Annotated in this window: 93 protein-coding genes and 1 tRNA gene (2 of these 94 cut by a window edge); 50 read left to right on the top strand and 44 right to left on the bottom strand. The window is 55.8% G+C overall.

Annotated features, from left to right (window positions below; genetic code table 11):
• A protein-coding gene (locus IE099_RS00900) for a hypothetical protein (RefSeq protein WP_189566456.1) crosses the window boundary here: on the top strand, positions 1-520 show its 3' portion. The gene continues 380 nt to the left of window position 1, outside the view; 520 of the gene's 900 nt are visible here — the last part of the coding sequence; its start codon lies off the left edge, out of view; the stop codon is at positions 518-520.
• A gap of 28 nt (positions 521-548) precedes the next feature.
• Positions 549-1076 (top strand): hypothetical protein, encoded by a 528-nt coding sequence (locus IE099_RS00895; RefSeq protein ID WP_189566454.1) that lies wholly within the window; start codon positions 549-551, stop codon positions 1074-1076.
• Here IE099_RS00895 and lptB read toward each other — a convergent pair.
• The 6 genes from lptB to IE099_RS00865 form a co-directional block, all read right to left on the bottom strand.
• Entirely contained in the window at positions 1066-1824 is a 759-nt protein-coding gene (gene lptB / locus IE099_RS00890; RefSeq protein ID WP_189566452.1) for an LPS export ABC transporter ATP-binding protein, read from the bottom strand. The two genes, IE099_RS00895 and lptB, sit on opposite strands and share 11 nt — an antisense overlap.
• 2 nt (positions 1825-1826) lie before the next feature.
• On the bottom strand, positions 1827-3092 hold the full coding sequence (locus IE099_RS00885; protein WP_189566450.1) for a hypothetical protein: 1266 nt from the start codon (positions 3090-3092) through the stop codon (positions 1827-1829).
• Positions 3089-3904: a 3-deoxy-8-phosphooctulonate synthase gene (gene kdsA / locus IE099_RS00880; protein WP_189566448.1), complete on the bottom strand. Its 816-nt coding sequence runs from the start codon at positions 3902-3904 to the stop codon at positions 3089-3091. Before kdsA ends, IE099_RS00885 begins: the two co-directional genes overlap by 4 nt.
• A complete protein-coding gene (locus tag IE099_RS00875; RefSeq protein ID WP_189566446.1) occupies positions 3901-4182 on the bottom strand; it encodes a DUF1844 domain-containing protein in 282 nt (93 codons plus the stop codon). The genes kdsA and IE099_RS00875 overlap by 4 nt, the downstream gene beginning before the upstream one ends.
• A 76-nt stretch (positions 4183-4258) precedes the next feature.
• Positions 4259-4933 carry a hypothetical protein gene (locus IE099_RS00870; protein ID WP_189566444.1) on the bottom strand — a complete coding sequence of 225 codons (675 nt, stop codon included), beginning with the start codon at positions 4931-4933 and terminating at the stop codon, positions 4259-4261.
• A gap of 118 nt (positions 4934-5051) precedes the next feature.
• Positions 5052-9620, bottom strand: a complete 4569-nt coding sequence (locus IE099_RS00865; RefSeq protein ID WP_189566442.1) for a CotH kinase family protein — start codon at positions 9618-9620, stop codon at positions 5052-5054.
• Between the two features lie 224 nt (positions 9621-9844).
• Here IE099_RS00865 and IE099_RS00860 point away from each other — a divergent pair, with 224 nt between their 5' ends.
• Both IE099_RS00860 and IE099_RS00855 read left to right on the top strand, forming a co-directional pair.
• Positions 9845-13018 (top strand): discoidin domain-containing protein, encoded by a 3174-nt coding sequence (locus tag IE099_RS00860; protein WP_189566440.1) that lies wholly within the window; start codon positions 9845-9847, stop codon positions 13016-13018.
• Between the two features lie 94 nt (positions 13019-13112).
• Positions 13113-14231 (top strand): PEP-CTERM sorting domain-containing protein, encoded by a 1119-nt coding sequence (locus tag IE099_RS00855; protein ID WP_189566438.1) that lies wholly within the window; start codon positions 13113-13115, stop codon positions 14229-14231.
• 128 nt (positions 14232-14359) lie between these two features.
• On the opposite strand, the gene IE099_RS00850 is transcribed toward IE099_RS00855, so the two are convergent.
• The 3 genes from IE099_RS00850 to IE099_RS00840 form a co-directional block, all read right to left on the bottom strand.
• Positions 14360-15268 (bottom strand): nucleotidyltransferase family protein, encoded by a 909-nt coding sequence (locus tag IE099_RS00850; RefSeq protein ID WP_189566436.1) that lies wholly within the window; start codon positions 15266-15268, stop codon positions 14360-14362.
• Positions 15269-15412: 144 nt separating this feature from the next.
• Positions 15413-16429: an enolase C-terminal domain-like protein gene (locus IE099_RS00845; RefSeq protein WP_189566435.1), complete on the bottom strand. Its 1017-nt coding sequence runs from the start codon at positions 16427-16429 to the stop codon at positions 15413-15415.
• Between the two features lie 95 nt (positions 16430-16524).
• A complete protein-coding gene (locus IE099_RS00840; protein ID WP_189566434.1) occupies positions 16525-17217 on the bottom strand; it encodes an outer membrane protein in 693 nt (230 codons plus the stop codon).
• 311 nt (positions 17218-17528) lie between these two features.
• On the opposite strand from IE099_RS00840, the gene IE099_RS00835 reads away from it, so the two are divergent.
• The 22 genes from IE099_RS00835 (at position 17529) to IE099_RS00730 (ending at position 37424) form a co-directional block, all read left to right on the top strand.
• On the top strand, positions 17529-18257 hold the full coding sequence (locus IE099_RS00835) for a sigma-70 family RNA polymerase sigma factor (protein ID WP_189566433.1): 729 nt from the start codon (positions 17529-17531) through the stop codon (positions 18255-18257).
• A 42-nt stretch (positions 18258-18299) separates the two neighbouring features.
• Entirely contained in the window at positions 18300-20807 is a 2508-nt protein-coding gene (locus IE099_RS00830) for an SUMF1/EgtB/PvdO family nonheme iron enzyme (protein ID WP_189566432.1), read from the top strand.
• Entirely contained in the window at positions 20800-21207 is a 408-nt protein-coding gene (locus IE099_RS00825; protein ID WP_189566970.1) for an OsmC family protein, read from the top strand. Before IE099_RS00830 ends, IE099_RS00825 begins: the two co-directional genes overlap by 8 nt.
• A 338-nt stretch (positions 21208-21545) precedes the next feature.
• On the top strand, positions 21546-22214 hold the full coding sequence (locus IE099_RS00820) for an ATP-binding cassette domain-containing protein (RefSeq protein WP_189566424.1): 669 nt from the start codon (positions 21546-21548) through the stop codon (positions 22212-22214).
• A 22-nt stretch (positions 22215-22236) separates the two neighbouring features.
• Positions 22237-22998 (top strand): hypothetical protein, encoded by a 762-nt coding sequence (locus tag IE099_RS00815; RefSeq protein ID WP_189566422.1) that lies wholly within the window; start codon positions 22237-22239, stop codon positions 22996-22998.
• A complete protein-coding gene (locus IE099_RS00810; RefSeq protein ID WP_189566419.1) occupies positions 22995-23843 on the top strand; it encodes a hypothetical protein in 849 nt (282 codons plus the stop codon). Before IE099_RS00815 ends, IE099_RS00810 begins: the two co-directional genes overlap by 4 nt.
• Entirely contained in the window at positions 23840-25102 is a 1263-nt protein-coding gene (locus tag IE099_RS00805; protein ID WP_189566417.1) for a type IV pilus twitching motility protein PilT, read from the top strand. The genes IE099_RS00810 and IE099_RS00805 overlap by 4 nt, the downstream gene beginning before the upstream one ends.
• Before the next feature lie 67 nt (positions 25103-25169).
• Positions 25170-25622 carry a prepilin-type N-terminal cleavage/methylation domain-containing protein gene (locus IE099_RS00800; RefSeq protein ID WP_189566415.1) on the top strand — a complete coding sequence of 151 codons (453 nt, stop codon included), beginning with the start codon at positions 25170-25172 and terminating at the stop codon, positions 25620-25622.
• Positions 25623-25734: 112 nt separating this feature from the next.
• A complete protein-coding gene (locus IE099_RS00795) occupies positions 25735-27474 on the top strand; it encodes a hypothetical protein (RefSeq protein WP_189566414.1) in 1740 nt (579 codons plus the stop codon).
• A 4-nt stretch (positions 27475-27478) separates the two neighbouring features.
• The gene (locus IE099_RS00790) at positions 27479-28018 is read left to right on the top strand and encodes a hypothetical protein (protein ID WP_189566413.1); all 540 of its coding nucleotides are present in this window, start codon (positions 27479-27481) and stop codon (positions 28016-28018) included.
• Positions 28006-28617, top strand: a complete 612-nt coding sequence (locus IE099_RS00785) for a hypothetical protein (protein ID WP_189566412.1) — start codon at positions 28006-28008, stop codon at positions 28615-28617. Before IE099_RS00790 ends, IE099_RS00785 begins: the two co-directional genes overlap by 13 nt.
• Before the next feature lie 47 nt (positions 28618-28664).
• Positions 28665-30329: a type II secretion system protein GspD gene (locus IE099_RS00780; protein WP_189566411.1), complete on the top strand. Its 1665-nt coding sequence runs from the start codon at positions 28665-28667 to the stop codon at positions 30327-30329.
• 36 nt (positions 30330-30365) lie between these two features.
• On the top strand, positions 30366-30935 hold the full coding sequence (locus IE099_RS00775; RefSeq protein WP_189566410.1) for a hypothetical protein: 570 nt from the start codon (positions 30366-30368) through the stop codon (positions 30933-30935).
• Positions 30935-32629: a GspE/PulE family protein gene (locus IE099_RS00770; protein WP_189566409.1), complete on the top strand. Its 1695-nt coding sequence runs from the start codon at positions 30935-30937 to the stop codon at positions 32627-32629. The genes IE099_RS00775 and IE099_RS00770 overlap by 1 nt, the downstream gene beginning before the upstream one ends.
• A 115-nt stretch (positions 32630-32744) precedes the next feature.
• Positions 32745-33758 (top strand): type II secretion system F family protein, encoded by a 1014-nt coding sequence (locus IE099_RS00765; RefSeq protein ID WP_189566406.1) that lies wholly within the window; start codon positions 32745-32747, stop codon positions 33756-33758.
• A gap of 13 nt (positions 33759-33771) precedes the next feature.
• Positions 33772-34194, top strand: a complete 423-nt coding sequence (locus tag IE099_RS00760; RefSeq protein ID WP_189566399.1) for a hypothetical protein — start codon at positions 33772-33774, stop codon at positions 34192-34194.
• A gap of 64 nt (positions 34195-34258) precedes the next feature.
• The gene (locus tag IE099_RS00755) at positions 34259-34675 is read left to right on the top strand and encodes a type II secretion system protein (RefSeq protein WP_189566391.1); all 417 of its coding nucleotides are present in this window, start codon (positions 34259-34261) and stop codon (positions 34673-34675) included.
• A complete protein-coding gene (locus IE099_RS00750; RefSeq protein ID WP_189566389.1) occupies positions 34672-35130 on the top strand; it encodes a hypothetical protein in 459 nt (152 codons plus the stop codon). Before IE099_RS00755 ends, IE099_RS00750 begins: the two co-directional genes overlap by 4 nt.
• On the top strand, positions 35120-35872 hold the full coding sequence (locus IE099_RS00745) for a hypothetical protein (protein WP_189566387.1): 753 nt from the start codon (positions 35120-35122) through the stop codon (positions 35870-35872). The genes IE099_RS00750 and IE099_RS00745 overlap by 11 nt, the downstream gene beginning before the upstream one ends.
• Before the next feature lie 21 nt (positions 35873-35893).
• Entirely contained in the window at positions 35894-36301 is a 408-nt protein-coding gene (locus IE099_RS00740) for a hypothetical protein (RefSeq protein WP_189566385.1), read from the top strand.
• Positions 36302-36306: 5 nt separating this feature from the next.
• A complete protein-coding gene (locus IE099_RS00735; RefSeq protein WP_189566383.1) occupies positions 36307-36783 on the top strand; it encodes a hypothetical protein in 477 nt (158 codons plus the stop codon).
• A 137-nt stretch (positions 36784-36920) separates the two neighbouring features.
• Positions 36921-37424 (top strand): DUF1287 domain-containing protein, encoded by a 504-nt coding sequence (locus tag IE099_RS00730; RefSeq protein ID WP_345778118.1) that lies wholly within the window; start codon positions 36921-36923, stop codon positions 37422-37424.
• Here the strand turns inward: IE099_RS00730 and IE099_RS00725 are convergent.
• The 8 genes from IE099_RS00725 to IE099_RS00690 form a co-directional block, all read right to left on the bottom strand.
• Positions 37421-38092: a metallophosphoesterase family protein gene (locus tag IE099_RS00725; protein ID WP_189566381.1), complete on the bottom strand. Its 672-nt coding sequence runs from the start codon at positions 38090-38092 to the stop codon at positions 37421-37423. The genes IE099_RS00730 and IE099_RS00725 overlap by 4 nt on opposite strands.
• A gap of 96 nt (positions 38093-38188) precedes the next feature.
• The gene (locus IE099_RS00720) at positions 38189-39550 is read right to left on the bottom strand and encodes a multiheme c-type cytochrome (protein ID WP_189566379.1); all 1362 of its coding nucleotides are present in this window, start codon (positions 39548-39550) and stop codon (positions 38189-38191) included.
• Positions 39551-39574: 24 nt separating this feature from the next.
• Positions 39575-40213, bottom strand: coding sequence for a DUF4159 domain-containing protein (locus tag IE099_RS00715; RefSeq protein WP_189566377.1), 639 nt, complete (start codon positions 40211-40213; stop codon positions 39575-39577).
• A complete protein-coding gene (locus IE099_RS00710) occupies positions 40210-43083 on the bottom strand; it encodes a DUF4175 family protein (RefSeq protein WP_189566375.1) in 2874 nt (957 codons plus the stop codon). Before IE099_RS00710 ends, IE099_RS00715 begins: the two co-directional genes overlap by 4 nt.
• A 22-nt stretch (positions 43084-43105) precedes the next feature.
• On the bottom strand, positions 43106-45256 hold the full coding sequence (locus tag IE099_RS00705) for a VWA domain-containing protein (protein ID WP_189566373.1): 2151 nt from the start codon (positions 45254-45256) through the stop codon (positions 43106-43108).
• Positions 45253-47367, bottom strand: coding sequence for a BatA domain-containing protein (locus IE099_RS00700; protein WP_189566371.1), 2115 nt, complete (start codon positions 47365-47367; stop codon positions 45253-45255). The genes IE099_RS00705 and IE099_RS00700 overlap by 4 nt, the downstream gene beginning before the upstream one ends.
• The gene (locus tag IE099_RS00695) at positions 47364-48464 is read right to left on the bottom strand and encodes a DUF58 domain-containing protein (RefSeq protein WP_189566369.1); all 1101 of its coding nucleotides are present in this window, start codon (positions 48462-48464) and stop codon (positions 47364-47366) included. The genes IE099_RS00700 and IE099_RS00695 overlap by 4 nt, the downstream gene beginning before the upstream one ends.
• Positions 48465-48474: 10 nt before the next feature.
• The gene (locus tag IE099_RS00690) at positions 48475-49449 is read right to left on the bottom strand and encodes an AAA family ATPase (protein ID WP_189566367.1); all 975 of its coding nucleotides are present in this window, start codon (positions 49447-49449) and stop codon (positions 48475-48477) included.
• Positions 49450-49629: 180 nt separating this feature from the next.
• Between IE099_RS00690 and IE099_RS00685 the strand changes: the two genes are divergently transcribed.
• Entirely contained in the window at positions 49630-50607 is a 978-nt protein-coding gene (locus tag IE099_RS00685) for a sulfotransferase domain-containing protein (protein WP_189566364.1), read from the top strand.
• Positions 50608-50625: 18 nt separating this feature from the next.
• On the opposite strand, the gene IE099_RS00680 is transcribed toward IE099_RS00685, so the two are convergent.
• The 7 genes from IE099_RS00680 to IE099_RS00650 form a co-directional block, all read right to left on the bottom strand.
• Positions 50626-51363: a MauE/DoxX family redox-associated membrane protein gene (locus IE099_RS00680; protein ID WP_189566362.1), complete on the bottom strand. Its 738-nt coding sequence runs from the start codon at positions 51361-51363 to the stop codon at positions 50626-50628.
• A 96-nt stretch (positions 51364-51459) separates the two neighbouring features.
• Positions 51460-52344 (bottom strand): class I SAM-dependent methyltransferase, encoded by an 885-nt coding sequence (locus IE099_RS00675; RefSeq protein ID WP_189566360.1) that lies wholly within the window; start codon positions 52342-52344, stop codon positions 51460-51462.
• Between the two features lie 72 nt (positions 52345-52416).
• On the bottom strand, positions 52417-52668 hold the full coding sequence (locus tag IE099_RS00670; protein WP_189566358.1) for a YHS domain-containing protein: 252 nt from the start codon (positions 52666-52668) through the stop codon (positions 52417-52419).
• On the bottom strand, positions 52665-52958 hold the full coding sequence (locus tag IE099_RS00665; protein ID WP_189566356.1) for a YHS domain-containing protein: 294 nt from the start codon (positions 52956-52958) through the stop codon (positions 52665-52667). The genes IE099_RS00670 and IE099_RS00665 overlap by 4 nt, the downstream gene beginning before the upstream one ends.
• A 21-nt stretch (positions 52959-52979) precedes the next feature.
• The gene (locus IE099_RS00660) at positions 52980-54998 is read right to left on the bottom strand and encodes a multicopper oxidase domain-containing protein (protein ID WP_189566354.1); all 2019 of its coding nucleotides are present in this window, start codon (positions 54996-54998) and stop codon (positions 52980-52982) included.
• Positions 54999-55812: 814 nt separating this feature from the next.
• Positions 55813-57372, bottom strand: coding sequence for a hypothetical protein (locus IE099_RS00655; protein WP_189566345.1), 1560 nt, complete (start codon positions 57370-57372; stop codon positions 55813-55815).
• A gap of 80 nt (positions 57373-57452) precedes the next feature.
• The gene (locus tag IE099_RS00650; RefSeq protein WP_189566343.1) at positions 57453-58733 is read right to left on the bottom strand and encodes an argininosuccinate synthase; all 1281 of its coding nucleotides are present in this window, start codon (positions 58731-58733) and stop codon (positions 57453-57455) included.
• 238 nt (positions 58734-58971) lie between these two features.
• Between IE099_RS00650 and IE099_RS00645 the strand changes: the two genes are divergently transcribed.
• Together IE099_RS00645 and IE099_RS00640 are read left to right on the top strand one after the other, a co-directional pair.
• Entirely contained in the window at positions 58972-59388 is a 417-nt protein-coding gene (locus IE099_RS00645) for a hypothetical protein (protein WP_194598354.1), read from the top strand.
• A 245-nt stretch (positions 59389-59633) separates the two neighbouring features.
• Positions 59634-60380: a sulfite exporter TauE/SafE family protein gene (locus tag IE099_RS00640; protein ID WP_229809328.1), complete on the top strand. Its 747-nt coding sequence runs from the start codon at positions 59634-59636 to the stop codon at positions 60378-60380.
• Positions 60381-60383: 3 nt separating this feature from the next.
• Here the strand turns inward: IE099_RS00640 and IE099_RS00635 are convergent, their stop codons facing one another.
• The 7 genes from IE099_RS00635 to IE099_RS00605 form a co-directional block, all read right to left on the bottom strand.
• The gene (locus IE099_RS00635) at positions 60384-61013 is read right to left on the bottom strand and encodes a metalloprotease (protein WP_189566339.1); all 630 of its coding nucleotides are present in this window, start codon (positions 61011-61013) and stop codon (positions 60384-60386) included.
• 360 nt (positions 61014-61373) lie between these two features.
• Positions 61374-62438 carry an AAA family ATPase gene (locus IE099_RS00630; protein WP_189566337.1) on the bottom strand — a complete coding sequence of 355 codons (1065 nt, stop codon included), beginning with the start codon at positions 62436-62438 and terminating at the stop codon, positions 61374-61376.
• A gap of 16 nt (positions 62439-62454) precedes the next feature.
• On the bottom strand, positions 62455-64050 hold the full coding sequence (locus IE099_RS00625; RefSeq protein WP_189566335.1) for a glycine--tRNA ligase: 1596 nt from the start codon (positions 64048-64050) through the stop codon (positions 62455-62457).
• A 135-nt stretch (positions 64051-64185) separates the two neighbouring features.
• Positions 64186-65322: a hypothetical protein gene (locus IE099_RS00620; protein ID WP_189566333.1), complete on the bottom strand. Its 1137-nt coding sequence runs from the start codon at positions 65320-65322 to the stop codon at positions 64186-64188.
• Positions 65319-66926: a hypothetical protein gene (locus IE099_RS00615; protein WP_189566331.1), complete on the bottom strand. Its 1608-nt coding sequence runs from the start codon at positions 66924-66926 to the stop codon at positions 65319-65321. Before IE099_RS00615 ends, IE099_RS00620 begins: the two co-directional genes overlap by 4 nt.
• A 172-nt stretch (positions 66927-67098) precedes the next feature.
• Positions 67099-68190, bottom strand: a complete 1092-nt coding sequence (locus IE099_RS00610) for a sensor histidine kinase (RefSeq protein ID WP_229809350.1) — start codon at positions 68188-68190, stop codon at positions 67099-67101.
• Positions 68190-69014, bottom strand: a complete 825-nt coding sequence (locus tag IE099_RS00605) for an alpha/beta fold hydrolase (RefSeq protein WP_189566328.1) — start codon at positions 69012-69014, stop codon at positions 68190-68192. Before IE099_RS00605 ends, IE099_RS00610 begins: the two co-directional genes overlap by 1 nt.
• 193 nt (positions 69015-69207) lie before the next feature.
• Between IE099_RS00605 and IE099_RS00600 the strand changes: the two genes are divergently transcribed.
• The 6 genes from IE099_RS00600 (at position 69208) to IE099_RS00575 (ending at position 76754) form a co-directional block, all read left to right on the top strand.
• Complete coding sequence (locus IE099_RS00600) at positions 69208-71127, top strand: TonB-dependent receptor domain-containing protein (RefSeq protein ID WP_189566326.1); 1920 nt, start codon at positions 69208-69210, stop codon at positions 71125-71127.
• Between the two features lie 19 nt (positions 71128-71146).
• Entirely contained in the window at positions 71147-71995 is an 849-nt protein-coding gene (locus IE099_RS00595; protein ID WP_189566324.1) for an EF-hand domain-containing protein, read from the top strand.
• Positions 71996-72017: 22 nt separating this feature from the next.
• Positions 72018-73274, top strand: coding sequence for a Trx7/PDZ domain-containing (seleno)protein (locus tag IE099_RS00590; RefSeq protein WP_263149136.1), 1257 nt, complete (start codon positions 72018-72020; stop codon positions 73272-73274).
• A 194-nt stretch (positions 73275-73468) separates the two neighbouring features.
• Positions 73469-75292, top strand: a complete 1824-nt coding sequence (typA, locus tag IE099_RS00585) for a translational GTPase TypA (protein WP_189566319.1) — start codon at positions 73469-73471, stop codon at positions 75290-75292.
• Between the two features lie 293 nt (positions 75293-75585).
• Positions 75586-76149, top strand: a complete 564-nt coding sequence (locus IE099_RS00580; RefSeq protein ID WP_189566317.1) for a hypothetical protein — start codon at positions 75586-75588, stop codon at positions 76147-76149.
• Between the two features lie 35 nt (positions 76150-76184).
• Positions 76185-76754: a type 1 glutamine amidotransferase domain-containing protein gene (locus IE099_RS00575; RefSeq protein WP_229809327.1), complete on the top strand. Its 570-nt coding sequence runs from the start codon at positions 76185-76187 to the stop codon at positions 76752-76754.
• Positions 76755-76850: 96 nt separating this feature from the next.
• Here IE099_RS00575 and gatB read toward each other — a convergent pair whose 3' ends face one another.
• Entirely contained in the window at positions 76851-78305 is a 1455-nt protein-coding gene (gatB, locus tag IE099_RS00570) for an Asp-tRNA(Asn)/Glu-tRNA(Gln) amidotransferase subunit GatB (RefSeq protein ID WP_189566315.1), read from the bottom strand.
• A 164-nt stretch (positions 78306-78469) separates the two neighbouring features.
• A complete protein-coding gene (locus IE099_RS00565) occupies positions 78470-79087 on the bottom strand; it encodes a hypothetical protein (RefSeq protein WP_189566313.1) in 618 nt (205 codons plus the stop codon).
• Between the two features lie 420 nt (positions 79088-79507).
• Between IE099_RS00565 and IE099_RS00560 the strand changes: the two genes are divergently transcribed.
• From IE099_RS00560 to IE099_RS00550, 3 genes are read left to right on the top strand one after another with little or no spacing between them, the layout of a single operon-like run.
• Complete coding sequence (locus IE099_RS00560; RefSeq protein ID WP_189566311.1) at positions 79508-80338, top strand: exostosin family protein; 831 nt, start codon at positions 79508-79510, stop codon at positions 80336-80338.
• Positions 80339-80388: 50 nt separating this feature from the next.
• Entirely contained in the window at positions 80389-81135 is a 747-nt protein-coding gene (locus tag IE099_RS00555; protein WP_189566309.1) for a glycosyl transferase, read from the top strand.
• Entirely contained in the window at positions 81132-81695 is a 564-nt protein-coding gene (locus tag IE099_RS00550; protein ID WP_189566307.1) for a YrbL family protein, read from the top strand. Before IE099_RS00555 ends, IE099_RS00550 begins: the two co-directional genes overlap by 4 nt.
• Here IE099_RS00550 and IE099_RS00545 read toward each other — a convergent pair.
• The 5 genes from IE099_RS00545 to IE099_RS00525 all read right to left on the bottom strand — a co-directional run bounded on the left by IE099_RS00545 (position 81692) and on the right by IE099_RS00525 (position 86542).
• Positions 81692-82804, bottom strand: coding sequence for a glycosyltransferase (locus tag IE099_RS00545; RefSeq protein WP_189566304.1), 1113 nt, complete (start codon positions 82802-82804; stop codon positions 81692-81694). The two genes, IE099_RS00550 and IE099_RS00545, sit on opposite strands and share 4 nt — an antisense overlap.
• A 12-nt stretch (positions 82805-82816) precedes the next feature.
• Positions 82817-83662 (bottom strand): polysaccharide pyruvyl transferase family protein, encoded by an 846-nt coding sequence (locus tag IE099_RS00540; protein WP_189566302.1) that lies wholly within the window; start codon positions 83660-83662, stop codon positions 82817-82819.
• A gap of 76 nt (positions 83663-83738) precedes the next feature.
• Complete coding sequence (locus IE099_RS00535) at positions 83739-84599, bottom strand: mitochondrial fission ELM1 family protein (RefSeq protein WP_189566300.1); 861 nt, start codon at positions 84597-84599, stop codon at positions 83739-83741.
• A gap of 1 nt (position 84600) precedes the next feature.
• The gene (locus tag IE099_RS00530; RefSeq protein WP_189566298.1) at positions 84601-85911 is read right to left on the bottom strand and encodes a lysophospholipid acyltransferase family protein; all 1311 of its coding nucleotides are present in this window, start codon (positions 85909-85911) and stop codon (positions 84601-84603) included.
• A gap of 7 nt (positions 85912-85918) precedes the next feature.
• Positions 85919-86542: a hypothetical protein gene (locus tag IE099_RS00525; RefSeq protein WP_189566296.1), complete on the bottom strand. Its 624-nt coding sequence runs from the start codon at positions 86540-86542 to the stop codon at positions 85919-85921.
• 104 nt (positions 86543-86646) lie between these two features.
• Between IE099_RS00525 and IE099_RS00520 the strand changes: the two genes are divergently transcribed.
• Positions 86647-86736: transfer RNA gene (locus IE099_RS00520), tRNA-Ser, on the top strand.
• A 487-nt stretch (positions 86737-87223) separates the two neighbouring features.
• Here the strand turns inward: IE099_RS00520 and IE099_RS00515 are convergent.
• Positions 87224-88897 carry an alpha/beta fold hydrolase gene (locus IE099_RS00515; RefSeq protein WP_189566294.1) on the bottom strand — a complete coding sequence of 558 codons (1674 nt, stop codon included), beginning with the start codon at positions 88895-88897 and terminating at the stop codon, positions 87224-87226.
• A 195-nt stretch (positions 88898-89092) separates the two neighbouring features.
• On the opposite strand from IE099_RS00515, the gene IE099_RS00510 reads away from it, so the two are divergent.
• The 3 genes from IE099_RS00510 (at position 89093) to ftsH (ending at position 93472) form a co-directional block, all read left to right on the top strand.
• Positions 89093-90184, top strand: a complete 1092-nt coding sequence (locus IE099_RS00510) for a redoxin domain-containing protein (RefSeq protein WP_189566292.1) — start codon at positions 89093-89095, stop codon at positions 90182-90184.
• A 122-nt stretch (positions 90185-90306) separates the two neighbouring features.
• A complete protein-coding gene (locus IE099_RS00505) occupies positions 90307-91017 on the top strand; it encodes an AIM24 family protein (RefSeq protein WP_189566290.1) in 711 nt (236 codons plus the stop codon).
• A 142-nt stretch (positions 91018-91159) separates the two neighbouring features.
• Positions 91160-93472, top strand: a complete 2313-nt coding sequence (gene ftsH, locus IE099_RS00500) for an ATP-dependent zinc metalloprotease FtsH (RefSeq protein ID WP_189566288.1) — start codon at positions 91160-91162, stop codon at positions 93470-93472.
• Between the two features lie 490 nt (positions 93473-93962).
• On the opposite strand, the gene IE099_RS00495 is transcribed toward ftsH, so the two are convergent.
• The gene (locus tag IE099_RS00495; protein ID WP_189566285.1) at positions 93963-94835 is read right to left on the bottom strand and encodes a class I SAM-dependent methyltransferase; all 873 of its coding nucleotides are present in this window, start codon (positions 94833-94835) and stop codon (positions 93963-93965) included.
• Between the two features lie 46 nt (positions 94836-94881).
• Between IE099_RS00495 and IE099_RS00490 the strand changes: the two genes are divergently transcribed.
• The 4 genes from IE099_RS00490 to IE099_RS00475 all read left to right on the top strand — a co-directional run bounded on the left by IE099_RS00490 (position 94882) and on the right by IE099_RS00475 (position 100382).
• Positions 94882-96621, top strand: coding sequence for a sugar phosphorylase (locus IE099_RS00490; protein ID WP_189566283.1), 1740 nt, complete (start codon positions 94882-94884; stop codon positions 96619-96621).
• A 118-nt stretch (positions 96622-96739) separates the two neighbouring features.
• A complete protein-coding gene (locus IE099_RS00485) occupies positions 96740-97900 on the top strand; it encodes a vWA domain-containing protein (RefSeq protein ID WP_189566281.1) in 1161 nt (386 codons plus the stop codon).
• 68 nt (positions 97901-97968) lie between these two features.
• Positions 97969-98658, top strand: coding sequence for a response regulator transcription factor (locus tag IE099_RS00480; protein WP_189566279.1), 690 nt, complete (start codon positions 97969-97971; stop codon positions 98656-98658).
• A complete protein-coding gene (locus tag IE099_RS00475) occupies positions 98655-100382 on the top strand; it encodes a sensor histidine kinase (protein WP_189566277.1) in 1728 nt (575 codons plus the stop codon). Before IE099_RS00480 ends, IE099_RS00475 begins: the two co-directional genes overlap by 4 nt.
• A 2-nt stretch (positions 100383-100384) precedes the next feature.
• Here the strand turns inward: IE099_RS00475 and IE099_RS00470 are convergent, their stop codons facing one another.
• From IE099_RS00470 to IE099_RS00460, 3 genes are read right to left on the bottom strand one after another with little or no spacing between them, the layout of a single operon-like run.
• Positions 100385-101086: a trypsin-like peptidase domain-containing protein gene (locus tag IE099_RS00470; RefSeq protein ID WP_189566275.1), complete on the bottom strand. Its 702-nt coding sequence runs from the start codon at positions 101084-101086 to the stop codon at positions 100385-100387.
• On the bottom strand, positions 101083-102561 hold the full coding sequence (locus IE099_RS00465; RefSeq protein WP_189566273.1) for a sulfatase family protein: 1479 nt from the start codon (positions 102559-102561) through the stop codon (positions 101083-101085). Before IE099_RS00465 ends, IE099_RS00470 begins: the two co-directional genes overlap by 4 nt.
• 10 nt (positions 102562-102571) lie before the next feature.
• Entirely contained in the window at positions 102572-105652 is a 3081-nt protein-coding gene (locus IE099_RS00460) for a sulfatase-like hydrolase/transferase (RefSeq protein WP_189566271.1), read from the bottom strand.
• 136 nt (positions 105653-105788) lie between these two features.
• Between IE099_RS00460 and IE099_RS00455 the strand changes: the two genes are divergently transcribed.
• From IE099_RS00455 to IE099_RS00440, 4 genes are all read left to right on the top strand, one after another.
• A complete protein-coding gene (locus IE099_RS00455; protein WP_189566269.1) occupies positions 105789-106832 on the top strand; it encodes a DUF2891 domain-containing protein in 1044 nt (347 codons plus the stop codon).
• A gap of 83 nt (positions 106833-106915) precedes the next feature.
• On the top strand, positions 106916-109960 hold the full coding sequence (locus tag IE099_RS00450; RefSeq protein WP_229809326.1) for a DUF5060 domain-containing protein: 3045 nt from the start codon (positions 106916-106918) through the stop codon (positions 109958-109960).
• A 453-nt stretch (positions 109961-110413) separates the two neighbouring features.
• Complete coding sequence (locus tag IE099_RS00445) at positions 110414-113311, top strand: thrombospondin type 3 repeat-containing protein (protein WP_189566268.1); 2898 nt, start codon at positions 110414-110416, stop codon at positions 113309-113311.
• 251 nt (positions 113312-113562) lie between these two features.
• Complete coding sequence (locus IE099_RS00440) at positions 113563-114264, top strand: hypothetical protein (protein WP_189566267.1); 702 nt, start codon at positions 113563-113565, stop codon at positions 114262-114264.
• 191 nt (positions 114265-114455) lie between these two features.
• On the opposite strand, the gene IE099_RS00435 is transcribed toward IE099_RS00440, so the two are convergent.
• Positions 114456-115343, bottom strand: partial view of a PSD1 and planctomycete cytochrome C domain-containing protein gene (locus IE099_RS00435; protein WP_189566266.1) — the final stretch only. Its footprint extends 2586 nt past the window's final position; the window shows 888 of its 3474 coding nt (coding positions 2587-3474); the start codon falls outside the window, past its right edge; it ends in the stop codon at positions 114456-114458.

The raw sequence follows: 115343 nt of genomic DNA, 5'->3' as shown, positions 1-115343 counted from the left end.
AGAGAATCCACTTTCCAGTCCCGCTCCCGAGCCAGCGGTTCGCTTGGAGTCCCAGCCCCAGCCCGCTGAGCAGTCAGCACGCCGGGAAGAGCCCGCACCTGCTTCTTTCGAGCAGTCCGGAGGCTCCACTCCCGCCGCGAGTGCTGGATTCTCCAGTGCACCAGCCCAATCGTCGTCTTCGGGTGGACATTCCACCCGTCAGCTTGAGCTCCGCGCCATCTTCGGGGTCGAAGGGGAAATGAGCCGGGATGAAATCTTGAAACGTGCCAAGGGGCTTCCCGGGATCCGCGAAGTAGCGGTTGTCGGGCCGGGCGAAATGTCTGCGATTCAGACCATTGGTGACGTGATGTCCCGCTTTGGCTACGGCACGGGTTCGTGGCAGATGACTTGCTCCGGCGGAGTGGTGGACTTTGTCACTTCGGAGTCGACCACCCTCTCCGTTTTGCGCGAGGGTCGTTATCCGGCTGGAGTCTGGGAAACCCTGATGATTGTCGCCCGCGAATTGGGCCGGCTCTCCTAATCGGGCGCTGACCTGAACCCCTTGCTCAATGGCGGTCCCTCTCAAGTTGGTTCTGTTTGGACCGACGGCGGAAGAAGTTTCTGCTTTGATTGAGGCTCTTGCGGGCCAATTTCAAAGCGACGTTGCGAAGGGAGAAGTGGCAGGAGCTTCCATTTATCGCTTCACCGTTCAGGGCGGGGAGTCAGCAGCCAGCTTCGCGCTCTATGCAGCTTCCCAAGAAAGCGATTTTCGAGGCGTCTTTGAGACCTTGGCGACCGGTGCAGATGGGTTGATCGCCCTGATTCCTGCCGACCTATCCCGAATTGAGGAAAGCCGGAGAACTCTCGGCCACTTGCATCGGGGGCTAACAGCCCTTCGGAACAAAAATGAGCAAGTGGCCTTTCTCTTGCAGTATCACTGGCCAGCGCAAGCCACGGGTCCCTCTGTGCCAGAGCTCGATCAAGCACTCGGAGTGAATCCAAATGCAGTACAGCGGGCATTCTCGCAAGAGGGGCAGCCCAATATGCGGGATGGCCTCCAAGCGATCCTGCAAGCGGTCGCGAAGTTCAAAGTTTGAATTCGTCGCCCAAGTAGAATTTGCGAGCTTCGGGGTCGTTGGCAATTTTTTCGGCCGAGCCTTCTAGAATCACCCGTCCGTCCACCAGGAGATAGGTGCGGTCCGTAATGTGAAGGGTCTCTCGAACATTGTGGTCGGTGATGAGGAGTGCCAAGCCATCTTCTTCCCGCAACTGGGTTATGATTTTTTGGATATCGGCAACCGCTCTCGGATCGACTCCGGAGAAGGGCTCGTCCAGGAGGAGGATGGTCGGGTCGGTGCAGAGAGCCCGCGCTATGGTCAGCCGTCGCTTTTCTCCACCGGACAGGGTGATGGCGAGAGATTTGCGAATGTTGGTGATTCCAAATCTCTCCATTAGGTTATCCGCCTTGTTCTTCCTTTCCTTCTTGGAAAGGCCTTTTTGGGCTTCCAAGACCGCCAAGAGGTTTTGCTCAACGGTGAGCTTGCGGAAGATGGATTCTTCTTGAGGGAGGTATCCGAGGCCGAGGCGGGCGCGGCGATGGATGGCGTAGCGGCTGACATCCTTGCCGTTGAGTTCCACCTTCCCTGCATCGGGTGGGACGAGACCGGCGACCATGTAGAAGGTCGTAGTCTTGCCCGCGCCATTGGGTCCTAACAGACCGACGATTTCGCCAGGTTCGACATGGAGGGCCACGTTCTCAACTACGGGGCGCTTGCCGTAGCATTTGCGCAGGCCGTTGACTTCCAGAATCGGCTTGGAGGTGGTGTCGGTGGGTTTTGGGGCCATGGCTATCTCTTATTAGGAAGCCCAATGGCACCCGCTTTCCAGCCAGTTTCGGAGGTCGAGGCTTTGAGGCCGTCGTCAGAGAATTCAATTCGGACGAAAGCGGTATCATCCTCGGCTTGGAGCTGCACTTCGAGCTTTTCCTTTTTGAACCAGAAGGTTGGCTTTCCGTCTTTTAGGATCAGCGTCTTGAGCTTGTCGTCGTAGAAGGCGGTCGCAGCGGAGGCCTCCACGGGGTTCCCATTCTTGTCCACTCCGCTGAAGTTAACGCCACCTGTTGCAACCAGGCTCTTGATATCGGTGATGTTCAGGGAGGGGTCTTTCTTATCTTCCCCTTCCTTAGCTTCTTCTTCGGGAGCGACAATGAAGAAGACTTTGATTTCCTTGTTCGCGGTGAGAGTAAACCGTTCTTCTTTGACGATGACATTGCGAAGGAGAACGAGGAGGTTTTCGTTCCCGTCGAAGAAGCAGCCCCCATCGCAGTTGATCGTGAGGTCCGGGTTGGGGAGGGGAGGCTTGGCTGCCTTGGCCGCATTGCCTTGGGGAGGGTTTTGAATCAGGAGATTGAGGGACTTGGACTCAACCTTTTCCGCGAAGTCTGTGAACTTTCCATCCGCGGCCTTGGACTCCTGTTCAATCTCAGTGATGCTTTGGGAGGTCTTTAGTTCGTCGGCCGTCACCTTTGGCTGGGTGGGGAGGGCGAGCTTTTCAATCCGAAGCAATTCTTCCTGGGTGGGCGGATTGATGATGGGTTCTGCGGCAATGAGTTGAGTCGCGGCCAAGAGGGCGAATGGGGCTGAATTCATGGTAGAGGCTTCAAGTTTGGCTTCCGGAAAGATGAGGCATTCGACGGGACCGAAGAGGAATCCACGTTGAGTATCGAGGTGAAAGACACCTCCGTTGCCCTTGAGGTGAAACTGAGGGCTGGTAGCGGTGATCTTTTCCTGCACGGTGAGGACCCCCGGCGTCATACGGTATCGGGCACGTTCCATATCGACTGCGATGCTGCCGCCGACTTGGTCAGTTTCCATCCGGAGCTTAATGCCCGTGCAGTCCACCATAATGGGCTGGTGGTCATTGACGGGGGGGCCGTCGGCAAGAATCTCCATCAAGTCTGCCTTCAAATAGGCGACCCGGTTACTGTTCTCATCGAACCGGGGGATGGTGACATCGCTGAGGGTGCTATTGAGTGGGAGCACCTCCAGAGTCGGGGATAGATCCGCTGCGGACGCTGCGGATATCGCAAGAAGAGCTAGAGAACGCAGTTTCAAGGTTTCAGGGCATTCTGGATCGCAACGAGCGAGGTCAGGACTTTTTCCAGCTGGTCCAAGGGGACTTGGTTCGGTCCGTCGGAGAAAGCGTTGGGTGGGTCTGCGTGGGTCTCCATGAAGATGCCATCGACTCCAGTTGCTACCGCGGCGCGGGCGAGAACAGGCGCGAGCTCGCCGTCACCGCCAGTGGTCTTCCCATCGCCGCCGGGACGTTGGACGGAGTGGGTGGCGTCGAAGATGACGGGCACCCCTTCCTGTCGCATCCAATAGAGGGAGCGCATGTCGGTCACCAGGTTGTTGTAGCCGAAGGTCGTTCCGCGCTCGGTCAGGGTGAACTTCTCGCAGCCAAAGTGGCGCATCTTTTCCACGATGTTTTTGCAGTCCCAGGGGGCGAGGAATTGGCCCTTCTTGATGTTCACTCCGCGTCCGGTTTTTGCCGCCGCTTCCAGCAGATCGGTCTGGCGACAGAGGAAGGCGGGGATTTGGAGAAAGTCGACGTGCTCGGCCGCAATTTCGGCATCTTCGGGAGTGTGGATATCGGTCGTCACGGGGACCCCGAGCTCTTTCCCGATTGCTCCCAAGAGAGCGCTGCCCGCCTTGGCGCCTGGTCCGCGATAGGAATCGGCGGCGGTGCGGTTGGCTTTGTCGTAAGACGCTTTAAAGAAGAAAGGGATGCCCAGGCGGTCGGCGATGACCTTGATGTCGCGCGCCATCTGCCAGGTAAATTCCTCTGATTCAATGGCACAGGGCCCGAGGATAAAAAAGAGGTCGTCGCCTCCGAGGGTCACGTCTTGGATTTGGAAAGTGTTCATTCTTCTTCGTCGTTGCCGAGTTCTCCTTTTTCCGCTGCGACCAATAGGGTCTCGATATTCGAGACGGCCTTATCGAGGAAATCCTTCTCCTCCTTCACCAGATTGCCCTTGGTCTTGTCTTGCAACATTTCCAAGGAATCCAGCACGCTCTGGGCAGCCCGGATATTGATGCCGGTTTGTCCAGTTGCTGGATTCGGAATTTTTCCTAAGAAAAGCCCCGCATTCTGTGCCTGAAAGAGCACAAAGTCCATAAATCGCTTGTCGAGAGTCTCTGCCATTCGTCCCGATACGATGGAGCCTCGCCCTTGTCCTGTCGAGCCGTCATTGTGCTGTGACGGGATCGTCGAATTGGGCTCAAATCCACTCCAATTCGTCTTCTTTATTGCGATAGAGAAGGCCAAGCAAGCGACCGTTGATCATCAGGGCCAGCATGCTCACGAAGGCAGCCACCAGGGCTCCAACGATGAAGATTTCACCCACAAGAGCGAGGAGGAAGCTTTGCAAAACGTAGACGGCAAACAGGATTCCCACGATGACCCAATACAGGCCGCCAGCCTTGAAGATGGAAGGAACCACAATGAGCGGGCTGAGTGCTCGGAAGGTGCCCAGAATACCCACCCCGAGAATGGCCATGGGAAAGTAGACGATGCCGACCCCCACTAGAGCCATCAGAAGGACGTAGGTCGCAGCCCCTCCGTCTGCGGTGAAGGCGAAGATGAGGGCGGGGGCAAAGCTGAAGAGAGCGACCGCCACGACCTTGATGAAGGGCAGAATCAAATCTTCCAAAAGGTCGGAAAGATTGGGGAAGCCCGGACAGTCGTCGGAGCCACTGGCGCTGGACACCATGATTTCGAAAAAGGTGGAGCAAAAGAATCCGGCCAAAACGAGCCAGGCGATGAGCCCGATAACTGGTAGGATGGAAGCGAGGTCCGAGGCAACCCCCAGAATGGCACCCCAAATCAGAATCATCCTTCCGTTCTCACGAAAAGGGTAGGCCAAGCCATCGCGTAGGATCTCCGTCGTTCGCATGGACGCAAAGCTGTCGGAGGGAAACCGAGATGACGAGTCTGAAATCCTGGTGCGAGGGTTTCTTTCCGCCCCTGTAGTTGAGAGAGCAGATTGATAGTTATTAGATTTTAGGATTCTGTTAGAAAAAATGGCTTACCCTGACGCGGGCAAACTGTTGCTGCTCGTTGGAGACGGGGTGTGGTGTCCGATAGGTCACGGTTTCACTTTTTGCGGAGTGAACGGTTGTTGAAACAAGAACTCCGGCGTCCGGCCAAAGTCGAAGGTCGGAGCCGAACTCGGGCTGGATGAGAACTCCTGGAACAGATGGATCCCGTGTGAAGGTGATGGTGAGGTATGGTTGAGTTTCGTCAGCCACCGCGATTTCTTCTATTGCGTGTGAGGGGAGAAGTTCGGGAGAGGGAACAAGTGGATTGCCACCCAAAGCGAGTTCGATGCAATTCGCCAAGCCATCGCCATCGGGATCAGCAGTGGGGCCCGAAGTGGAAGCATCGTTCAGTTGCTCAGGGGAAAAGTGGGTTGCAGTCCAAACTTGAAAGACGCTTTCGCCCGAGCCGGGAGTGCCTCCGGGAGCGCTCGCTCGCCAATTGTTGGCTTGGCTGTGGTCGGGGAGTGTGAAAGGGGATGTTAGCTCAAGGGATGAGCCCTCTCCATCGGGTGCAACGGGCCACGGGGATTGATCGTGGTAGCTAAAGTCTTGGACTAAAGTCGAGTTGGTTGCGGTGAGAACAATTCTTTCCCCTCCGTTGGAAAGTTTTGAACCGCCAGAGGCTTGTGAGGAGTCTCCCCAAGTCCCTGCGATGGGAAACCCCGTTCCGTAGCGAAGCTCGAAAGCCGCCCGATTGCGAACGACGAGAATGCAGTCGCCGGGGGCGAGTAGGACGATTTCTGAACCTGCGAAATCGAAGTCGAAGCACTCGCTAATCACAAGACCACTCAGATCGATGGTGTCGGTGGAAACATTGCGAAGCTCGAGAAACTCGAACTCGCTATCGTCAGTGAATCCCGCCAACTCCTCCTCATGGGTTGGGTTCGCGGGATGATACATAATCTCCGAGACCACCAGATTGGTCGAGCTGGCCGGCATGCCCACCACAAAGGTCGAAGTGACATCTCCGCTCCAGTTTCCATCGATGAGATTACGGGCTACAATGGTGGTAGTGTCGTCGATGATGATCTCTTCGCTCGTGGACTGAGCGTAGGTTCCCAAGAGTTCGGCTGAGATGAGCATGTCTGAACTTGTGCTACCCGTGTTGTTGGAATTCGGCGTGCCGTCATTGAGCGCGTGGATGGCGAGAATATTCTCTCCATCTAACAAGAGGTTCGCATAAGCGCTGAGGTCGAAGTCGATGAAGTTGATCGCCAGCGAATCGTCGTGGGAAGTCGTTGCAGCGGCATTCCAGCTCGGAGAGACAGAAGCATTGCGCGATAGCACGGGGGTGCCATTGAGGTAGGCTACAAAGCCATCATCATACTTCATCCGCAGAGTCAGCGAGGTATAGGAGCGCTCTTCAGCGACAAAAGGAACGCGGAGGTAGATGCTGGTGGGAGCCCCGTTTCCACTGTGAACAATAGTGGAAAGATGTGGAGTGTAGGTGCCGGCCCCCGACGACTCGTATCCTACTCCAAATTGTCCGCTCATCCACGAGGAGGAGTCGAAGTCAACTTGAGTCCATGAGCTTGGGCCCGGGGAGGGGGAAGTTGGGCGGAGCACTTGGACCTGAGCATTATTTTGGGTGAAGAAGCTTGTTTGAACCTCGCCGGATGAAGAAATTGCAAAGGCTCCGGGCCTGACTTGACCGCCGGGGAGTCGTGGATCTGTTCCGTCGAGGGTGAAATAGGTGGTGCCGACCGTCGAGCCCAAGTGAACCAGAGAACCGGCCGTGACCTGACCTCCAGCGGGAACACTGGGAGGGGAGGTGAACAGGGAGTCGATCCAGTCTGCTCTTTGCTGAACCCAATTCTTGAGATGATCGACCTCGCCCGTGTAGCCCGAGAATGGGGAGAGATGGCCGCCATTGGGGGCCGCTGTCGGCCAGCGTTGGGCGTTGCGGATCTGAGATTCACTGAGAGAGTTCGCCAGGGAATTGATGCGGCTTGTCAGAGAGAGAGCTGAGAACTCGTCGCGGCGCAACTCCTGCCACCGGTCAATCCAGTCTTGCATGAAGTCGGGGTCCTGGAACAACCGTCCCCAATAATCATATTCAAAGAACTCCGTCGTCTCGAAGGCTCCTTGCCAACCGACGGGATCGGCCGCGCGGTTGTCGTCATCGGGCCCCATGCTGCGGTCGAAATCCCAGATGGGGCCGAAGGCGATTTTCTCGCCACGTGGCTTGGTCAGGTAGGTGCTCAGTCGCAAGCCGTCGGGATCTTTGCTAAAGGCGACCATAATGTGGTGGTCGATTGATGCGGCAGCGTCCAGCCAAGCCCGATATCCGGTGGTGGGGTCTTGAAAGTCGGGCCCATACAGCACATTTTCCAAATCATCAAGGTAGCCCCGAATGTAGCTTGCCTGAGAAGGAGTGAGATTCTGCTCCTTGGGATAGACGTGGTTGAAATAGGGTTGCGGATTCGCGTTGGGAGGATCGAAGGGATGGCCCCGGGAGCTGCGAAAGCCCAGGTCCTCGGGGTCACGCCGATCAATGCTGAGGATATAACCTCCGGTCACTTCATCACCGTCATTGTCGGAAGGATTCAGTTTCTCAATGTCCACTCGTTCACGATTCCTGCTGATGCGCTCCATCAGAACGTAGACTCCCTGATAGTCGCTCTCTAACAGTTCTCCTCCATCGGTGTTGAGATACACTTCGCAGAATCGGGTGCCGGGTGCCCAAGCTCCAATCTCGTTGCTGAGTCCGAAGAGTAAGGCATTTCGGATCAACGTTCGGTCATAGTTGTAGGGCGCGTAGAGAATCCACTCATCGTGGCTGGAAAGGCCGAGTAGCCTGACGTCCTTCTCGTCCTCCGACCCGTCTTTCCAGATCTCGACGCGATAGTTTCCCTTCGGATTATTCAGCGTGGAAGAACCCCGCCGTTTGATTCCGCAGAGGTGGGACTCGATTGGTACGGAGGTGAGGTTTGTGCGGCCGGTCGTCTCATCAGGTTCGAAGAGGCTGAACTGAGTGGCTTGCAAACTGGCGGAGCTTGGGACGGCTCCCGCGTTGAAGTTTTCCAAAATCACTACTGGCAGATCCGAGGTGAATTCCGTGAGGTTTGAACTGAGTTTGAGAAAGGACTCGGCATTGACCTTCCCCGGAGCTCGTCCGGTTTCGAAGGTGCGGGCTTTGACCAAAGTGGATTCTGTTAGGGTGAAGGGGCCGGTATAGAGAGATGAGAGCTGGGTTGGGATTCGGCCATCGGTGGTGTAGCGGATCTCGGCAAGTGGCGAACTTGTCTGAAGGGAAACCTGAGTGGAACTGGCAAAGGTTCCCGGTGGAACCAGAAACTCTACCAATGCGCCGGGGGCTCCAGGTGGGGAGTCGTTCTGGGCCCGTGGAGTGGGGGTCGTGAAGTGGTCGAAACCAAGTCCTTCGGATGGCAGTCGTGCGCCATAGGAAGCATCCTCAAACATCGGAGGATAGGGTGCGAAGTCTTGGAGGACGAGATTTCCCGATTCAATGAGGGCAAGATACTCGCCTTCCTTTGCAAGCTTGAAGGAGGTGTGCCATTCTTCGCCGGAAATTGACCGGTTCTTTGAAGAGGCAAAAACCAAAAGATGCTCTTCGGGTTGGATGATTGCCTCGGTGGGAAACGGCCAGATTGAGGAGAGTGAAGGGTCGTCTGTTAGGGAGAATCCATTGAGAGAAAGAGCAAATGGATTCGGGTTGTAGATCTCGATCCAATCGGAGGGCTCGCCATCTTCATCCAATAGGCCTTTGTCAGAAGATGGGGCTGAGAGGAACTCGTTGATCATTGGGTTCAGCTCGGTCTCGTTCACGTAGAGAGTGACGGTTCGGATTGTGGTGCCGGCTTCCGAACTGGCGGAGAGAGTGTAGGAGGTTGTGGTTGTTGGAGAGACTGACAGGCTGCCGTTCAAGCTGTTGGCGAGCGTTTCGTTTTGGGAACTTAGGACGACCGTAGTGGCATCTCCGGTGGTCCAATGGATTGTGGCTGTCGTTCCGGTAGCGATGTTCAGGGCGTTTGGTGAGGAAATTGTCGCCGTGGAGAGAGTGAGGGTGGACGAAGGGATATCGCTGACCTGGTTCAAATTCCATTCATGGCTTGCATAGCGGTCCGTTGAGTAAATCTCAGAGCTTCCACTGCGATCATCCAGCAAAGTCCAGGTCTCTCCGTTCAAGCTTCCTTCGAGGAGCCAGCGAACAGGATCACGACTTGCGGCATCGTTGGCCGTGGTGAAGCCGAAATGGTCAATGGTGACCGGTGCGGGAAAATGAAAAATCAGGGCTTGCCGATTGAAGTCGAGCCATTTGGTTCCCGAGTCGAAATCGGTTAGGTTCGCCGGTCGTTCGTTGTCGGGATTGTTGCCTCCGGGGTTGGTGACCAAGGGAGTTTCTTCCAAAGGTCCATCTTCAGAATAGAAGGTGAAGTCCGCCAGTTGGACCATGCTCACTCCATTGTCGCGAAGCTGAAGGGGAACAAATCGGTAGTATTGAAATGTGACGTCGGCGCTGACTGAGCAGCAAAGCAATCCAAGGCAGGCGAGGCAAAAAGTAGTAATTCGGTTGGGCATCGGAGTATGGGTGGAGTGCCATTTTCTTCCCTAGTCTGGAAAGAAGCGCTAGAACGCCGGACGTTGTGGGGAGGCCTAACGCGGAATTATGGGAAACTTCCCGCTTTGCGTAAAGAGGGGGCGGCCCCCCTTTACGGGGGGTGGAGGAAGGGAGGGATTTTATGCAATTCCTGCCACTGGTAATCCTCAGCGATCTCTGGGGATGAGCTTAAAAATTCAAAACCATGAGAATCAAAAAAATTAGAAACTTTGCATCCTGCGCAGTTGTTTCTATCGGTCTTTCGCTCCTTGCGGGGACTGCTAGCGCGGCAACGGAAACTTATCAGTATTTTCGATTTACCCAGACCGCCTTGCGAGGAGGAGGAAGCGAAAATAGCATTCAGCTCTCAGAGTTTGAAATGCGCTTCGAAGGGGAAGCGCTAGCGGGAGCAGTCGCCACTAATCCGGGAGGGAATAGTCCCGCGGGAGAGCCACCCGCGAGCGCTGTCGATGGCGATGTGAATACCAAGTGGCTGGACTTTGCGAAAGCGCCATTGGTTCTGGATTTTGGCGCGCCAGTGACGGCTGATGGTTATCGTTTCGCCACGGCCAACGATGCCACTGAACGCGATCCCGTGAGTTGGACCCTTGAGGGGAGTAACGATAACTCCAGTTGGACTCTCATTCACGAACAGCTCGACAATCCGACCACGACTCTGCGGAAGGTATTCGACTATGAGTTTCTCTTTAGCAATCCACCTCGAATCTATCAGTTTGAGCGATTCTATCAGATTGTGTGGGACGGTCAGGAGGGAGAGATTGACTATGATGTGGAGGGCGCAACCAGCATCAATGTGCAACCCGACGTGGGGGAACTCACCGAGTTGGAATCCGACGTTCTCTACGTCACTCCGCCCGCCGACACCGATACGGTCTATACAATGACCGCAACGAACAGCAATGGAACCAGCACCGCATCCACCGTGATACGCAACGTGACCCAGACGGAGCGAACGTATCGCTATGTGCGGTTCACTCCCATCCGGCTGCGGGAGGATTTGCCCGGATATAATACCGCGAATAGTATTCAATTGACTGAGTTTGAGTTCTTGTTCGATGGTACACCGGTTATTCCCGTCTCGGCCACTAACCCGGGGGGGAATACTCCGGCGGAGCAGGGACCTGAAAATCTGATTGATGGCGATTTTACGAACAAGTGGCTGGACTTTAACAAGTCGAACGTAATTTTTGATTTTGGAGCTCCTACGAAAATTAATGGGTATCGACTTGTTACCGGGAACGATGCTCTTGAGCGCGATCCGACGGCATGGCTACTGGAAGCCAGTGATGACCAGACTAGCTGGGTGTTGATTGATGCGATTGTAAACTTGGCCTCAGACCCCTTGGTTGATTTCAACTATCTGCTTCCTGACCAACGGCAGACGGCATCTGATGAATTGCCGCTACCTTCCACGGTTTCCATCGGCGGAGCCAGCATCGGCAATTTTATCGCTAGTCCCAGGATTGTGGCAGATGGCACCAATGTGGATCTCTCATGGGTCACAGCTTTTGCTGATACTCTTGCAATTGATAATGGCGTGGGTGCAGTGACGGGTGATTCCGGAACGGTTTCCAGCCTGCCACCCCAGAATGCCGACACGACTTTTACCCTGACGGTAGACAACGTGTTGAATCAGCCTGCAACGGCTACATCATTTGTTCGGTCTGTTCCGCAGGTTACGGCAGAGTATCGTTACGTTCGTTTCTCTCCATTGCGTTTGGCTGAAGTTCTGCCTGATTATGGTGTCGCCAACAGCATTCAATTGTCAGAGTTCAGTTTCTACGATGATGGAACGCCTCTGGATTTGGCGGCGTTGGGGACGGAGGCAAGTAATCCGGGAGGGAACTATCCAGCGGCAGAGGGGCCGGCGCAACTGATCGATGGAGATGTCGGAACGAAGTGGTTGGACTTCAACAAACGTCCCGTCATTTTTGATTTCAAGTCTCCGCAAGAGTTCAACGGTTATCAATGGACGACGGCGAATGACTTCGCCAATCGGGACCCGGTAGCTTGGAGGTTGGATGGTAGTGTTGATGGGGTCACTTGGACCGTGATCGATTTGGTCGACAAAAACCGGAGCGAACCGAGTGAGGACCTCGCTCTTTTCCACGGCTTGTCCCGTCAAACGCCGACCCAGATTATTCCCATTCCGGACGGCTCTTCTCTGGGGGATATTCAACCTGACATCGATTACTTCATCGCAGATACGCTGCAACTGATTAGCGGGGAGCCGGTGCGCTTGACTTGGGTTTCGGACTTCGGGACGAGTGCGACTTTGAACGATGGCGCTGGTTCGGTTTCGGTAGGATTGTCTGACTCTATCTCCCTCTCTCCAACCGCGACTACGACTTACACATTGAGCGTGACCGGAGATGGAGGGGTGAGCGAAGCGCAGGTCACGATCAACGTGGTCACTCCCGAAAATACCGAGCTTTGCTATGAGAACTTCGACATCGCGGGGGATGAGATTCTCCTTCTGGGAAGCGCGGACATTGTAAATGATTCGATCAACGTCCCCAATCCGGGTGACTTCGATCGACTGAGGATTACGCCTATCGCGGGGAGTGTGGGAGGAACGGCCTGGTTCTTGAAAAAGGTCGGCACTTCCATCGGGTTTGATACTACCTTCGACCTCCATTTCCCATCGGGAGGAAATGGGGGGGCTGATGGAATGGCCTTCATCATCCAAAACAATCCCGAAGGGACCAGCCTGGCCCCTAACAGTGAGGGAGGGTTGCCATCGAATGCGCTTAACATCACCTTTGATTCCTTCCAAAACGAGGGGGAAGCCAGCTCGGCAGTTGTGAGGGTCACGGCCAATGGAGAGATACTGGCTCAAACGGATCTGACCACCTTGGGAGGCCTCGGGATTACGGACCTCACGCAAGAGAATGCTTCGACTCCCTATCGTGTTCAGATCGGTTACACCTCATCCGGATTGCTCGGTCTTTACCTCAATCAAACACCAGTGATCACCGATTTGGCGGTTGATTTGGCGGGGATAGGAGCCGTTGACGAAAGCGGAAAAGCCTATGTGGGATTCTCGGCTAGAACGGGAGGCCTTTTCGAAGCTCATGACGTCACCAGCTGGTGCTACGCGGAAGGAGAGCCGGTCTTCAAAGGGCCGATCATCATCGAAGATTTCGTCTTCGACCTGACGCCGGGATCGGAATCAGTGTCGCTGACCTGGACGTCTTCAGCTGGTGCGAGCTATCGTATCGTAGCGGCTGATTCTGATCTGTCGGACTTCACGGAGATATTGCAATCGGGGATCACGTCCGATGGTTCGTCGACTAGTCGTGCCGTTTCTTTCGTTCCGACAGGTTCGAAAAAGTTCGTTCGAGTAGAAGAAGAGTAATCTTTGCCCGGTCTTTCCAAACTATCACAGCCATCCCGCCGCAGGGGGGTGGCTGCTTTTCAAAACCCAAAACAAAACCCAATAGAATCAAAATATGAAAGTAACTTATTTCTCAATCCTCAGCTCTTTATTGGCGGGAACAACTCTTGTGGTTCCTGCCGCAACGCCGCTCCTCAGTGTGGGGGATTCCATCATTGCCATTGATACCGATCCGTCGGAAAACGATAGCAACTTCCCGGGAGGAGAGCCTCCGACCGCCGCAATTGATGGGGACCCTGGTACGAAGTACTTAAACTTTGGAAGAACAGGAACGGGCCTGATCGTGACGACAGGCAGCTCGATAGCGAAAAGTCTCACGGTGACCACTGGGGGAGACGCCGAGGGAAGGGATCCGACCAGCTATCAAGTCTATGGTACCAATGATGCCATCACGAGTGCGAACAATAGTGATGGTCTGGCCGAAAGCTGGACACTCTTGGATACTGGTTCGCTTTCGCTTCCGTCCGATCGCAATACCGCAGGTGCCGCGGTGAACCTTACGAATTCGTCGGCCTACAGTAGCTACAAGATCGTCTTTCCAACCATGAAAGACATTTCTCAAAATTCCATCCAGTTTAGTGAGATCCAATTCTACGACGGGCCCGATGCGACCGGGAACGCCTTTGTTACGCCTGCCAATCCGGTGGTGGCAATCGATCAGCCTGGTTTTCCTTCCAGTCGCTATCCTGGCGGAGAGAGTCCCGGCAACCTCTTGGATGGAGATGGTGTAAGCAAGTATTTGAACTTTGGGGGAATCAATAGCGGCTTCATCGTCGAGCCCTCGATTCTAGGTTCCACAGTGACCGCACTTGAGGTGTGGACTGCGAATGACGCCTCAGGACGGGATCCGGCGGCGTTTGAGATCTACGGAGCCTTGGGGGCAATGCTCTCGGATGACAATTCGTTGGGGAATCAGGAGGCTTGGACCTTGATTGCCGCCGACTCACTCAGCTTGCCCGAGGAGCGTATGGCCTCAGGGGGATTGGTGCCGATTGCTGGAGCGGATCCTTATGATATCTATAAAGTCGTTTTCACTGACTTGAAGAATCCTAATGATATTTTTCAGATATCGGAATTTCAACTCTACACCGGAGTTGTGCCCGAGCCGACGACGACCGCGACATTGGCGATGAGCTTCGGGCTTTTGGCTTTACGCCGTCGTCGCCAATCTTGAGCGGGATTCCTGGCGGATTTGTCCTGCGGAGCATTGGGAACATTCGTAGGACTTAAAAAAAGCTCCACGCGCCCGACTGACGGGCGCGTGGAGTGACTTGAAATCAAGTTCGTTTCAGAGATTGGACTCTAGGAAAGCTGGGAAGGATATTCCCCATTGGCGATCAGAGCCGACACGGCTGCAACGACCAGAGGCTTGTCGTCGGGATAGGTGACGCCAAACCAGTTGGAGGTGGTGGGCAAGATCTTGCAGGTGGCCTGGCCTTTGTCGACGAAGTCGTCAACCACCGTTGGAATGTAGCATTCGCTTTTGGGTGTATTGAGGTGTTCGGCGAGGAAGGCGGAGAAGTGGTCTTCGGTTTGCTGGAAGTAAGCGGGGGAGAAGCACCAGAAGTTCATGGAGACGATGTCTTCTTCCGAGACTTCGCGTTCGTTCTGATCGAGACCAGTTCCGCTGACGGTTCCGTTCTCTTTGCGGGATATGTCGATGACTTCTTCCACATTGGTGAGGAGCCCGTTGGAATCAGCAGTGCAGATGCCGCGATTGACTCCACCATGGTCGGAGAGAGTGTTCTTTAAATAGTAACCAACGATTGCGTAGTCGGTGGACTCGTTGCCGAGAGTATTGAGAAAATCGGCTGCGGTCTGATAGGCGTTGGCTCCATAAAAGTCGTCGGCATTGATGACTGCGAAGGGCTCATTGATGACGTCGCGGGCGGCACGGACCGCGTGCGCCGTTCCCCACGGTTTCTCCCGGTCGTCTGGAACGCTGAAACCTGCGGGGAGGTCATCGAGCTTTTGAAAGGCATAATCGATCTCGATGCGGTCGCTGAAGCGGGCGCCAACTCCCTCCTTGAAGGCTTCCGCGAAGTCCTCGCGAATCACGAAGACAACTTTGCCGAATCCCGCGCGAATGGCATCGAATACCGAGTAGTCGAGGATGGTTTCGCCATTGGGGCCCATGGGATCCATTTGTTTGAGACCACCGTAACGGGAGCCCATGCCGGCAGCTAGAACGAGGAGGGTTGGTTTGCTCATCGCAGCCAGCCTTGAAGGAATCCTTGCGAATAGTCAAGAATGTGCTGAGTGCTTCCCAAACGGAGTCAGGAAAGGAATTGAAGTGCGAAAAATCAGGCGATTTTTCTGCTGAATCGCGGGGAGCGGGGACTCTCTGTGCTTTGACTACAGCTTTTGCCAGAGAAGGGTATCCAGCAATTCGTCGAATCCCAAGCCCGTCCAGGCTACGGGATGAAACTCGGGTGTTACGGAGCCCAGGGCTTCGGTGAACGGGTTCGGCTCGAAGAGTCCGTGGGTCTGGAGACCACAGGTCCCCACGAGGCCCGGAAATTGGAGGGATAGTCGGCCCGCTTCCCAGGCTGCGAAGGCCTGTCCCAAGGGATGGTCCATGTAGCTGGTGACGACCACCCGCTGACCTTTGCCGGCCGCGGACTCAGCCAGAAGCCAAGGCTCGTCGAGAGCTGGCTTGAGGATAACGACTTGTGCGCTTTTGGCTGTGCTGAGGTTGGGGGCGGACTCGCGGTCGATGGCGAGCGGGACCCGGGTTTCGCGATGGAGTTTCTGCCAGCCTTCTTCAGAAAAAGGACAGGGGTCTTCGATAAACTCAATTTGGTCGCGAGCAGCTTCTGGAAGAGAGAGGAGGAAGTCCCGGATGTCCTCGCGAGTCGGCTTTTCGTTGGCGTCCAGTCTCCACCTGAGGGTCGGGTGATCGGCGGACGCTTCGCGTAGAAACAGGCCTTCCGCCACGAGGTTCTGGCCAACCTTCAGCTTGATGGTGTCGAAGCCGTTTTCCAGCGCCAGAGCGACTTGATCCCGATCGGGGAGGGGAAGGGTGAAGTGGGAGCGCGGGACTTCCATTTCCTCGAACATCCAGTCCTCATTCAGTCGGGCCGCGCCATCCAGTTCGGCACAGCGCAGGGCGCGACGTACGATGGGCCAGCGTCTTTTCCCTTGAAGATCCGCCAGACATTTGTCCAAGGAAGGGTCACCGAGTTCCTGCCAGGGGTGCAGGCAGGCAAATCCTTCGCCAACTTGAATCAGCGCTCCTTCGAATTCACGACGGGGGGACGCCGCGTTGAGCCTGTGGGCTCGGGATTTGAGACGATAGCGGGAAAAGTAAATATTTGGAGTGTTAGACGACAAAGGAACCCGTTCGATGGCTCGCCGGTGGGGACTTTGCAAGGGGGAATGATGGAAAAACCTCCGGTTCCAAGAAAAAGAAAGCCGACCCGCACTCGTCTGGGTGGGGTCGGCTTTCCAGCCTAACGCAGCAGAGATTAAAACTTGAAGCGACCTCCCAGCTCGATGGAGACATCGTCATTGTCATCCACATCGACCTCGTTGCCGTTGGCCAAGGTCACTGAGTAGTCGTCGATCCACATGTAGCGGGCTCCGAGAGAGAGCTCGAAGCTGTCGGTGACGTCGTAGGTCAAGCCAGCGAAAGCCTGGGCAAAGAAGCTGGCCTCGCTATCGCCAGTGGCCTCGTCGATGGTGTTGCCGGGATCGAGGAATTCGCCATCCACATCAATAAAGGCCGCTCCGGCACCTGCGCCAATGTAGAGACCCAGGCGAGGAGTGAAATCGTAGTCGAGGCGGTAGTTCAGCGTCACGGGGATGAAGGTTGCCTCAATGTCGGCATCACCTGTGAAGCTATCGCCAGGGCTGAAGTTGAACGCATCGGTGAGGTCGAGCTCGTTGCCGTCATTCTCAAGGTCGGAATAACCCACCTCTAGGAAAATCGAGTGAGTGAACATCTCGTCTTGGTAGATTTCGCGTCCGATTTGGCCTGTAAAGAAGCCCTCCTCGGCATCGATGAGGAATCCGGCCGAAGCTCCGACATACCAGTCAAGCGGGGAATATTCGACGACTGAGCCTGTGGGCTGGGGCATGGGTTCCACGGTGACGGTTTCACCTGCGTAGGCGGCGAAGGGCACGAGCGAAAGAAGGAGTGAGTATGTTGTATTTTTCATTTTGCTGTTTTCAAGATCCCCGATGCCGGGGTGTGCCAGCTCTTTGCAAACGAGATGCCATCGTCCTAAGTTGCTGATATTCAGCATCCATCCGAAGTCCTGACTTTTGACGAAGGGTCAAAGGCTTTCAAAATGCAAGAGGCTCCGTGGAATTTTGCATTGTGACGGTCTTCTTTGCTAAATTCAGCAGCTGAGGTCCGTTGGATAGGGGCCTTGCAAGGTCGGGTGAATCTCTCTCCGGAATCCCCCGTCTGACTACAGACGGAATCGGGAAAGACAATTGAGGGAAGACATGTTAACGTAAATTAAGAATGGCGAAACGAGCGAAAAAGAAAACGGCGGCGGTCAACGACGCCGACGAACCCGAGGTCGACGCCGAGGATACCAAGGCACGCAAAAAGAAGATCGAGGCGGCCTACGAAAAGACGCGCAAGAGTCTGATTGCGCGTCTCGATAATTGGGAGGATCAGAAGACGTGGGACGAGTTCTACAAGACCTACTGGCGTCTGATTTATTCCGTGGCTCTGAAGGCAGGCTTGCGCTCGGAGGAGGCCTTTGACGCTGTGCAGGAGACCATCCTATCCATCGCCAAGCAGAGTAAAAAGAATCTCTACGATCCCGAGCAGGGGTCCTTCAAAACTTGGTTGATGAACATGACCCGCTGGCGCATCAACGACCAATTTCGCAAGCGTAAGAAGGATACCGCCATGGCAATGGGCGAATGGGGTGATGAGCGCAAGACCGCCGTCATCGATCGCTTCGAGGATCCGAAAGGCGATTTGTTGGAACGAATGTGGGATGTCGAGTGGAAGCAAAATCTCGCCGAGGCCGCGCTTTCCCGCACCAAAGCTCTGGTTTCCCCCAAACAATATCAAATCTTTGACTACTATGTGGTGAAGCAGTGGGAGGCGGATAAAGTCCAGAAGCACCTTGGGGTCAGCATGGCACAGGTCTATTTAGCAAAACACCGCGTGGGCGCTGTCTTGAAAAAGGAGCTCGAGAAATTGCGGAAACTCGGGGAGGACGAAGACGACGTTTAGGATATGGCGCGGCAGGTGCGGTCAGCGCCGGAGATTCCGGATATGGAGGTTCTTCGCCAGATTGGTGGAGGATCCTATGGGGAAATCTGGATGGCGCGCTCGGTCACTGACACCTTGCGGGCAGTCAAGGTCGTCTATCGCAACGACTTTGATGATGATCGGACCTTCGAGCGGGAATTTGAAGGGATTCTCAAGTATGAGCCGGTCGCTCGAGAGCATCCCGGCCTGGTTGACATTCTGCACGTTGGCCGGGACCAGACCGGTGACGAGGAGTTCTATTTCTATGTGATGGAGCTCGGCGATGATGTGGAGCGTGGCTCCCAGATTCAGGTCGCCGACTACGAACCCCGCACCCTGCGCAGTGATATGCTGCGGTCGGGCAAGCGGCCACTCGCGGTGAGCTTCTGTGCGGAAGCCGGAGCGCGAATTTCCGGAGCGCTCGCTCATTTGCACGCCCAGGGGCTGGCCCATCGGGATGTGAAGCCGTCGAATGTGATTTTCGTAAAGGGCCAGGCTTGCTTGGCTGATATCGGCCTGGTGGCGGCCCGGGACCAGCGCACTTTTGTCGGAACCGAGGGCTTTGTTCCTCCCGAGGGCCCGGGGTCGGCGGGAGCCGATGTCTACGCGTTGGGAAAAGTGCTTTATGAAATGGCGACGGGAAAAGACCGCCTCGATTTTCCCGAGCTTCCCGATGAGCCCATCCCCAAGCCGGATATCAAGCGGTGGCTGGCGCTGAATAAGGTCATCTGCGAGACCTGCGATCCGCGCTTGAAGAAACGTCGTTATACTGACGCCGCCGAGTTGGAGGGCGTTCTTTCCATGATCCACAAGGCGCGGAGAATTCGGAAAAAGAAATCTCCGGTAGGGCTGACCCTCACAACCACCATGGTGGCGCTTGGTATTGCTGCTCTTGCGGCTCTTCCTTTGCCAGCCTTTAAAATCTCGGCCACTCCGGGCCGGGTGGTCTCGGCTCCCACGACTTCATACGTCACGGTGACCAGTATCCCCGAGGGCGCTGAGATTTATGATGGGGATGGCATTTATTTGGGAACGACTCCTTATGGACCCAAGGAATATCCCATTGGGATGGAAGTGGTCTATCGGTTGCGGTATCCGGGGCACAAGGCTGCTCCTCTGAGGGAAACCCTCGATCAGGCTGACGAAATCTTTTTGGTCAATATGACCCGCTACCCTCCGGAGCCGGGGCTGGAGTGGCGTGATTTCTTAGGCCAACGGTATTTTCCCGAGCCTGACAGCTCTCATTTGACCGGCTATTTGGTGGGACCCGTGGAGTTCGGCCGCTCGCCGGCAAGTCGCAAAAAGGGCTGGAAGGGAGTTGAGGTCAGCGAGAATGGAGTCTCGCGTCGAGTGGCTTTCGTGACCAAAGAACAAGGGCGTCAGTTTGTTTCTTGGCTGGCTCAGGAAAGCGAGGCCGACGGCGTTGCGCGGGATGAATATCGCTTCCACGTCGAGTTCGAGGAGGACGGGAATTTCGAAGGAGTCCCCGAAGAGATCTTGCAAAGCGAACTGCGACCCTTCCGGGTGCGGGTGCAGGGGATCCGAAAAGGGCGTCTCATGTTCGATACCTCGCCTCCCGGAGCTTTTGTCTACTTGAATGGCGAATATCAAGGCACCACTCCTCTGGAAGGGCTGGAGATCTTCCCGGGCGAAATGCATCTACGGACCGAGTTGGATGGCTATGAAGACTATGAGACCAAAGTGACGGTTGATGAAGGAGAGCTGATCTCTATTCCCAAAGTGGTTCTGTCCGCGACCAAGGGTATGCCGTGGCAAATCCCCGATTGGAAAAACAGTCTCGGGATGGAGTTTGTGGAGCTCGACGAAGATTTGCTGGTTTCCCGCTGGGAGACGAGGGTGCAGGATTACCAGAAGTTCGTGAACGCGACCAAGCGCGATAGCCCGGAGCCACCGGACTTTGTGCAACATCGCAACCATCCTGTGGTGAATGTGACTCGACAGGATGCCATCGAGTTTTGTGAATGGCTGACCAAGCTGGAACGTGAGCGCGAGGGCATCCGGGAGTGGCACCAGTATCGCCTGCCCACTGACTTGGAATGGTCGCAAATCGCTGGAGTCGAGTTCGAGGAAGGGGACAACCCGAGCCAGCGGGCATCCTACGAGGTCCCGGGCTTTCCATGGGGCACCGAATTTCCTCCCCAGAACAAGGTCGCGAATTTAGCGGGTTCCGAGAGAGCGCTCTACGAGCCGGGCAGCGTGATCATGGGATACAATGATGGATTCCAGAACACCGCTCCCGTGGGACGATTCGAGCCCAACAAGCTCGGGGTCCATGACTTGGGTGGCAACGTGCGCGAGTGGGTCAGTGATAGTTACAACGATGATCCTAGCTTCGGGACCACCCGGGGCGGCTCTTGGGAGGACTACACCGTCAATCACCTACGCACTGGAGCCCGACGACTCGTTCCGGCCAGCGGCACGGGACAGGGCTATGGCTTCCGAGTCGTGCTTGCAAAGTTGGAGCAAGTCGAAGAGAAGTTGGATGAGCTCGAAATCGAAAACGATGGTTGAAGTCAGCATAGATTATAAAGGGGACCTCCATTGCGAGGCCTCTCACGGACCTTCCGGTGCCAAGGTGGAAACCGATGCCCCCGTCGACAACCAGGGCAGGGGAGAGAGTTTCTCGCCTACCGATTTGATCGCGACCGCGCTGGGCACATGCATGGCAACGATAATGGGCATCACGGCCGACCGAAAGGAACTCTCTCTAGAAGGACTGCGCATCCAGGTGCAGAAGGAAATGTCCTCCGACATTCCCCGCCGCATTGTTCGGCTTCCAGTCACAATCAGTGTGCCGTTGGCGGGGTCGCACCCGTCTCGTAAGGTGCTCGAGGCTGCCGCGCTCAGTTGCCCCGTAATGGAAAGCATCCATCCGGATATTGAAGTTCCCGTGACCTGGACTTGGCTCTAGGCAGTAGGTTTTTTCCGGCGAAAATCTCAAAATTGAGAGAAATTGACGCGCCTTTGTCGATTTTTTGAGCTCGGTTCGGGATTTTGTAAAAAGTTTTGAGAGGGCTTCTTAAGGCTTAAGTTACTGACACTTTGGGGTCATGTTGACCGTGTCATAGTTGGACGGTTTGTGGCCTGTTCAAAAATATTTTATAAATATTGAACGATCTCTTGACTAATTTGTCCGGATTTCTTAACTTTCAACCGCTGGAGGTCGAAAGTTTAGGAAATTTGAAGAATCCTAATCTTGTCAGCCAAGTCGAAATTTAGTAAAGTTTTATTGAACATTCGCTACTCCTTATGAAATCCCTGTCAAAATCTGCAGAAACAACCTCCGAGATTTCCCTCTCGAGTGGTCTTTCTATCGGTTATGACAAAAGGCTCGCCGAGGTTCGCGATGATATTTCCTTGGGGCAGGGCACTCACTATCTCCTTGGTCGTAACGGTCGCGGCAAGACAACTCTCTTTCGCACTTTGTGCGGGATGATCAAGCCTCTTGACGGTGAGTATGCGGTTTCCGGTTCGTGCCGGTTCGTTTCCGAGGATCTCGTTTTCGACCATGAACTGAAGGCTCCCGCGGTTCTCAAATCCCTTTTGGGGAAAGCCGCCGCACAAGAGGCGCTCGAGTTTGCCAAAACGATCGAACTCGATTTGCAGAAGCCCTTTGGGAAGCTTTCCACTGGCAACAAGCGCAAGGTCAATCTGCTGGTTGCAGAGTTTGGGTTCAAAAACGACGGAATGGACGTCATCTTTCTCGATGAACCCTTCACCGGGCTGGATGCTCCAACCCGCCAGGCCTTCATCGATCGTTGGGCCAATGATACGAACAATGTGGTCCGCGTTGTCAGCGCGCATCCGGATTTCGACGAAATGCCCGTGCCCAGCGCACTGGTCATCAGTGATGGGGTGCTCGAGCACCAACAGTCCGAGGATATGAACTGGGGCCAACTTCGTCAGTTTTTGAACTAATTTTTTCTCCACCCACTTAGCAATGAAACTCTTTCAACTCACTTTACGAACCTTGCTCGTGCGCAAGGCTTGGGTCGTGGCGTTGTTTTGCGTCGGATTGCTTCCGTTTCTTCTTCCCATTTTGGTGCCAAGCGAATTTGCCTTGGGGCTCATCGAGCCAGCGCGGGCTCAGGCAGCTTGGGTTCTTCTTTGGTTGGTGACTACGTTCTGGCTTTTCGGCCAAGCTGCCAGGCAGGGGGACCAGAATGTAAAGTCTGGCCTGGGAACCTACTTTCATAGCATGGGCTTGGGTTCTGTGCGACAGCTCTGTCAGGTGTGGTTGGCGCATGCCGTCATCCTCGTTCCTCTCGTTCTTCTCGCCATCCTTGTCTGCTGCTTGGGCGCGGCCCCTGATGAGAATGTGGGTTCTTGGATTCTCACCAATCTGCAATACGGAGTTCTCTTCTTGGTCGTGACTTTGCCTCTGATGATGCTGGCCACTGCTCTGGGCAGCCGTTTTGGTACGCTGATTGGTTATCTCGTAACGGTGGGTATTACATTCTACGGTCTCTACGGAGTCGGTTATCTGGAGGTGGCGACCAAGGTCGAGAGCAACGGTCTCATCCGCCTCGTCTATGCCATTTCGCCTCAATATCACTTGGCGGACCTGACTGAACAACTGGTGTTTCAGATGGGAGCACTCAAGTTCACCCTTTTCCTCAACATCCTCGTCTATCTAGGAGGGCTATCCCTCATCACCTCAGCGAGCTCGTTTCTCGCTCATCGGACCACTGCAAAAGCATGAATATCAAATCAAATACCTTTGGATTTGCTGCTCCCGTTTTTGTTCTCGGGGCAGTCCTGGTGGCCGCTTCTTCTGCTCGCTTGGAGCAGGGTGGACACTTCGAATATCAGCCGAATCCGGGAGCGCTTGCAAAGAGCCCGTTCGGCCGCACGGTCGGCATGGCCTTGCAGGGTCCCATCACTCGGTTCTGGGATAGGGGAGTGGGCAAGATCGAAAAGAAGGCTGAGCTTCAGGCCGCCAATCGCCCTGATGAACAGCTTTTCAATTGGGTTACGGAGCTTCGTGAAGCCAAGACTGAGGTTGGAGTTCCTGTCGACCTGAGTGACCAATATTCCGAATATGCAATGGCGCGTATCGAGAAGAAGCTCTCTCTCGCCTGGAAGATGGATCCACGCAACTTCGCGAACTATGCCATCTATCAGATGTTCCTTTGGGAAGGCTTCAATGATGAAGTGATTGATTCCGAGCTGAAGGTTCGTGAATTGTCCCTGAAGACCCTGGAAACCAGTCTCGCAGATAAAGAAAGTCCCGTGAGCCTCCTCACAGCTGGTCAGGCCGCCTATGATTTGGTCTTTGCCGCCCGGACTTCCAAGGACCAAGACCCTGCGGAAGCTCTCGCGGACATCAGAACTTACAGCCAGATGTTACCTGAGATTATCTCTGGTTACGACGAAGTGGTGGAGGTGATGAAAGCTGACGGACGCTGGGACAAGTTTTCCGACATCAAGAAGCTCGAGTTCTCTGAGCGCAAGGCTTACCTCGATCACTTGAATAATGAGACTCGCAATGTTGCCGAGCAACTCACTCAATCCTCAATCCGTAACGAGGAGGGCCATAACTCATGACCGCACTCGCACCACCTCCTATTCCTCCCGCCAGCGAAGTGATTGCTGCTCCTACTTTGGACGCTTCCAGCCTGACTGGGACTCAGCTTCTGGGCTATATTTTCGAAGAATGCGAGCGTCGCAATGTTTCCGATATTCAGGTTCGCTCCAATCGTCATGTCTTTGTCGAAACGAACAACGGCATGGAGTGCGTTGATTCGCTGGGAGTTCTTTCGCAGGAGGCCGTGAAGTCGGTCTACGAAGCTCTCATTCTCAATCGCGAAAGTGCCAGTCACGGTTTTGGGAGCGCTGCTTCCAACAACGAGCGGGGAGATGCCAAGGTTCGCCAAGCTTTCGAGAAGATGCGCACCGACCGGGTGGACGACTTTTCTTGCAATGGAATTCCTTTGCCAAACGGCGAGGTCTCTGGCCGCTTGCGGATTCAGGCCCACCTGTCTTCCTCGGGACTGGGACTGACTTGCCGGATTCTGAATGATTCCATCCCGCCTCTCGATGTCCTCGGAATCGATCCTGACACCATGCATTGCTTGCGCCAGGCTGTGAAGCGGCGTGCGGGCCTTTGCCTGGTCACCGGACCTACTGGTTCAGGAAAGTCTACCACCCTCGCTTCTATTATCGACTGGTTGCGCCAGAATACGGCCAAGCACATCGTGACCGTGGAGGATCCGGTGGAGTATGTTTACCCTCATGATCAGGATGCTCCCGACGGGAGTGGAGCGAAGGTCCCATCAAAAAGCGTCGTTACCCAACAGGAAGTCGGACGCGATCTGGAGTCTTATCGCCAAGGTTTGAAAGACGTACTCCGGAAGGCGCCCCACGTTATCCTGGTAGGGGAGATTCGCGACCGGGAAGCCATGGACACTTGCCTCGAGGCAGCTCAAACCGGTCACCTCGTTCTCTCAACTCTTCACACCACTGGAGCGGTGAAAACCATGGGACGGATTCTGGAAATGTATCCTTCCGAACGCCAACAGGCCGTTCTCAACCGTCTCGGTGAGATGCTGGTCTGCATCATGTCCCAAGGCCTCCTCAAAGGAGTCGAGCGCCGGGTCCTGACCTACGAATTTCTGCAAAACAACGATGACCGGACTGCCAGTTCGATCATGAATTACTCCAAAGGAAAGCAGTCCCTCGAAGACGTCATCCGCGCTGCCGGAAACGTCGAGTGGGATGCCAACCTGACGCAGCTTCTGCGCAAGGGGTTGATTACAGAAGAAGCTTTTGAGAATGCACGCATGAACCGTTCCGACGGAATCTAAGTGCGGACTTGAAAACCGCGTTTTACCGAACGCAAAAAAAACAAAACAAAACAAACCGAAAAACATAATGAAACTGACTAACACCAAGACTAACAAGTCTAACAAAGGAATGACCCTGATCGAGCTTACTGTTGTAATCCTCGTTCTTCTTTCCCTCATCAGCGTCCTCTTCATCGGCGCTCGTGCGTGGATGCGTGGTTCTGACCGTGCCAACGCGGCTCTCTTGATCCGCAACGCCCAGCAGGGTGTTCGCTCACACTCCAACATCATGGGTGTTGAGACTCCTGCCACTGGAGCTGGTGAAATTGCATGGCCTGCTGCCGACGACCTCTCTGACGAGATCTTCGGACCTGGTAAGTATGTCGAGACTGCTACTATCAGCACTCCTCCTACTCACCCTGCTGCTGGAAATTCCTTCATCGCCGCTGGAACTGACTTCGACTCCGTTCCTGAGTTGGGTTCACTCTACATGACCTCTAACGCTGACGCTGCTTTCTACGCTCCTAGCGGAGTCCAGTAAGCCGGCTTAGACCGTCCTATTTCAGCCTCTTCGAATTCTCCGGAATTCGGGGGGGCTTTTCCCCTCCTCAGGGGACTTTCCCCTCGTTTTTCTCCCTTGCCCGCTTATTTCCATGGAAACCGAAGACACCACTCCCAATCTCCTGAAGGATTACGGCTATGCCCGCAGCCTTCTCAAAAACACCTCTCGCGGAAAGAATCCCGACTGGTATCGTGATGCTCATCTTCTTTCCAGTCGCCTACACCTTTTCGAATCAGGCGAAAACTATCTCGCTTACTTCTGGAATGAGACCGCTGCCAAATGGGTCAGCGTCAAATCCATTCCGCTCTCCGCCGATGCCGAGGCTTTAGAAGAATATATCCAGTATCTGCGTAGCGAAGTCTTCCCCGGAAGTTGCCGCTCACTGGGTGTCGTTCTTCATTTGAATCAAGAGGCCTCGGTTTTCGATTTCCCGCAACAAGAATGGGAAGAGCTTCATCAAACTTCTCTTCGTGAGCTGATTCTTCACGATCCCGCTCTGGTCCTTCAGGACCGGACTCTTTCTTCGGAAACGATGTCTTTCCGAGTTTATCCAACTCCCGCATCTCCCCAGGTCACGACCTCCGGTTCTGCGGTGGCAACTAGTCGCCGGGGAGAAGAGCTGTTGCGTGAGTTCCGCGAGATTGGGAACCGTTCCAACTTCCCAATTCGGACTGCTGGGATCAGCTCTCCGCTCCTTCTCCTCTCTCGTCTGCCCCGGACTCTTGGTCCCCAAGAGAAGGCGTTTTGTATCATGCTGCGCTTTGAGGATTTCTCTTTCTTCGGTTTCTACTCAGCGCAAGGGGAGTTGATTCTTCTTCGCTCGATCAAGCATACCGCCAAACAGCTTCCTCACAGTCTCGAGTCCACGCTTGCTACTACCGCTGCTTCTGTGGAATTGGCGGACTTGGGCTTGAAAGTCTTTGATTGTCGTTTGACTCCCGGCCAGCCCTTGGATGAGGAGCTTTCCGCTCTGCTTTTCAATCTGAATTACCAGGTCTTTCTTCCACCCTCGTCGGAAGAGATGGCGTTGCCCATCGAATTGAGCACTTTCCAAATCGAAGACGACAATCCAGAGCTCGCCTTTGCCGAGACCGAGACTTTCGGGACGACTATCGCGGAAGGTTACCACCTGCAGGATTTTCTCTCAGCCTCGGCTGAAGAGTTGGACCGCATGCCCGGTGCAGCTGATATGAAGCTGTTGAGAATCGGGCGTCTGGTCACACGTTTGGGTATCGCTGCATGCGTCCTCTTTGGCGCCTTCACCGTAGCGACTTCATTCATGAAAATGTCTTCTCCCGACTGGAAGCAGGGAAAGAAGACCACCTCGCAGGCGGCGGTATTGTCTCGCGACCTGAAAAAGGTCAAAGCCACCGAACGTTTTCTTGCCGACCGTTCCAAAGGTTGGGTGACTCTCGAGCTGTTTGCCCGACTCTTTCCCTTGGACGGCACGGTGCAATTCTCCGATGCCGAACACGTGGCAAGTGCGGAATCCGTAACTAGCAAAAAGGTAGTCGCCGCAGGTCTCGTCAAAAAGTGGACGATTAGTGGATTCGCCATGGAGGAGGCCACTAACAGCCTGGTGCGCTTAAATACCCAGGAAGGAATGGGAGACGTTTTCAATGTGGTTAAAGAGACGACTGGAAACAGCGCCTTCGATTTGAGCCAGAAGACACGGAACCTGATGGTGAATTTGGACCTGTCGGAGAATCCCAACTTCAGCCGAGCCGCCGAGCCCTCGACCGAACAGTCATTTCCTTACAAATTCTCGCTTCAAATCACCCAGCGAATTGAGGCCGCCGACAACCTCGCAGTTCCAATCACAAAACTTTAAATTTATGAATCCACGTTACAAGACTGGCATCATTCTCTTTGGGGCGGTAGCGCCTTGTTTGATTCTATTGATCATCTTCGGGGTGTTGGCCTCTCAGAAGGCCCGAATCAGCGAGGAGTATACCAAGCGGAAAGGGGTCTATACCAACAATGAGAGATCGGAACGAACGGCCAAGGGAATTAAGGCCCAGCTGTCAGTTTATAAAGAGCGCGAAGGCCACTGGGATTCGCTCCTCAAAAACTCCGACGTCGGATCGGTGACCGGTCTTTTGAAGGAAATCTCTTCCAGCTACAGCGCGGGGGAGAAGTTCCGCCAGAATGACTTCAAGTTCGTCAATCGCGAGACTGGAATCGGAGCCGCTAGCCAGCAGCCTAGCGTGACTTACAACATTTCACTCAGCGGAACCTACCAGGCGTTGCAAGAGAGCATTCTTTCTCTGGAGTCGCAAATGCCAAACCTCAGTCTCAATTCCCTCGACCTCAAACCGCAGAAGGAAGGTCAACTTCTTGAAGCAGAACTCTCCTATTCAGCATGGATCAACTAACTAAAGTTTTCTCAATTCTCGCAACCTTCGCGATCTCGAGCCCAGCGTTAGCCCAAGGGGCAAATGCTTCCAAAGGGAAGGTTCTCGTTGATGCCCGGGATCAAATCGGAGCGATTCAAGAATACATTTCGCAGCAGAAGTCCAAGCTCGCCATTCAAGGAAAGAGCACGGACATCTTTGGTTTGCCTCAGGACCCCAAGAAGGCAAAGGCGATCGCGGTAGCGACTACGAAACGGACTGAAGTCGTCAAGAAGCCGACTCTGCCCCTGCAGCGCGTGCTTGATGCCTTGCCTTTGACAATGATGGACCCAGTGGGAAATCGCATCATCATTAACGGAAGCCCCCCAATCAAAGCCGGTGAAAATCTCGAGCTTGCGGTGGGAGGGGAGACCGTCCTACTCCGCTTGGAAGGGGTTCGCTCCAACGGGGCCTACTTCCGCGATATGAAGACCAAGAAGCTGGGCCTTCGCTCCATGACCAAGCTTCCAAAAGGAATTCAACGGGGTGGAACCCGCTCGAATGGTCCCAAGGAAATTCAACGAATCGACCTCAATCAATCTCAGACTATCAAGGTCGATTTGGACCTTGCCAGTGACTAAGAATCACCCCCAACCCGTTCACTTTTTCTCTAACCCTTGCCAAAACTATGAAACTGCTGCCACAAAACTTGAAGACACTTGCTGTCGTTCTCCCACTCGCGACGGCCTTGCCGCTTTTCGCACAGTCGCCGGAGGAGCTTCCTCCCGCTCAACCGTCGACCGAGGAACTTCCTCCCTTCGATGATTACCTCCCCGAGCCTGCAGCAGTTGAAGTGGAGATGCCTCCTGCTGAAAACAATTCCGTGCCTGAAGGCATGCCCATGGAAGAGCAGATCCCCGTCGCTGTTCCGGCAATTGAAAAAGCTTCCGGTGCGTACCAACTGACGGACGCGAGCCTGAACGATGTCTTTCAGCTTTTGGCTGAAGAAGCCAATCGTCAGTATTTCCACAATCCGCGTATCGGATCTGATGAATACAAGGTGACTGGCCGCCTCATTCCTGGTGACCCATTGAGTAAAATGGAAGAGCTTGCTTTTCAATATGGTCTCGAGATGTATGAGAAGGGGAATACCGTCTATGCCCTGACCAAAGATCAAATGACTGATCTTCCCAGCAAGGAGTGGCACTATCAGTTGCGCTACCTTCGCCCGAGCGATATTGAAGTGATTAAGAACTTGGTCACACCTTACCTTTCTCCTGGAACAGGTCTGGTAAACTTCGAGCCAAAGACCCGCACGGTTGTGGTTATTGATACTCCCCAGCGAATCGAGCGGGTTGAGAATTTCTTCAGGCAGGTCGATAAGCCTCAGGGGCAGATCGTTGTGGAGGTTAAGATTCTCTCGGTAAATAGCTCTGCGGTTTCTCGCTTGGGTACAAACTGGAGTTCTACCCTTGGCTCAAATGGTCTTGGCTTGGGAGCAATCGCTGACTTGAGTTCACTGTTTGGTGTCACCTCCAGCAGTGCGACTGGCACTACAGGGACGTCCTCCACCGGTGATAGCAATTTTGTTCTTTCTCCGTTCGAGTTGAACGGGGTGATTCGTGCACTGAATGAAGGAAATCTGGTGAATCAGAAGTCCAATCCAGTGGTTATTACTGAGGATAATGAGCAAGCTGTTATCTCGATTATTGACCGTGTTCCGATTATTACCAGTGAGACTTCCCAAGGAACGGGTGGAACTACCATTACTGAAGAAGTTCGCTACACCGTGGATGAGAGTGACCCGGTAGGGGACCCTGCCTCTACTCGTGAAATTGGTATTACCGTTGCGGTGACACCTTCTTTGCTGCCTGACGGAACCATCCGCCTCAAGATGCGTCCACGCTCGGCGCAAGTTGTCGAACAGGTGGAGGGTGTTACTGGCAATCGCTACCCTCGCGTTGCAGAATCAACTATCGATACAATCGCACGAATTCCCAATGGGCATTCACTCTTGATCGGTGGGTTCTATTCGGAAGCTACTTCGAAAGATGGAACAAAGGTTCCACTGTTTGGCGATGTTCCTCTTCTGAACTTCTTGTTCAAGAGCAAGAACACTTCCCGTGAGAGTTCGAGCCTCATTTTCGTGGTGACTCCAACTTCATACTCGCCTGAAGATGAAGCTCGCAATTACGCGACCACCCAACGACTGAGCCGCTCCTTGTCTCTCCCTGCTGGACATCAGTCAATCAATCCCCTCGAGCCGGGACCGGCCCACGAAGCTGACTATTGTCGCACCATGCGTGCAATTCGCCGTGACCTTTCCCGTGAGTCGGAAAGCTTCCGTCGATAGAATTCAAAGCCTCTGCCCCCATCCTTAAACATCCCCATGCAGTTAATGGAAAAGACCCCAGTTGAAGAATCGGTCCCCCAATCCGGATCTTCGACTGGTGATCTCGTCGAGCAGGTCCGGGAAGAAACCATCCAAGCCCTTATCAAAACCGGTATCATCCGGGATGCGGAAGGGGAGGGGTTTCGGAACTATCTGGTAGCGCAATCTATCGGAGTTGGCGACATTCTCCCGGTGATGGCGCAGCTCAGAGGTATTGATGAGTTGGAGCAAGCGACTGCGGTCGCCCAGTGGGGGCGGCAAATCGGGCCGGCAATCAAGAAGCGCTATTCGCTGATCCCTTTTGCGGGCAAACTGCTGGGTTCTGTTTCACTCTTCGATTCTCATCCTGAGATCAAGGAGGCTGCTGCTTCCGTGAAGTGTCCGCTCATCTTCGCCGAGGATGCCGACGTGATTGGCTTCGGGACAATTAATCCGGTCGCAGCCACGAAGCTCGGTGAGCATGTGGCGGACTTGATCCAAAATCGTTCGGGAGTTCGTCCTTATCTTTCACTCTTTCTACTCGAGCTGGGTAGTTGGGAAACAATCTGTGGGAGGCAGTTCGCGTAATGATTGAATTTGATGGAATCAAGTTTAACGACGTCGTCAGCAAGCAGATTATTACCTGCTTGGGCACCCATGACGCTACCCATGGCACCCTGACTCACGACCAGATTGCCAACCGAGTGACACGTCCCGTCTTTATGGCCGCTGTCGCGGAGATCAACGGATTGGCATTCTTACCAAAGCTAGCCGAGTTCTGCGATCCCGCTCTGTTGGAGAAGTGCGATCCTGCCATCTTGACGCGGGAGGGCTTTACCCCGATTTGTGTTACCGATGGCGCTCTCTTGGTGGCGATTGCCAATCCTTGGTCACAGTTGCCGGATGAGTATCTTTCTCTTCGCTTTCCAGACTATCGGATTGAAAAGGTCGTTACCACCTCGTCGGAAATTAGCGGAGCGATTGAGCGTCTTTCTGGTGCGGCTGGTCCCAACCAATCGGAGTTGGAGGGAATTGAGGTCGAGGACGACGACGATAAGATCCAGGACTTCAATGTCACCACCGAGTATGATGAGCCGATCGCCAACTTGGCAGCGACAATTCTCTCGACCGCAACCAAGCTTCGCGCATCGGATATTCACTTTAAGGTAGAGAAAGAGGTCTTCTACTATTGCTTCCGGGTCGATGGAGACTTGGGAGATAAGATAGAGGTTCCCATGAAGCTGAAGGATCGTATTGATGCCTTCTTTCTAAGCTTGATGAAGCTGCCAACGGAGACGCGTAATACTCAGCCGGGGATTTCGGGCCGTTTCACTATTTCCTATTTCCATCGCCCAATTGATATTCGTTACGAGCGGCACCGCACCTACCGTGGTTATCACGTGACGATGCGACTCTTGGACAAGAGTCATATCAATGTCACCTTGGGGAAAGGCTCTCTTGCCTTTGACGATGAAACTTTGTTCGAGTTGGACCGGGTGATGAAGGTCCCAGCGGGGATTATCGTAATGAGTGGTCCCACCGGTTCTGGTAAGTCGACTACGCTAAACGCTATGTTGCGGGAGCTGAACCGTCCGGAAGTGAACATCTTGACCCTGGAAAACCCTGTGGAGGATGAGATTGCCGGGGTGACGCATTGCGACTTGAAGAATGCCGACGAGTTCAAGCCGATGATTACTTCATTCATGCGGAGTGACCCCGATATTATTCTAATGGGTGAGGTTCGTGACTTGGAGTCGGCGGAGCTTGCCGTGGAAGCGGCGGTAACCGGGCACAAGGTTCTCACCACCATTCACACCCCTCGGGCATCGCAGATTATCGAACGTTTCGAGCAGTTGGGAATCGAGCGATGGAAGATTGCTCAGACGCTGAAAGCCGCTTGTGCGCAACGTCTTCTCAAAGTTCTTTGTCCTCATTGCAAACAAAAGATGGATGGGATTGGCGAGAGAGAGCGACGCATCTTCAATCTCGGCGAAGAGTGGGCGGATCGAACCGTCTATAAGGCGTTGAAGGGGGGGTGCTCGGAGTGCAGACAGAGCGGATATTCCGGACGCTCTGCAATCCTGGAGATTATTCCAATTACCCCAAAAATTTCTGATGAACTTTCCAAGGGAACCCTGACTCCATATGAATTGGAATTGAGGGTTCAAGAAGAGGGCAAATTGCCTAACTTGCGCAAGAGTGGACTGAAGAGTCTGGCGGAAGGTAAAACCGATCTTGCTGCCTTAAGTAAGGTTATTGACATGACTTATACCGATGAATAGCACCACAACAGCAAGCCAAACTACTTCTGTTCGTAAAGCCAAGCCGGCTGCGAAACCTCTATTCTCGTTTGGGTCAAAAGGTCCCAAACTGCTTAAAAAGAAGGAGCAGCTCCAGATGTTTCGCGGCATAGGTTCGATGCTGAAAGCTCAGATCAACACCGCTGATGCCGTTCGCTTCTACGCCCAGGGTCTTCCTGACAAGGTTCTTTCCTCCGACCTGATGAAGGTCAATCGGGAGATTACCGCAGGGGTGACAATTCAAGAGGCGTTCCGTAAAACGGGGCGCTTCAACGACATGACCTTAGGCCTGATTCAGGCCGGTTCGGATTCCGGACAATTGGACCGGGCGTTCACCGCATTGGCCAAGCGGATTAAGTCCGACCTGGTTTTTGAGGCAGCCATTCGCAAAGCGACCATCATGCCGTCGATCGTGATTTCGATTCTCATCGGAGCATTCATTATGGCGCAGGTGAAGATCGTGCCTCAGGTGGAGGAGATGTTGACAGATGTCGGCCAAGAGCCCGATGGCTTCACCGCGATTGCCTTCAAGGTGAGCCATTTTACGCAGGATGTTTGGATGTTTGCTTTGCCGCTCTTTATCGCGGCAATTTGTACAGTTGCCTTCGTTGATAAAGTCCGAAATTTCGCGATGGTGATCCTGATGTCCAAGTGGCGAACCTTTCGTCTGTTGGTAATGACCTTGAGACAGTCGACGTTCCTTGGCACGATGGAGTTGCTCTACTCGAACGGAATTAACTTGGCTAAGTCCATCCGGGTTTCCGCGAATAGTGTAAAGCGAACTCCCTTTTACAAAGAGTTGCTCACAGCTGCAGACAAGTACGAACACACTGGTGTTCCCATCACGACTGCATTTGGAAAGTACACCTCCGCTGACGACCAGGTGGTCCACATGTTGGCGATTGGCGAGCGCACCGCGTCCCTGGACGTGCAGTTGAAGCTCCTCTCCGAGATGCTGGAAGAAGAAGCTCAGAATCATATGAGCGACTTCACCAACATGCTCAACCTTCTGGTTCTCGTTATTGCGGTCATGTTGATCGCCTCTGTCTTCATCGGAACCTTCATGCCTATCTTCATGATGGGGCCGAAGATGATGAACTCCGGATTCTAACCACCCTAATACTATGCTCACTCCAGTCGATCATTGGCTTCGTGAAACTTTTCTTCTCGAAACTCATTTCTATTGCCTTCGTTTGCCGGAGAAGGTGCCGTCCGGGGTGAAGGTGAGGGAGCTCCCTAATAGCCCAACGAGCAAATATCGCTATCGCCTGATTGCCCGCTCGAATCGCTCGTCGGATCAGATTGTCAAAAAGATGAATGAAGAGGGACTCATGTTTGCGACTCAAGTCGTTGAGAAAAAGACCCCTCTGAAGCCACTCATCGCGCCGAAAGGGGGGAGTGTCCTGCTGAATGTGTTCTGGATGTTCTCATTCATGGGACTCACGTTTGGGGCTCTCAAGTTGGTAAAGACGATGAGCAACGATGAGGTTTTTGTGGAAAATCTTAGGGGAGCAGTGGCGCTCTTCATGGAGACGGGAGAACCTTAAAATCGCTCATTTGATTTTTTAAAAAATTTGTTTAATATTTCGGCTTCTTTGATAGTCTCTTGGCATGAAATTGCGTCGAGAGTCACGAAGTCGAGATAAGAGTCGGGGTTTGACTTTGATCGAGATGACTGTGGTCATCTTGATTCTCCTAAGTTTAACTGGGGCATTTTTCGCATCCGCTGGTTCGATAGGTGACTGGCAGAAGGCCAAGGAAGCTTCCAGTCTGCTACGGGAAGTTGAGGTTGCGCAGATAGATTTTCTAGCAAACAACCCTCAACGTGCGGTCGGCACTCTGACCGTGGCAGAAGTGGCAGGCTATTTGCCCGGTAGCCCAACCGCATTGCCGACAGTTGAGGATTTGGAAGGGAAGACTCTCACAATTGATGTGAGCGTTTCTCCTCCGGTATGTCGAACTAGTGGTGGTGATGTCTATGACCCGTCCGGTTCGTCACAAGATTCATTATGGGATGTTGGTAAATGATGAAAGCTAATCTCATATTTGCTTTCTGTTTGGGAGCATTGACTTGTTTGGGAGAGGAAGAGCTTCTTCCTTCTTTGACGCCTCTTGCTGGACAAGAGGAAAGTGTGTTTCGTGAGATTGGTTCGTTTCAGGTCACCAAATCCGTGGTCACCAGACTGGGTGAAACTACGGAGGTGAATAAGGGCGAGCTTATTCTTCGAGTCTTTACCGATGGAATCGATATCCGATTAAGTCCCGAGGGACAGGATGAGGATTTTCTGGCCTTTCAGATCTACCGCAGTGGTGGGGTCTTCGATGTCGATGGGGAAAACCTAAGCCCCGGGGTGCAGGCTTTTTCAGATCAGGGAGAAGTCGTAAGACATCTGGTGATCAACGCCAAGCTATTAACCATTACCAAATTTCCAACATCATCAAGTGATGTTGAAATCATTTACGCAACCCGATATGAGCGCTGAAGGATACCGAATTCGTCGTCTGGACCAGAGTACCGAGTTAATCGATACGAATGAATCATCCAAGGTGGAGCCTTTTCCGGTGCGCCGTTGGAACGAACCTCTTCCGATCGCTGTAGAAGGGCGAGCTGTGCCCCATGCAAATACGGAAAAGCTGGAAGCCAAATCTCTATCTCGTTTCTATCCTCCGCTTTTGTTTCTGAGCACAGCCTTGACTGGGGTTTTCTTTTTTCTCTATCTCACGAAGCCGGTGGTGGTTGAGTCCGTGACCCCGGCGATGGGAGCTGTTGTCCCAGCTGTTGGCGCCGCAGAACCTTCTACCGAAGCCCCTCCGATGGTGGCCGAGGAGGAGTTATCACCATTTCCAGATGAAATGATGATTCCCGGAGAAAACCTTCCCGGATTACAGCCGCTCGCGGCCAACTCGGACCGGGAAGCGCCGCCGGCCATGCAGTCGACGACTCTCGGGGTTGAACAAATTGTTCAAGTGGAATCCCTAAATGGTGAGCTGGAAGAATTCACAGTTTCGCTGCCCGTGCTTTATCCTGAAAATATGCTTTCCTGGAACGAAAGTTCCATCGTGGAAGCCCAACGTCTCGCGGAAGAGATTGAACTCCATCTTGAGCAAGTTCGTGCTGTGCAAGCGAATGGTGTTCAGCTCTTGGAAGACTGGAACCGTCTCGTGTCTGGTTCAGTTCCGAAGGAGGTCTTGCTGGACGAAGCGAGTCTGAGTCTTTCCAAGTAAACTATTTTAACCTTTTCGACTTTGAAAACGATCTCGATAACCCTCCTGCTTGCGGCCGCTTCACTAGCGGCTTCTGAAAAGGCGAAGGAAGAAGAACCGTCTCCCGAGTTTCGGGTTGTAGGAGAGGTGCCGGAGGGCTGGGAGGTTGTGGAGCTCACGGAAGCTCCCGCGATAGAGAAGATTGTGACCCTCAAAAATGGAGACGAGAAGCGACTGTTCCTGAAGCCTTTTGTTCTGAAACCACAGCACGATGATCAGCCGAAGTTCTCGGTGTCGAACCCCGGTAAGGTGAAGGCTGGTTCTGACTTGAAAGAGCTTCTGGAAGATCAGAACTCTAATATTTCTCACACTTCCGAGGAGATGAGTGCCGTTTTGGCGCGGCTGAAGCAACTTCTCCTTTCCCTCCCTGACCCAACCGAATCCAAGTAAATTCTATGAGCCCACAGTTGATCATTATCAGTTCGGCCATGTCCCTCGGCGGGATGGCTTCCATCGGTTTCAATCACTACAATGAGGTGGAGAAGCAGGTCGCCACTTTCCACGAAGAAAAGGAAGAAGAAGTTCAGCGGGTTGAAGTCGCCGAAGTGGGAGAGAGGGTCGAGTCCGCGATTCTCGATGTGAAGGAAACTTTCCGTACCGACTTGGAAAAAAGCAATGAGGGGCTGAAGGAGATCATCCGCGATATGAATACCGAGATTGCGGTGCTTAAGTCTCGGCAGAACTCTCACGATTTGCTGATGGAGCGATTGGAGAGAGAGCAGACTTCCTTGGGATTCAAGATCGAGACACAAGCAGAGTCATTTCGTCCTCTGCGAGCAACCGAGAGCCGTTTTGTAAGAGTCAAATCAGAGGGGGAGGCCGAATCCCATCCTCTCTTGCCTCCGGTTGATTCTTGGACTAGTGATTACTAGTGAACAGTTTTTCGAGTCCGACTATCTGTAGGAGAAGAGCGATCTGTTCGCTTCTTTATTTATTCCTCTTTGCAGGGTTTTGTCAGGGCCAAGATGAGGCGAGAACTGAGAGCACAGCGGCTGAAAAGAATAGTGCCATCGCTACTGCTGCTCGCGGGCAAATCGGCGTAACTATCCGATACGTGCCAGACTATGTGTCAATGGAGTATCCGAACGGAGATGTCCCGAAAGAAACCGGGGTCTGCACGGATGTCGTCATCCGAGCTTTGCGAAAGACAGGGCAGGATCTCCAAAAACTGGTGCACGAAGATATGCGGGCGAACTTTTCGCACTATCCCAAGAACTGGGGCTTGAGTCGAACTGATAGAAATATTGATCATCGACGGGTTCCCAATTTGAAAACATTTTTCAAGCGGAAGGGAATGTCGCTGCCCGTCACGCAGAAGGCCGGCGACTACAAGCCTGGTGACCTGGTTACTTGCACTGTTGCTGGCAAGCTGCCTCATATTATGGTCGTTTCAGATAAGAAGAGCAGGAGTGGAGTTCCCTTGGTTATTCACAACATTGGATCTGGCACTCGCGAAGAGGATCGTCTCTTTGATTTTCCAATCACGGGCCACTACCGGTTCTATCGGGATTAAGACTTTGGTAGTGAGAGATCCAATTTTCCATCCCTCAACTCTCCATTTTCATCAGCCTGGATATAGGCTCCAGTCTCCAGCGTAAGAGCGGTTAGAAAGCCTCCGTGGACGCAACCGGTATCGAGGCAGACGTGCCCGCTTTCCAGAGCCGGGGAACGGTCCTCTTGAGGGGTGTGTCCGCAGATCAGAAAGAGTCCGTCCTTGCGGGGCTTCAGATCGCGAAACCGGGACCAATATAGATCTTCGTCGTCACAATCCTCCACGGTCTTATCGAAAGGCGGGGTCGCGTGGGTGAGTAGAAATTCACCTTCGATATAGTGGGGTTTAAGCTGATCAAAGAAGTCCCAATGACTCTGCGGGACATCTTTCAGTGAACGACCTCCGTAGGAAGCCATCGTTTCGATCCCTCCATTGAGCTTCCAAAATGATGAGGCAGGGGGGCCCTTGCGGGCTTCTTCCATCATGATTTCGTGATTGCCCCGCAGGGTGACCAAATTGATCTCCTCTTGCAGCTGCAGGAGTCTGTCGATCACTCCTTTGGAGGCTGGACCACGGTCTACATAGTCGCCCAAGGTGACCACGACATCGTCAGCACCAGGAGAGAGTAACTCTATCAAGGTGTTGAAGGAATGCAGGCAGCCGTGGATATCCCCGAAGACGTAGGTCATGAACACCCCCACTGTGACAGGACCGTTGCTTAGGCAAAGTCGAATTTTCCTCTTCGTTGGCTGTTAGGTGCTCGCTGGGAGAGAGGCTTCCAATGATCAATGAGCGATTTTGGGCCAAAAGATGTCCCAATCGAAGGGGCGGGAGAACTCGCCGTGATGACAGCTCTTGCAATCTCCCGGGCCGAGGGGGCGGAACTCGAAGGACGGTTTGGTCCCGGCTAGCCAACTCTGGACGTGTTCGCTCCCGGGGCCGTGGCAGGATTCGCAGCCCACATCGACGAGCTTGCTGTTACCAAAGGCCCGCTGATAGCCCGAGGGCTCCCCGAAACCGACGGTGTGGCAGCCAATGCAAGTGGGGTCGGCCTGCGAGCCGCGATCGACCAAGGTCTTGAAGGCATGTCCGTGCCCCGAAGCTTTCCAGATATGGGTTTCTTCGGCGTGACATTGGGCGCAGCTTTGGGAGCCGACATAGTGCGCGGTGCTGGTCACGCCAGGGATGGCGCCCGGGTCCACGCGGTCGGGATTGTCGACCTCGAGGGAAGCGGTGCTGATGTATTTCTTAAAGTCCTTGGAAAGAGAGATGAGCTCCGGGTCTTGCTTCACGTCGGGGTAGAGCATGTGGATGTCGAAGTCCTGTTTATTGAGCACCTCGCCTCTCCGCTTGAAGGAAATCTCCCCGACGGTCCGGGCCTCGTTGGTGGTGAAGACGACCAGCGACTGGTTCACCTCCTGGGCAAACTGGGAAGCCTGCCCCACGTCTCCTCCGATGATGAGGGTGATTTCGTAAAACTCCTCCGCGAGGCGCTTCATTTCTGCTTCGGTGGTGAAGGCTAACAGAATGACCTCATCACACTTGGCTGCCAGCGTAGGCAAGTGACGCGAGATGGCATCGTCGAGAGAAAGAATGGTGAGGCCGTCGCCAGGGGAGGGGACCGAACGGGGGTCAAGCACTCCTAAGAGACCAATCTTTCGTCCGCCCGCTTCGATGATGGTCGTGGGACTGACCAAGGGCTTGCGGCTTTGGGAGTCGACCAGAGAAGCGCTCAGAACGGGGAGCTTCGATGCGGCGGTGGCTTCTTTTAAAGTCTTGGCGGAAAGTCGGGCTTCCCCGGCTCCGAGGTTGAGCGCCTGATAGCCCATTTTCTCGTAGGCTTGCAAGATGTAGCCATATTGGATCACGTGATAATCCTGTTCGCCGCCAATCGCTCCTCCGATATCGAAGAGGAGGGAATTGGGTTCGCGGTTTTGTTTGAGCCAGGTTTGCGCCCGCGTCAGTCCTCCCAATTGTCCCGTGAAGCAGCCGCAGGGCTCCAGCCGACCGTGGGTGTCGCAGGTGAAGTAGACTTTTAGTTCGGCGGTCTCCGATGGCCTTTCTTCTTTGGATAAAGCAAGAAAAAGCCCCCCCGCCACGACAAGGATAAACAGGGCGATGGCTGCGGCGATTACGGGTTTCTGCATCGGAGGGGATGAACTACTGTTTTTCTAGTAGATGAGGGCGTAGACCAGCGCGTTGACGTTGATTTCACGCGAGTTCCGGAGCTCATTGCCGCCGCAGCAACAGCAGCCCTTGGCGTTGCGGGCATTGTTGAGTCCTTCTGGAGAGTAGAGAATCGCCAATCGTCCATTGACGGTGATGCCCTGTAGCTTGATGTGGCCAACGCGACTGCCGGCATCCAGTTCCGTGATGGTGTGCACCATGGAAAAGAGCTCGTGGTCCATGGAGAGAGGCTCCAGGGGATGACCGGGAAAGACTGCCGCGAGCTCACGCTTGAATGCCGCGTTCCATTTCTCATCGGAGCATCCGGGGCTGACAATGATGAAGCCACCATTCATCACATACTGCTTCAGGTTCTTCCGTTCGGCTTCATTGAGGGTGAACTCGCCCTCGCCGGTGAAGATGCACATCGGGGTGGTGAAGATCTCGTCGGCACCGAGCTTGATGCGCTTGAACTCGGGGTCGATTTCCAGGCCGGTCGCTTGGGCAGCGTCTTTCAGGAAGGTGCTGGCAAAGCAAACGGAGGTCTGGTTTTTGCCATAGACCAGATTGCCACAAGAGATGGCAGTGGGTTCCGCCGCCAGGGGAATGGCGAGGAGAGCGAGGAGGGTTGTTAGTAATTTCATGGTGCGGATTCGTCTTTGGATTGGGTCAGGGTTCGGAAGTAGGCTTCGGTGAGATTTTGATATTCCTGCAAAAGTCCTTGGCTTTCGGGAGTGCTGGTCGAGCGGGTGCTGTGGGTGGAGCCGCGGTCGGCCTCGGTGCCGTCGACATTGGCAACCTCGGTGCCGGGAGTTCCAAAGCGTCCCTGCGAACCCGGTCCACCTGCGAGGGCGCGGCCGATGGGGCCTTGGATGAGAGCGCGACCGCCCATCAGACCCATTTGCTGGCCGGGCATGATTCCGGTGGCCATCGAGCCCCCTGAGCCCATGCCGCTGCCCCCTTGCTTGCCCATGCCGAAGCAAAGAGAGTCCATCATTTGCTGAAAGTTCTGTCCCGGCTGGCTGCCCATCGCCATCTGGAGATATTGGTCGAGCTCGCTTTGGCCGCTGCCTTGACAGCTTCCGCATTCGCTCAGGTATTTCTCCATCTCCTCCTTCAGGTGGGTGGCTTGGGAATGGGAGTCGTTGCCCTCTCCCCGCAACATGCTTTGGGAACTGGTTCGGCCCAATCCCGGGAGGTTGTCATCGCCGATAGCTTCCGCCAGGTCGCGGGCGCTCTGGGCGGCTTTGGGAAAGTTTTCTTCTGCCGCATCGGCGTGTCGTTTCAAATCCTCCTGAAGTTGCTGCAAGGCGCTGGCGACTTCGCGTTGGCGACCAGCCATTTCCTTCAACGACATGCGGTCGGCAGAGGAGAGGTCGGTCGTTTGTTCGAAGCGGGCGGTTTGTTCGGCGAGAGTCTGTTGCTCTTCATACAAAGCCATGAAGTGATTGATGTCTTTGATGAGCTCGTGCATGGCGGCCAGATCCTGCAAAGGCTCCCGTATCTCGTCTTCGCCCTGCTGTTGATTCTGCGCCAGGCGATCGTGCTGTTCAGCGGCAGCTTTCGCCATTTCAGAAGGGCTGGAATTGGGTGAAGCAGATTGTTCGTTCTGTGCGACCGATTGCTCAATCTTTTCCGCCATCTGTTGTAGTTGTTCGTGGAGCCGCTCCTCGAAGTCATAGACTGGCGTTTGCTGGGCCATTTCTTCCATCCCTTGAGCGACGTCGCGGAGTTCGCTGTTGAGTTGCTCTTGGGCTTGCTGGAGTTGCTTCTGGCGTTCTTTCTCCTCCGGGGTGAGCTCCCGCTCCTCAGCAGCCTTCGCGAGTTCGGCCATTTCCTGGGCGAGTTCTTCCTGTCGCTGCACGGCGGAATTCAAGCGGTCGAGAAGTTCCTCGTAGGCTCCTGCGATTTGGGCGACATCGGCTTGTTTGCGCAGGAACTCTTGATACTGCTGTTCGGAGATGACTTCCAGGCGACGCATCTTGGTGCGAGTCAGGTGGGGGTCGGGACAGTTGTCGATGGCTTCGGCGAAGAAGGTGACAATGTCTCCCGGTTGGGCACCGAGGTCAGTCAGCCGCACCGTGCTTTTCAGGTTGTGTCGCTTCGGGCCAATGCCGGGGAGCGTTTCTTCGATGGGCGAAAGATGATTTTCACCCACAGCAGGAAGGATGCGCATCGTGCGCAGCCCGTAATCGTCCGAGGCGGAGATTTCGATTTCGAATTCATGAGAATCGACCACGAAGGAATCCTCCTGAGGGCTCAGGAAAGAAAGGCTGGGTGGCAAATCCTGACTGACGGTGAGGGAGGAGCTGGTCTCGTCTTCAGCGGCGCGATTTCCTTCATCGCGAACCTGAAAGTGCAGGCGTCCGGACTGACTCACCACCAGTTTGGCGAGGGCGTGATTCTTTTTGTCACCTGGTTCCGGTTGCAAGGGCACCTCGACAGGAGCTCCTTCGGTCGGGGTGGCCACGAGAGTTCCTTTCCCCAGCGGGCGGTTGGACTGGAGTCGAAAGGTGAGCTCCGATCCTTCCAAAGCCTGAATTCCCGTGAAACGGAAGGGCTTTTCGTGCGGGGGGAGACCGGTGTAGGCGGGAGGGGTGACGGTCACCCAAGCGTCCTCGATGCGGGGATTGAGAAGGACAGCGAGGTGGCGGTGCTTGCTACGGCTCCGCTCGTTGGTGGTGAGCGCAGTCAGGCGCAGGGGCTGCTCGATGTTTTCCAAGACGGCCACGAAGAGACCATCACCACGGGTGGTCATGGGAATCTTTTTCGCTGGTCCATCCCCTTCAACCGGTTCGGCTGTTAGAACGAGTTCCTTGGGAAGGTGCCCCTTCACCGAGACCTCCACGCGAGTGTCCTCACCATAGACGATTTCCAAGCCATCGTGAACGGGCTTGGAGATTTGCAGCCAGGTGAAAGAGAGGGGCGGGTGGTCTCCGTGAGGTTGCAGAAAGCGGAGGAATTGGCGTCGGCCGGGTTCGCCTAACAGTAGCGGGAGGAGGGCAAAGAGAACGGCCACCAGCGCGGCGCGTTTGGACTCGTGCTTGAGGAAGGGGGCCTTGGCAATGGTAGCGAGTTCGCTGGTGTCGACCTCGCGGGTTGCGTCGGTGACTGCTTGCTGAGCCAAGTCGCGGGTGAGGGGGGCGAGCTGGTCGTCCTCTGCCTGTTCGTGCAGCTCCAGAATGTTGGTCAGCTTGCTGCCGAGCTTGCCTTCGCGCTTTTCGAGAATCTGAGCCATCTCGTCAGCCTTGGGACGGGCAAAGCAGGCGATCACTAGGCCAATCATCCCTAACAAAAGCGCGATCCCACCCCACAGGAGAATGAGGCCCAGTCGGGTGTCGGCCGCGAAGTGCGCCACCGCGTCCGCAATGCAAAGGATGATGAACGCGGCGACGAAGTATTTGACCGAGCGCAGCAATAGCACGAGGGCGCGATGGCTGGCGAAGGTGGAGGCCGCATGGCGCAGGGCCTCCAGCACGGAGGCGCGATTGCGGTGTTGAGGAGAGGAACTCATGGCATGGGTCAGGTTAACGGGATCAAGTCAGGCCCCATCTTCGGCGAAGGAACCATTCCGCGGCGAGCAGAAAGACGAGGGCGAGGCAAATGAGAGCGGTGTTCCACAGGGGGACCAAGCGGGTGCGGGCCTCCATGGGAGCGGTTTCGAGGAGTAAGTTGGAGACGAGTTCCGAGATTTCGTCCGGCTCGATGAGGCGACCGCCAGAGGCCGTGGCCAACTGCTGGAGGTAGGCGAGGTCGGTGGCGGTTTCGGTGCGTTCGAGTTGTTCGCGAAAGACCAGGAAGCGAACCTGCAGCTCTTTCCCACCGGGCAAAGTGGTCACCGCTTCATAACGTCCGGCGGCGCGCGGCGTGAAGTTGAGGGAGGCGGAGTCCCCGGAAGGATCGGGATTCAGGCTGAGTATTGCGGCTTCGGCGCCATTGTGACGCAGCTGCACCGTGGGGGCCGCGGAGAGCGGGGTTTTCCCGTTATAGAGCAGGCTGAAAGTCATCTCCTCGCCCAAGGGTAGATTCGCGGTGTTGGTCTGGAGGGCGTAGTCCGAGCCGGGGGTGATGCCGTCGTTGGCGAGCAACCAGAGAAGAAGCTGGTCCCAGAAGAGGTCATAGAGATTGTTGTCGAACTCGGTCTTGGCGTTGAAAACCCAGTTCCACAAATTGGCGACTCCAAGGGAAAGGGTCTGCCCGCTGCCGAGTCGGCGATAGACAATTGCGGGGTCGTCTGTGGAGGTTTGTCCGTAAGCAGCGGCGAGGGTTTTCGGTTTGCCGATGGGTTCGTAGGCTAGAATGGGAGGGAGTTCGGCGGCATCGGAGCGACTGTGGAGCATGCGGAAGGGCGCCATGCTGAGTCCTTGCTGGGTGACCTCCACCCGGCTGGCACTCGTTTGGTCGGCACTCCAGTCGATGGGTTCCAAGTCCGATTTGGCGGTGCCTCCCCAAGCCCGGCCTCGGGAAAAAATGACCACCCCCGCCTCTTTGTCCACCCACTCCTCCAGCGCGGCGATGCCTTCTTCACCGAGCACCGTTTCGACACTTTTTCCAAGAATCACCACGCGATAGGGCGAGAAGTCCTTGGCAGTCGAAGGAGTGTCGAGGGGCTCGTCTTTTCGGTTCTCGTTGGATCGAATGGCGCGGGTACGGTTGGGGGTGAAGCGGACGAGGGCATCCACATCGAGCTTGTCATTTCGTGCCAGCGAGCGCCGCAAAAAGGTCGTGTCCCAGTAAGGATCTCCCTCGATGAGGAGGGCTTTGATTTTTTCGTCCAAAACATTGAGATAGGTCACCGCCATGTTGTTCTCGACACTCACTTCGCCGGTGACCTGACGCACGCGGATGCTGTATTCGAACTGCCCGGGGTCCTCCTCGTTGACTGCGAACTCGACGTCATGATAGGGCTGGGTGCCGGTCTCAATTCGCTTTTGGGTGATCTGCTCGCCTTCGCGGATAAGGTCGACAATGAGGGTCTCGTTCTGACATCCCAAGGCGCGGATGGTGGCTTGCAGGTTGGTGACCTGTTTGCGGAAAGTGTAGGGGTGGAAGGTGGTGGCGCGGATGGACACATCGCGGGCGGAACCCTGGGCCCCGAAGGGCACCGCATAGATGGGGCAGTCGCGTGCGCTGGCTAGCTTGGCGGTTTGGCCGGGGGAGATGGACTCCAGATCATGGCCGTCGGAGAGAACTAACAGAGCCACGGGGGGAGGCCCTCCGAAAGAGCGCATCATCTTGCGGAAGGAGGAGTGGAAGTGGGTCTCGATGCCGTTGGCGGAAGCGGCTTGAATCTCTGCGGGAGATGAGAAGTGCGCTCCGTTGGAGAATTCGAAGAAGGTCACCGAGCTGTTTTCCTCGTCGAAGAGTTTGGCCTCGCGCAGGGCTTTGCGGGCATGGTCGATGCGGGGGACTCCATCTTGATCCGCCTCTTTCATGCTGCCGGAAGTGTCGACTGCGACCAGCAGAGTCCGTTCGACCGAGGGGGGAGTCAGGCTCTCTTCGCGAGAGGGGCGAAGCAGGAGTGTCACGATGCCAAGCACCGCGAGAAGACGGAACAGAGTGAGAGTGCCGTTGCGGAATTTGCCCAAGCGCTTGCCCGGCAGGCGGTGGGCGAGGAGGGTCAGGCCGACCGCACCTACTGCCAGTAGGAGAACCCAGGAAAATGGAAAGATGGGGTCGAGGGTCATGCCTGGAGAGCTTTCTTGGTGGAGGTTTGCGGAGTGAGCACGCCGTGGAGGAGACTTTCTAACAGAAGGAAAAAGAGGGCCGCGAGAATGAACCACTGGAAGGCGGGGCGGCCCTTGCGGAGTTCCTCATAGCTCTGGTTCGCCTTCACCAAGGCACCCGATTCCGAGCCCGGGGCGCGGGCAGGTAGAATGGAGGTGTCGATGGTGCGGAGGTCGCTTTCCCGGTTGGACGGGTTGACCGCAAAGGCGCGCAAGGTGCGGTCGCCGCGCCCGGGGAGGCGATAGACGCCGGGGTCCTTGGCCTCGAAGTTGATAAACATGCGCTCGCCGCGAATGTCGGATTTGGCATTGAGCTCTTTTCCGTCGGGGTCCAGCACGGCGCGACCCAAGACTTCATTCGCCCACGCGTCGGTGTTGACCTGATCGCCAGCGAGGTAATCGAGTTCCTCCGATCCGGCTGGGGAGAGGTTGGCTAACAAGTCATGGATCCAACCAGGGAAAAGCTGTTGGCGTGCGAGATTGGAAGACAGCTCGGAGACCGAAAAGTTGCAGAGCAGGAGCGTGCCCAAGCCGACCTGAGCCTCCGCCAACGCAGGGGTGCCATCGGCATAGGTCAGCAGGATGCGACCTTCGCCCGTGGGGCTGGCGTGGTAGAGATCGTAGAATTCTAGAAAGCCTAGATTGCGGCGGCGCTCGCCTTCAAAGAGTCGCAGGAAGGGCGAGCGGAAGTCCCCTCGCGCCACCTTCATCGCTCCGTCCGGTAGGTTGGCGGAGGTCAGGCGGGTGGTGAGCGTGAGTGGCAGCTCGCCGTTCATCTCGCTGGCAATGCGTTGCAAATTTTCGCGGTCATGTTCGCCATCCAGAAAGAGAATCATCCCCCCACCGGAGCTGAGGAAGGAGGTCACCACGCCCTCTTCTTCCACGCTCAAAGCCGGCATGCGGGAGGCGAGTAACTTGGAAGTGCCCGATAGGGTGGAGGCTTGCAGAGTCTCACCCACGACCTCGCGAATACGGTAGTTTCCTTGATTTTTTCCAAAGGGATTCACCGCCGCCCGGAGGAAGCGCACTGGCGGAGAAATGTCTTCTCCCTCTTTCGCCTGCTCGGAAAGAATGACCGTCTCCTCGGCTTCTCCGACCTCAATGATCATCCAGCGAACGTTATCGAGCGCGAGTTGGTCGTTGGCCAAACGAATCTTCAGCTGGTGGATACCGGGGGCCAGACCCGGGAACTCCAGGGTGACCTCGCCCTCGCCCCAGGGCGCGAGAGCAACGAGTGTTTCGCTGGACTGGCTCTCGCTCGCAATGACCTCCAGCTTGCCGTTGTAGTTGTTAGCGGAATAGTTGGCGACGCGGGCCTTTAAAGAGAAGGGCTGACCCTTCACCGGGACGCGGTCGAGAAGACCAGTCTCGAGGATGGCCTGGTTCGCGCGCTGGGCATCGTCGGTGGTCGGGATGAAAAAGAGGCGGGCTTGCGCGGGGAGCTTTTCAAAGTGGATGTTCGCCCAGTTCTTTCGTTGAAAGTCGGAAAGGTAGTAGACCTCCACGGGGCCGTTGGCTTTGTCGGCCAGTTGGGCAATCAGACTGTTCGCGCTCTTGAAGTCGGCCTCTACGGGGAGCGGCTTTTGTTGGTCGAGAAACTTGCGGGCTGCTGCGGTATTGTGACTGAACTGAGCGAAAGCGGTCTCGGGAGTGCGCCCCACCATCACGAGGTTGACCTTATCCAAAGGATCGAGGGAGGAGAGGAGCTTGTCGGTCTCCGTGACGGTGCGTTTCCAGGTGGAAAAATTGCCGTCCTGGTGCGCCATGCTCAGCGATTGATCGATGGCGATTACGATGTGACGGATTCCTTCCGCATCTCCTTTCTTTTTAAGTCCAGTGACTGGTTCGAGAAATGCCAAGACCAGAGTAATGACGGCGAGGGCCCGCAACAGGAGGTAGAGAAAGTGCCGCCACTTGAAGAGGCGGGAACGGCCGGCGATGGATTTTTTCAAATCCGTTAGGGAGGAGAAGATATACTTCTTTGGAAAACGACGGCTGAGCCAGTGGATGAAAAAAGGGAGGCTAGCCAGCGCCAGCAAGCCCCACATTGCGCTGTTGGCTAGAAAGGTCATCGCGTTTTCGTAGGGGGTGAGACTTCGGACCAGCGGCGGAAGCCGAGGTAGGCTTCGATGGCTTCGAGATAGGGTTTTTCGGTGCCGAGGTGGGCAAACTCGATGCCGCGTTGGCGCGCGCCTTCTTGGAGAGCGAGGGTGCGTTCGGCCACGGTGGCTTCGTAGGCGGAGCGCAGTTCGGCGGGTTCGACCTCGATTTGCTCGCCAGTCTCAGCATCGACAAAGCGGGCCAGGGGGGCGTCCGGGAGCGAGCGCTCGTCGGGATCGGAAAGCTGGAGGAGTAAAATCTGGAACCGTCGGTGAACAAAGGGCCCGAGGGCGTCGAGGATGTCTTCGGGGTCTTCGCCCAGAAAGTCCGAGACCACCACCAGACGACCGCGCCGCTTGATGAGGAGGGAGGCTTCCCGCAGCGATTGGGCAATGCGGGTGGTGCCGGTCGAGTAGAGGGCAGGCTTGATCATCTCGCGCAGCATCTCCTGCAGGTGGCGCTCGGTTCCGCCGGTTGGGAGATGGCTTTGGATGTTTCGGGAGAAAATGGTGAGCCCGACTTTGTCGCCCTGACGCATCATCAGGCAGGCGAGTGCGGCGGCGGTGCGGGCGGCGCGCAGGCTTTTTCGCTCCTGTCCTCTACTCTGATAGGACATCGATCCCGAGCCGTCGACGATTAGGTGCACCGCCATGTCAGTCAGTTCCTCGTAGGTTTTGACAAAGAGCCGTTTGGTGCGGGCATAGACCTGCCAATCGACGGCGGCGGTGGGCATGCCGGGATGATATTGGCGATGTTCCGCGAACTCGCCGCCGCTGCCCAGGTCGGTGGATTTGTGGCGGCCGGCAAAGCGGCTTTCGATGGCCGCCTTGGCAAAGACGAGAAGATTCTTAAAGCGATTGAGCTCGTCCTCATTGAGCAGGACCCGACTGGGATCGGGCCCGATTTCGTGACGGCCCTCGGGGATTCTTCCGCCGGTTGCGGCCGCTGCTTTCTGAGCCTGGGCACGAGCGCGGGCAAAGGCATTGGACTGTTGCCCGGGTAAGGGCGGCGGTCCCAGACTGGGGCCTTTTGGCAAAGGCGGAGGAATGTGTTTATCGAGCCAATTCATCGGGCGGACCTTACTTGCGTTCGGCTAACAGGGCGGCAATGACGTCCGAGGAAGTGAGGCCTTCGCCAGTCGCGCGATAGTTGGTGACGATGCGGTGCGAGAGAACCGAGGTGGCTGCGGCGAGAACATCCTGTCGCTCGGGGGCGGCGCGCCCTTCCATGAGAGCAAAGGCTTTCGCTCCCAGAATGAGATACTGCGAAGCCCGGGGGCCGGCTCCCCACTCGATATATTGTTGGGTGGTTTCGGCCGGGGTGCCCTCCTTTGGTCGGGTCGAGGCGGTGAGCGCAACCGCTTCGGCAATCACTTTGTCTGCCACCGGCATGGCCCGGATAAGTTGCTGAATGGCAATCAGATCGTCACCAGTGATGACGGGCGACAGCGTCTTGCCAGCCCCGATCGTGGTTCGCTTTACGATTTCCATTTCCTCCTCCGGACTGGGGTAGCCGAGGTCGAGCGAGAACATGAAGCGGTCGAGCTGGGCTTCGGGGAGGGGATAGGTTCCTTCTTGCTCAATGGGGTTCTGGGTCGCGATAACGAGAAAGGGATTGGGCAGAACGCGGTTTTCTCCCGCAACCGTCACTTTGCGCTCCTGCATGGCCTCTAACAGCGCGGATTGGGTTTTGGGGGGAGTGCGGTTGATTTCGTCTGCGAGGAGGAGATTGGTGAAGACTGGGCCGGGGCGATATTGGAACTCCAGTCGACCTGCTCCTTCGTGAATGACTTCCGAGCCAATGATGTCACTGGGCATCAGGTCGGGGGTGAACTGGATTCGCTTGAAGCTGATCCCGAGCACTTCCGCAATCGATTGCACGAGCAGAGTCTTGGCCAGACCGGGAACGCCGATGAGCAGACAGTGGCCGTTAGAAAAGAGGGAGGCCACCAGGCGCTTTACGATTTCGTCCTGTCCGACAATGACTTGCGCGAGTTCGGAGGTGATGCGTTGGGCGGAGTCTCGGGCGGAAGAAACGGAGGTTGTTGTGTCCATGGAAAGAGATAGCTAGAAGTTGGCGTTACTAAGTAACGCATCAGGCAGCGATTTTTATGCCTTTCTTTCTTACGAAGCAGTTATAATTTTCTTGGCTCTTTGGATGTGGGAGCGGCGTGGGATGAGTTTGGGCGCGACTTTTTGGCCAAAACGGTGTTTATCGGCAGGTCGACCCACGCAATGAATCGCCCAACTTTCTTTCTCGTCGGTGCCGCCAAGTGCGGGACCACGGCCCTCTACGAATGCCTCCGCCAGCATCCGGGCATCTTCATGCCCCACTCCGAAGACCCCGCTCGCTATTGGTTGCACAAGGAGCCCTTTCATTTCTGCGGAGATTTGGGGATTGCCGAGTGGTTGCGGGTCGTGAACGACGATGATTACCTGAAGCTTTTCGAAGAGGCTCCCGAGGGGGCGGTTTGCGGGACAGCCACGGCGTGGAAAATTTATTCCAAAGAAGCGCCAGCCCGGATCAAGGAGTTCGAGCCCAATGCGAAGATTGTAATCATGCTTCGTCCGCCAGTCACTTGGATGCGCTCCTGGCACCACGATCTCCTGCGCTATGCTTACGAAGATAAAGTGAGCTTCGGGGAAGCCTTGGCCATGGAAGAGGACCGGAAGGAAGGAAAGAACCTTCCCCGCCGGCCTGCCTTTGCGGGCTGCTTGCAATATCGGGAGGCGGCTCGTTTTTCAGAGCAGGTGGAGCGCTACTACCAGGTCTTTGGGAGGGAGAATGTCTTTGTGGGATTGCGCGAGGATTTCGAAAAAGAGCCCCAGACCTTTTTGAAAGGACTGTTAAACTTCCTCGGAGTCGACTCGTCGGTCGAACTGGAGGTCTCCCGCGAGAACGATTCTCCCACCTTGCGAGGGACTCATCACTTTGATTTGGCGGTGGGTCGCGTGATGGACCGGATGCCGGGTGGGAAGGGCTTGAAGAAGTTTTTCCACAAATCGCTGGAGGCAAAATACCGACGCTTCACCGACAAGATTTTCGCTCCCATGTCCGATAAGAAAATCGACTCCATTCTGGAAGAGGAACTCTTGGAAGAATTCGAGCCCGAAGTCGCCAAATTGGGCAAGTTGTTAGGCCGCGACCTGAGCCACTGGAACGAACCCCGCTTCCCGCGCTCGGAGCATGATCACGACCATCATCATCATTGATTTCGTGCTTTGGGGCACCTAGAGCGCCTTTACCATCATCCAGATGGCCATCGCCATCATCATTAGGTTCTCGGTGAGAGAGGTGAAGCCCAGCGGGACTCCGCTACCGCCTCCGGTGCAGGCGCATTCCAGTTCGCGCTTGTCGATGTAGACCGCCTTGAAGACGGAGATGGCACCGATGGTGGCGATGAACAAAGCCGCCGGAGCCGCCACCCAAGTGAAGAGCCCTGCAATCATGAGAATGCCTGCACCCGCTTCCACAAAGGGATAGACGTAGGCGTAGGGGACGAACTTGCGCGCCAGCAAATCGTAGTTGAGAAACATGGTGGAAAAGGACGAGAGGTCCTGCAGCTTGGTGATCGCCAGCACGCACATACTGAAGGCGATGAAGAGCTCCGCAATGCGAAGAATCTCGAGCCCGCCTGTCATGGCCAGAGTCGTGGTGATTGCCATCAGAAAGGTCACCGCAAAGATGGCGATGACCGGCTGATAGGTTTTCCCCTCCGTTTCCTCAGGCTCCATGCCGAGGTGTTCGCGGAGGTCGTCGTAGCCTCCGATGCGCTCTCCTTCGATGAAGATTTGCGGCGTTTCGGAATAGCCATTCTCGTCTTTGTAACGCTGGTTGGCTTCTTGGGATTCGAGGTGGTGGTCTTCAATCTCGAAATCGTTTCGTTTCAAGATGTCCATGGCCTTGAGCCCCCAAGGGCAAAGGTGGTCGGGGGTGACCATGCGGTAGATAGTTGCTTTCTTTTTCATTGTCTTCTTTTGGTTCGAGTTAGCTTGGTTTTTCGGCGGTACAGCACTCTTGCGCTGACTTCTTTGTTGTCAAAAAGGGAAGGATCGTGATTTCTCTTAATGTTTATGCGCGACTAATCGAATCCAACGGCCCCCGCCGTCTTCATCAAAACCTGTTCTTTCGGTTTGGTGGAAGATGGTATAGCCCGCACTTTTGAGGAGCTCCGGGTAGTTGTGGGAGAAGGACAGTTCTCGTCCGTAGACGAGGCTGTTCCTTTCAGTCGCTAAGTTATGATCGGCCCCAAAGGTTTCTACTAGGGCGATGGTGGTGGGACCATTCAGGGATGCGAGGCAGGTGAAGAGAGTGTGGAGTTCGGATTCCAAAAAGTATTCAAAGACTCCACCGTTGCTGAGAAGGACGCTGTTAGGTTTCGCGTTTTCCGGAATCCATTTCATGGCATCGGCCGCGACGAAGGAGAGTTGCTTATTTTCCGCAAAGGATTTTTTGTTCTGAGCAATTTGTTCTGAGCTGAGGTCGACGCCATAGAAGCGGGAGATCTGGGGGAGATGTTCCGAGAGGTAGTCGAGCACCTGGCCTCCACCGCAACCGATTTCGTAGAGTTCCGGCGGATGGGGACCTGGAGACTGTTTCGTGAGAATGGCTTGCAGAGGGACGGCAATGACCTGGTCGTGTGCGACGAACATGCGGTCAAAGCGGTCGTCCCAATCGGCATGAAAGTGGTGGGCTTGTTCTTTCCAATAGTTGGCGAGGTAGTGGCGCAAGGTGACGAAGTCATTTTCGAGAAAGGCCCGCGCGTAGAGACCGTTGCGGAGAATTTTGTCAATGGGGCTGAGATTGTCAGCGAAAGGATGGGCCGCAACCTTGCGTCCTCGCTCGGGGAAGAGAGACAACAAGATTCGGCCGAGAAAGAATCGTGCGCGACGTTTCCACGGGAAATCCTGGAGAGTGCGCCGGACGCAGTTGTCGATGTGAAGTGGCATTGCTTTGAGAAAGAGTTTGGAAGAAACCGGCCCGCTTCACTGGGGAAGCGGGCCGGGCAGGAGTCTCTTGGATTAGTTGAGTTTCGAGAGATACTTCTCGGGGTTGGCGTCAAACTTGTTGGCGCACGGCTGACAGCAGAACTTCACCTCTTGTCCCTGATAGACTTTGGTGACCGGTGGTCCCATGGAGCCCAGCTTGTTTCCGGTGACGATGCATTTGTCGCTCGGATAGGGCTTCACTCCCGGTGCGGTAGCTGCGCAGGAAGCGAGGATGAGGGATGCGATGGAGGCGGCCAAGCCGCGGAAGAAGGTGTTTCTTTTCATGATTTTTTAGTTTCTTTGTTTTGTTTGGCAATTTCCTTGGCCAGTTTCTTGGCGAATTTCTTAGGGTTCTCTTTGAATTCTTTGGTGCAGGGCTTGCAGCAGAAGGAGTAGATTTGGCCGTCGTATTGTAGGTGTTGAGGCTTTCCCATTTCGCCCAAGGTCTCATCGGAGACGATGCAGACCGTGAGGGGGTAGGGGGTGAGTTCCTCTTTTTTCTCTTTAGAATCCGCCAGAGCCGGAAGGCTGAGGCCGACAATCAGGAGGAGGGTTGTTCGTTTGATTATGTTCATTGTTTTTGTTAGGTTGTGAGGTTAGAATCGGAAGGAGAGCCCGGCTCCGAAACCGTGTTCGGAGTGATAGGAGCTAGTGAGAGAGAATTGTTTATTGAGCAGGTAGGAGGCGCCTGCACTCGACTCGAGTTCGGTATTGGTGTCGTATTCGAGTTCTGCGAAGAGAGAGAGTCGGTCGGTCACCTGGAACTCTTTCCCCAAACCGACCCGCAGATCACCCTCGCTATCGAGCGCGAGACTGCTGTCGATGAGATAGGGCAGGCGGTAGTCCACTTCGGCAAAGAAGCGATCTTCTGCTTCGTGTTGATTCGTGAAGCGGTAGCCGATGCCAGCGGTGAGATTGGGGTCGAAGTAGTGCGCCCAGAAGAGGTCGGCCTCGTATTCCTCGTGTTCGAATCCATAGTCCCAGCGGAGCCCGAAGTCTTCCCGCCCCCGCATGAACATTGCCATGCCCATGGTGTGGTTGTTGAGGAGCATGCCTTCCGTGATGAAGAAAGTCGGGTTAATGAGCTTGGGGTCGAGGGCGGGTTCGTGCTCGGGATTGGTCGCTTTTTCATAGGAAAAGACCCGCGCCATTCCGGCGTCCATGTGATAGAGGAGGTGACAGTGGAAGAACCAGTCGCCCTTCTCATTGGCGAGGAATTCAATGGTCTGGCTGCCCATCGGAGGAAGGTCGACGGTGTGCTTGAGGGGAGAGCGGTTGCCGGCCCCATTGAGCAGGCGGAAAAAGTGTCCGTGCAAATGCAGGGGATGGTGCATCATGGTGTCGTTGATGAGCTTGATGCGCAGCACCTCCCCATGCCTCACGGGGATGGTGGAATCCTCGGCTAATGTCTTTCCATTGAAGGACCAGAGGTATCGGGTCATGTCGCCAGTGAGGTGGAGCTCGATCTCCCTCACCGGAGCGGACGAGGGGAGCGCGGTTGAAGTGCGGGCCTTGAGCTGACGGTAGGGAGCATTGGGTCTTTCGCCTTCGGGGGAAGACATGGAGTCCATCCCGCCGTTCATGTCTTCCATGGAATCCATGGCGGCCTCCATCATGTGGTCCATGGAGTAGAGGTTGGGGGCCGGGATGGGCGTTGCGAATTGCTCGGGCCCGGAACCCAAAAAGACGGAAGCGTGTCCCGAGTTGTCTTGAGCCGTGGCGCGGAATTCCCAAGAGCCAGATTCGGGTATCTTGATGAGCACGTCGTAGGTTTCGGCCATCCCGATGAGCAGGCGATTGACTGGGGTCGGTTGCACCTCGGGACCGTCCGCGGCCACGATGGTCAGGGGGCCGGTGGCGGAGTGAGCGTAGAAGTAAGTGGAGGCTCCGGCATTGATGAGGCGCAGCCGGATCGTTTCTCCGGGCCGAGCGGGAAGCCGGCTGCTTGCTTGGCCATTGATGAGAAAGGCATCGTAGTAGACGTCGGACAGGTCCATGGGGGGCATGCGCGTCTTTTCCCGCTGGATGTAATCGCCGAGGGCTCCCGCTTGCCAAGCCCCGACCAGTGATTGGGCGTTACCCTTCTTAATCGCATAGTACTCCGAGCCCCGCATCAGAGTTCGCATCACTTCCTTGGGGTTTTCGTTGGTCCAATCGGAGAGAACGAGCACGTAGTCCCGGTCGGCCTTCACGGACTCGCCTCCACGGGGCGTGATGACGATGGAGCCGTAGATTCCCCGTTGTTCCTGGAGGCCGGTGTGGGAGTGATACCAATAGGTGCCGGCGTGGGTGAGGGGGAATTCGAAGACTCGCTCGCCTCCAGCAGGAATGGGCGGAGTGGTCAGATAGGGGACTCCGTCCATGGCGTTAGGGACGAGAAGGCCGTGCCAGTGCAGGGAGGTTTCCTCCTTGGGGAGGTCGTTGTGAACGGTGATGCGTGCGGTGTCACCTTCGCGGAAGCGGAGGGTGGGCCCTGGGATGCCTCCGTTGATGGTGAGCGCGGTCCGCTCCTTTCCCGCAGGAGAAAGAGTGGTTTCTGATATCGTAAGGTCGTATTCGACAATTTTGCCTGCAAGGGGACCCGCTAGGAGAATGAGAAGGATTAAATTTTTCATGAGAAAGTGGGTGTTCAGTTGGAGCCATGAAGATGGCTGGAAGAAGATCGAGATCGGCGGGAACTGGGCACGCGACGATTCGAGTTGATGAGTTGAGAGGGCCACGCTCGTGCTGGTTTCTCTCACAATCGATCCGTTCCATAGCCTGCCCGATTTATTGGGCAGGAGGATCGGGAGGGATCGGACCTACGCTTTTTCGACAGAGCTGGATCAGCAGCGTCGAATCGGCGGTGAGAGAAACGCTATCAAGATTCTGATGGGCGTGGAGGAACCTGATGACCGTCAAAACAGGAGCGGCATCGGTGGTTGTTTCCCGGGGCAATAGCGGCTCGGCGGGAAACGTTTTCCATCAAAGGCGGAAGACCTGAAAGAGTAGCCGCGCGGGCGGCGGAGGGGCAAAGAGAGATTTCGAAGGTTGGAACTGGAAGGTCGGACCACGAGGGAAAGTCACCGCAAGCTGTTCGAGTTTCTGAGGGGGAGCAACCTCATCGGCTGGAGCCGGTGGAATGGCTACGTCGGTATTGGGTATTTCCGATGGCTTTTCCGCACATGGACATTGGTGCGGTTTTGCAGGCACCTTATCGCTTGGCAACTCCTTCGATGGAGAACCACAACAACTGGAGACTTCCTTCCCGAAGGGCTGCTCCGGCTCCGGCAAGAGCGACGCACAACAGCACACCGGATTCCCGACCAAGAAGGCCATGAGGAAGGTGAGGAGTGTGTGAACGATGCTCATTGCGGCAATAGGATAGTTCAGGGTAGATCCTTATTCCAGTGGTTTTTGAAATTCGCGCAGTGGAATTGGTTTCAATATCTAATTATCGGTGGCTCTTCGCCAGTCAGCTTCGGTAAGACCGGGGATGGGGGTGAGCATCCAGACGAGATCGCCCTTAGCGTCATTGATGTTCAGTTGTATTGGGAGACCGTGGTCATCAGTCTGATCCGGTCCAAGCGACCACAAGTGTGGAGTTCCGTCAGCCTTTAATTCGTAGCGAAGGGCTTTGCCTGAGAAAAAATCAAGGGGAGTGGAACCCAATTCGTCCAGGGCGAGAGGGTATTTACCGTGTTCCAACCTGTGAAGTTCCAAGCGTGCTGCGACTTGCATGAGTTGTCGCCTTCCGTCGCTCATATGGAGTTTTACCAAGGCCTTTTTCCAAGTGTCCTCGGAAGCTTGTCCGAGAAGTTGATGAGCTAAGGTTGCCTTTGTGGGAGCTCGCTCAATACGTTGACTAAAAAGAATACGGTCTTCGGTGTGAACCATATTGAGTCCTTCGACTTGTTCAACCGCTCGCTCAATATCTTGTGCCATTGATCGGCGAAGCCATCCCGAGGGGATTCTGCGAAGAGAGAAGTCGAATGACTTTTGTAAGGCTTCTTCCCACTTGGAAGGAGTCGTTCCAGAAGTAGTAGCCGCGAAGGTGGTGGACAGTGGAATGCTTGTGTTGAGCAGTTGACGGTCTTTGAGCGCCTCTTCGCTTGTGGCAAGGCTATAGGAGAGTTCTCCGAGCAGTACGCGATCAATGTCTTCGACAAGTGAGAATTCAAGCAGACGATGAAGCCGATTGATTTGCGATGAGTTCGCTTCTCCCGAGCGGAGGATGAGGGCTGCGATTTCGATGTTGTACTCAGCGATTGACCCGGCGATGAGCCGAGGGACGAGGAGATTCGGCGCTTTTTGATTGAGAAAGGCGTTGTTAATTTCGATCCGTGATAGAGCCCGATCGACATCACCTTGGGCACGGGCCAACCGAGCGTCTTCTTCGCAAATTTGAGAGATCGAATAACCTCGCATCAGGTCGGAAAATGTCGTGTCCAGAGGTGAAGAAAACTGTTTGGGACTGGCTTGGAGGACGATGGTTTTGAATTCTGTCTCGGCGTGGAGCTGGTCTAGAAAGTCTTTTCGCTTGGGAAACAAGGCATCCAGCTTTTCGGCGGCCTCTCTTTCTGTTTTTGGCCTGACTGAGGGAGCGAGCCACAGTCGGATGTCGACTTTTGAGGTCAAAAGCGCGCGAGCCTTAGGCTTACGAAAGTCGCTTCGGTTGGTGCTGACTTCCGCAGGTGCGATGCCCTTTTTCGCGAGGGAGATGATACTTTTAAGGTCGTTGTTATCTCGATAGCCGTCAAAGATTGAGCTTTTTGCGAGGTTGTATTCGTCTGGGATTTTTATGGGATTGTAATCCTCCCATCTCAACGAGAGCTCTTGTTTCTTCGCAAGTGCCAGAGCTTTGTTGAGCGCGCGTTGGCCCCGCCAGTTTTCGATCCCGTAGAAGGTCAAAACGAGGAGAACCAAGATCCAAGGGCCCCAGATCAAGATGGGTTTCCAGGGAAGCTTGTGAACGAGGAACCAGATAGCTTTGTTGAGGCGACGTCTCATGCGGCGAGGAAGAAAGGGTTGCACAAAAAAGCCCCGCTTCCGAGAGGGAAGGGGGCTGGGGAAAGGATTGGTTTGGGCGACTACTTCTGGCGCGCGTTGGCCTTCAGACGGAGGGCGTTGAGGGCGATGAAGCCGGTGGCGTCGTTCTGGTTGTAGGCTTCTTCTTGTCCGCCTTCCATAGTGGCAACCGCTTCGTCGTAGAGGGTGTGCACGCTGCGGCGTCCGGCGTTGATGATGTTGCCTTTGTAGAGCTTCACCCGCACTTCGCCGGAGACTTTCTCCTGCGTGCTATCGACGAGGGCCTGAATGGCTTCGCGCTCGGGGGCGAACCAGAAGCCGTTGTAGACGAGCTGGGCATATTTGGGAATCAAGCTGTCGCGCACGTGCTGGGCTTCGCGGTCGATGACGAGGGTCTCGAGGTCTTGGTGAGCGGCAAGCAGGATGGTGCCACCGGGGGTCTCGTAGATGCCGCGGGACTTCATACCGACAAAGCGGTTTTCCACAATGTCGATGCGGCCAATGCCGTGCGCTCCACCGAGGAAGTTGAGGACCCGCATCACGCCGTAGGGATTGAGGAGAGTGTAGCCATCAGCCTCGCCGGTCGCGGTAACATCACCGAGCTTGGCAATGACCTCGTCGAGTCCGTCCGTCTTGAGGCCGACAACATCGCCTTTTTCGAAGAGAAGCTGGAGATACTGCGGCTTGTCGGGTGCGTCTTCGGGAGAGACCGAGAGGGTATACATGTCCTTGTCGGCGTCGGTGGTGCCGTCATACCAAGTGTCCTCGAGGGCACCGGCTTCGTAGGAGATGTGGAGAAGGTTGCGGTCCATCGAGTAGGGCTTTTTCATGGAAGCCTTGATGGGAATGCCGTTGGCCTCGGAGTAAGCGATCATCTCGGCGCGGCCGGGGAAGTCCTTGCGGAAAGAGTCGTCGCGCCAAGGTGCGATCATCTTGATTTGAGGAGCGAGAGCGGCGACGGAAAGCTCGAAGCGGACCTGGTCGTTGCCTTTGCCGGTTGCCCCGTGGGCGATGGCGTCGGCTCCTTCTTTGAGAGCCACGTCGACCATTCCCTTGGAAATACAAGGACGGGCGATGGAGGTGCCGAGGAGGTAGCGGCCTTCGTAAAGGGCGTTGGCGCGGAACATCGGGTAGATGTAGTTGGCGGCAAAGTCTTCCTTGAGGTCGCCGATGTAGCACTTGGAGGCTCCGGTGGTGAGGGCTTTTTCTTCCAAGCCATCCAACTCGTCATCCTGCCCCACGTCAGCACAGTAGGCGATGATCTCGGCGGAATATTTGTCCTTGAGCCATTTGAGGAGAACTGAGGTATCGAGACCTCCGGAGTATGCGACAACGATCTTCATGTGTGGGACGGGAATAGGGGAATCCGCCCCGAGAATCACGCGAAATTTTCGGGCACCCAATTTTCCCACCCTTTGTTCTAAGAGCTCTTTCGGGCTCGTTGTGTCGGGATTGGTGCTCAAGCTCAGTCTGATTGTCTTTTTTGTACCGAATCGTTTGAGGGGAATTGCCATTTAGAAAAAGAGCCTCCGCTTGTAACAGCGGGCCCTCTGTGGGTGAGGATATAAAGTCTGCATGCTAGTGAGAAAAATATGGGACGACAGGTTAACCCCGGTGAAAGAGTCCGGCTCGAAGCTGAAGCCGGTGACTCGTCTGGGACTGGGCGGAGCTTTGAGCTCGACGACGGAGAGAAACCGTCGCTTGGGGCGGAACCTCGGGTGGGGGTCCTTTTGGTCCATGATTGTGGTGGTGGCGATGATTTGGATTCGCTGGGGGTTGATGGCGATGGGGCTGGATTTCACCAATGGGGTGGCAGGCCTGGAGACTACGATGTTCCTTCTCGGGGCGCTGGCGGTGATGGTCAGCCACCTTCTCCTCTTTGTTTGTGACCACCTCACTGGTGGTGATACGGGACCTTCGGTTTGGGCTTTGGCGATTTTCTGGGGTGGGGTCGTCGTGGGACCCTTCTTTGTCAATGCTTTGGAAATGGTGCTTTGAGGACCGTTCTTTCTGTCGTCAGCGAAGGGGCAGGCCCTCTTTTCGAAAAAAAGTTAAGCTTTTGGTGTAACCATTCGTTCTAAAAATCGTTATATGAGGTATTGGAGGATTTTTTGGGCGTCTTCTTTGCTCGTGGGAATGTAAAGTTGCAAGGCATCCAACAACAGGGGGGAGGCTGGCGGGAGCCGGCCTCCTTCTTGCTTTTTAGAAGCGACAGTCGACGATTCGTTTTCTAGAAGCCCCCTGTGTTCGATTTGACGGCGGCGGCGTGGGCCATGGCGATTCTGGCGGCTCTCTCGGTGGGGGTTTCCAAAGCGGGTTTTGGGGGAGTGGGGGTCATTCAGGTCTATCTGATGGCTGAATTGTTTGGGAAATCCTCGGTGGGGATTCTTTTGCCCATGTTGATTGTTGCCGATTTGATGGTTTTTCCCGCCTATCGCAAGCACGGGAGTTGGCCTCCGGTTTGGAAATTGTTGTGGCCGGCCCTGATTGGGATGACCGCGGGTTTCTTTTTGCTGGATGTCATGTCGGAGAGCCTGGCCAAGCCGCTAATCGGTTTGATTATTCTGACGATGGCGGCGCTTCAGCTCGTGAGAAAATCGCGCCCGGAGTCGTTCGCCATTTTCGCGGAGTCCAAGGGCTATGGAGCGGCGGCGGGTGTCTTTGCCGGCTTTGCCACTATGGTGGCCAATGCGGCGGGTCCCGTTTTTCAGCTCTTTCTCATCTCCCGCCGAATTCCGAAGATGGAGTTGGTCGGTATTGGAGTGCGATTTTTCCTTTTGGTAAATCTCATCAAACTCCCCTTCACGGGAGGGTTGGGGATGACCACCTCGGAATCCCTGCTGTTCAACCTCAAGCTCGTTCCCTTCATTTTCCTCGGCGTTTGGGCTGGGAAGTGGATGTTGGTGCGGGTGTCGCAGGTGTGGTTCGAGCGCATCGTGCTCGCATTTGCCCTCTTGGCGGGAAGCAAATTGCTCTTCTTTTCCTCGTGAGAGCTAAACTCGACCAGGACCCTGAAGAATCTGGAAGTTGAGGTAGGCGAAGTAGCCCATGAAGAAGGTGGCAAAGATGAAGCCGAACTTCAGCGCCAGCAGCCCCAGTGCAATCGCGACGATGATGCCGGTGATGTGGGTAATCTTCTTATTCTTAGGCCCAAGCATCGCATTGAGCAACTGTCCTCCGTCGAGGGGAAAGACGGGGACGAGATTGATAAAGGCCCAGAAGAGGCTGATCCCCGAGAGGACTTTCAAAAAGTAGAGTCCCATTGAATCGGGCAAATCAACAGTCCGGATCAGCAGAAAAATGACGAGTCCAAGGACGATCTGAATGGCTGGCCCGGCGGCGGTGAGGAGGAAATCCTGTAGGCGATTGAACCGGTTGGGAGGGTAGGTGGCGAACCCTCCGAAAGCCTGGAGGACAATCTCGGTGGGAGCTCCGAATTTCTTGATAGTGAGCGCATGGCCCAACTCATGCACGAGAACGGAGATGAAGCCGGCAAGGACGAAGAGAACAATGCGGAATAAATCACTAAAGCCGTGAACCGTCTGGGAGCCAATGATGGCAAGGGTGATCCAAAACCAAGGAAGAACCGTTACGGGGATGCCGAAGAGGCGAAAACGAAACATGGACGGAGGGTAATCTCGCTGGCTCAGGAAGGACAGAGCTAGACGCCGTCATGACAGCTTGGCTAACCCATCAAAAATGGAGTGATCAGCAAGGTCACTGTCATCACTACAAAGAACAGAATCTCCAGTGGATTCTCGGACTGCTTTTTTGGCGTCATGCATGAAGTTTTACAGAATCTTAATTTTCGGCAATCCTATTTTTATAAAAATAATGATTACACGGCATTTGAGGTGTTCGAGATCGTCGATTTCACTACTTTTTTAAAGCGTCTTGCGGCTCTGAGGTGAAATAGCCGTTTTTCGTGAATCAATTTAATGAAAATGCTCCACGGAGAGACTTATCCGTGGGCCGGCAGTATCCTAATCTTCGAAGTTCCAGACCCGCTTGGCATCGGCGTCTTCCGCCAGGCGAGTGGCTCCATCCTTCAGGACCAGTTGGTGGACCAGAGCCTCTTGTTCGTCCTGCAGCAGGCTCGCCAAGTCTTCGGAGTGGGTGATGACGAGGACTTGGGAGGCCTCGTTTGCCCAACTGATCAATTGGATGAGGGCTGGATAAAGGGAGGGATTGAGACTGTTCTCGGGCTCATTGAGAACCAGCAGGGAAGGCGCCTTGGGCGCTAGTAGGGCTGCGGTGAGCGCTAGAAAGCGGAGGGTGCCGTCGGACAGTTCGTGCGCGGCCAAGGGGCGCTTGAGATCGGGGTGCCACCATTCGAGGGAGAGGACGGACTCGTTCTCGTCGGAGATCTCCAAGCGGTGCTCGGGAAAGGCGAGGGCGACGATTTCCTCCAGCCGGTGCGGAAAGGAATACTCGCGGATGGTCTGCAAAGCCGCGGCGAGGTTGGAGCCGTCGGGGTGAAGCACCGGCGACCAAAATCGGGGCGAAGGGCTCCGCAAGGGGGACTGATCGTCGGAGCGAAAGCCCTCGTAGAAGCGCCAGGAGAGGATGTCCTCGCGCGCGGTGGCGAGCTCCGGGTAGTTGGGAGCATCGCGAATGAAGGAGAGGAACGATTCCGTATGCGGGATTTCCCGGCTCCAGGCCGCCCGGGTATGGGTGCCGGTCTCGCCGCGGAGGGATTCCTTTTTGACGTCGGGGTCAGTTCGGAAGAATGTGGGATCGCCCGGGGTGGTGGGAACCAGTCCGAAGACAACATTCCAGTCAAAGAGCGCCGAGCGCACTCCCAGGGAAATAGTCTTGGGCTTGCGTGGACCGGGCGTGGGGGCGGCCCAGAAGCAACTCGGGGTGCCACCCTCAGCCGCGATGGTTTGGGGAAAGGACCCATTGGCCAGCGACGAGAAGAGGTGAAGAGCCTTGTAGAGGTTGGACTTTCCCACCCCATTGGAGCCTTGAATCACCGTCAAGGGCCCCAGCTTGATCGAGAGATCAAGCAAGGAGCGGTAGCCCTTGATGGAGAGGCTGTAGAGCATGGGAAAAAAGAGCCGCCTAGCGAATCCGCTTCAGCAGGTAGGCGAGGACATCGTCGATGGCGATGCGGGTTTGCTCCATGGAGTCCCGCTCGCGGATGGTGACGGTGCCCTTCAGGTCGGCGGCATCATCTCCCTCGCCCTCACCGAGGGTCTCGAAGTCGACGGTGATGCAGAAGGGGGTTCCGATCTCATCCTGACGGCGATAGCGACGGCCCACTGCGCCCCCGTCATCATAGTCGACGTTCATCCATTGCTGGAGCTCCTTCTGGATCTCTTTGGCGATGCGGACTTGTTCGTCGTTTTTCTTGAGAAGGGGGAAGACCGCGGCTTTCACGGGAGCCACTTTGGGTGAAAAGTGCATCACGGTGCGAATGTCGGGCTTGCCGCCTTCTTTGGTGAGGTCTTCTTCGTCGAAGGCTTCGCAAAGGAGGGCCAGCACGGTGCGGTCGCAACCTGCGGAGGGCTCCACGACGTGGGGGATAAACTTTTCCTTGGTCTCCTGGTCGAAGTATTCCAAAGGCTTGCCGGAGGCTTCCTTGTGCTTGCCGAGGTCGTAGTCACCGCGATAGGCCACCCCTTCGAGCTCCTGAATTCCGAAGGGGAACTCATACTCGATGTCGTAGGTCTTCTGCGAGTAGTGCGCGCGCTCGCCGTCCGGAATGTCGAGGATGTGCAGCTTCTCCCGGGGGATGCCGACCTCTTCATACCAGGCGAGGCGGTTCTCCAACCACTCGTCGGTCAGGCGCAGGCCGTCGCTGGGGTGGCAGAAGTATTCGATCTCCATCTGCTCGAACTCGCGGCTGCGGAAGATGTAGTTGCGGGGATTGATCTCGTTGCGGAAAGACTTACCAATCTGCGCGATGCCGAAGGGCAGCTTCACGCGGTTGGAGTCCATCACGTTCTTGTATTGCACGAAGATGGACTGCGCGGTTTCCGGGCGGAGGTAAGCCAGGGCCGAGGGGTCGCCGTCCTCGGCGGAGGCACCCATGTAGGTCTTGAACATGAGCTCGAACTCGCGGGGTTCGGTCAGGAGGGAGCCGTTCTCCGGGTTGTAGTTGGTGACGTCTTTTTCCTCGCTAGTGGTTTCGCCAAGGAGCTCGAGCTTCTTGGGAGAGATCTGTTTGTCGGAGAGGAACTGGGAGTAATACTCGCGCGCGGTCTTGCGGGCCTTGTTCTCGTCTTGGTTCGGCTGATTGAGCAGCACGGAGTAGGGGCGCTCGACGGACCAGCCGCTTTCCTCGTGCTTGGCTCCGGTAAAGTGATAAGCGGTGCCGGACTGGGGCTCGATTTGGTCGGCGCGCAGACGGGCTTTGGAAAGAAGGCAATCGGACATCGGGTCGGAGAATCCGCCGACGTGGCCGGACGCTTTCAAGACCTCCTGATGGGTCAGGATGGAGCCGTCCATGCCGAGAACATCATCGCGCTCCTGCACGTGGCGACGCCACCACATCTCCTTCACATTGCGCTTCAGCTCGGTGCCGAGAGGACCGAGATCCCAGCAACCGTTCAGGCCCCCGTAGAGCTCGCCGGATTGGAAGATGAAGCCCTTGCGCTTGCAGAGGGACACGATTTTTTCCATGCGGACGGGATCGGTTTGGTCTTTGTTGGCCATAGTTTGCTTGTTTTTAGGGACGCGGAGTCAAGCAGGGACTCCAATAGAAAGCAAGGAGCAGGTGAGGGTCGGGCGGGGATTGTTCCGCTGGACTATTGGGGACAATTCGCGGGACGGAGAGGAGGGGCATTGGAGTTAGGGAGCCAGTTCTTGCGCGGCCCAATTGGCTTCCTCCACTTTGCTCCGCGCCTTCGCGACCTCAATGAACTCTTGGAGAGCTTGTTGACGATGCCAGCCCTCGGGCAGTTCCTTTAACCAAGATTGGCCCTGGGAAAGACTTTCTCGAAAGAGCGCCCCCGCGATTCCTCTCACCGCCTGATCGGCGCCCTCGTCTGCAGGCAAGGTGAGAGCCCATTCGCGTGCTTTCGGATCGGTCAGGGGAAAATGGTATTTGTGATAGTCGAGGTCTTCGAAGGCTGACCAATGGCCCCCTTCGACATAGGCCGAAAGAAAAGCGAGCATCCTGTCTGCCGGACGATGCGTGGGGAGGTTGCGGGTCGAGGCTGCGACGGCTTCGTGATAGATTTCGGGAGGAAGGTTTGCGAGGTGTTCGCGAATCCGAGAGGGAGAGCTGAGCTTGGCGCTGGCGAGTGCTTCCACGAGATGTTGTCTTGCTTCGGGATCGGTCTGACTGGAGATTTCCGTGTGCAGTTTTTTATCTTCTTTCGCATCGAGCAGGCGACTGACGAAGTCCCAGCGGGCGGTCTTGCGGGCTTGCCCGGATTCGAGTTTTTCAAAGGCGGCCAAGCTTAGATTGGCTTTGTCCTTTGTCAGAGATGTAAGGATGTAGTGCTGGGTTTTCTGGTCCGCCCGGCTGAGGAGTTCCCATCGGTAAGTGCTGTCCAGTTCTCCTGGAATTCTCCCGAGAAGCTGCACCACGAGCTGTCGTCTCATGCCGAGGCTTTTGTCTTCCAAAGCAGACTGGAGGAAAGAGGCTTGGTTGGTGAGGTCGAGGTTGTCGGCGTAATGAAACGATAGATTCGAATAGATCACCGCACGGAGCGCCGCCTCGCCATCGGCCCGACTCCATTCTCTCAAAAACGAAGTTCGTTCCCGAGGGGAAGCGCTCTTCATCTGCTCCCAAGTGGCTTCGAATTCGCGTGGGGCATAGGCTTGGGGATCGAACTCGGCGCGACTGGCGGTCGAGCGAATTTGCGCTGACTTCGTCGGAGCTGTAGCGTCGAGACTGGCGCGGGACGGGGAGGCCTTCTGGGTCACCCAAGCGCCCGCGAAGCCCAGCAAACAGAAAATGGGATAAAGGGCTTTCTTCATGGGAAGTTCAATTTGCCTTTTTGATAAAGATTCCGAACCTTGGGGGAATGAATGAGGCCTTCCAGTTGCGAGACTATTGCTGCATCGCCGCCTTCCTTCTGTAGCCAGGCGGCCCAAGTCGCGGCAAGGTGGTCGACGGTCAGGCTGGGGGCTCGCGCCTGTAGATTCTCCGCCAGAAGGAGGGGCGAAATCCGATCGTCCATGGCATGTAGAGCACGGTGCGCGAAGTTCAATTCGTTGTTGCCGTGATTGCCGGGGAGGGCAGGGGCTTGTTCCATCATGTCGATGGCAGATTCGAATCGGTAGGGGAGTGCGTTTCCGGCGACTTCCCCGATGGCCCGAGCGACTCTTTCCGGAGGAAGGTGCTGTTCAATCAGGGGGAGCGCTCGCCCAAAGTCCTCTTCGCTGAGCAGGACAAAGGCGCGCTCTCTCAGAATGTTCTCGGGCAGGCTGGACCAGTCCTTTTCGCGTTGAAGCCAGATTTGCAGGATATCCTCCGCCTCTCTGGAGCCCAAAACGAAGTCCGTTCTTTCGGGTGAGGAGGTCAATTGCTCTCTGACCTCCATTTCTGCGATTTCGCGTTCGGTCTCCGCTCGCATCTTTTCCCCGCTGTATCCCGAACGATAGCCTTTATCTTGTTGGAGGATCTCAAGGCATTGTTCCATCCTTTCGTCAATTGGTAGCCAGGTGGCTGCTTGCAGGCTATTTCTTAACTCGTCCCGAACGCCGCTGTAGTATTCGGAGAGTTGACCGTTTTGAGCAACCCGTTGGAGGAAAGCGAGGTTTTCAGTGAGAGCCAGGCGCTTGGTCAATTGCTTTGAAAAATCTTCAACTGTTCGCGATGGCCAGTCGGCAATTTGGTCGGCGACTGTTTGAGAGTTCTCAAGCTCAAGGTGAGTTCCCAAGTGATAGGCAATGGTTCCTTGCGAAGATTTTAGAGATTCTCCAGATGCTTCGCCATACCAGCCTGCCCAGTCGTTCAAACGAGCAGCCAAGTCGACACCCTTGCGCCTCGCGAGGGCCAAGGTCAGGGATTTGGCTGCTTCCTTGGTGGCCCCCTCAATTTGCATCACGGACTTCCAATCGCCGTCCTCAGCAAAGAGCAAAAAAGGTTCAGCGACAACGAAGGCTCCGCCGCCGAAGTGGAAGTGCTGCAACGCATCAGCGGGGTCTTCCTCCATCCAGTAGGCAAAAACTACGGACTGCTTGAAAGTCCGATCTGCCCGGGTGGGAACGTCTCCCTTGAACCCTCCTCCCGCTCTCAGTGCTTGAACCAAGGCCGGCCCTTGGCCACTGCGTCGCAGGGCGTCGACCTGACGGCGCATCTCTGCGATGAAGGCGTCCTCCTTGGCGCTCCGTTCCTCGTCCCGTTGAAAGGTCCCGGCGCTTTTCTGCTGATGGCTGCGGATGGTGTCGGGGTAGGCGGCGCGGAATGCGCTGAGCAGGCTGGGAGAATCGCGCCCCTGTGTCTTCGCCGCCGATGCCGGTTGATTTGTAGAGGTTGAATCTTTTGCGGAAGATTGTTCCGGCGGAAGAATCACTTTGCCTAACAGGAAACCAGCTGCTCCAGTTGTTAGTAAAGATACATACTCCCAGTGATTCATTCTTGGGAGACTTTACTAAGTGGTTCGAACTGTCAAATTGAGTCTTCTGAATGAGCTCAAAGAGGAAGAGATCCTTCATTCGGAGAGAATCCCGGCGAAAAAACGAAGAAAGCAAACGAGGTTACTTCACGATTGAAAGATTTCCTTGGACCCTGGTTTTGGTCCGGGAATGTTATTGAATACTCTGCGGAAAGATCAGGCTGAAGACTGAGCCAAGGTCGGGGGTGCTGCGGACCTCGATCCGGCCACCCATGGCGTGCGCGAGGTCGCGGCTGATGGCGAGGCCGAGGCCGATCCCCATGGTCCTTGTTTCATTCTTTCCCACTTGGACAAAGGCTTCAAAAATTTTCGCGAGATTGGATTCTTCGATTCCACATCCCGTATCTTCAACCTCGAATGAAATCGTTTGTTCGGTCGCAAGAAGGCGGGCAGTAATTTTGCCGCCAGGAGGGGTGAACTTGATGGCGTTGGTGACAAGGTTGAGCAGAATCTGCTGGATGCGTCGGGGGTCGCCATTGAGCTTCACATCGTTCGAGAGATACTCGGTCTCGAAGCTGATCTCGGAGGACTCGATGCGTGGCTTGAGAAGGCTTTCAGCGCGGGTCAGGCAGTCGTTGGCCGAGATGGTTTCGATCTGAATACTGACTTTTCCAGACTGAAGACCGGCAAAATCCAGAATGTCATTGATCAGGTGGGAAAGGTTGGAACCAGCCTCCTGACAGCTTTCCAAGAGTTCGCGCTGGGTGGGGGTGAGGGGGCCGAGCGAACCTTCCAAGAGGAGGTCGACCGACATGGTCATTGATTGCAGGGGATTCCTCAACTCATGGGTGATCATCCCGAGAAAACGGGCTTTGGCTTCATTGCCTTGTACGGCGAGTTTCTTGGTGCGGAGGAGTTCGTCCTCCACGCGTGCCCGGCGTTTCATGCGGACGAGACCGAACTCGAACCAGCATTGCCCCGTATCCCCGTGACGGCAGGCATTGATGAGGACGGGCAGTGGCTCGCCGCTTTTCGTGACCAGGCTGAGGTAGATTTCCTCCAACTGGTGGCCAATCTCAAGGCTGGGCAGGCAATGGGCGTCGAAGTAAAGGCCGCCCGCTCCGTCGAGAAGGGCGTCGAATCGTTTTCCAACAAGCTCATCTGCCTCAAACCCAGCCCAGTCGGATAGAGTCGGATTGATTTCGGTAATGCGGCAATCGCGGTCGGTCCGAATGATGCCGAAGAGGCTTGGGTTGCCAGTGGAAATGGAGGGGAGGGCGCTCATCACGGGGTTCGGGGAAGCTTTTCCCGGCGGAGGTAGGAGTCAATGGCTGCTGCGGTCTCCGCCGGATGGGTCATATGCGGGCAGTGGCCGCCGATGGGCAGGCATTCCAGCGTGCTGCCATCGAGTTTTTGATGGACGAATTCGATGGCGGACCGGGGCGCAATGCGGTCGTCCCGGCATTGGATGATCAGGGGTGGTGGATCGATGGGGGACAGGTCCTTGCGATTGTCGGAGAGAAAGGTGGTTTCCGCGAAGCGTCGCGCGATGGTGGGGTCGGCAGCGCAGAAGCTGTCCTGCAATTCCTGCGAAAGCTCCGGACGATCCGCGTTCTGCACTACGAGGGGAGCGAGGAAGCCCGCCCAGCCGAGATCGTTTTTTTCCATCAAATCCAAGAGGCCTTCCAAGTCTTCCCTCGCGAAACCACCCTCGTAGTAGGGAGGCTCATTGATGTAGCAGGCGGAAGGGACGATGAGAATGAGGTGAGAAAACAAGTCCGGAGCCATGCGGGCGGCGAGGTAGCCGATCATGCTGCTGACTGAATGTCCGACAAAGATAATGTCCTTGAGATTGGCGGCTCTCGCGATTTCGACGACCTCGCGGGCATAGCCTTGCAAGCTGGAATAGCGCTGGGCATCAAACTCGGAAAAGTCTGATTGCCCGCATCCCACGTAGTCGAAGCTCACGACCTGAAAGCGGTCTTCGAAGTAGGGGATGAGAAAGCGCCACATCGTCTGGTCACAGCCGAAGCCATGGGCAAACATCATGGGCTGTTGGCCAGCTCCGTTGAGCTGCACATTGTTTCGTTCCAAAGGAGTAACTCCCATTAAAGAAAGCGTTGAGTGAACTGAGGTGCAAAACAAGATCTTTTAACGCGCGGGGCACTTGTTTGGGGCCTTCGAATTCCTTTTCTGAATCCTTTGGAAACCAAGAGCTCGTCTACCACAATTTAGCGCAAACTAATGGCAACGAGCCGCTAGTTCGGTCGCTCCGGTGGCAATAGGGTTCGGGCCCTACTCAATGAGAAATCACCTGCACATCGTTTCCCTGGTCTCCGCGGCTTCATTGTCCCACCTTTCGGCTCAGGCCGTTCTGGACCCTACGGTCGTTACTGCCGACGCCATTGTTCCTCTCGATGAGGAGTCCGAGCCTGCTCCGGCAGTTACGGTTTCGGCTGAAGATTTGGAGAACACGGTGGCGTCAGACTTGAACGATATTTTTCAAAAGACTCCAGCGGTAACGGTCAATGGAGGTCGGGCGCAAGCGCAGCAAATTTTCGTAAACGGGCTCGAGAGCAACTTGAGTAATGTCTCGGTTGATGGGGCGACCCAAGGGAATCTGTTCCACCACACTGGCAACGTCTTCGTTGAGCCCGAGCTCCTCAAGCAGGTCAGCGTTTCCCCCGGGGCGGGCAATGCTCTGCAAGGATTGGGGGCCCTTAATGGCTCGGTGGCATTCGAGACGAAGAATGCCTTTGATTTCTTGGGAGAAGGGAAAAACTTCGGAGGTCTCAGCAAGGGGATCTATTACTCCAATGGAGAAGGCTACAAAGCATCGCAGACCCTCGCGGCACGCTTGGGGCAAGATTGGGGAGTTCTGATCTCGGGAGGCTATGTCGATCGGGATGCTTATGAAGATGGGAACGGAGACACTGTCGACCTCACGGACTACACCTCGCAAAACGCGCTCTTCAAGCTTTCCGGTCGCTTCGATGGAGGGCACTCGGTGGACTTTGGCTACGAGTATATCGAAAGCGAAACGAACGCCTACGACCGGCTCAACATCTCGGAAGACTTTTTAACAGGTTCGGGTCGGCCTTTGGGGCTTTTGCAGCGCAATGAGCTCGGGCGAGACACTTTCACCCTGAACTATGGTTATCGCCCCGAGACCAATGACCTCGTGGATCTGTCGGTCAATACCTACTACACGACACAGAGTTATTCGCGGGAAACGAGTGGAGAAGAGGCTGAGATTGACTCCTTTGGCTTCACCGTGAAAAACACTTCCCGTTGGCTAAACGCGCACACCACGACCTATGGGGTGGACTTCCGCCGGACGGAAAGTGATGTTGTTTCCAATCGTTCGGGAGTGACGACTGAAGAAGAGCTGGCTTACGGATTCTTCGTTCAGAATGATTGGGCCGTCAACGAGTTGCTGACTCTCAGTATGGGTGCTCGCTACGATAGTTATGACTTTGAAGATGTAGTCGGCACGAGCCTCGATTCGTCTCAATTCTCACCCAATGCTTCTCTTGCACTGACTCCTCTGGAGGGCCTGACTTTGACCGCTGGATACGCTCAAGCTTACCGCGGGGTAGGGATTCGTGAGGCATTCGTTCCTGCCGCCCGTCCTGCGGATTTGGATGGGGAGGAAGCTGAGAACTATGACTTCACGATTGAATATGCGCGCAACGGATTCTCCGCCAGCGGCACCTACTTCAAGCAGTCGATCGATAATTATCTTTATCCCGTGGGAGGGAGCACCAGCTATGGCGATATCGAAAACGAAGGTTATGAATTGGCGATTGGATATCGCAATGGAGGGTTCTCGACATCGCTTTCGGTCACGGACAATTCTCCGGAGGTGAAGGGATATGACTACCCGGATGACATCGGAATGGTCGTTGCGGGTCGCCGCTGGATGGCTGAGGCCAGCTACGCCCACGCCGGGACAGGACTAACCTTTGGGGGGAATATTGAGTATCGCGAAAAGGTCGACGAAGAGGCCTTCGGGGCTTTCCCTGCGATTGCCGGGAAGGATTCCTACACCGTGGTCAACGCCTTTCTCCGCTGGGAAGTGCCTCAGCTTGAAGGGCTGAGCCTGACTGCCAACGTCGATAACTTGTTCGGCGAACAGTATCAGGATCACACCATCTACACTGCTTCTGGTCTTGCCAGCCCGGGCCGCGAGTTTCGTCTCGGAGGCACCTACCAGTTCTAAGAATCCATCGAACAATTCAATGATAACTAAAACAATTTTTCTCGCCGGAGTGTTGACCGCAGGTCTTTCGGCGGAGTCCGCGCCGAGCTCGCATCAGACAGTCACCGGGGTGGCAAAAGAGTGCTCGACCCATATTGAGGCCGCCCTCGAGCTGGCAGAAGGAGAAGCCAGCAATCTGGCGAACTTGGTCACCCGTCTACGGACCCTTGGTTTTGGCCAGACTCCGCCGCCACATCCAGCCCACAACAAGGACTCAGGTTCTGAAAAAAAGGAACTTACCGAGGAAGAGCGGATGATAGAAGAGGATCATGCCGCGGAGCGGGCGGGTCGCTTGAAACAGATGAGTAAGGCTGACATTGCCTTCGTGCAAAAATTGGACCTCAACAAGGACTTCACCCTGACTTCCGAAGAAGTGGTGAAATCTCTTCAAGGACAAATTGGCGAAGCTATCGACGAGCGGTTGTTGGTCGATCAAAACCAGGATCGCAGATTGACGGGGAAGGAATACTCTCTCTCCGTGCCCGCTCGGGGTGAGGTGGGAGAAGATGGGATGGACTGGCATCAGCGGGGGCACTTCAAGCATGAGGATTCCAATGGTGATGGCTATGTTGATGAGCATGAACTCTTGGCAAATCAGGCGTCTGAGATGTTGCAGAAGGCGCAGCAAATCCACTTCGTGATGGAGCTATCCACTCTCGATCAGAATGAGGACATGGTGTTGGAGAAAGAGGAGGTTGGAGACTTCCTGGATGAAAAGCTGTGGGAAAAGCTCTCCGCGACAACTGGCAGCATTCCGACCAGCTCCCTTTGGCAGCAGAGCTACTGGCTTGGGGGCGAGCAAATGGCTCCTTCGTTGAGAAAGAAATAATCGCGCCCGTTTACTCGTTACCATGGTTCGTCCCTTTCGTCTAATCGCGCGGCTTGCGGTTGTCTTGGTTTCTCTAATTGCTCCTGTTCTGGGGCAGGAGGAGCCGGAGGCGTTGCCATGGCATTACAGTTATCAGGAGGCGCTCGCGGAGGCCAAAGGCTCGGGAAAACCGATTCTGTTGTGCTTCCGGTGCGCCCCATGAGGCGTTGGCCGTGAATTTGATACACAGGTTGTGTATGCACCCAAAACGTCAGCAGTGGGTAAAGAGCTGGCACAGTATGTCCGGGTCCGGGTCACCGATTTGGAGGAGATCAATCTCGCGCTCTTTGATTTCGACCGGCACAACGCGATCTATTACTTCGTGTTGAACTCGAGCGAAGAGATTTATCTCCGTTATGGTGGTCGGGACGCAGCGTCTGCTGGTTCCTATCTGGATCTCCAGAGCTTCGAGATCGCTCTCCGGAAAGGGCTGGAAGAGCATCGCGAATTTCGCAAACAACCCGAAAGACCCAAGCGGAAGGTCGAAGAGTTCTTTGCCAAAGACATTGTTAGTCTAAATCGGGAGATCCTCGCCAAGAACCGCTGTGTGGAGTGCCACTTGGTCGCGGACTATGAAGCCGTTGATTTGGAAAAGGCAGGCCAACTCTTCAAACCGCGCGACATGTATCGCTCACCGGATATCAGGACCCTTGGACTTAATCTGAACGTGCCGAAGGGGCTGGAAATTCTTGAGCCGACCGGAGTAGCGAAAGAGGCGGGGATCGAGCCCGGAGATGTCATTTCTTCTCTGGACCAGACCCGGGTGCTCACCTTCGCTGATTTGCAATACCATCTCGATCAAGTCGATCGGAAGGCGAAGAAGCTGCCGCTCGCCGTGCAGCGGGGCGGAGAGACTGTCGAGGTGGATTTGACCCTGCCGAACGAGTGGTGGGTGACAGATTTGACCCATCGGCATTGGAGCATCGAGCCGCAGCTCTACTTCGAATCCACTCCGCTCAACGAGGCCGAAAAAGCTAGGTTGAGCCTACCGAAAGAGGGCTTTGCCTCGCGGGTGAACGCGCTGAGCCTGGCTCTCATGTTCAACGAGGCCCACGAGTTGAAGGTGGGCGATATCATCACGGCGGTGGGTGGCCAGCAGAGTGACGAACTCACCCGCGATGTGATGACTCACCTCAGGCTCCGGTATCAGGCTGGGGCTGAGGTGGAGCTCGAAGTTCTGCGGGAGGGCAAAGAGCGCAAGCTTTCTCTGAAGACAGGTCAGCTCTCGTTTCGCAAATAGTCAGCGAGGGCCGGCGCGAGCCCGGATGGGCCAAAGAGGGTGGGGAGGTCTTGGACGATTGCGGTTGGGAATCGGGTGAACTGAAGGAGGAGAACGCCAGAATTAGGGGGTGAATCAGGGGTTGAAGTGAAAAACAACGCTCGCAAAGATGGACTTTTCCCGAAAAACAGGGCAGACACCGCCCCGAATCTAATATGAGCGCTCTCGAAACACTCCGCAACGTGGCTATTATCGCGCACGTTGACCATGGCAAGACCACCTTGGTTGATGAACTCCTCAAGGCTGGTGGCGCCGTCGAGGCCCACCAACAACTCGCCGAGCGCGCCATGGATTCCATGGACCTTGAGAAGGAGAAAGGCATCACTATTAAGGCCAAGAACACGGCGGTAAACTGGAGAGATTACACCGTGAACATCGTCGACACCCCCGGCCACGCCGACTTCGGTGGCGAGGTGGAGCGTGTGATGCGGATGGTGGATGGTGTCCTCGTGGTCGTTGACGCCTACGAAGGTCCCCAAGCCCAGACCCGTTTCGTTTTGCGCAAGGCGCTGGAAGCCGGTCTTCTACCAATCGTCGTTATCAACAAGATTGACCGTGAGGCTGCCGACCCCCTCGCTGTTGAGGACAAGGTGCTCGAGCTCCTGATGGAGCTGGGTGCGACGGAAGAGCAGTTTGAAAGCCCGGTTGTCTACGGTTCGGCCAAGAACGGATTTTTCGTCCGCGATCTCGACGACCCCCGGGAGTCTGTCGAGCCTCTGCTCGAGGTGATTGCGGAGCGGGTTCCTCATCCAACCGCCGACCCTGATGGCGACTTCCAGATGTTGGTGAGCAACATTGACTGGGATGACTACGTGGGCCGGGTTGCGCTTGGAAAAATTCAAGCGGGTGTGGTGCGCAAGGGCGACAGCGTCTTTCGCGTTCTCAAGGACGGCACCCGCAAGCGGGCCAAGATTACCAAAATTTTCGAATACACTAAGTTGGGTAACATCGAGACCGACATCGGCGAAGCAGGCAACATCGTCGGCATCGCGGGCTTCGAGGACGTCGATATCGGGGAAACTCTCGTGGCGAACGAGAATGTTGAGGCTCTGCCCTTCGTGGCGATTGACCCACCGACTGTCCAGATGCAGTTCGCGGTGAACGATGGTCCTTTTGCCGGACTCGACGGCAAGAAAGTGACTTCCCGTGCTATTTGGGACCGTCTCCTTCGTGAGATTAAGACCAACATCTCCATCGAGGTGTCCGAGTCTGACCAAGGGGGTGTCTTCAACGTCTCCGCACGGGGAGCGATGCAGATTTCCGTCTTGGCCGAGACCATGCGTCGCGAAGGCTTCGAGGTTTTGGTTTCCCGTCCCACCGTGATTTTGAAGGAAATCGACGGCAAGATGATGGAGCCCTACGAGACTCTTTACTTGGAACTCCCTGAAGGAACTCAAGGCGGCGTCATCCAGGCCCTCGCCAACCGCAAGGGCACCGTCGAAGTGATGGAGCCCCGCGGCAGCATGAGCTACATCGAGGTCGCCATCCCAACCCGTGGTTTGATTGGCTTCGAGTTCGAGCTCATGAACCTCACCAGCGGTCACGGTGTCATGTCCCACCTCTTTAAAGAGTATCGCCCTGAGATTGGCCGCATCCGCACCCGTCAGAACGGCACTCTCGTTTCCATGGCGCAGGGCAAGGCGATGGCCTACTCTCTGGAAGCTCTCGAAACCCGAGGCATCCTCTTCGTTGGGCCCCAGGAAGACATCTACGAAGGCATGATTGTGGGGCAGAACTCCCGCGACGGCGATCTGCCCGTCAACCCCGTCAAGGCTAAGAACCTGACCAACCACCGCTCGGCTGGTAAAGACAACTTCTCCGGTCTCAAGCCTCCTCTCAAGATGAGCCTCGAGCGCGCCATCGAGTATATCGAGAACGATGAGTTCGTGGAAGTGACTCCGAACTTCATTCGCCTCCGAAAGCGCATCCTTGATCCCAACGTGCGCAAGCGTTTGGAAAAAGCAGAGAAGGACGCCTAGACCGTCTTTTGAATGCGCCTTCCCGCCAATGCGGGAGAGCCGGCTTTAGCTTTTTTAATCAATCATCCTCGGAACGGACCAAAGGGTTCGCTTCGAGGTTTTTTTTGCGCAGAGAAGAGAGTTCGCGATGATTTGTTTTCGTGCGAAGTGGGAGGAGTGAGTCTTTGCAAAAGGCGAAGGCGGGGGATGCAGATTGCACCAAAGATGACCGTGGTTCGGCTGGGTGAGATTCTTAAGGTGTTAATAATCAGTGGTTATTCGGTCTGGAACAGTCGTTGCGAACAGGGAGCAGTATGATTGCTCAAACTGAAGAAACGAAAGAAATCACCCGCGGATATTATAATGAACTCGTCACCTTCTTGAAGGCGAGCGAAGAGGCCATCGAGCACAGTAAGGTCGACTTCAAGCCGGCTCAGGATCTGTTGAGTGATACCAAAGCTCACTATGAGAGGGCCATTCAAAGCCTCGAAGACATTTCCGGGATGCGCTACGGCGACCCAAAGGTGACCACTAAGATCGCGGACGGCTTAGCCCAAGCAACAGCCACCCTCAGCAGTTTCTTCTCGGGTATCGGGGAGCACGAGAACTCGAAGATTTTGCGTGACCACTTCGTGAGCTTGCAGGCTGCTTCATGTGGCTTCCAGATGCTCTACACCACCGAGGTCAGTGGCTATGGCAAATCGAATACCTCACAGGCCCTGCTCGGTCTGATCACTGTTCATCACCGCCTTGTGATGCGTTTTGCAGAGGTGATTCCAGCTACTGTAGCCCATGAGCTCTCGCAGGAAGACGAGGCGAATTTCGACACCCGACGGACGGAAGGGATCGTAGACGACCTGAAGTCCACTTGGAAATAACTCCTAAACTAAAAACCACTTTAACTAACAAAACTATGAACAAAAAACACGACCTGATAGGAAAGAAGATTGCGATTCTCGCAACGGACGGATTCGAAGAAAGTGAGCTCCTCGTCCCGAAGAAAGCGGTGGAGGACGCTGGCGCTGAAGTGACCGTGGTTTCCTTGGAAAAAGGGAGCATCACTGCCGCCTCGAAGGATGGGGAGGGCGCGAGTGTCAAAGTAGACAAGGTGGTCAACGATGTCACTTCAGCCAACTTCAACGGACTAATCCTGCCGGGAGGTCTTCAGAACCCCGACACCCTCCGCACCCATGCGAACGCCATCGATTTCGTGCGCAGCTTCTTCCGTGACGGGAAGCCGGTTGCGGCAATTTGCCATGCTCCATGGTTGCTTGCTGAAGCGGGCGTTCTGGACGGCCGCACGGTTACCAGTTATCCCAGTATTCGTACAGACCTCGAGAATGCGGGCGCGAAGTGGGTGGACCAGGAAGTCCATTGTGATGAAGCGCTTGTCACCAGCAGAAGCCCCGATGATCTCGATGCGTTTTGCTCCAAGGCAATTGAAGAATTCGCAGAAGGAATCCACGAAGAGCAGACGGTCTAACCAGGCTCTGTCCTTAAATGGACCAAGATTAACAACCTAAAAAAAAACGAGGGCCGACAGGCTCTCGTTTTCTTGTAAAGAGTTGACGAGTTACGACTAAAGCAGCTTTTCTCGGATGGCGTCGGTCACCAACTTGGGGTTGGCCTTGCCCTTGCTAGCCTTCATCACCTGACCTGTTAGGAAATTGATGAGCTTTTCGTTTCCGCCCTTGATTTCTTCCACCTGCTTGGGGTTGTTCGCGATGGCTTCATCGATGAAACCGTCGATGGCGGAATTGTCGGCAGGCTCGAAGCCCATTTCTTTCGCAAGGGAAGCCGGGTCAGCCTCGGGTTGATCCCAAAGGGCCGCAAAAAGTTCTTTGGCCTGATTGGCGGAAATGGTCCCGGCCTCCACGAGGGAAAGAACCCCCGCTGTGGATTCGGCCTTTATGGGGGACTCGGTGATGGCGGTATTGTTCTCCTTGAGAATGCCCAACAAGTTATTGATGACCCAGTTGGCGGCCTTCTTGGGGGGCGCTTGGGTGGTGGTGGCGACGGTTTCGAAGTAATCCGACAAAGGGCGTTCCGAGGTTAGCACCGAGGCATCATAGGTTGTCAGCTTGTAGTCCTTGATGAAGCGGTCCGACTTCTCATGCGGTAGTTCTGGAACGTGAGGTCTCACCGTCTCCAGCAAGGGTTCGGTACGGATTGGCAGCAGGTCGGGGCAGGGGAAATAGCGGTAATCGTGGGCATCCTCCTTGGAACGCATCATCTGCGATTCGCCGAGGTCATCATCCCAGCGCCAGGTGGATTGTTCTTGCCCAATGCCTTTATCGAGGTCGGCGGATTGACGCTCAATCTCGTAGTGGATGGCGCGGCGGACAGCGGAAATGGAGTTGAGGTTTTTCAACTCGACCCGCTCCCCGAGAGGGTCGTTCTCATGTTTGCGGATGGAGATATTCACGTCGCAACGCAGCTGGCCTTTTTCCATATCCGCATCCGAGATGTCACCGTAGATGAGAATTTGCTGCAGGGTCTTAATGTAGGCAAAGGTCTCTTCGGCCGAGCCGAGATCTGGCTCGGAAACAATTTCCATCAGCGGAGTTCCCGCCCGGTTGAAGTCCACCAGCGAGGTCTTCGCCAGGTGGGTCGACTTCGCGACGTCTTCCTCCAGGTGAATCCGGTTCAGGCGCACAACTTTGCCGGGGTTGGCGATGTTCTTTTGATAATCCTTGGGGTAATTGTGGTCGTAAAGAGGCACACCACCACCGATGCAGAGGGGGAGGTCCATCTGGGTGGTTTGGTAGTTCTTGGGCATGTCGGGATAGAAGTAGTTTTTCCGGTCCCACTTCGAGATCGGCGGAGAACCGCAGCCCAGTAAAAGTCCCGCGAGCAAGGTCTTCTCAATAGCCCGCTGGTTGAGGACTGGGAGGGCACCAGGGAGACCGAGACAAGTCGGACAGGTGTTCGTATTCGGCTCGTCCCCGAAGGAAGTGGGACAAGCACAGAACATCTTCGAGTTCGTCTTCACCTGGCAGTGGACCTCAAGTCCAATCGTCGGAATATACTTCATTGCGCGGCCCTTTTTTGAACCAAGAATCGCGCTGAATACGATCTTTTTCGGGAGAAAATCCAAAGATGGCAAGGAGTTGTGGCCGGTCGCGGCAGTGCGGAAGGTGCGCCGCTCGACGAATCGCGAAATGGAAGGGGCGCTTCGAGCGCAGATTCTGGGATGTCTCACCGGGGGGCTTCCAACGAGTCGGCGTCCGTCGGAGGAATCAGAATCGTCAGCAGGGCAGCCAGGAAAAAGCAGTAGGCCCCGTTGGCTTCGAGAAGTTCTTCCGCGAAACTGAAGTGAAGCTGTTCCAGAAGCCCTGCGGTGGCGAATATCCCAATGCCGACCGCAAACAGAACTCCGATTCGATTCTGAAAGTAACCCAGAGCCTGCTTCCAATTGTGGCGATATTTTACCAGAAAAAGGGTTCCCAAGACCAAAAATAAGACGACGAAGAGACCATCCTTCAAATCGTTGGAGCTGATCTCTTTGATTGGAAAGGGCACATTGATTTCGTGCACATCCACCTCGCGAAGGAAGAACATCAGATTCATGGCTCCCAAGCCGGAGCGAATAAACTTCTCGAGCCCCGAAAGGAAAAAGGCGCTTCCAAAAAGAGCGAGGGATCCGCTGAGGAAGCAGAAGGCACCGATATCTTCAACGAACTGTCCTTCATCATAAAGTCCAGTGTTCGAGTTGCGCAAAACATCGAAAATTATGGCCGCATTGAAGATGACTGCCAGGATGGTGGCAGCGATGAGGAGTCGGCTGGAGGGCTGCATGTTTGGGGCTGCGAGCAAGGTGGGGATGAGATTTGTGGTGGAGGTTTTGGCTGGGAGGTAGGAAACGACGGGGCATGAACCTGTCAATTGCTTTTGTTAGTTTCTACCGCCCGAAAGGCAAACTAATCACTGCTGCTGACCAGGTCTAGCATTCGCTTTGCGGCGAAGGGTTTTCTCTGATTTTCAATTAGCATGGAGAACCCTCTTACGACCGGAGTCCTATTCCACAGGTCTATCTGAAAGATTGCCAGTGAAGATAGCGGGGGGCGACATCAAGGCGAGAATCATGCAATCGGGCATTGTCTTTCGCCGGATTGGGGGCTGGACTTGGAGGCACTTCGGAGACCTTTGCAAGTCGATGGACGGCGTGGACGCTGGAATTCGAGTTTCCGCCTTTTCAATCATGCTACTAGCGATGCCTTTGCTTCCCCACATCAGATGAGTTTTTTCGTTTCTCTCCCTTGCCGCTTGATTCAAGAGCTTCGCCTGGTTCACGCCCTGGCGGAGTCGTCGCATGAGGTTCGTGTGACGAAAGATGCCCGCTCCCGGTTTCGAAAATTGGAGGAGTTGGCAGGTCCCTTGTTTGCTGAAGAACCCGGGGAGGTCGTCGATATTTCAGACTCCATCTCGTTCTGCCATGAGCAGCCCAAATCCGTCATTGCGGGTATCGAGCGCCAACTCATCTTTCCTCATCGAATCATCGAATTTTGCCGGGATCAGTGGAGAGAAGAGCGACCGACTGAATTTCTCTTTCAAGGACAAGTCTCGCCCCATCGGTTGGTTCAATTGTCTGATTGGGTTCGAGAGAATTGGTCGGATAAAGAATTGGTCTTTAAGGAGGAAGACCTCTTGGCGCGGCTGACCACGGCGCTGCGCTCGTCGGTTGGTCTGCATACGACCCGGGAATTTCGCACTGGAGGTCTCCTGATCGTGGAGTCCAATCGCGGGCGAAAGTTTCCTTTGAAGGCTTGGGATGAAACTTACTTTCGTCGAATGGCGCAGGCTCAATTCGTCCTTTGTCCGGGCGGTAGCTTCACTTGGTCCTATCGGTTTGTGGAGGCGATGTTCTGTGGTGCGATTCCAGTCGTGGACGGCGATTGCTCTCTCTTTGAAGGGTTTCAGTTCTTCCGTTGGGAGGACCGGGCCGATTCATTGCAGTGGGATGCGAGGATTGCGGAGGAGAATTTTCATCGAGCCGTCGAGCGCTTCTCGGTGCCGAGGGAGGAGTTGGATGCGGCTTTGGCCCGGATTCAGCAGGAAAACTCCTGACACGGTGCTTGCTGGCAGGAGGGGAGGTTGGGGGCGTAGTTTGATGGTCTTTGAAGAATGTAGTTACCTTGAAGTGGGGCACGCGATACGGACCCGAATTCGCCAATCGCCTTTTCCACGCGGTTCGGACGCATTTGTCCGAGCCCTTTGAGTTTCATTGTTTCACCGATGATGCCACCGGTTTGAACAGTGAGATCAAAACTCATCCCATACCCGAGATTGATCTTCCTCCGCATAAGTTGTCGACGGGTTGGCGCAAGCTGACCCTGTTCCAGCCTGGTCTTCCGCTTTCGGGGCCTTCTTTGTTTTTGGATTTGGATATTATCGTGAGAGGGTCGCTGGATTCGTTCTTCGAGTTTGCTCCCGGCAAGATCCCGATCATTCACAATTGGAGCAATACCATGCGCACGATCACCGGGCGCCGTCCCGAGGTGGGCAATTCATCGATTTTCCGCTTTCTTCCCAATGAGCACACATTTGTCTACGAGCAGTATTTAAAGGAGAAGGATTGGGCGCTGGAGACTTTTAATCCTCCCCAGACTTACCTGACCCATTGCATCAAGCCGATCATGGAATTCTATCCCGAGTCATGGACGGCCAGCTTCAAGCGGCATTGCCGTCCTGTCTTTCCGCTGAATTTGCTGATGGCCCCACGCGAGCCGAAATCTGCCCAAGTGGTGGTCTTTCACGGCCGCCCCGACCCTGACGAAGCTCTCAAGGGCTTTGAGGGAAAGAAGCTTCACCACCGGACGAAGCCAGCCAAGTGGATCGAGAAATATTGGACCGTGGGGCAGTGATAGAGCTTGTTCAGGAATCTTATTTTGCCAAAGGCGGCCAGCGGGCATGCTACGAAGTCCCGGGTAAGCCCGATCTTTGCGTAAAGGTCGAATTCACGGAGGACGAGGCTTCCGAAGAGAGGGTCGAAGAAGAATTGCAAGCTCATCGCAAGGTTTTGGCCCGAGGGGAAAGCTGCCCTATTGTAGCTCTCTTTCGTGGTCGTGTTGAAACCACTTTGGGTGCAGGGTATTTGTTCGATTTGGTGCGGAATTCCGACCAGACCATTTCGCCAACTTTGCGCAACTGTGAGAAAGAGCTGGGTAAGGAATCGATCACGAGCTTGGTAAGGGCCTTTTATCATGAGTTGATCCAGCGAGGCCTGGTGGTGGGGGATCTTCATCCGAAGAATCTCGTCGTGCGGGATCGGTCGGAACTGGTGCTAATCGACGGGCTTGGTGCCGTCAATTTTGCGTGGCTTTACTACCATGTGGGGCCCTTGCGGGTCTTCAAGACCCGACGAAAGTTCCGGCGTCTGTGTCGGCTGCTCGACATCTCCAGCGAGGACGTGTTCGTTCGCTAGCGACGGGGAGAATGAAGAAGGTCTTGATAAATCTTCTCGGTTTTCCGGTGGCTGGTGTCGGCTAGGAAATCGTTGTTGGGTGCAATCTCCGGGGGTGAATGCAAGAAGTTACCGGCGCGTTCGACGAGGGCGGCGAAGTCATCCCGGGGGATCGCCCCGGCGGGACAGAGCTTTGCAAGAATCTCGGATGCTCCGCCCTCATCATAGGCTATGACCGGAGTGCCCAAGGCAAGTGCTTCCAGAATGGTGAGCCCAAAGGACTCGGGCTTCTCCGAAAGAGACAAGCTGAGGTCCGCAAGGGATAGGACCTCCCGGAGGTCACTACGCTTCCCGGTGAAGGTAATGCTTTCAGCGAGGCCCTGGGCCTGGACTTCCTTCCGGAGTTCATCCAGATACCCTTCCTTCTTCGGATGGGCTCCTCCCACGATGAGGCCGTGAACTTGCGGGTTGTTAGAACGCAGAGTGGCGATGAGTTTGAGAAATGTGTGGTGACCTTTCAGCCGGGTCAACCGGCCGGGGAGAGCGATGAGGCGCTTGCCGGCGGTTTGCGGGAACTCTTGATACCACTTCTCTTTCCAAGATTCCGCAGGGCGAAATTCCGACGAAAAGTCCTCTCGGGAAATGCCTTCGTAGCAGATTTCAAGGCAATCGGGAGAAGCGTCGGGATAGTTCTGGAGCACGTATTGTTTGACCGCTTGCGAAACGCAGATAACGACTTCCCCCCGGGTCATGATTCTTGAGTAGCGATTGACGGAGTAAAGTCCGTGGACGGTAGTGACGAGTCTGGGTCGTTCTGTCGGGGGAAGGCCTTTCCAAGCCAAATAGAAAAGCCATGCCGGTGCACGAGAACGGAGATGGAGAATGTCAGGTTGTTCCGCACGCAACAGATTCCTCAGCGCCGGGACGTGCCTGAGGGAGAGAAGGCTCTTTTTGTGAACCTCCCGCTGGAGGTGGGTAGAGCCATTTTCGGTAAGCCCCGGGACCAGCTTTCCGCCATTGGAGACCACGATTGATTGATGGCCTTGCGCCACGAGATGTTCCGCCAAACCAATGGTCACTTGTTCCACCCCACCTGAGGTGAGTTCGGGGAGGACTTGCATCACTTTCATTGTCCGGGAGAATTAGAGTTTGGCTGCGGCGGCCCGCAGTCTTTCTTTGGCGGCATTGAGTTCGCCGGGTTGAAAGCCTTCGATGGTGTCGGCCATCAGTCGTTCGTCGATGGTGTCCTGGTCCAGATGAATTGGCTCGGGAGCAGGCTTGTCCACCCCTGCGCAATAGTCGCGGAACTTGAAGTCACCGCCACCAACTTTCTGTGAAAGCTTGAGCCAGCGATTCGGAACGCCCAGGCTGTCTGCGGCAATGAGACCATGCAGACTGCTGGAAAAAAGGACTTCGCAGGCCGCGATGTCGGCCAGCACCCGTTTCGGATGGGCCCAGATGTTGATGAGGTGAAAGTCCGGGTTGGATTCAACGAGGGCGCGGACACCCGGGTGATCCCGATCGACGTAGTGGGGAAGAATGCCGGCCTTCCACTTCTTCTCTGGCATCTCGGTTAGAAGCTCGTTGGCAAAAATGCCGGGGTCGCCAAAGGCGATGTCCTCGTTCCGAAACTTCGCAGGGAGATTCTTTTGCGAAAGTGGGCCGCGGACCGCGTGGACGGTTAGTCCTCCACGTTTCATCCGTGTGTCAGGGAGCATGAAACCCGAACCCCAGACCTGCAGCTTGGATGGCCACCAGCGTTGATACTGTAGGATTTGGGTGAGGCGATAGAGGGAGAACTTGTCGAGAAGGCTTCCAATGGCGATGATTTCGCAAGAGCGGGGATCCGTATACTCAACATCCCGGCCAGTGACGTGACTCAAAACGAGGGGGCTCAATTCATCGCCGAAGTTTCCCCAGTTTTCATCCGTTCTTTGCGAAGGATCGCCGCGATGAGCCATGGCGTAGAAGAGTTTGAGCGGAGTCATTGTAGGAGGTGATGAAGGGGAGCGGTGAAAGCATGAGGGCGAGAGAAAGAAAAGACCATCTTTGGCAGAGCGAAGGTTAGGCAAGACGTTCTAACAGGAGGTCGGCGCAGCGGGCTGATTCGTGCAGGGGAGCAGGAGCTTGGGGCAGGGGCGGGGAATACGATTTGAAAGGGGTGAGCCAGCCTTGCGAAGCAAGAAGGTCGTGAGCTCGCGAAAGCCGGGTCTCATTCGGCGTCAGAGGCAAAGTCCCGAGACAACAGCCCGCCGTCAGAGCCTCGAAGAGCATGGAAGTCGAGTCCGGGGTAATCCAAGCGACTTCGGCCTCCAGCATTTGGTCCCTCAGCCAATCGGGCGGGGAATCTTGATGGGAAACCGCTTCCAAGTTCGGCAGTTTTTCTGCCAGAAGAGGGAGGAGATCAGCGGGGGTCCGACGGGAATCGCCCACAGTCCATGGACGTTGGGGTTCCTGCGAAACAATCCTTTCGATCGCTGCGAGCAAGGGCTGGGTTTGCCAGTCAAAGTGCTTGGATGGGCCGCCCAGCATAATGAGACCTGCTTCGGTCTTTGGGGGGAGGGCTTCCGGAATCCGGTTGAGTGCTCCTTTGGTCGCAATGATGTTGGGCTTAAGCTTTTTCCCTGGCTTGAGGTCGTGCTCGGGGATGAGGCATTGCGAGAAGAGGAAAGAAGGGAGGGAAGGCTTCATCACCACGATCGAGGGGCAGCGGTAGCGACGGGCGAGCCGGAGAAGGAAGGGGTGGGTGGAGTGTCCGGCGGCCAAGATGGCGTCCGGTCTCCGGTCCGCGACCGGCCCAGACTTGGATTGCGAAATACTAGAAATCTCGTAGGTCCCGGTTCTGCGGCGAAGAATCGCTTCGGCCAAGCCGAGAGTTTGATTCTCGTGGCCTTTCTTGCCGTCGCTTAGAATCAGGAGGTGCATGCTAGGTCTTTGTGAAGTCAGCGGTCAGAGACTGCAGGAACTCATCGAGGGGAAGCTCTTTCCGATTGGTAATCATCCGGGGAACTTTTGCCTGTTTGGAACCTTCTTCTAACATTGAGGAGGGGGTGAGGACGAGCACTAGCTCGATGGGAGTGACTCCGTTTTCATCGAGAGTGTTCAGCTCGGCCGCAACCTGCCCGGCCGAGGGAGCGACGAGATTGTGGATGGGGAAATTGCTGGCATTGGATTCTTCGGCTTGTTCGGTGACGAAGAGAAATTCACATGACAGCGGAAAGTCGCTGGGGTCTCTGTGAGCGAGGTAACGTTCTAGAGCCGGCAGATCTGGCGCTTCGGTGGTGAGCAGAACCGTGCGCATGGGGTTGGTCGTCGGCGGGGTGGTTTTGCTTTTGCGACTGCTAATGGAAAGAGGGGTCTTTCCCACTAATCTCCATCGATTGTGCAACCAGAGGAAGTCGGCGGGAGAACGGCGGATGAGTTTCTCCAGTGTCGAGATAATGTCTGTGGTGAGTGGACGTGGCCCGAGAGGTTCGAACACGATCTGCCATTTGCCCGGACTAGTGCTTTCGATGCCAGCCGCCACCACCGGTACTCCGGCTTTGCGTGCCAGCAATGCGGGGAGGGGAGAGAGGGAGGAAAGTCGATTGAAGAATGGGACGGGGGTTCCGCCGCGACCAACCTTCTGGTCGGCCACCACGATGAGTAGCCCGCCGCTCTGGACGAAGCTCGCGGGAGCGTGAAAGCCATCCCGCTTGTTGAATAGCTGCGAACCGTCCTGCTCTCTTCTCTGAAGGAGGAGATCGTTGACGAGGGGGTTTTTGAGAGGCTGATAGATGCCACCTGCCGGAGTCCCCTTTGGAAGATATTGGTGAAGGCGGTTGAGTAGTTCCCAGTTGCCCATGTGCCCGAGGACGAGGATTGCTCCTTTGCCGCCTGAAAGGGCATCGCGAAGATGTTCCTTTCCGAGCAAGCTCACGTGCTGCTCGATCTCCTCGGTCGGGAGCACGGTGGTTTTGAGCGTTCCGAGAAAATTGGCGATGGTTCGTTGGCAGGTAGCCCGAGCCAGTTTGTCGATTTCCCCACGGGACTTTTCCCTTCCCATTGCGATGCGGAGATTCCGAATCGCGAGGCGGCGGTATTTGGAGGAGCAGTAGAAAAAGGCAGAGCCGATGGCGGAGCCCAACCGGTCGACTTGGGCGAGAGTAAACAGGGAGAGTAACCTTTCGACCAAACGGTAGCCGGCATACTCCATCCGCCAAGACACTCGTTTGCTCAAAGAAGGGCGGCGTTTCATCGTGGGACTAGAGATTGTCTTTGCCTCGGCGAAGGGGAAGAGTGAAGCCGATAACGCCTACGAAGATAAAGTAGCAAGCAAGAAGCTCCAGGTAGGCGGAGCAGATTTGGGGGAGACCCGGGGGGACTTCGCCTTCGAGGCTGGCTTCCCAAAAAGCGCGGGAGCCGATGAAATTGGCAAAGACATAGATGAGAATCAGTGCTGCGGCAATGAAGCCCGAGGCGGGGTGACGGGCGGAGAGCCCAATGAAGCGCAGCGTTTCCCGGGGGTTTTTGATAAATAGATAGCCGATCGCTCCCAGCGTGGGGACCAATAGCCAGTCTTTATCAAAAGGGAGAAAGTCATCCAACCAAGGAACTTCGCCAATCGTCGCCGCCAGACAGCCGAGTCCAAGAGCTTGATAAATCGGACGAAAGCGACCGGCATGAGCCGCCGCCGCCAGCAGAATGGCCATGGAGACCAGCAGAAGAGCCAATTGAAGCAATTCTACTGCAGAATTTTCCAAGTCCAGTCCGCTCGCCGAGGCGCGCGGAAGCCAGGCCGGAAAGAGGACGAGAACGGAGCCGAGCCCCACCAGCGCAGAGCTAGCGAGGGTTCCGAGCCAATTGGGTCTGTCTTTTTCAAGGGACAAGGCCAAAGCCTAGTTTGAAACCTTCCAGGGGACAATCGGGATTCGGGTCACTTTCGTGTTGCCAAGGTCCAAAATGGCGGGTAGCGTCCGCGCCCCCACTCAAAGGACAGATGGCAGAGTGGTCGAATGCGCACGCTTGGAAAGCGTGTGAGGCAGCAATGTCTCCGAGGGTTCGAATCCCTCTCTGTCCGCCAGACCCCAATCTAGCACTGCTAGGTTGGGGTCTGGCTCTTTCGGGGGGAGAGGAAGTTGAGGAGGAGTGATTGAATTTTCGTTTCGTTGCGGGAGAATGGGAAGGGCTCCCTTCAGGTTGTTGAGATAGCACGGAATTTATCGAGCCCCAACGGGGTGCTATACGATAGCCCAGGGCACCGCCCTGGGTTTTGGAAGCGAAGGGATGGAGAGACGAGTGGGTGGTGTTTGAGTTCTATCGTTTACCCGAAGTCTCTGGAGAATGCGTTGGGGACAGAGCGGTTTGCGAAGGGCCGAGGTTGGTGGGGGACGCTTCGGGGTGGTGCTTGAACGAACAGGTCACAGGCTCGCTTTTGTATTTTGGTTCGGCGGGATCCCAGGGCGGTGCCCTGGGCTTTCATGGATAGCCCCGTTGGGGCGGACGGTTCGGGAGTTCCATGAATCGGTGAACTGGACTTCTTGCACCTCTCACTTTTCGGTCCTTTAAATTCACCTTGCCCAGTCCGCGATGATGCGGGCAGCGTATTGGGACTGGGTGGCGTTGGTGAGGAGGTGATCGGCTTTCGGGAGGGAGAGGAAGGATTTGGGATGCTTGGCGGCGGAGTAGATTTTCCCCGCATTTTCGATGCCGACAATGGAATCGGTGGGGGCATGAATAATGAGCAGATTACGCCCGAGATTGGCAATGCGCTCTTCTTGGTCGTGGCCGCCAAGGTCCTTGAGAAAGCGTTCTCCGATCTGGAACTTTCGGCCTGCGAGGGTCACTTCCGCTTGCCCTTCTGCTAGAATTTTCGGTACGTCCTCCTCAAAGAGATTGGTCACGTGGGCGGGGTCGAAAGGAGCGCCGAGAGTCACAACATGAGTGACCTCGGGGAGGTCGCCGGCGGCGGCCAGAACGGCGGCCCCACCCAAGGAATGACCGAGGAGGAGGCTTGGGGCCGTGAAGTGATCTCGCAGATGACCCGCGGCGGCAACGAGGTCTTCCACGTTGGAGATGAAAGAGGTGTTGGCAAAGTCTCCATCCGAGTTGCCCAAGCCCGTGAAGTCGAAGCGCAGGGTGGCGATGCCTTGTTCGGCGAGAGCGCGGGAAATGATGGTGGCGGAACGGGAGCTCTTTCCGCAGGTGAAACAATGGGCAAAGAGAGCGTAGGCGCGTGGCTGCCCGGCTGGAAGCTCTAACAGGGCGTCGAGCTGATCCCCGTTTGCGCCGGTGAAGGATACTTTTCGGGAGGACGGGCGGGGCGGGGTGAGCAGGTGTTCCAGCGCGCTGAGGCTTTCATGGGCATCAAGACAGTCCCACAAATGATCGGGAATCCGGCATCCGGCGGCAGCGAGAAAGACGGCCAGCGGGATAGCGCGCGCCGAGGTGTCGCCGCCCGCGAGGGAGTTGTCGGAAAGGGTGGCGAGAAAATCGCTTTCGCTCGTCCCGGCTCCGGCCTGATGCCAACGAAGGGCAAAGTAGAGAGTGGCAGGGAAGGCCTCGGGGATGTGGCAGGTGAGGCCAAAGTCGGCGGCAGCCTTCCGGTAGTCCTCTTGCGCGAGAGCTTCGTTCGCTTGGGCGAGCCAGTCCTTCGCGGGCAGGTGTTTGTAATTAGCTTCAGCGGCTTGTTGGAAAGCTTCGGGAATAGCGAGTCCATCCTGAATCGCCACCGTGGCGCGGACAAAAAACTCGGCGGCATCGATGACGTTTCCGTCGCCGTGGGTCAGTGCGGTTTGTTCGCGGGCTGCAGTCACGCGCTCTTCCAGCGATTTGCTAGAGGGAAAAAGGGTCGGGACGAAGCGTGAAGCCCCCGCCAAATCGTTGGAGTCGGAGGCGGTCTCGGCCGATCCGGCGGCGAGGTTTTCCAAGGTGGTTTTGCTCGCACCATCGAGGTAGCCGTCGAAATCGCTCATGCCGCTTTGCCAGACGGATCGAAAGACCGGGAGGGACCAGCCGCCGGTGGCTGCTACGGCTTGGGCCACCATCATCATTTGGTCTCCGTAGTGGGTGAATTGGCCCTTCTTGCGGTTGGGGTGATAGCTGGAATGAGGATCGTCGAAGTCGGAGATGCCATCAGGATAGAGGCGGGCGATCTTTTCCTGATTATAGACCCAGTGAGGGCCCAGGGTCAGGGCGTCGGCGAGAAAGGCGGCGCGGAAGAGGTTGGAGTCAGCTGCTTGCATGGTTGCAAAACCATTCGCGCCCGCTGGCGATTGTGCAACCTGTATTCCCGAGCGCCTGAGTAGGGGACTGGACGAAGGTGACTCAATTGTCACCCCTCGCGGCGAAATAGCGGTTGCAGAATGGGTGAGGTGTTCGATCTTTTGCCCGTGCTCTTTCCAACCATTTGCCGCCATAGTTTTTTCCTTAGTCTCGTGATGGGACTTCAGCTCACCGCGAGTCCTCTCCAAAAAGCCTTGGACGTTCAGAAAAAAGACTTCGAAGACCGCGTGACGGCGGAGAAAGCGGTCTCCAATCTCAAGGGGGTCGATTTCGTGCGGCAGTCGGGGCTTCTCCAGACCGCCAAAAACGTGGGGGACCAGGCTCCCGACTTTTCGCTCCCGAATGGGGAGGGAAAGAGGGTTTCTCTGGAGGAAATGCTGAAGTCGGGTCCCGTGGTCTTGACCTGGTATCGGGGCGGTTGGTGTCCCTACTGCAATATTGCGCTGCGCGAGTATCAATCGTGCATGGACGAATTTGAAAAGGCGGGCGTGCAATTGGTCGCCATTTCGCCGGAGCTTCCCGATGTCGCTCAGGCAACGAGCGAGAAGAACGAGCTCGATATCGAGATTCTAACAGACGCCAATAACACCGTTGCCGCGCAGTTCGGCACCGTGATGAAGCTGGCTCCGGAGATTGAGGCCTCGATGAAGAGGTTTGCCGATTTGAAAAAGCAAAACGGCGAAGACTATGACGAGGGCACGCTACCCCTTGCTGCGACCTACCTGATCGATCAGGAGGGTGTGATTCAATATGCTTTCCTAGATGCCGAATACCGCAACCGGGCATCGGTGGAGCAGATCCTTCGCGCGGTCGAACGAATGCAGAATCCGGAGCTGGCCCAGTCGCCGGAGATGGTGATGCGCACCTTTTGGGGCGAAGTCTGGAATCCTCCCTACAATGTGGACCTTATCGACAGTCTCGCGGCCGAGGACTTCGAAATCATTTCCGCTGGAAAGTCCGTGCAAGGGCGCGATGCCTTCAAAAGTTGGGTGCGCGACTTTCAGGGGAAAATCAATGCCCTGCGCTTCGAGATCGATGACCTCATTGTCTCCGATCATAAGGTGGTGACCCGCTGGACCTGCTCGGGGCGAAACAATGGCTTCTTCGGCACCGAACCGGACCAACGCCACATGGAGTTCACCGGAATCACCATCACCGAGGTGAAAGACGGTCGCATGACCCAAAAGTTCGTCGAGAGATCCGCGTGGGAGCTTTCGAAGGCCCTCTTGGCGGAGGAGGCGGAGTAATCCTCAGGTCGCTTTGCAATCCGCGAGGAACCCGGACACTGGACGTCCCCTGGTTCGCTTTGCGCTTATCAATGAAGGGCTTTTGAGGTATAGAATCGGGCGAAATGACAACACCGCCTCCCATGCCTCCGAAAAGCCCCGTCAGCTACAGTCTCGACGAATTCGTTCAATCCACCTCCGAGACCGACAAAGGCCACGGATTCTTTGAAAAGGAAACCGAGCGCTTGCTGGAGGTCAATTTGAACGGTCGCGTCAATATGAAGAAGGGCGCGATGGTGGCCTATCAGGGTGATATCAAGTTCACCCGAGAAGGTGCTCTCGACCAAGGGGTTGGCAATCTTTTGAAAAAAGCGGTTTCCGGCGAAGGAATGCAGATTTCTTACGCCGATGGCACTGGAAAGCTCTATCTGGCGGATTCCGGCAAAAAGGTCAGCATTATCAAGCTGAATGGTGAGAGTCTCTATGTGAACGGCAACGACATGTTGGCCTTCGAGAGCAGCTTGACCCACAAGATTTCCATGATGAAGAAAATGGCCGCGATGATGTCTGGCGGTCTCTTCAACGTGCTCGTTTCCGGGCAAGGCATGCTCGCCATCACCAGCCATTACGAGCCCCGCACCCTGCGGGTCACCCCCGGCAACCCGGTCTACACCGATCCCAATGCCACGGTGGCGTGGAGCGGGAATTTGCAGCCGGAATTCAAGACCGACATCTCTCTCCGCAGCTTCATCGGGCGGGGGAGTGGCGAGAGTTTCCAGATGAAATTCGATGGGGACGGTTTTGTTGTGATTCAGCCATTTGAGGAAGTTGTCATGGCGCAAGCTGCGGGTTAGTCGCGTATTAGCCCTTGTAACGAATTGATTTTCAGTAGGAAAATGGCTTGTAAAAAGGCGTTTTCCATTTCTCCAACCTAGCGTATGGTGCTTTCCAAGGGGACGGCATCGTGCCTACCCCCTCTAAACGCTAACGAACCACATGTCCGAGCAACCCGATTCCCCACGCGAACAAAAGAAGCCCGGCTCAGCCGAGCCTAACTCCAATTGGCGCGTGTTCCTACTCTTCGGCCTGGCCGTAACTATCATCGTTCTTGCTTTTACGATGAGCAACGACGGCCGCGTCAACAAAGTCGCCTGGCCGAAGTTCCAAGAACTTCTCCGCAGCGACCAAGTCGTGATGAACGACAAAAAGAAGCCCCTACAGGTGGTGGAATCCGGCGCTGGCTCGGTCATCACAGGTTATTATCTCGAGGAGCCTCCCAAGAATAAGTGGGAACAAGGCGAGCCCTTCCGCGTGCCTGTCTCGCTGTCAGTAACGAGCGAAAGTCTCAAGGACTTGGTAGGGGATCTTGCGAAGTATGAAGTCGGCACTGTTGAGCCCACCGGGCCCGAGCTTTCCTTCAAGGAGTTCAAGTCCCTCCTGTGGAAAAACGCGGTAGTGCTGGATGGCGGCGAAGAGTCTCTCAAGATCGTGACTTCTCCCGGAACAGACAACGCGGTTCTCGTTGGAATGTCTAAGAACGAAGTCGAGGTCCCAGTGGTCGAGGGAGCCAAAGAGCCTGAAACCGCACGTTTCCGCGTCGAGGTGCCCAACTACATGTATAAGGAGTTGGAATATCTTTACCGCAACGGTGCCGAGCTGAAGAAAGATAGCGGTCTCTGGCAGTCGCTCCTTTTCAGCTTCCTTCCAATTCTGGTTCTCTTGCTTCTCCTTTTCTTCCTCTTCCGTCACCAGATGAAGTCTGCCGGCCGAGGTGCGATGAACTTTGGTAAAAGCAAAGCCCGCCTTCTTTCCATGGACAAAGGCAAGGTCACGTTCAAGGACGTGGCTGGTATTCAAGAGGCCAAGGAAGAACTCCAGGAGATCGTGGAATACCTTCGCGACCCCCGCAAGTTCCAGAAACTGGGTGGAAGCATCCCCAAGGGTGTTCTGATGGTGGGTTCTCCCGGAACGGGTAAGACCCTCCTCGCCCGCGCCATTGCCGGTGAGGCCGATGTTCCTTTCTTCTCCATTAGCGGTTCTGACTTTGTGGAGATGTTTGTCGGTGTCGGTGCCAGCCGGGTGCGCGACATGTTCGAGCAAGGCAAGAAAAACGCGCCTTGCCTCATCTTTATCGATGAGATTGACGCCGTCGGTCGCCACCGTGGTCACGGTATGGGCGGCGGACACGATGAGCGTGAGCAAACCCTCAACGCCTTGCTCGTGGAGATGGATGGTTTCGATACCCAGGAGGGCATCATCATCATCGCTGCGACCAACCGTCCTGATGTTCTCGACCCAGCTCTCTTGCGTCCCGGTCGATTCGATCGTCAGGTCACTGTTTCTTTGCCAGATGTCAAAGGTCGCGCCGAAATTCTTCGGGTTCATGCCAAGAAGATCAAGCTGTCCGCCGATGTGGACCTCGGGGTCATCGCTCGCGGAACTCCTGGTTTCTCCGGAGCGGAGTTGGCGAACTTGATCAACGAGTCCGCTCTCCTTGCTGCGCGTAAGAATTTGAAGGCCGTTACTCTCGCCGAATTGGAAGAAGCCCGCGATAAAGTCCGTTGGGGTCGCGAGCGTCGTTCCCTGGCCTTGAGCGAAGAGGACAAGCGTAAGACCGCCTATCACGAAGCTGGTCACGCCATCCTGAACGTCATTCTCCCCAATACCGACCCACTGCACAAGGTCACCATTATTCCGCGTGGTCCTTCCTTGGGCTCCACTATGTTTTTGCCCGAGAAGGACAAGTTCAGCTACCACAAGATGGAGATGCTCGACGAGCTCGTCGTCCTGATGGGTGGCCGGGTTGCCGAAGAGATTGTGCTCGATGATGTGGCCAGCGGTGCCAGCGGTGACATCCGCATGGCGACCAATTTGGCCCGTAGTATGGTCTGCGAGTGGGGCATGAGCGATGCGTTGGGTATGGTCGAATACGGCGAAGGTGGCGGAGGTGAAGTTTTCTTGGCCCGCGATATGGGTAAATCAAAGAACTACTCGGAAGCGACCGCGCAGACGATCGACTCTGAAATCAAACGCATCATTGATGAGGCATACGCAAAGGCGACTGAGCTTCTCACCAAGCACCGCGCTGACCTCGATGTGATTGCCGACGCATTGATGGAGTTTGAAACTCTCGATGGAGACCACATCGTCGAGTTGATGGAGACTGGTTCGATGACCAACCCGCCCAAATCACCCAAGCCGCCCGAGATTCCGGATGACAAGCCCAAGGCGACCGCAAAGAGCGCGGAAGCGTCTTCCAAGGATGACGATGAGCCCTTGGCTGGCGATGTGGTGGGAGTTCCTGCCTAACGAGTGACCGACAGATTCGTATTTTTAGCGGCCGTTCTGCATCAGCAGACGGCCGTTTTTCTTTTGCTGAAACCGGCCCGTGTGGGGGACATCCTGTCCACCAGAGGAGGATTGAGTGGACGAGACGGGACGTCCACTTCACGAACGGATGTTCTGACGCGCCGGGAGTGAGAGGATAAGGAATGCTCCGAGGGTGTGGTGGACATCCTGCCTACCAGAGGAGGATTGAGTGGACGAGACGTCCACTCCACGAACGGGCGTTCTGACGCGCGGTTTGGGGGAGTGAGAGGATGGGGAATGCTCCGAGGGTGTGGGGAACATCCTGTCCACCAGAGAAGGATTGAGTGGACGGGACGTCCACTTCACGAACGGATGTTCTGACGCGCCGGGAGTGAGAGGATGGGGAGTGCTCCGAGGGTGTGGTGGACATCCTGTCCACCAGAGGAGGTTTGAGTGGACGAGACGTCCACTCCACGGACAGTATCCGAGGCTAGACTTTGACCGCGAAAAAGGTGGTCACCCCTGCGGTTTCTTCCTCCTCGTCTTGGTCTGGCAAAAAGTCCCAGAAGACCTCTGTGACCTTGAACCCGGTGGCGTCCAGCAGGTGCTCCCAATCGGGTTCCTCGCAATATCGAATCACTTGCGTCGATTCGTGCTCTCGCTCGACTCCGTCGCTACTAGAAATCTCGTAGCGATGCACCCGGGTCAGGATTTGGGCATCCTTGTCGATGGAATGCTTGGTGGTGATGGAGGCTGTTTTTCCATCAGGCAAAGTGAGGCTGTGATCGGGATAGAACTCGTTCTCGGGAAGTTCATCGAAAACCTCCGCCCAAGGGTAGAACACCGAAAAATAGATTCCTCCGCCAACCTCTAACAGTTCGTTGATTCTCGCCACTGCCGCGATGGGATCGGGAAGAAGCTGCAGGGTAAAGGCGGGTAAAGTGATTGCCTGATAGCGGGAACCCGCAGGCAGGGCGAAGAGATCGCAGCAGAATAAGTGGGGCTCGAGGCCTTTTGCCGCCGCAGAGGCCTGGCAAAGTTCGATCATTTCCGTCGAATTGTCCAAGCCCTCAAGCTTGAAACCCTCCGCTAGCAAAGGCAACAAGAGACGGCCGGAACCCGATCCGATTTCGAGGGCTTTTCCCGGGTGGCGTTTGAGAAAATTCCGCAACAGGGGAAGCTCGGCAGCCGGGCCTTCAGCCTCCCAAAATACATCGTGCAATTCCGCTTCCAAAGATTGATACACAGCGCCGCCACCGTGAATGGTCCCCACGCTACGCGCCAGCGAAATCGAGGCCTGCTGGCACCGGATTGTGCGATGCGAAATCGCAAGTGCGGAGCCCTGCAAAACACGGACCCTCATTTTTCCGATTGGAGTCTGGCGTGAGATTTGCTTTCTGGTCCTAACAATGAAGTTGATCCGTCGAACGACCTTTTCCCGCATGAAGCTCCGCTTGGCCCGTCTTTATGGTCCGGAAATGGCCGAAGAACTGGCGGATCGGCTCTACATGCTCATCGGGCGCTACGGGGTGCAGCCTCGCGATGGATACGAGATGGGGGCCGATGCCATCAATTGGACCGAGCAGGATGTGGTGCTGATCACCTATGGCGACATGATTCGGCGTAAGGGGGAGAAGCCGCTCGCGACCTTGAAAAATTTCTGCGACCGCCGCCTGCGCGATGCCATCAACGGAGTCCATATTCTGCCCTTTTCGCCCTCCAGTTCCGATGGTGGCTTCTCGGTAATCGATTATCGCGAGGTCGAGCCGGCTTTGGGGGGATGGAACGAGGTCCAGCGCATTGGCCGGGACTACAAGCTGATGGTCGACCTCGTGCTCAATCACTGTTCGCGCGAAAGTGAGTGGTTCCAGAACTACGTGCGCGGGATTGCGCCCTACGACCGCTACTTTATCGAGGAAGAGCCAGGACAAGAGTGGCTCAAGGATGTGACCCGTCCGCGTCCGCATGATCTGCTTTCTCCCACCGAAACTCCCGAGGGGCTCAAGCACATCTGGACCACTTTTTCCGCCGACCAGGTGGACGTCAATTGGGAGAGCCCGGACGTTCTCTTCGATTTTCTCGATATCCTGTTAGACTACGTCGCGCGGGGGGCGAAGATTGTCCGGCTCGATGCGGTGGCGTTCTTGTGGAAGAAAAAGGACACCAACTGCATCCACCTTCCCGAGACCCACGAGGTCATCAAGCTCTTCCGCGACGTCCTGCGCACGGTGGCGCCGCATGTCATTTTGCTGACCGAGACCAACGTCCCGCATGAGGAGAACATCTCTTACTTCGGGGAAGGGGACGAGGCCCAGATGGTCTATCAGTTCGCGCTTCCGCCCCTTCTTCTCCATGCGCTTTTGAAGGGCGACTCGCAGTATTTGCAAAAGTGGGCCAGTGGTCTGGGTGACCTGCCCGAGGGGTGCAGCTATTTTAACTTCACCGCCAGTCACGATGGCGTGGGGGTGCGGCCTCTTTCGGGCCTGATTCCCGAGTCCGAGCGCGACTGGATGATCGAGCGGGTCAAGGAGCGGGATGGCTTGGTGAGCTACCGGGCGATGCCCGATGGCAGTCAGTCTCCCTACGAAATGAACGTGACCTACCGCAGCGCGCTGGAGGTGATTGGCAACCCGGAGTTGGGCGCGCGCCGCTTCATCTGCTCCCAAGCGGTGATGCTGGCGATGGCGGGCATACCCGGGATCTACTTCCACTCCATTGTCGGGGAGCACAACTGGACCGAAGGACCACAGCGCGAGGGTGGCGAGCGACGCGACATCAATCGCCGCCGCTTGAGCTGGCGGGAGGTTGAAGAACTGCTGGATGATCCGGAGGGCGAGTCGGGCTGGATTGCCAACGTCTATGCCTCCATGCTACGGGTGCGTCGCAGTTGTAGCGCTTTCCATCCCGATGCGGGACAAGACATCATCCCAACTGCCGGAAATCTTTTTGCGATTCTGCGGACCTCTCTCGATAGCGAGCGCAAGGTGCTCTGCGTCTTCAATTTCGCGGAAGCAGAGGAGCCGCTCGACCAAGCTTGGGTAACGGAGATTCTCGGTCACGAGCCCACCCGCAATCTGTTGCGGCGGAAGAGGAAACTCGATTCCACCGATTGGAATTTGGGGGGATACGAGTGCGTTTGGTTTGAGTAGATCCACCTGCCGGTCGCACCCGGTTTGTTGGCTGCTTACAAACGCCTTACAATCACGGGACGTTTTCTAGCGCTTATTAGGGGAAGGACAGCTGCTGTCTTTCGCTAATAACAAAGCTATGAAAACACTATCAATGAAATCGGTCGTCGCTTGCGCGATGTTGGGCTTGGGTCTGGTTGAACCTGTGAGCGCGCATTCGCGTGAAGCCGCAGGGGAAGAGATTCAGGACAAAAAGGAAAGCAAGGTGCAGTTGGCCCTCTTGCTCGACACCAGCAGCAGTATGGATGGGCTCATCCAGCAGGCCAAAACCCAGCTGTGGTCCATCGTGAATACCTTTGGCCATGCGCAGAAAGATGGTCGCAATGCCTTCGTTGAAGTCGCCCTCTATGAATATGGGAACAATGCGCTGGAGGAAGAAAGTTATTGGATTCGACAGGTGCTGCCTTTCACCCGTGATCTGGATGAGGTGAGCGAGCAATTGTTTTCGCTTAAGACCAATGGCGGGAACGAGTATTGTGGGGCAGTGATTCGTCGGGCCATTGAGCAGTTGAAATGGGATGATACTCCCGGAACCTATCGCGCGATGTTCGTGGCCGGCAACGAGCCCTTCAATCAGGGTCCCATCGACCCCGGGGCTGCTTGTCGGGAAGCGATGGCCAAGTCGGTGGTGGTGAACAGCATCCACTGTGGGGACGAGTCGACGGGAGTCAATTCTGGCTGGAAGTCGGGAGCGCTCGTGACGGGTGGAACCTTTTGCGTGATCGACCAGAACAAGTCCGTGGTCCAAATCGATTGTCCTCAGGACAAAATCATCATCGAACTGAACGGGAAGCTCAACAAAACCTATCTCCGCTTCGGAAGCATGGGGCTGGAATGTCAGACCAAGCAGTGGGCCCAGGATGGGAATGCCCAAGTGAGTAAAGAGGCGGCCGTGAGCCGGGCCATGACCAAGGCGACCTTCAACTATGACAACCGCAGCTGGGATCTCGTCGATGCCTGTCGCACCAAGGACTTTGATTGGTCAAAAGTCGAGGAAGAGCACCTGCCCGAGGAGTTGAAAGGACTCACCCTTGCTGAGCGCAAGGCCCATGTCGCCAAGATGACTGCCGAGCGGGAGGCGATTCAGAAGCGTATTCAAGAGCTGAATAAAGAACGAGCTGCCTTCCTCGCTGCCGAGCGCAAGAAGCAGGGCGAAGAGGCTGCCGGAACCCTTGGCGATGAAGTTCGTCGCGCGGTGGCGAGCCAGGCCAAGGCATTGGGATATCAGCTGGGGCAGTAGTTCTTAGGACTGTGGAGTCTCCGGGGAACTTGTTTCCCCGGAGTTTTTCTGCGAAAAGAGAGTTCAGTATGGAGGCCCCAACAATATTGGTAGTGGAAGACGATCGCGCGGTGCGGCAGGGCATTGTCGATGCTTTGACGTTCTCGGGCTATCAGGTTCTTTCCGCTGGGGATGGTGAGGAGGGCTTGAAGCTGGCGCTGCAGGCCAACTACCAGCTGATGTTGTTAGACCTGGTGATGCCCAAGAAGGATGGCTTCGAGGTCTTGACCGAACTCCAGCGGCAACGACCCGGGCAGGCCGTGATCATTCTTTCCGCCAAGGGGGAGGAAGACGACCGGGTGAAGGGCCTGAAGTTGGGGGCGGATGACTATGTCGTGAAACCCTTTGGGCCTCGCGAACTCTTGGCGAGGGTGAACGCGGTGCTGCGGCGCAGCACCGAACGTCCGGCGGCGGTTGCGGAGTGGGATTTCTCCGAAGGAGTGGCGGACTTTTCCCGCTGCGAGATTCGCTATCCCGATGGTGAGCGCTGCGAGCTTTCCGAACGGGAGCGCGATCTCCTGCGCTACTTTGTGAGCAATGCGGGACGGGTGGTCTCGCGTGATGAGATTCTGAGGCGCATCTGGGGTCTCGAACCCCATGCGGTGGAGACTCGAGCCATCGACATGCACATTGTGGGGCTCCGTAAGAAGCTGCGGTCGCCCCAGTCGCTCGTCACGGTGCGGGGGCAGGGCTATATGTTGGGAGGAGGGGCTGCGTGAAGCGTTCCTTTCTAATCTGGGGGAGTCTGCTCCTCTGTGGAGCCTTGATTCTGGGGGCTTTCGGTTTTCTATCTCGCGCCTTGTTAGACTCCGAGCAGCAGCGTCTCGTCGATCAGTCTCGCGCCGATTTGGAGGAGCGTTCGCGCTTGGCGCTTTCGCAAATGGATGGGGTGGCAACGGGGCTTTTGATTGCGGAGAGTCAAAGGGCTGCGGAGGAGTTTCAAGTGACGATGCCTGATGGCCAGCTTTCTCCGCTGGTAGCTGGGAGCGGGGACTTTGTGCGCTTGAACTTCGAGATCGATAGCGAGGGGCAGATTCGTTCTCCCCAGATTCCCAATGCCCAAGAGAAGTTGCGGGCCCTGGCATCCGGTGTCGAGGGAGAGACACTTCAGAAGTTTGAGCAGGACTTTGTCGAGCTGAAGCGAGTTCTCAATCAGAGCTACGAGGGCAAGAAGGGGTTTCAGATGGCTTGCGCCAATGTCAATGAGTTGGTGGATTGGGGACAGGCCTTTGAAGTGCAAAAGCCGGACTGGTCCACGCCCTCGCAGCTCAAGCAAGAGGCGGGCTATCAGACTCAGTTCAACAACGCCACGCGCTCCAAGCGGGGGGCGGTCTTGAAGGATACTTTGGAGAAGGTGGTGGACAATCGCAGTCCGCTCAATGAGCTGACTGCGCGCAATTCCTTGGGCGCCTATGAGCCGCTCTGGCTGGGTGAGGAACTCTTTCTGATTCGCGAATCCAATCGGGCTGGCGTGCTCTATCGGCAGGGCATCTGGCTACAAACCGCCAAGTTGCGGGAGAGCCTGTTAGATGGGGTCAAGGAGTGGCTGCCTGAGGCGGGCTTGGAGAAGGTTTCCAATGTCGAGGCGACTCAGCCTTTGGCCCTGGTTGCGCTTCCCTGGCAGTTGGTGAGACAGGAGCCGGTGGTGGCTCGGGCGGCGGGGTGGACTCCCTTGCGGGTCTCGTTGTTGATGGGTTGGCTGGCTCTGGGGTTGGCGCTTCTAGCGGCGGGTAGTTTGGTGCGTGGGGTTGTTCGCTTAAGCGAGCGTCGGGCGGATTTCGTGTCCTCCGTGACTCACGAGCTGCGCACGCCCTTGACCACCTTTCGCCTCTATTCGGGAATGCTGGTTGATGGCATGGTGCCTGGCAAGGAGCAGCAGGACAACTACCTGCGCACCATGAGCACCGAGGCCGGGCGTCTGCATCATCTCGTGGAAAATGTCTTGGCCTACTCCCGACTGGAAAAAGGCGGGCAGGGGGTGCGAAAGGAGAAGACGACCCTGGGCGCGCTTCTTCTCCGTTGCGAGGATCGCTTGCGGGAGCGGGTTGCGCAGGAGGAGGCCGACTTCGTTCTGGTCAACGAGGAGCCGGATTTCGAGATCGAAACCGATATCTCTGGGGTGGAGCAAATCCTTTTCAATTTGGTCGACAATGCCTGCAAATATGGATTGCCCGAGTCGGGACGGGGTGAGGTGCGCATTGAGGCCCGAGTGAAAAAAGGAGAAGCTTTCGTGCGCGTCTGTGACCAGGGGAGCGGGATTCGTTTCTCCGAACGCCGCCGCTTGTTCCGACCCTTTCACAAGTCTGCCTTGGCCGCCGCCAGTTCCAAGCCCGGGGTTGGTTTGGGTCTATCGCTTTGCCGGAGGCTGGCGCGAATGTTGGGCGGAGATTTGACGATCGAGAAAGTTCCGCAGGGGGCGTGCTTCCAGCTGAAGCTGCGTTGAGGCTACTTCACGAGGGAGCGAATCCATTTCACGCCCTCTTGAACCTTCGCGTAATTGCTCCGGTCCCCATAGCTGGGGTTCGTGCCATTGCTGGCGGTGGAGGCGATTCCGCAGAGTTTCCATCCGTCCTTGGTTTCCACAAAGAGAGGCGATCCGCTGTCCATGATGGCCACGGTTGCTTCCTGCTTTTCACCTTCGCCTTTTTTGCTGAGGCTGAGGCTCCACTTGCCACCGCTTTCCTTGTCTACCCGATTGTAGCCGCCATGGAAAGTTCCGTTGAGCTTGCTGTCTCCCGCCGGACCGGACTTGCCGAAGCCGCCGAGCCAGACCTTCATTCCGACAATCTTCTCCTTCTCCGCGAAGGTGATTTTTTCGATGTCTTTGACTTTGGAGCCCAATTCTAACAGAGCGAGGTCACCAGACTCGGGGAAGTGAATCTTCTTCACTTTGTAGACCTTCTTCTCGAGAGCGGGAAACGAGACCCTGATGAACTCGGGGGGCCATTTTTCGGTCCCGTGACGGCAAGTGAGAACCCACTTCCCTCCCAACGCGAGACAAGTTCCGCCGTGGACTTGAAGGGGAGAGTAAAACACCTTCCCCACATTGCGCATCTCTCCCTCCTGCTCGGTTTGGGGTTCAGCGTCCTCTTGCCACACGATGGCAGAGGCAGGAAGGGTAAGGAGAAAAAGAAGGAGGAACTTCATTTCTGTTCTTGGTCCCAGAGACGGTAAGGGTCTTCCAATCGAGTCATCTCGCTTAGGAGAAGAGCTTCCATTTCGGCGAGTTTTTCGGAGTATTCAGGCTTTTCCGCGAGGTCGACTTGCAGGGCTTCGGGCTTGATTCCGGTAGCCGCCACGACCTCCTCCGCCTGATGCTCGGCAAGGAGTTCATCGGGATTTTCTTTCAGGTTGAAGAGCTGGGTCTCTCTCACTTTGCCATCGAGGACATCATACTTGATCAACTTCCAGTCGCCCTTGCGCACCGAGCGCATGCCGGGCTTGGTTCCGCCGCAATAGGCTCCGTAGAGGACGTCGCGAACGGCCTTTTTCTCTCCTAACAGAACTGGTTTCAGGCTTTTGCCTTGGGCGGTTGCGGGGACGGGAACTTCGGCGAGTTCGCAGACCGTGGGCAGAATGTCGAGGAGGTAGCCTCTGCCAGGTGCGCGGCTGCCAGGCTCGATGCCAGGTCCACTGGCGAGGAAGGGGACCCGCCAAGTATGCTCGTAGAGATTCTGCTTTCCGGTCAAACCATGACGACCGACGGAAATGCCATGATCGGAGGTGAAGAGGATGTAGGTGTTTTCCAGTTCGCCCATTTCTTCCAATTTTTTCATGACGAGGCCGAGCTGCTCGTCGATGTTCTCGATGCAGGCATACTCGCGTCCAATTTCGTTGCGGATGGTGGCCTCGGTGCGGGAGGTGAGGACTCCGGGGACCTTGACTTCGTCGCGCAGACCGGGATGGCCGTGGTGGAAGGGATGGGCTGGGAGCCAGGTGTTTGGAACTTTTGGGGACTTCGGGTTGATCTCCGTGGGCGGGGTCTTGGTGTTCACCGCGCCATACTTTTTATTGAGGTCATCCCGTCCGGTGCGTTCGTCATGGGGGTGGGAAAAGCCGAGATACATCAGGAAAGGCTTCTCGTTTTTCGACTCCTCGTAGGTGTCGAGAAACTCCAGGGCCTGCCGTCCGTGCCACTGGCTTCCGTCCTTCTCGGTTGCCCCCCGGTTGCTTTTATCGCGCACAGTGGTGAAGAGCTTGTTGGCGGGGGCGAAGCTGTTGCCGACTTTGCAGGTGCGGAAGGTTTCGTAACCAGCCCGATTGAAAACGGCGGGGAGAGAGTTGTTGGTGATTTCCTGGCTGAGCTTCACTTCTGCTGGCTTGAGCTTCTTGTTCTTTCTAGGCAATTGCGGCAGGTGCCAGAGGGTGCGCCCAGTCATGATCATGGTGCGGGAGGGAGTGCAGACCGCGCCGCTCATCGAACCCATGTGATAGGCTTGGTCCAGCACCATCCCGGAGGCCGCGAGTTTATCGAGGTTCGGGGTGTGGCAGACCTTGTTGCCGTAGGTGGATAGGGTGAAGGGCGATTGATCATCGGTGACGATGAGCAGGATGTTCTTCTGGGGCTCGGCCCAGAGGCTGGATACGGAGCAAAGGGTGACGAGGAGAATCTTCGAGAGCATTTCGCGAGTATTACGTCGTGAGTAGGACCTGAATTGCAGTAAAAACGCGAGGATCGCCGGTATTGGGATTGTCGGTGAAAGTGACAACCGCATTCGCCGTCGCGGGGGTGATGGTTTGTCCAGCCGGAACGAGGACCTTTACCCAGACGCGGTCGTAGTTGTCGTCCTGGTCGAGACGTCCTTCAATGGATAGGACGTCGATGCCATCGATGGTCACGGAGGTCGGGAGAAGGGCTTCATTTTGCGGGACTCCGGCTGGTCCGGTGGCATTGGGGAGTTCCAGATAGACGGTTTGGGTGGTGGTGACGAAGGGTTGCAGGGATTGGTCTTTCGCCACGAGCGCCGAGTAGGCCTCCTCCCAAGGGTCGCCGGGGTTGGGGGGAGTGGTGAGGGTGCTGATTTCCATCCCGTTGGCCCCCAGCTCATACATCTGGTAGGAGGGGGTGTCGTCTGGATCGGTCACGTCCTGACTGGAGATCAGTTTGTAGTGTGGCCATTGGTCGATGATGATTGCGCGGCCGTTCCCGATAGTGGAATTGAATTGCTCGGAGATGATGCAGCGTTCTTCGAAATCATTTCCGTTGAAGATTGGAACGAGAGAGTGCGAGTGGAGCTCGATCCCGTCAGTTGCAGCACTAACATTGATACCGGTGAGTTCGAGAACGGTGGAAAAGAGGTCGACGACATGGACGAGCTTGTCAGTGGTTCCGGTGTGAATGATGTCCGGTCCGTGGGCAAAGAAGGGCACGTGAATCCCGCCTTCGGTGAGGTTGCCTTTCGCCCCGGCCAATCCGCCGGCAGGGGCTTGGTCCACCTGGCCGGGGGTGCCATTGTCGCCAATAACGATGATGTTGGTGGAGGCCAAATCAACCGATTGGAGCAAGCGTCCAATTTCGGTATCAAGGGCTTCTAACATGCGGATGTAGAGAGCGGTGTTGGAGTCGCCAGTGATGGAGTAGCCACCTGCTGGAGCGAGGTTGGCAGGTGGATCCTGGAAAGGGGTGTGCGGGGCATTGAAGCCCATCCAGACGACCCAGGGATCGTCACCTTGCTCATTGATAAAGGACACGGCTGCATCCACTTGGGCGGTGGTGGCGTAGGTGCTGGTCGTCGTGCCAGCGTCGGTGAGCACGCCCTCTTTGAGCTCCACCCGGGACCAATCGTAGTAGTCGGGCAGGCCTCCGACCAGAGTCCCCGAAAAGTGAGGCCAGCCGCCGGTCTCGAAAGGGCCAGTCTCACCGGAGCCCAGATGCCATTTTCCAAAAGAAGCGAGTCCGTATTCGGGGACTTCGTTCGCGATGATTTCAGGAAAGGTCAGTTCGGAAGCGGGGAGGGTAGAATCGGATTGCGGATTGCCTACACCGTGTTGATAGGGTTGACGACCTGTTAGGATGGTCGCGCGTGTAGGTGAGCAGAGAGCTTGGGAATACCCTCGGGTGAAGAGGAGTCCGCTTTCCGCCAAGGCTTTGAGATTCGGCATGTTGGCCAGTTGAGCGGATGGCTCGGTATTGTAGAGCTCCGAGGCATCGAGGCCCCAGTCGTCAACGATAAGGAGGAGAACATTGTGCTGCGGGCCGGTGGAGACCAGAGAGCCATCGTAGTCAAAGCCCGCATCGTCGAAGGGTTGCAGGTAGTCGAGAGTGATCTGATAGAATTGCTGTTCGTCTGCAGAGAGTCTCGCGCTATCCACCAGGCTGGTAGTGGCATCGGCTCCAGCGACGCGGGCGAGGGGTTGCCAGTCCTCGTCTAGAGATTCGCTGCTTGAGAGGGTGTAGTTGCCGCCTTCGGCCGAATCCCAAACGAGGGTGACGTCACCGCTTTCGTCGGCTGTTAGAATCTTTTGAAAAGTCAGTTCTTTCTCGGGTCCGCCCTCAAAAATCGTCTCGGCGGTAGCGGGGATGGTTGTCGTATTGTCGCCCTTGGGTTCGCCAAAGAAGTAGCGAGAGATATTGTAGGGAAAGACCGGCGTGCCCACGGGATCGATGCAGGTGAAGTAGGCCCAGGTCCCATCGGGAAACTCCGGAGTCACCCCCCAGCGGACATTGTATTCGTTGAGATCGAAGTGCAGGGCCTCATCGAAAGTCCCGGAGCCCTCATAGAGAGTCAGCCCGAGGTCGCCCTTGTAAGCGTAGTCTTCCAAATAGTGACCCAACACATACTGGGCCGAGACTGCGGGGCCGTATTGATTGGTGGCGAGGGCGGCCGGGAGCCCTTCATTGCGAACCTGCCACTGGGGACGGGTGGTGCGTCCGGTGGCGGTGAGATTGGTCGAGCCATTGCTGCCGTCCCGCTTTTGGTAACCCGAAATCATTCGGCGCACCGGGCTCTGCGGATCGCTGGGATCGGAGTAGGCGTAGGGCCCATAGACGGGCAGGCCATCGCGCACCCACCCGATGATGGGGGAGTGCTCGCCATTGGGGGCCTCGGTGTAGGTGTTGCTGGCTTCCTCGTAGGTCACCGATCCTCCTAACAGATGGCGCAATGCGGGTGGGTTGGCGTGGTAATGATGGGTGGGACCCGCCTGGTGAGCGTTGGCGGCATCGAAGGTCGGACTTTCGTTCACGAAGGCATCGCGGTTCCAGACCCCATCGCCATTGACCCCGGCGCCAGCGGTCGGGCCATCATCGACTCCGGCGGAATTGTCGTAGGAAAAGGCATCCCGCGAGTCGAACATCGAGATCCCGTCCACAAAGTAGCCGATGGCCCCCAGGCCGGTGAGCGCTTTTTCCGAAGGGATGACCGGGGTGCGGGGGAAGCGGTAAAGCACCGCCCGATTGGCGGGGTAGTTGGGGAACAGGTTGCCCGTCTCGCCATACCACGGGCCCATAATGTGAAAGCCCAGGTTGGAGGTCCGGATGTAGACGTCGCTTTCCGTGGCGGAGACCTCACTCACTCCCGCATAGGTCGGCAGCGCTTGCACCCCCTGTCCCCGGGCCCAAGTGGTCACGGGCGCTTGGGCATCGCGGGCATCGTTGTCGGGATAGATGCGGGCGTAGCGGCCGGAGAGCTCAGTCAGCCACGAATCAGTTATGGGAGCCGCTATCAGTGGAAAGCTCAGGAGAAGTGCAAGAAGGAGCAAGAGGGGTTTCATGGGGACAAAAATGGGAACCGCGTGAATAGCCTGAGGTTGCGCTGGAGATTGTAAAGACTGCGTTAAGAAGTCCCGCTTGCGGGTTGGGTTGGAATGCTTTTTATTAGGTGTCGTGAAATGGTTTCTGGTAGTTCTCATGATGAATTTTGTTTCGGCCCAAGAGCCCACCTTTAATGAAGTGCAAGCAGGTCGCTACGTGGACTTGGCCTTGGGTGGAATTGACCGGCAGTTCCCGAACAAGCCGGGTCACGTCTGGCGCACCCCGGAGGACAACAAGACTCCTCGGGAGTGGAACCCGGTGTTCTATGGGCACTTCGATTGGCATTCCTCCGTTCATGGTCACTGGACCTTGGTGCGCTTGCTCAAGCTCTTTCCCGAAGCCGAGTGGGCTCCGAAGGTGAGGGGAGTTTTGGCCGGCCGCTTCACGGAAGATGCCCTCCAGGCCGAGGCCGATTATCTCACCGCCAACCCGAGTTTCGAGCGCATGTATGGCTGGGCATGGGCCTTGCGGTTGGCGCTGGAATTGAGAAGCTGGGATGACGAGGAAGGCAAAGTATGGGCCAAGCATTATCGTCCTTTGGAAAAGGTTATTGTGAAGCATGCCAAGACCTATCTTCCCAAACTCGATTGGCCGATTCGTTGTGGCTTTCACCCCGAATCCGCTTTTCCCCTGGGTCAGTTCATTGACTATGCACGCGGGGTCGAGGATGAGGAATTCGTTGAGCTGTTAGAGGCCAAAGCGCAGGCCTTCTACGGAGACGATCGGGACTACCCCGTGCGCTATGAGCCCTCGGGGAATGACTTCTTCTCGCCCGGTCTCAACGAGGCTGACTTGATGCGGCGTATTTTGCCGAAAAGAGCCTATTCCAATTGGCTGGACCGCTTCTTTCCCAGGCTCGCGGAAGGGGAACTGGGGAACCTTTTGCAGCCGGTTCAGGTTTCGGATTTGGAGGACGGGCACTTGGTGCACCTGGTCGGTCTCAACCTGACGCGGGCCTGGACAATGCGTTCAATTGCGGAGGCTTTGTCCCAGAGTGATGCTCGCCGGGAAGTGTTGGAGAAAGCCGCGGACCTGCACGCCAAGGAAGGATTGCGGCAGGTTTGGAGTGGAAGTTATGAAGGTGAGCATTGGTTGGGTTCTTTCGCTATCTATTTACAAACTCGGGTGGGACGCGATTGAATGTTTTGAGATGACGAATTTTGCAAAGAAAAGAGCTGAATTTTAGTGTAGGAAAAGGGGAATAGGCGAGGTATTTCTCTATCGTGAAAATCCTCACCCTTTTAACCGTAGCCAATGGAGTCGTCGGTGCTGAATCTCAACTGCCCCTGGCGAAAAGCGATTTGGTTTTTGCCGAAAAAGGCGGAATCGTCGCCATCGAAGCCGAGCATTTTACCAAGCAAGAGCTAGCCGATACGCGGGCCTGGTATCTCACCACCCGCGACCAGACTCCCCAAGTGGAGCCCGATGGAGACCCTTCGCATATTGCGGGTGCTTCCGGGGGGGCATACCTCGAGATCCTTCCCGACACGCGGCGCACACATGGCGACAAGCTCATCACGGGTGAGAATTTTTCCAATGAGCCGGGCAAGCTGGCGGTTCTGAGCTATCCGGTTCACTTCGAGACCCCGGGCACCTATTGGCTGTGGGCGCGGGCTTGCTCGACCACTTCGGAGGACAATGGACTACACTTTGGCATCAATGGCACTTGGCCCGAGACCGCGCAGAGGTGGCAGACCATTGTGAAAAACAAGTGGCACTGGAAGAGCGCGCAGCGCACCGAGAAAGTGCACGTCGGGGTGCCTGGCATCCTGACCCTGGAGGTGCCTTCCGCCGGAGTGCACACGATTCAGGTCTCCATGCGCGAGGACGGCATCGCGCTCGACAAGATTTTGCTCGTTAACCGCAAGGACTACACCCCCGAAGGCACTGGCCCGGATTCGGCCGTGCAGGCGGGAAGCCTGCCGAAGGCTTTTCCAGTCGTCAAAGAAGGCGACCAGGCATCTCCCTCGAAAAAACAAGTCCCTGCTCCTAAAAGCCTTTTTCTTTCCGCAAAAGACTTTCAGTTGGAGGGCTCCAGCTACTATCTCGATCAAGGCAAGTGGGCGGCGATCAATCCCGACCAGCACAAGGCGGCCAATGCTTCCACCCCGTCTCCTTTCCCCGCAGGAGTTTACAATCTGACTCTGCGGTCGGTGGGGGAAAATGACGGGAGTTCGACCTTTGCACTCGCGGTCAATGACGAGGTGGTGGGTCTTCATCAGGCCCCGCTGTCCGAGGACACTTTCGACGAGAGCGCTCGCTTTCACGCCACTTTCCAGAAGATTGAGGTCAACCCCGGCGACGTCATCAAGGTTTCCTCGGTGATTGCGAGCGCGGATGGCAAGGAATACGCGCGCGCCCGCTGGTCCGGAATCGCCTTCCAGCCTGCCGATGAAGCAACTCGCAAAGCGGTTGCAAAGTATAAGGCCCCGCAAAAGAAGACTGCCGAAGCAAAGCCCGCCGGACCGCCCCTGCAGCTCCCGCGCCAAGCGAATGGCGATGGCTCGGTGGTCGTCAGTGGCGAGCTCCAGCAATGGCACGCCGTGTCCCTGACCTTCGACGGTCCCTACGCCCACGAGTTGGACAATCAGCCCAATCCGTTCACCGACTATGATCTGAGCGTCACCTTCACCCATGACTCGGGTAAGTCTCTGCAAGTGCCCGGCTACTTTGCCGCTGATGGCAATGCGGGAGAGAGTTCGGCCCAGTCCGGCACCAAGTGGCGGGTGCACTTCAGTCCTCCCGCGCCTGGCAAGTGGAGTTATCAAGTTTCCTTGCTCACTGCTCCTGGCCTCATCACTGGAGAGGCCGATAAGGGGAAACAGGTGAAGCCTTTGCATGGTAAGACCGGAACTTTCGAGATCGCAGCCTCCGACAAACAGGCGCCTGACTTTCGCGCGCGGGGACGACTTGCCTATGTGGGGAAAAATCTCCTGCAGTTTCAGGGCGACAAGAGCTACTTCCTGAAGGCGGGGGCCGATGCTCCCGAGACGCTGTTAGGTTACGCCGACTTCGACGATACCAAGGCGCTCAATCCCAAAAAGGTTCCCCTGAAAACGTGGTCCGCCCACGTCCGGGATTGGAACGAGGGCGACCCCACTTGGAAGGATGGCAAGGGCAAGGGGCTGATCGGAGCGCTCAACTATTTGGCTGAAGAGGGCTGCAACGCCTTCTCCTTCCTTCCCTACAACGTGGATGGCGATGGCAGCAACGTCTGGCCCTTCGTCGCTCCGCGCGACAAGATGCACTACGATTGCAGCAAGCTGGACCAGTGGAACATCGTCTTCGATCACGCCACCGCCAAGGGTCTTTTCCTTCACTTCAAGATGCAGGAGACCGAGATTGACGACAACCGCGCTGGTCACAAGGGCAACGACCGAATCATCCGCTCATCCCTCGACGGGGGAGACCTCGGACCCGAGCGCCGTCTCTATTGCCGCGAGCTGATTGCGCGCTTCGGCCACCACCTCGCGCTCAACTGGAACCTGGGGGAAGAAAACACCCAGTCGACCAAGCAGCAGATGGACATGGCGAAATTTGTTCAAGCGACCGACCCCTACGACAATCACGTCGTCATCCACACTTTTCCCGATCAGCAGGACAAGGTCTACAATCCTCTTCTCGGCGAGAAAGCCTTCACCGGCGTGTCTTTGCAAAACAGCAACCTGAAGGATTGTCACAAGCAGGTCCTGAAGTGGATCAAGCGTTCCAATGAGAAGGGCCAGCCTTGGGCTGTGGCCTTTGACGAACCCGGAGACGCCAGCATCGGCATGCCGGCGGACCCCGACTATCCGGGCATGCCCAAGGATTACCAAGGCCCGTCCATCCACGATTGCCGCAAATACACCCTCTGGGGAACCTTCATGGCTGGGGGAATGGGCGTTGAATACTACTTCGGCTATAAGCTGCCCCAGAACGACCTCATCTGCGAAGACTGGCGTTCCCGCGACCTCAGCTGGGACTACTGCCGTCATGCCCTCAACTTCTTCCGCGACCAGAACATCCCGATGGAGGCAATGGTCAACCGCAATGATTTGGTGGGAAATACCAAGGACGACAACTCCAAGTATTGCCTGGCGAAGGAAGGGGAAGTCTACCTCGTCTATCTCCCCACTGGAGGCTCGACCAAGATCGAACTTCCTTCAGGAGACTTCACCCTCACCTGGTTCAATCCCCGCACTGGCGAAATGGGCCAGACAACTACCCTGCAAAAACCCCTCACCGCACCGGACAAAGAAGACTGGCTGGCGTTGATCCGGAAGAAGTAGAGAGAGCGGGTTGAGGGCGGTATTTCAATCGTCTTAACAGCTCGAATCAAGTTGAATGCAGTGATGGTCTCACATGAGACTCTCATTGCGTTTTTTTACGGCCTCAAATGAGGGCGAATGGATAGTCTTTGTTGAGCCGGGTTGAGTGGTTCCAAAGTCTGCTGATTCGCTATGAGCATACAAAGGTATTGTCTTACCGATACTCTTTGAACGACCTTGAGGAGCGTTTGGGGCGCTCGACGAACTGATAAGGCTATCAGTGAGGAAGCCCTTAATGAAGTGGATCAAACGGCGCGTTTTTACTGTTCAGTGTTCGTTCAAATGACTAGAGACTCGGTAAGCGATGAGAAAAGTTTTTCCAGTTGTCCTATTAGTGGTTCCTTTTCCGCAATTACTCGCCCAGTCAAATCCTCGACCGAGCTTCGACCGAGCCTCGACTGGAGGTTGGACCGGATGACGGTCGAAGGCGAGACCTTGGAGGTTCTGGTTGTGGAAACGATTCCCGGAGTTGGCCATCAGGTCGAGCGTAGCAGCGATCTGAACCAGTGGGAGACGGTTACGGAGCACGTCTATGGGCTGGGACACGAACTTGCCATTGGTCTTCGTGAGATCGTTGTTTCAACGCCGCCCAGTGGTTCTGGTGGCAATCCTGCAAGTCCTCTTGTTTCTCAAAACATCCCTGAAATCGTAACTGTAACATTGAACGTGGCTTCGGGTGGTGGAGTTGTGGTTACTTGGATAGACTCAGCCACTTCCTCGTCTCACTCCCATCTGATTGCAGGTCAATTGGATCCCGCCTGGGCATCGACTCCCCTTGCTGTTTGGAACTTTGAAGACTACATGCTGGTCACACTCTCTCCGGGCTTGGATCCGATTGAGCCCCCGGAGGTTTCCCAACCTTCTCCGCGCAATCAGGAAGTTCTCGATCTCGTCATTGCCAAATTGGACGAAATGAATGCCGCGCAGGCTGCTCAATTGGCCAGCCAAATCAATTCTCCCACAGTCCCTCCGTCACCAGGTCCGCGACAGTTCTTCCGCGTGGTCACCGATTGGAGTTTGGATAGTGATGGCGATGGTTCGCTCGATTGGATTGAGTTTAGCAATGCCTCGTCGGGCAGTGGTGGGCAGAACGGGGTAACAGGTGATGCTTTCAATGCGGATACGAATGGGGATGGAATCCCTGATGGTTTGCAGTTGGATAGCGATGGCGACAGCATCCCGGATTCCTTGGATGCTGTTCCAAGCGACACTCGGATTGACTGGTTGGCGGAGTCACAGCCACGCTACGCGATGTTTCAGCAGGAAGGGATTCCGCTCGACGCTTCGGGTAATCCACAATGGCCCGTGAGCGTCAATGCCCGGGGAGAAGTCCTCTACCAAAACGGGGTTTGGCGAGCAGGGAATTTTCAACCCCTCGCCCTGGCTGGGACCGGTGGGATTCTTGCTGCCCAGCCAACCGCGATTGCGGATGATGGTTCGATCCTCGGCATTGGGGACTGGGAAGTCCAACGGTTTGATGGAACCCACCAATTCTACTGTTATGTCTTCTGGCCGGAACGCAGCTCGCCTCCGCAGAAAGCAGGAGGCGAAAGTGGCTTCATGGCCCCGGTGTCCTATGCCGCACTGGCTCCCGGTCACCCTGGCTTGCTTTCGGGAGGAGGAAAAGCCATTGGGCATCATTATTCGTTGGATGTTTCCGAAGACGGGTTTCACACCATTGCCGTTTTGGAGGATCGCAAGGTGTTCTCCATTTCAGCCACCGGAGAGACCTCTGTAGGACAAGTTGTCACCCCTCCCTACGAGTTCGTCGCGGAAAGCTTGAACACAGGTTTTCCGAGTTTCCAACCGATTCACACCTTCTATTATGGCCCAACCTTCAGCAGCTTGGATTCCAAGCTTTATACCCAAGTTCTCGACGAGGTAGGCAATGAGCATTTGTCTGAGGCTGGAACGAGCGGTGGCCTTCTTTTCCCTACTCCGGGGAATGGAATGTTGATACAGCGGAGCGGATACGATCCCGAGCTCTTTTCTGACCAAGCTCCCTGGGGGACGGCTTCTCTGGGCTCGTTCCGTTTGTTCAGGGGGAATGGGCTGGGTTACCGGGAGGACGGGTCGTTTTGGTTTCAAGGGGAGACCTATGAGTGGGAGCAACTTGTGCCCGGCTTTCAGCCCGGGGAAAGTATTGGAATTGAGAGCCTGGGGAGGGGAGGTCATATTCTGGCCGAGCCTTTTGATACCGCCTCGACCAGCACGGCTTGGTTGGGGACTCCCTTCGCAGTGATCGACAATGAGGAATTCACCGGAGTGGATGCCACTTCCCTCACTTCGTCCGAGCCTGGCGTGGCGGGGGACCGATATTGGGTGATGGTTCCGGCTCACGGGATTGGGGAGTTCTCGCTTCTTTCTCCAGCTGGGGCGGTCGAGCGGTATCGGATTGCCAATGACAGCCTGAACTTTCTCTCTGATGACACTGCCGATAATCCGGTGGAACCGTTTCTGGTCAATTCGTCCGACCCCAATGGGGTGACGGCTGCCCTTGATGAGGAGATGGAGCTGGTCCTCACCGATGGCACCCATTCCGTGGCCGCCCTCAATAGCCCCATCGGGATGACCATTATGCCGAGGCCTAATCTCACCGTTGCCATCTGGCCCGTGGCTGGCTGGCGCATGGACGGAGGCCAAAGAATCTACGACAAGGAACCTCTCTCTGGAGCCAACGAAGCCTTTCGCGCCAAATTGGAAGAACAACTCAATCAAATCTTCGGCAAACAGGTGAACGCCTTTTTCACCGTCTCCCTCCAACCCATGATCACCCCGGATTGGGATGTGGGACCCCCCGAGGAGGCAGGAGGTTCTTCCGGTACTCTGCCTTCGAGCAGTCAACTTCCTGAACCCTACGATGGAGCTATGAATGTAGGAAGCGAAAGTGAGAAGAAAGCTGTCGAAGATGAGCTCATAAAGGAAGTTGCTGATTTGCATGTCGTTGTCATGCCCGAGCCCATGTATCAGCACCCCACTTACAACTCTTTGGCTGAAGCTGCAGGCTTCAACGAGACGACCTTACGCCCTCGCATAGTTTTCGTTGCCGGATACAAATACGACTCAGCGGAGCATCGGCAAGGGCTCTGTATCACCACCGCCCATGAGCTGGGACACGAGTTTGGCCTCGGGCACCCGGACGAAGGCCGCTTGCCGGCCCCTTTGCTAGGCACGAACCACCGCCTCCGACTCATGGCCAGTGGAACTCTCATTCCCGATCCGAAAAAACGAAAAACCCAGCTGGTCAAAGGTGAATGGGATAAAATTGCAGTTTGGATTGAGGAGCTTGAAGCAGCTAAGGCAACGCCATGAAGTGCAGACTTTATATTTTTCTTTCGGCTGCGCTTCTAGTTTTGGGCGGAGGGACCTGCCAAGCTGTTACTGGACCAGATATTCCAACAGGAGATGCTTGGCGACCGTGGGCGGACCGAGAACTCGACCAAATCAGCCTTATGGAATACCCCGAACAATTTAAAGCTATCCGAAGATGGCTGGCTCTTGGGCGATATCCCGAAACTCGGGATGCTGACGAACGAGCGGTGTTTCAAAGAGCTCAAGAAATTATGATGTCGAAACCCGGCTACGCGCACTGGGTTCGCAGTGAAATTGACCGCCGGATCGAGCTGGTGTATGCCGAGCGGGAGTTTAAAAAAGAAAACCCCGGTCAATTTCTGAAACCAGACTCGCCGCTCTATGGTGCCGAGTACTACTATGAAATTGAAAGCGGCAAGTTCATCGAGTCCCTCGGTTTTCTCCCTGGGCATGAGACGGTTGAAGTGCTGGGAGAACTGCTTGAAGATGAACGGACCGGATTCCAGCGCCCTCTTCCAACCGAACCCCAAAGTTCAATCGACCAATATTACTCCAATGCCCTCAAAGCGGTGATGGCCTTGAAACAACTCCGCGTTGGCCCCATCGACGGGGCTGAAAATCTAAGCACTCCCTCCAGTGCCAGCTACCAGGAAGTCGATCTCTATCGTGACTGGTGGGAAGAAGTCAAAGCGGGAGAACGCGACTACGTTTTCGACTGGGGTGGGTGGGAATACTACAAGGGGAAATACCGAATCAGGCCCAAGGAGCAGTGGCCGAAAGACCCATTTTCGAAAAAGAGAATTGCGGAACCGAGTCGCAAGCATCTTGTCCGAGAAGCAGCCAAGAAAGAGCGGGAGTTCTCATGGCCTGTTTTCATTGCAGTGGTCATCCTTGTCTTTGCAGTGGGCGTTTTTGTGAGAGGAAAACTCGGCTCGGCGACGCTGAGTTCTTGATGGTCGTCTGTCACGACGCTTTTGAAAACGGGGGCTTGAAAATGCCTTACCATTCCCGAGCCGGTCAATAGACCTGTGGCCAAGTGGGAGCGTCAGTTGTGCGTCCGGTCAATAGGTCGTAGCGAGTGGGGGAGCAGGCCCGCCTGGGGGGGCTGGCTCACTCTGGAATGGCTGGGTATCGGCTTTTTTCGCTACTCAAGTGTGATGGTCTCATCGAGGTTGAGGATGAGGTGGGCGGTCGCGGTGTAGGCGGCGTGTTCGATGGGGTCGAGCTGGGGATCCCGGGGAGAGGCGCCTACGTTGAGGAAGTCATCGGCTTCCTCGGGGTGCTGCGCAAAGTGCTCGGCGAAGTGGGAGTGATTACTCTCGAAAATCGCCATCATTTCGCTGTCGGGGGTATACCCGGTGGCGAGACGATAGAGGTAGGCGAGGCGTTCCTGAGGCTGAGCGCCAGCTTCGCGCAATCCGCGCGCTGCGAGGTTGCGAGCGGCCTCGAGGAAGGTCTCATCGTTCATAAGTGCAAGAGCTTGCAGCGGAGTATTGGTGATCTTGTGCCGGACATTGCAGACCTCGCGACCAGAGGCGTCAAAGATGGTTTGGCGGGGGGGATTCACTGCTCGCTTCCAATAGGTATACATACTTTTTCGGAAGAGGTCCTGGCCTTTGGACTCGATGTAGTTGGTTCCCTTGTTAGCAGCTACGCTGGCCCAGAGACCGGCCGGCTGATAGGGCTTCACGGGAGCGCCTCCGAGCTTGGGGTGCAGAAGACCCGAGGCATTCAGGGCGATGTCGCGAATGGCAAAGCCATCGAGCCGATAGCGCGGTCCCCGGGCAAGGTAGCGGTTCTCGGGATCGATTTCGTTGAGCCGGGGATTGCTGCGGGAAGATTGGCGAAAGGTGTGACTGGTCACGATGGTGCGATAGAGCCCTTTGACATCCCAACCGGAATCAATGAATTCCAAGGCGAGCCAATCCAGAAGCTCGGGGTTGACTGGCAGTTCGCCTTGGGAGCCGAAGTCTTCGGAGGTCTTCACCAAGCCCACGCCCATCATTCGTTGCCACATCCGGTTGACTACGAC

Origin of the sequence: Roseibacillus persicicus (assembly GCF_014651675.1) — a bacterium.
GTDB lineage: Bacteria > Verrucomicrobiota > Verrucomicrobiia > Verrucomicrobiales > Akkermansiaceae > Roseibacillus > Roseibacillus persicicus.
The sequence above is the reverse complement of the archived record's forward strand: the minus strand, read 5'-3'. Positions and strand labels throughout refer to the sequence as shown.

Coding starts and splice junctions, on each gene's coding strand:
- IE099_RS00895 (WP_189566454.1), top strand. CDS start 549: ATGGCGGTCCCTCTCAAGTTGGTTCTGTTTGGACCGACGGCGGAAGAA.
- lptB (WP_189566452.1), bottom strand. CDS start 1,824: ATGGCCCCAAAACCCACCGACACCACCTCCAAGCCGATTCTGGAAGTC.
- kdsA (WP_189566448.1), bottom strand. CDS start 3,904: ATGAACACTTTCCAAATCCAAGACGTGACCCTCGGAGGCGACGACCTC.
- IE099_RS00875 (WP_189566446.1), bottom strand. CDS start 4,182: ATGGCAGAGACTCTCGACAAGCGATTTATGGACTTTGTGCTCTTTCAG.
- IE099_RS00870 (WP_189566444.1), bottom strand. CDS start 4,933: ATGCGAACGACGGAGATCCTACGCGATGGCTTGGCCTACCCTTTTCGT.
- IE099_RS00865 (WP_189566442.1), bottom strand. CDS start 9,620: ATGCCCAACCGAATTACTACTTTTTGCCTCGCCTGCCTTGGATTGCTT.
- IE099_RS00860 (WP_189566440.1), top strand. CDS start 9,845: ATGAGAATCAAAAAAATTAGAAACTTTGCATCCTGCGCAGTTGTTTCT.
- IE099_RS00855 (WP_189566438.1), top strand. CDS start 13,113: ATGAAAGTAACTTATTTCTCAATCCTCAGCTCTTTATTGGCGGGAACA.
- IE099_RS00850 (WP_189566436.1), bottom strand. CDS start 15,268: ATGAGCAAACCAACCCTCCTCGTTCTAGCTGCCGGCATGGGCTCCCGT.
- IE099_RS00840 (WP_189566434.1), bottom strand. CDS start 17,217: ATGAAAAATACAACATACTCACTCCTTCTTTCGCTCGTGCCCTTCGCC.
- IE099_RS00835 (WP_189566433.1), top strand. CDS start 17,529: ATGGCGAAACGAGCGAAAAAGAAAACGGCGGCGGTCAACGACGCCGAC.
- IE099_RS00830 (WP_189566432.1), top strand. CDS start 18,300: ATGGAGGTTCTTCGCCAGATTGGTGGAGGATCCTATGGGGAAATCTGG.
- IE099_RS00825 (WP_189566970.1), top strand. CDS start 20,800: ATGGTTGAAGTCAGCATAGATTATAAAGGGGACCTCCATTGCGAGGCC.
- IE099_RS00820 (WP_189566424.1), top strand. CDS start 21,546: ATGAAATCCCTGTCAAAATCTGCAGAAACAACCTCCGAGATTTCCCTC.
- IE099_RS00815 (WP_189566422.1), top strand. CDS start 22,237: ATGAAACTCTTTCAACTCACTTTACGAACCTTGCTCGTGCGCAAGGCT.
- IE099_RS00810 (WP_189566419.1), top strand. CDS start 22,995: ATGAATATCAAATCAAATACCTTTGGATTTGCTGCTCCCGTTTTTGTT.
- IE099_RS00805 (WP_189566417.1), top strand. CDS start 23,840: ATGACCGCACTCGCACCACCTCCTATTCCTCCCGCCAGCGAAGTGATT.
- IE099_RS00800 (WP_189566415.1), top strand. CDS start 25,170: ATGAAACTGACTAACACCAAGACTAACAAGTCTAACAAAGGAATGACC.
- IE099_RS00795 (WP_189566414.1), top strand. CDS start 25,735: ATGGAAACCGAAGACACCACTCCCAATCTCCTGAAGGATTACGGCTAT.
- IE099_RS00790 (WP_189566413.1), top strand. CDS start 27,479: ATGAATCCACGTTACAAGACTGGCATCATTCTCTTTGGGGCGGTAGCG.
- IE099_RS00785 (WP_189566412.1), top strand. CDS start 28,006: ATGGATCAACTAACTAAAGTTTTCTCAATTCTCGCAACCTTCGCGATC.
- IE099_RS00780 (WP_189566411.1), top strand. CDS start 28,665: ATGAAACTGCTGCCACAAAACTTGAAGACACTTGCTGTCGTTCTCCCA.
- IE099_RS00775 (WP_189566410.1), top strand. CDS start 30,366: ATGCAGTTAATGGAAAAGACCCCAGTTGAAGAATCGGTCCCCCAATCC.
- IE099_RS00770 (WP_189566409.1), top strand. CDS start 30,935: ATGATTGAATTTGATGGAATCAAGTTTAACGACGTCGTCAGCAAGCAG.
- IE099_RS00765 (WP_189566406.1), top strand. CDS start 32,745: ATGTTTCGCGGCATAGGTTCGATGCTGAAAGCTCAGATCAACACCGCT.
- IE099_RS00760 (WP_189566399.1), top strand. CDS start 33,772: ATGCTCACTCCAGTCGATCATTGGCTTCGTGAAACTTTTCTTCTCGAA.
- IE099_RS00755 (WP_189566391.1), top strand. CDS start 34,259: ATGAAATTGCGTCGAGAGTCACGAAGTCGAGATAAGAGTCGGGGTTTG.
- IE099_RS00750 (WP_189566389.1), top strand. CDS start 34,672: ATGATGAAAGCTAATCTCATATTTGCTTTCTGTTTGGGAGCATTGACT.
- IE099_RS00745 (WP_189566387.1), top strand. CDS start 35,120: ATGAGCGCTGAAGGATACCGAATTCGTCGTCTGGACCAGAGTACCGAG.
- IE099_RS00735 (WP_189566383.1), top strand. CDS start 36,307: ATGAGCCCACAGTTGATCATTATCAGTTCGGCCATGTCCCTCGGCGGG.
- IE099_RS00725 (WP_189566381.1), bottom strand. CDS start 38,092: ATGACCTACGTCTTCGGGGATATCCACGGCTGCCTGCATTCCTTCAAC.
- IE099_RS00720 (WP_189566379.1), bottom strand. CDS start 39,550: ATGCAGAAACCCGTAATCGCCGCAGCCATCGCCCTGTTTATCCTTGTC.
- IE099_RS00715 (WP_189566377.1), bottom strand. CDS start 40,213: ATGAAATTACTAACAACCCTCCTCGCTCTCCTCGCCATTCCCCTGGCG.
- IE099_RS00710 (WP_189566375.1), bottom strand. CDS start 43,083: ATGAGTTCCTCTCCTCAACACCGCAATCGCGCCTCCGTGCTGGAGGCC.
- IE099_RS00705 (WP_189566373.1), bottom strand. CDS start 45,256: ATGACCCTCGACCCCATCTTTCCATTTTCCTGGGTTCTCCTACTGGCA.
- IE099_RS00700 (WP_189566371.1), bottom strand. CDS start 47,367: ATGACCTTTCTAGCCAACAGCGCAATGTGGGGCTTGCTGGCGCTGGCT.
- IE099_RS00695 (WP_189566369.1), bottom strand. CDS start 48,464: ATGAATTGGCTCGATAAACACATTCCTCCGCCTTTGCCAAAAGGCCCC.
- IE099_RS00690 (WP_189566367.1), bottom strand. CDS start 49,449: ATGGACACAACAACCTCCGTTTCTTCCGCCCGAGACTCCGCCCAACGC.
- IE099_RS00685 (WP_189566364.1), top strand. CDS start 49,630: ATGAATCGCCCAACTTTCTTTCTCGTCGGTGCCGCCAAGTGCGGGACC.
- IE099_RS00680 (WP_189566362.1), bottom strand. CDS start 51,363: ATGAAAAAGAAAGCAACTATCTACCGCATGGTCACCCCCGACCACCTT.
- IE099_RS00675 (WP_189566360.1), bottom strand. CDS start 52,344: ATGCCACTTCACATCGACAACTGCGTCCGGCGCACTCTCCAGGATTTC.
- IE099_RS00670 (WP_189566358.1), bottom strand. CDS start 52,668: ATGAAAAGAAACACCTTCTTCCGCGGCTTGGCCGCCTCCATCGCATCC.
- IE099_RS00665 (WP_189566356.1), bottom strand. CDS start 52,958: ATGAACATAATCAAACGAACAACCCTCCTCCTGATTGTCGGCCTCAGC.
- IE099_RS00660 (WP_189566354.1), bottom strand. CDS start 54,998: ATGAAAAATTTAATCCTTCTCATTCTCCTAGCGGGTCCCCTTGCAGGC.
- IE099_RS00655 (WP_189566345.1), bottom strand. CDS start 57,372: ATGAGACGTCGCCTCAACAAAGCTATCTGGTTCCTCGTTCACAAGCTT.
- IE099_RS00650 (WP_189566343.1), bottom strand. CDS start 58,733: ATGAAGATCGTTGTCGCATACTCCGGAGGTCTCGATACCTCAGTTCTC.
- IE099_RS00635 (WP_189566339.1), bottom strand. CDS start 61,013: ATGTTTCGTTTTCGCCTCTTCGGCATCCCCGTAACGGTTCTTCCTTGG.
- IE099_RS00630 (WP_189566337.1), bottom strand. CDS start 62,438: ATGCTCTACAGCCTCTCCATCAAGGGCTACCGCTCCTTGCTTGATCTC.
- IE099_RS00625 (WP_189566335.1), bottom strand. CDS start 64,050: ATGGCCAACAAAGACCAAACCGATCCCGTCCGCATGGAAAAAATCGTG.
- IE099_RS00620 (WP_189566333.1), bottom strand. CDS start 65,322: ATGAAGAAAGCCCTTTATCCCATTTTCTGTTTGCTGGGCTTCGCGGGC.
- IE099_RS00615 (WP_189566331.1), bottom strand. CDS start 66,926: ATGAATCACTGGGAGTATGTATCTTTACTAACAACTGGAGCAGCTGGT.
- IE099_RS00610 (WP_229809350.1), bottom strand. CDS start 68,190: ATGAGCGCCCTCCCCTCCATTTCCACTGGCAACCCAAGCCTCTTCGGC.
- IE099_RS00605 (WP_189566328.1), bottom strand. CDS start 69,014: ATGGGAGTTACTCCTTTGGAACGAAACAATGTGCAGCTCAACGGAGCT.
- IE099_RS00600 (WP_189566326.1), top strand. CDS start 69,208: ATGAGAAATCACCTGCACATCGTTTCCCTGGTCTCCGCGGCTTCATTG.
- IE099_RS00595 (WP_189566324.1), top strand. CDS start 71,147: ATGATAACTAAAACAATTTTTCTCGCCGGAGTGTTGACCGCAGGTCTT.
- typA (WP_189566319.1), top strand. CDS start 73,469: ATGAGCGCTCTCGAAACACTCCGCAACGTGGCTATTATCGCGCACGTT.
- IE099_RS00580 (WP_189566317.1), top strand. CDS start 75,586: ATGATTGCTCAAACTGAAGAAACGAAAGAAATCACCCGCGGATATTAT.
- IE099_RS00575 (WP_229809327.1), top strand. CDS start 76,185: ATGAACAAAAAACACGACCTGATAGGAAAGAAGATTGCGATTCTCGCA.
- gatB (WP_189566315.1), bottom strand. CDS start 78,305: ATGAAGTATATTCCGACGATTGGACTTGAGGTCCACTGCCAGGTGAAG.
- IE099_RS00560 (WP_189566311.1), top strand. CDS start 79,508: ATGAGTTTTTTCGTTTCTCTCCCTTGCCGCTTGATTCAAGAGCTTCGC.
- IE099_RS00545 (WP_189566304.1), bottom strand. CDS start 82,804: ATGAAAGTGATGCAAGTCCTCCCCGAACTCACCTCAGGTGGGGTGGAA.
- IE099_RS00540 (WP_189566302.1), bottom strand. CDS start 83,662: ATGACTCCGCTCAAACTCTTCTACGCCATGGCTCATCGCGGCGATCCT.
- IE099_RS00535 (WP_189566300.1), bottom strand. CDS start 84,599: ATGCACCTCCTGATTCTAAGCGACGGCAAGAAAGGCCACGAGAATCAA.
- IE099_RS00530 (WP_189566298.1), bottom strand. CDS start 85,911: ATGAAACGCCGCCCTTCTTTGAGCAAACGAGTGTCTTGGCGGATGGAG.
- IE099_RS00515 (WP_189566294.1), bottom strand. CDS start 88,897: ATGCAAGCAGCTGACTCCAACCTCTTCCGCGCCGCCTTTCTCGCCGAC.
- IE099_RS00510 (WP_189566292.1), top strand. CDS start 89,093: ATGGGACTTCAGCTCACCGCGAGTCCTCTCCAAAAAGCCTTGGACGTT.
- IE099_RS00505 (WP_189566290.1), top strand. CDS start 90,307: ATGCCTCCGAAAAGCCCCGTCAGCTACAGTCTCGACGAATTCGTTCAA.
- ftsH (WP_189566288.1), top strand. CDS start 91,160: ATGTCCGAGCAACCCGATTCCCCACGCGAACAAAAGAAGCCCGGCTCA.
- IE099_RS00495 (WP_189566285.1), bottom strand. CDS start 94,835: ATGAGGGTCCGTGTTTTGCAGGGCTCCGCACTTGCGATTTCGCATCGC.
- IE099_RS00490 (WP_189566283.1), top strand. CDS start 94,882: ATGAAGTTGATCCGTCGAACGACCTTTTCCCGCATGAAGCTCCGCTTG.
- IE099_RS00485 (WP_189566281.1), top strand. CDS start 96,740: ATGAAAACACTATCAATGAAATCGGTCGTCGCTTGCGCGATGTTGGGC.
- IE099_RS00480 (WP_189566279.1), top strand. CDS start 97,969: ATGGAGGCCCCAACAATATTGGTAGTGGAAGACGATCGCGCGGTGCGG.
- IE099_RS00470 (WP_189566275.1), bottom strand. CDS start 101,086: ATGAAGTTCCTCCTTCTTTTTCTCCTTACCCTTCCTGCCTCTGCCATC.
- IE099_RS00465 (WP_189566273.1), bottom strand. CDS start 102,561: ATGCTCTCGAAGATTCTCCTCGTCACCCTTTGCTCCGTATCCAGCCTC.
- IE099_RS00460 (WP_189566271.1), bottom strand. CDS start 105,652: ATGAAACCCCTCTTGCTCCTTCTTGCACTTCTCCTGAGCTTTCCACTG.
- IE099_RS00455 (WP_189566269.1), top strand. CDS start 105,789: ATGATGAATTTTGTTTCGGCCCAAGAGCCCACCTTTAATGAAGTGCAA.
- IE099_RS00445 (WP_189566268.1), top strand. CDS start 110,414: ATGACGGTCGAAGGCGAGACCTTGGAGGTTCTGGTTGTGGAAACGATT.
- IE099_RS00440 (WP_189566267.1), top strand. CDS start 113,563: ATGATGTCGAAACCCGGCTACGCGCACTGGGTTCGCAGTGAAATTGAC.